This window comes from Rhodocaloribacter litoris (assembly GCF_011682235.2).
GTDB classification, from domain to species: Bacteria; Bacteroidota; Rhodothermia; order Rhodothermales; family ISCAR-4553; genus Rhodocaloribacter; species Rhodocaloribacter litoris.
The window spans coordinates 2,530,189-2,645,531 of the sequence record NZ_CP076718.1; the positions used below are offsets into that span (position 1 = coordinate 2,530,189).

General features: G+C 65.2%; 93 protein-coding genes, 1 tRNA gene, 2 rRNA genes and 2 pseudogenes (2 of these 98 only partly in view). 52 read left to right on the top strand and 46 right to left on the bottom strand.

Annotation, left to right across the window (positions count from 1 at the left end; translation table 11 throughout):
* The 5 genes from GQ464_RS10590 to trxB all read left to right on the top strand — a co-directional run.
* Positions 1 to 2,885 (top strand): 23S ribosomal RNA (locus GQ464_RS10590); it begins 824 nt to the left of the window's first position.
* A gap of 102 nt (positions 2,886 to 2,987) precedes the next feature.
* Positions 2,988 to 3,099 (top strand): 5S ribosomal RNA (gene rrf, locus GQ464_RS10595).
* A 147-nt stretch (positions 3,100 to 3,246) separates the two neighbouring features.
* Positions 3,247 to 5,532 carry a phosphoribosylformylglycinamidine synthase subunit PurL gene (gene purL / locus GQ464_RS10600; RefSeq protein ID WP_166979555.1) on the top strand — a complete coding sequence of 762 codons (2,286 nt, stop codon included), beginning with the start codon at positions 3,247 to 3,249 and terminating at the stop codon, positions 5,530 to 5,532.
* 139 nt (positions 5,533 to 5,671) lie between these two features.
* Positions 5,672 to 6,025, top strand: a complete 354-nt coding sequence (gene trxA, locus GQ464_RS10605) for a thioredoxin (protein WP_166979557.1) — start codon at positions 5,672 to 5,674, stop codon at positions 6,023 to 6,025.
* A gap of 123 nt (positions 6,026 to 6,148) precedes the next feature.
* Positions 6,149 to 7,186: a thioredoxin-disulfide reductase gene (gene trxB, locus GQ464_RS10610; protein ID WP_166979559.1), complete on the top strand. Its 1,038-nt coding sequence runs from the start codon at positions 6,149 to 6,151 to the stop codon at positions 7,184 to 7,186.
* Here the strand turns inward: trxB and GQ464_RS10615 are convergent.
* From GQ464_RS10615 to GQ464_RS10625, 3 genes are all read right to left on the bottom strand, one after another.
* Positions 7,175 to 9,622, bottom strand: coding sequence for a spermidine synthase family protein (locus GQ464_RS10615; protein WP_166979561.1), 2,448 nt, complete (start codon positions 9,620 to 9,622; stop codon positions 7,175 to 7,177). The two genes, trxB and GQ464_RS10615, sit on opposite strands and share 12 nt — an antisense overlap.
* A gap of 47 nt (positions 9,623 to 9,669) precedes the next feature.
* A complete protein-coding gene (locus GQ464_RS10620) occupies positions 9,670 to 10,359 on the bottom strand; it encodes a protein-L-isoaspartate(D-aspartate) O-methyltransferase (RefSeq protein WP_166979563.1) in 690 nt (229 codons plus the stop codon).
* A 168-nt stretch (positions 10,360 to 10,527) separates the two neighbouring features.
* Positions 10,528 to 11,391 carry a proline dehydrogenase family protein gene (locus tag GQ464_RS10625; protein ID WP_228350196.1) on the bottom strand — a complete coding sequence of 288 codons (864 nt, stop codon included), beginning with the start codon at positions 11,389 to 11,391 and terminating at the stop codon, positions 10,528 to 10,530.
* Between the two features lie 212 nt (positions 11,392 to 11,603).
* Between GQ464_RS10625 and pdxH the strand changes: the two genes are divergently transcribed.
* Positions 11,604 to 12,239, top strand: a complete 636-nt coding sequence (gene pdxH, locus GQ464_RS10630) for a pyridoxamine 5'-phosphate oxidase (RefSeq protein ID WP_166979565.1) — start codon at positions 11,604 to 11,606, stop codon at positions 12,237 to 12,239.
* A gap of 336 nt (positions 12,240 to 12,575) precedes the next feature.
* Here the strand turns inward: pdxH and GQ464_RS10635 are convergent, their stop codons facing one another.
* The 6 genes from GQ464_RS10635 to GQ464_RS10660 form a co-directional block, all read right to left on the bottom strand.
* Complete coding sequence (locus GQ464_RS10635; RefSeq protein ID WP_166979567.1) at positions 12,576 to 12,899, bottom strand: hypothetical protein; 324 nt, start codon at positions 12,897 to 12,899, stop codon at positions 12,576 to 12,578.
* A 223-nt stretch (positions 12,900 to 13,122) separates the two neighbouring features.
* Positions 13,123 to 13,584 carry a hypothetical protein gene (locus GQ464_RS10640; protein ID WP_166979569.1) on the bottom strand — a complete coding sequence of 154 codons (462 nt, stop codon included), beginning with the start codon at positions 13,582 to 13,584 and terminating at the stop codon, positions 13,123 to 13,125.
* A gap of 86 nt (positions 13,585 to 13,670) precedes the next feature.
* Positions 13,671 to 15,302: an amidohydrolase family protein gene (locus GQ464_RS10645; protein ID WP_166979571.1), complete on the bottom strand. Its 1,632-nt coding sequence runs from the start codon at positions 15,300 to 15,302 to the stop codon at positions 13,671 to 13,673.
* A gap of 128 nt (positions 15,303 to 15,430) precedes the next feature.
* Positions 15,431 to 17,506: a polyphosphate kinase 1 gene (gene ppk1 / locus GQ464_RS10650; RefSeq protein ID WP_166979573.1), complete on the bottom strand. Its 2,076-nt coding sequence runs from the start codon at positions 17,504 to 17,506 to the stop codon at positions 15,431 to 15,433.
* A 137-nt stretch (positions 17,507 to 17,643) separates the two neighbouring features.
* Positions 17,644 to 17,730 (bottom strand) — tRNA-Ser (locus GQ464_RS10655).
* A 184-nt stretch (positions 17,731 to 17,914) separates the two neighbouring features.
* Entirely contained in the window at positions 17,915 to 22,933 is a 5,019-nt protein-coding gene (locus GQ464_RS10660) for an LAGLIDADG family homing endonuclease (RefSeq protein WP_166979575.1), read from the bottom strand.
* 583 nt (positions 22,934 to 23,516) lie between these two features.
* Between GQ464_RS10660 and GQ464_RS10665 the strand changes: the two genes are divergently transcribed.
* Complete coding sequence (locus GQ464_RS10665) at positions 23,517 to 23,930, top strand: hypothetical protein (protein ID WP_228350197.1); 414 nt, start codon at positions 23,517 to 23,519, stop codon at positions 23,928 to 23,930.
* A gap of 119 nt (positions 23,931 to 24,049) precedes the next feature.
* On the top strand, positions 24,050 to 25,351 hold the full coding sequence (locus GQ464_RS10670) for a class II D-tagatose-bisphosphate aldolase non-catalytic subunit (RefSeq protein ID WP_166979577.1): 1,302 nt from the start codon (positions 24,050 to 24,052) through the stop codon (positions 25,349 to 25,351).
* Here the strand turns inward: GQ464_RS10670 and GQ464_RS10675 are convergent.
* The 5 genes from GQ464_RS10675 to GQ464_RS10695 form a co-directional block, all read right to left on the bottom strand.
* On the bottom strand, positions 25,327 to 26,226 hold the full coding sequence (locus GQ464_RS10675; protein WP_166979579.1) for an endonuclease/exonuclease/phosphatase family protein: 900 nt from the start codon (positions 26,224 to 26,226) through the stop codon (positions 25,327 to 25,329). The genes GQ464_RS10670 and GQ464_RS10675 overlap by 25 nt on opposite strands.
* Before the next feature lie 20 nt (positions 26,227 to 26,246).
* A complete protein-coding gene (locus GQ464_RS10680; RefSeq protein ID WP_228350198.1) occupies positions 26,247 to 26,837 on the bottom strand; it encodes a hypothetical protein in 591 nt (196 codons plus the stop codon).
* A 78-nt stretch (positions 26,838 to 26,915) separates the two neighbouring features.
* On the bottom strand, positions 26,916 to 28,220 hold the full coding sequence (locus tag GQ464_RS10685; RefSeq protein ID WP_166981937.1) for an amidohydrolase: 1,305 nt from the start codon (positions 28,218 to 28,220) through the stop codon (positions 26,916 to 26,918).
* 252 nt (positions 28,221 to 28,472) lie between these two features.
* Positions 28,473 to 29,879, bottom strand: coding sequence for an IS4 family transposase (locus GQ464_RS10690; protein WP_228350199.1), 1,407 nt, complete (start codon positions 29,877 to 29,879; stop codon positions 28,473 to 28,475).
* Between the two features lie 259 nt (positions 29,880 to 30,138).
* On the bottom strand, positions 30,139 to 31,653 hold the full coding sequence (locus tag GQ464_RS10695) for a S10 family peptidase (RefSeq protein ID WP_166981730.1): 1,515 nt from the start codon (positions 31,651 to 31,653) through the stop codon (positions 30,139 to 30,141).
* Between the two features lie 263 nt (positions 31,654 to 31,916).
* On the opposite strand from GQ464_RS10695, the gene GQ464_RS10700 reads away from it, so the two are divergent.
* Both GQ464_RS10700 and GQ464_RS10705 read left to right on the top strand, forming a co-directional pair.
* Complete coding sequence (locus GQ464_RS10700; RefSeq protein ID WP_166981725.1) at positions 31,917 to 33,692, top strand: SulP family inorganic anion transporter; 1,776 nt, start codon at positions 31,917 to 31,919, stop codon at positions 33,690 to 33,692.
* Positions 33,682 to 34,116 (top strand): PaaI family thioesterase, encoded by a 435-nt coding sequence (locus tag GQ464_RS10705; protein ID WP_166981720.1) that lies wholly within the window; start codon positions 33,682 to 33,684, stop codon positions 34,114 to 34,116. Before GQ464_RS10700 ends, GQ464_RS10705 begins: the two co-directional genes overlap by 11 nt.
* 7 nt (positions 34,117 to 34,123) lie before the next feature.
* Here the strand turns inward: GQ464_RS10705 and GQ464_RS10710 are convergent, their stop codons facing one another.
* The 10 genes and pseudogenes from GQ464_RS10710 to GQ464_RS10755 all read right to left on the bottom strand — a co-directional run bounded on the left by GQ464_RS10710 (position 34,124) and on the right by GQ464_RS10755 (position 40,149).
* Positions 34,124 to 34,291, bottom strand: coding sequence for a hypothetical protein (locus tag GQ464_RS10710; protein ID WP_228350200.1), 168 nt, complete (start codon positions 34,289 to 34,291; stop codon positions 34,124 to 34,126).
* 102 nt (positions 34,292 to 34,393) lie between these two features.
* On the bottom strand, positions 34,394 to 34,993 hold the full coding sequence (locus GQ464_RS10715; RefSeq protein ID WP_166981716.1) for a hypothetical protein: 600 nt from the start codon (positions 34,991 to 34,993) through the stop codon (positions 34,394 to 34,396).
* Positions 34,994 to 35,253: 260 nt separating this feature from the next.
* Positions 35,254 to 35,589, bottom strand: a complete 336-nt coding sequence (locus tag GQ464_RS10720) for a helix-turn-helix domain-containing protein (RefSeq protein WP_228350201.1) — start codon at positions 35,587 to 35,589, stop codon at positions 35,254 to 35,256.
* A 119-nt stretch (positions 35,590 to 35,708) separates the two neighbouring features.
* Positions 35,709 to 36,883, bottom strand: a protein-coding gene (locus tag GQ464_RS10725) for an IS3 family transposase (protein ID WP_166982020.1) whose coding sequence is annotated in 2 segments (ribosomal slippage) — positions 35,709 to 36,634 and positions 36,634 to 36,883 — 1,176 coding nt in all. Because the reading frame shifts where the segments join, the coding sequence is not laid out codon by codon here.
* Between the two features lie 48 nt (positions 36,884 to 36,931).
* Positions 36,932 to 37,111 (bottom strand): hypothetical protein, encoded by a 180-nt coding sequence (locus GQ464_RS10730; protein ID WP_166981734.1) that lies wholly within the window; start codon positions 37,109 to 37,111, stop codon positions 36,932 to 36,934.
* Between the two features lie 386 nt (positions 37,112 to 37,497).
* A pseudogene (locus GQ464_RS10735) lies at positions 37,498 to 38,088 on the bottom strand (IS256 family transposase); the annotation flags it as partial.
* A 217-nt stretch (positions 38,089 to 38,305) separates the two neighbouring features.
* Entirely contained in the window at positions 38,306 to 38,602 is a 297-nt protein-coding gene (locus tag GQ464_RS10740; RefSeq protein WP_166981738.1) for a DUF4440 domain-containing protein, read from the bottom strand.
* A gap of 505 nt (positions 38,603 to 39,107) precedes the next feature.
* Positions 39,108 to 39,386 (bottom strand): helix-turn-helix domain-containing protein, encoded by a 279-nt coding sequence (locus tag GQ464_RS10745; RefSeq protein WP_166981743.1) that lies wholly within the window; start codon positions 39,384 to 39,386, stop codon positions 39,108 to 39,110.
* An 18-nt stretch (positions 39,387 to 39,404) separates the two neighbouring features.
* Positions 39,405 to 39,755, bottom strand: coding sequence for a type II toxin-antitoxin system RelE/ParE family toxin (locus GQ464_RS10750; protein WP_166981747.1), 351 nt, complete (start codon positions 39,753 to 39,755; stop codon positions 39,405 to 39,407).
* Between the two features lie 61 nt (positions 39,756 to 39,816).
* Positions 39,817 to 40,149 (bottom strand): YnfA family protein, encoded by a 333-nt coding sequence (locus GQ464_RS10755; RefSeq protein ID WP_166981755.1) that lies wholly within the window; start codon positions 40,147 to 40,149, stop codon positions 39,817 to 39,819.
* Positions 40,150 to 40,275: 126 nt separating this feature from the next.
* Here GQ464_RS10755 and GQ464_RS10760 point away from each other — a divergent pair, with 126 nt between their 5' ends.
* Both GQ464_RS10760 and GQ464_RS10765 read left to right on the top strand, forming a co-directional pair.
* Positions 40,276 to 41,070 carry a DUF6503 family protein gene (locus tag GQ464_RS10760; protein ID WP_166981751.1) on the top strand — a complete coding sequence of 265 codons (795 nt, stop codon included), beginning with the start codon at positions 40,276 to 40,278 and terminating at the stop codon, positions 41,068 to 41,070.
* 51 nt (positions 41,071 to 41,121) lie between these two features.
* Positions 41,122 to 42,693: pseudogene (locus GQ464_RS10765) on the top strand (hypothetical protein).
* 8 nt (positions 42,694 to 42,701) lie between these two features.
* Here GQ464_RS10765 and GQ464_RS10770 read toward each other — a convergent pair.
* Positions 42,702 to 44,318 (bottom strand): N-acyl-D-amino-acid deacylase family protein, encoded by a 1,617-nt coding sequence (locus tag GQ464_RS10770; RefSeq protein ID WP_228350203.1) that lies wholly within the window; start codon positions 44,316 to 44,318, stop codon positions 42,702 to 42,704.
* 148 nt (positions 44,319 to 44,466) lie between these two features.
* Here GQ464_RS10770 and GQ464_RS10775 point away from each other — a divergent pair, with 148 nt between their 5' ends.
* From GQ464_RS10775 to GQ464_RS10820, 10 genes are all read left to right on the top strand, one after another.
* Positions 44,467 to 45,276 carry a Gfo/Idh/MocA family oxidoreductase gene (locus GQ464_RS10775; protein WP_166981315.1) on the top strand — a complete coding sequence of 270 codons (810 nt, stop codon included), beginning with the start codon at positions 44,467 to 44,469 and terminating at the stop codon, positions 45,274 to 45,276.
* 125 nt (positions 45,277 to 45,401) lie between these two features.
* Entirely contained in the window at positions 45,402 to 46,868 is a 1,467-nt protein-coding gene (locus GQ464_RS10780; protein ID WP_166981318.1) for a CCA tRNA nucleotidyltransferase, read from the top strand.
* Positions 46,869 to 46,934: 66 nt separating this feature from the next.
* On the top strand, positions 46,935 to 48,302 hold the full coding sequence (locus GQ464_RS10785) for a M24 family metallopeptidase (protein WP_166981321.1): 1,368 nt from the start codon (positions 46,935 to 46,937) through the stop codon (positions 48,300 to 48,302).
* A gap of 141 nt (positions 48,303 to 48,443) precedes the next feature.
* Positions 48,444 to 49,355 carry a DUF4007 family protein gene (locus tag GQ464_RS10790; protein ID WP_166981325.1) on the top strand — a complete coding sequence of 304 codons (912 nt, stop codon included), beginning with the start codon at positions 48,444 to 48,446 and terminating at the stop codon, positions 49,353 to 49,355.
* A 13-nt stretch (positions 49,356 to 49,368) separates the two neighbouring features.
* A complete protein-coding gene (locus GQ464_RS10795) occupies positions 49,369 to 52,923 on the top strand; it encodes a hypothetical protein (RefSeq protein WP_166981328.1) in 3,555 nt (1,184 codons plus the stop codon).
* Entirely contained in the window at positions 52,916 to 53,851 is a 936-nt protein-coding gene (locus GQ464_RS10800; protein WP_166981333.1) for a phosphoadenosine phosphosulfate reductase family protein, read from the top strand. The genes GQ464_RS10795 and GQ464_RS10800 overlap by 8 nt, the downstream gene beginning before the upstream one ends.
* A gap of 169 nt (positions 53,852 to 54,020) precedes the next feature.
* Positions 54,021 to 55,195, top strand: a protein-coding gene (locus GQ464_RS10805) for an IS3 family transposase (protein ID WP_166982020.1) whose coding sequence is annotated in 2 segments (ribosomal slippage) — positions 54,021 to 54,270 and positions 54,270 to 55,195 — 1,176 coding nt in all. Because the reading frame shifts where the segments join, the coding sequence is not laid out codon by codon here.
* A 264-nt stretch (positions 55,196 to 55,459) separates the two neighbouring features.
* Positions 55,460 to 57,901, top strand: coding sequence for a hypothetical protein (locus GQ464_RS10810; protein WP_228350204.1), 2,442 nt, complete (start codon positions 55,460 to 55,462; stop codon positions 57,899 to 57,901).
* 16 nt (positions 57,902 to 57,917) lie between these two features.
* Positions 57,918 to 59,687 (top strand): ATP-binding protein, encoded by a 1,770-nt coding sequence (locus GQ464_RS10815; protein WP_166981392.1) that lies wholly within the window; start codon positions 57,918 to 57,920, stop codon positions 59,685 to 59,687.
* A gap of 10 nt (positions 59,688 to 59,697) precedes the next feature.
* A complete protein-coding gene (locus GQ464_RS10820; protein WP_166981394.1) occupies positions 59,698 to 60,165 on the top strand; it encodes a hypothetical protein in 468 nt (155 codons plus the stop codon).
* A 44-nt stretch (positions 60,166 to 60,209) separates the two neighbouring features.
* On the opposite strand, the gene GQ464_RS10825 is transcribed toward GQ464_RS10820, so the two are convergent.
* Entirely contained in the window at positions 60,210 to 60,497 is a 288-nt protein-coding gene (locus GQ464_RS10825; protein ID WP_166981396.1) for a hypothetical protein, read from the bottom strand.
* Between GQ464_RS10825 and GQ464_RS10830 the strand changes: the two genes are divergently transcribed.
* From GQ464_RS10830 to GQ464_RS10840, 3 genes are all read left to right on the top strand, one after another.
* Positions 60,496 to 61,470 (top strand): transposase, encoded by a 975-nt coding sequence (locus GQ464_RS10830; protein WP_166981399.1) that lies wholly within the window; start codon positions 60,496 to 60,498, stop codon positions 61,468 to 61,470. The genes GQ464_RS10825 and GQ464_RS10830 overlap by 2 nt on opposite strands.
* A 604-nt stretch (positions 61,471 to 62,074) precedes the next feature.
* Complete coding sequence (locus GQ464_RS10835; protein ID WP_228350205.1) at positions 62,075 to 62,611, top strand: hypothetical protein; 537 nt, start codon at positions 62,075 to 62,077, stop codon at positions 62,609 to 62,611.
* A 452-nt stretch (positions 62,612 to 63,063) separates the two neighbouring features.
* Positions 63,064 to 64,365: a hypothetical protein gene (locus tag GQ464_RS10840; protein WP_166981404.1), complete on the top strand. Its 1,302-nt coding sequence runs from the start codon at positions 63,064 to 63,066 to the stop codon at positions 64,363 to 64,365.
* Positions 64,366 to 64,788: 423 nt separating this feature from the next.
* Here GQ464_RS10840 and GQ464_RS10845 read toward each other — a convergent pair whose 3' ends face one another.
* Positions 64,789 to 64,995, bottom strand: a complete 207-nt coding sequence (locus GQ464_RS10845; RefSeq protein WP_166981407.1) for a hypothetical protein — start codon at positions 64,993 to 64,995, stop codon at positions 64,789 to 64,791.
* Between the two features lie 382 nt (positions 64,996 to 65,377).
* On the opposite strand from GQ464_RS10845, the gene GQ464_RS10850 reads away from it, so the two are divergent.
* The 5 genes from GQ464_RS10850 to GQ464_RS10870 all read left to right on the top strand — a co-directional run bounded on the left by GQ464_RS10850 (position 65,378) and on the right by GQ464_RS10870 (position 70,767).
* A complete protein-coding gene (locus GQ464_RS10850; protein ID WP_166982023.1) occupies positions 65,378 to 66,496 on the top strand; it encodes an ISAs1 family transposase in 1,119 nt (372 codons plus the stop codon).
* A gap of 76 nt (positions 66,497 to 66,572) precedes the next feature.
* Positions 66,573 to 67,688: a S1 family peptidase gene (locus GQ464_RS10855; RefSeq protein ID WP_228350206.1), complete on the top strand. Its 1,116-nt coding sequence runs from the start codon at positions 66,573 to 66,575 to the stop codon at positions 67,686 to 67,688.
* A gap of 4 nt (positions 67,689 to 67,692) precedes the next feature.
* A complete protein-coding gene (locus GQ464_RS10860; RefSeq protein WP_166981415.1) occupies positions 67,693 to 68,943 on the top strand; it encodes a T9SS type A sorting domain-containing protein in 1,251 nt (416 codons plus the stop codon).
* A 331-nt stretch (positions 68,944 to 69,274) separates the two neighbouring features.
* On the top strand, positions 69,275 to 70,201 hold the full coding sequence (locus tag GQ464_RS10865; RefSeq protein WP_228350207.1) for a T9SS type A sorting domain-containing protein: 927 nt from the start codon (positions 69,275 to 69,277) through the stop codon (positions 70,199 to 70,201).
* A gap of 356 nt (positions 70,202 to 70,557) precedes the next feature.
* Positions 70,558 to 70,767 carry a hypothetical protein gene (locus GQ464_RS10870; protein WP_166981421.1) on the top strand — a complete coding sequence of 70 codons (210 nt, stop codon included), beginning with the start codon at positions 70,558 to 70,560 and terminating at the stop codon, positions 70,765 to 70,767.
* Positions 70,768 to 70,812: 45 nt separating this feature from the next.
* Here GQ464_RS10870 and GQ464_RS10875 read toward each other — a convergent pair whose 3' ends face one another.
* The 8 genes from GQ464_RS10875 to GQ464_RS10910 all read right to left on the bottom strand — a co-directional run bounded on the left by GQ464_RS10875 (position 70,813) and on the right by GQ464_RS10910 (position 80,758).
* The gene (locus GQ464_RS10875; RefSeq protein ID WP_166981424.1) at positions 70,813 to 72,507 is read right to left on the bottom strand and encodes a multicopper oxidase family protein; all 1,695 of its coding nucleotides are present in this window, start codon (positions 72,505 to 72,507) and stop codon (positions 70,813 to 70,815) included.
* On the bottom strand, positions 72,507 to 73,082 hold the full coding sequence (locus GQ464_RS10880) for a hypothetical protein (RefSeq protein ID WP_166981427.1): 576 nt from the start codon (positions 73,080 to 73,082) through the stop codon (positions 72,507 to 72,509). The genes GQ464_RS10875 and GQ464_RS10880 overlap by 1 nt, the downstream gene beginning before the upstream one ends.
* A gap of 91 nt (positions 73,083 to 73,173) precedes the next feature.
* On the bottom strand, positions 73,174 to 74,484 hold the full coding sequence (locus GQ464_RS10885; protein ID WP_166981430.1) for an LVIVD repeat-containing protein: 1,311 nt from the start codon (positions 74,482 to 74,484) through the stop codon (positions 73,174 to 73,176).
* A 490-nt stretch (positions 74,485 to 74,974) separates the two neighbouring features.
* The gene (locus GQ464_RS10890; protein ID WP_228350208.1) at positions 74,975 to 77,335 is read right to left on the bottom strand and encodes a choice-of-anchor B family protein; all 2,361 of its coding nucleotides are present in this window, start codon (positions 77,333 to 77,335) and stop codon (positions 74,975 to 74,977) included.
* 232 nt (positions 77,336 to 77,567) lie between these two features.
* A complete protein-coding gene (groL, locus tag GQ464_RS10895; protein ID WP_228350209.1) occupies positions 77,568 to 79,196 on the bottom strand; it encodes a chaperonin GroEL in 1,629 nt (542 codons plus the stop codon).
* 84 nt (positions 79,197 to 79,280) lie between these two features.
* The gene (gene groES / locus GQ464_RS10900; protein ID WP_228350210.1) at positions 79,281 to 79,586 is read right to left on the bottom strand and encodes a co-chaperone GroES; all 306 of its coding nucleotides are present in this window, start codon (positions 79,584 to 79,586) and stop codon (positions 79,281 to 79,283) included.
* Between the two features lie 52 nt (positions 79,587 to 79,638).
* On the bottom strand, positions 79,639 to 80,277 hold the full coding sequence (locus tag GQ464_RS10905; RefSeq protein WP_166981228.1) for a porin family protein: 639 nt from the start codon (positions 80,275 to 80,277) through the stop codon (positions 79,639 to 79,641).
* A 79-nt stretch (positions 80,278 to 80,356) separates the two neighbouring features.
* On the bottom strand, positions 80,357 to 80,758 hold the full coding sequence (locus GQ464_RS10910; protein ID WP_166981223.1) for an Hsp20/alpha crystallin family protein: 402 nt from the start codon (positions 80,756 to 80,758) through the stop codon (positions 80,357 to 80,359).
* Between the two features lie 306 nt (positions 80,759 to 81,064).
* Between GQ464_RS10910 and rocF the strand changes: the two genes are divergently transcribed.
* Both rocF and GQ464_RS10920 read left to right on the top strand, forming a co-directional pair.
* Positions 81,065 to 81,967: an arginase gene (gene rocF / locus GQ464_RS10915; RefSeq protein WP_166981231.1), complete on the top strand. Its 903-nt coding sequence runs from the start codon at positions 81,065 to 81,067 to the stop codon at positions 81,965 to 81,967.
* Between the two features lie 185 nt (positions 81,968 to 82,152).
* Entirely contained in the window at positions 82,153 to 83,274 is a 1,122-nt protein-coding gene (locus GQ464_RS10920) for a hybrid sensor histidine kinase/response regulator (protein ID WP_228350211.1), read from the top strand.
* Positions 83,275 to 83,303: 29 nt separating this feature from the next.
* Here the strand turns inward: GQ464_RS10920 and GQ464_RS10925 are convergent, their stop codons facing one another.
* Together GQ464_RS10925 and GQ464_RS10930 are read right to left on the bottom strand one after the other, a co-directional pair.
* Positions 83,304 to 85,979, bottom strand: a complete 2,676-nt coding sequence (locus GQ464_RS10925) for an ATP-binding protein (protein ID WP_228350212.1) — start codon at positions 85,977 to 85,979, stop codon at positions 83,304 to 83,306.
* Positions 85,980 to 86,401: 422 nt separating this feature from the next.
* A complete protein-coding gene (locus GQ464_RS10930; RefSeq protein ID WP_166981211.1) occupies positions 86,402 to 87,190 on the bottom strand; it encodes a GntR family transcriptional regulator in 789 nt (262 codons plus the stop codon).
* A gap of 122 nt (positions 87,191 to 87,312) precedes the next feature.
* Here GQ464_RS10930 and GQ464_RS10935 point away from each other — a divergent pair, with 122 nt between their 5' ends.
* From GQ464_RS10935 to GQ464_RS10950, 4 genes are all read left to right on the top strand, one after another.
* Positions 87,313 to 87,996, top strand: a complete 684-nt coding sequence (locus GQ464_RS10935; RefSeq protein WP_166981208.1) for a Crp/Fnr family transcriptional regulator — start codon at positions 87,313 to 87,315, stop codon at positions 87,994 to 87,996.
* A gap of 116 nt (positions 87,997 to 88,112) precedes the next feature.
* Positions 88,113 to 88,250, top strand: a complete 138-nt coding sequence (locus GQ464_RS10940) for a hypothetical protein (protein WP_228350213.1) — start codon at positions 88,113 to 88,115, stop codon at positions 88,248 to 88,250.
* Positions 88,247 to 88,453 (top strand): YgaP family membrane protein, encoded by a 207-nt coding sequence (locus GQ464_RS10945; protein WP_166981202.1) that lies wholly within the window; start codon positions 88,247 to 88,249, stop codon positions 88,451 to 88,453. The genes GQ464_RS10940 and GQ464_RS10945 overlap by 4 nt, the downstream gene beginning before the upstream one ends.
* Before the next feature lie 66 nt (positions 88,454 to 88,519).
* Positions 88,520 to 89,536 carry a phosphotransferase gene (locus GQ464_RS10950; protein ID WP_166981199.1) on the top strand — a complete coding sequence of 339 codons (1,017 nt, stop codon included), beginning with the start codon at positions 88,520 to 88,522 and terminating at the stop codon, positions 89,534 to 89,536.
* Positions 89,537 to 89,550: 14 nt separating this feature from the next.
* Here the strand turns inward: GQ464_RS10950 and GQ464_RS10955 are convergent, their stop codons facing one another.
* Entirely contained in the window at positions 89,551 to 90,279 is a 729-nt protein-coding gene (locus tag GQ464_RS10955) for a T9SS type A sorting domain-containing protein (RefSeq protein WP_228350214.1), read from the bottom strand.
* A 314-nt stretch (positions 90,280 to 90,593) separates the two neighbouring features.
* Here GQ464_RS10955 and GQ464_RS10960 point away from each other — a divergent pair, with 314 nt between their 5' ends.
* The 16 genes from GQ464_RS10960 (at position 90,594) to GQ464_RS11035 (ending at position 109,146) form a co-directional block, all read left to right on the top strand.
* Entirely contained in the window at positions 90,594 to 92,711 is a 2,118-nt protein-coding gene (locus GQ464_RS10960; RefSeq protein ID WP_166981193.1) for a S9 family peptidase, read from the top strand.
* Between the two features lie 88 nt (positions 92,712 to 92,799).
* Positions 92,800 to 94,056: a TolB family protein gene (locus GQ464_RS10965; RefSeq protein WP_228350215.1), complete on the top strand. Its 1,257-nt coding sequence runs from the start codon at positions 92,800 to 92,802 to the stop codon at positions 94,054 to 94,056.
* Positions 94,057 to 94,071: 15 nt separating this feature from the next.
* Positions 94,072 to 94,515: an HD domain-containing protein gene (locus tag GQ464_RS10970; protein ID WP_166979103.1), complete on the top strand. Its 444-nt coding sequence runs from the start codon at positions 94,072 to 94,074 to the stop codon at positions 94,513 to 94,515.
* A 54-nt stretch (positions 94,516 to 94,569) separates the two neighbouring features.
* Positions 94,570 to 94,962: a RidA family protein gene (locus GQ464_RS10975; protein ID WP_166979106.1), complete on the top strand. Its 393-nt coding sequence runs from the start codon at positions 94,570 to 94,572 to the stop codon at positions 94,960 to 94,962.
* A 134-nt stretch (positions 94,963 to 95,096) separates the two neighbouring features.
* Positions 95,097 to 95,492, top strand: a complete 396-nt coding sequence (locus GQ464_RS10980) for an FKBP-type peptidyl-prolyl cis-trans isomerase (protein WP_423816186.1) — start codon at positions 95,097 to 95,099, stop codon at positions 95,490 to 95,492.
* 337 nt (positions 95,493 to 95,829) lie between these two features.
* Positions 95,830 to 96,807 (top strand): M23 family metallopeptidase, encoded by a 978-nt coding sequence (locus GQ464_RS10985; RefSeq protein ID WP_166979112.1) that lies wholly within the window; start codon positions 95,830 to 95,832, stop codon positions 96,805 to 96,807.
* Between the two features lie 185 nt (positions 96,808 to 96,992).
* The gene (locus GQ464_RS10990; protein WP_166979115.1) at positions 96,993 to 97,211 is read left to right on the top strand and encodes a DUF2795 domain-containing protein; all 219 of its coding nucleotides are present in this window, start codon (positions 96,993 to 96,995) and stop codon (positions 97,209 to 97,211) included.
* Positions 97,212 to 97,297: 86 nt separating this feature from the next.
* The gene (locus GQ464_RS10995; RefSeq protein ID WP_166979118.1) at positions 97,298 to 99,766 is read left to right on the top strand and encodes a BamA/TamA family outer membrane protein; all 2,469 of its coding nucleotides are present in this window, start codon (positions 97,298 to 97,300) and stop codon (positions 99,764 to 99,766) included.
* A gap of 93 nt (positions 99,767 to 99,859) precedes the next feature.
* On the top strand, positions 99,860 to 100,471 hold the full coding sequence (locus GQ464_RS11000; RefSeq protein WP_166979121.1) for a cyclic nucleotide-binding domain-containing protein: 612 nt from the start codon (positions 99,860 to 99,862) through the stop codon (positions 100,469 to 100,471).
* Positions 100,472 to 100,505: 34 nt separating this feature from the next.
* Positions 100,506 to 101,912 carry a 23S rRNA (uracil(1939)-C(5))-methyltransferase RlmD gene (gene rlmD, locus GQ464_RS11005; protein WP_166979124.1) on the top strand — a complete coding sequence of 469 codons (1,407 nt, stop codon included), beginning with the start codon at positions 100,506 to 100,508 and terminating at the stop codon, positions 101,910 to 101,912.
* A gap of 13 nt (positions 101,913 to 101,925) precedes the next feature.
* A complete protein-coding gene (locus tag GQ464_RS11010; RefSeq protein WP_166979127.1) occupies positions 101,926 to 102,942 on the top strand; it encodes an NAD-dependent epimerase/dehydratase family protein in 1,017 nt (338 codons plus the stop codon).
* Positions 102,943 to 102,965: 23 nt separating this feature from the next.
* Positions 102,966 to 103,640, top strand: a complete 675-nt coding sequence (locus tag GQ464_RS11015) for an HAD family hydrolase (protein WP_228350216.1) — start codon at positions 102,966 to 102,968, stop codon at positions 103,638 to 103,640.
* A gap of 123 nt (positions 103,641 to 103,763) precedes the next feature.
* A complete protein-coding gene (locus GQ464_RS11020) occupies positions 103,764 to 107,423 on the top strand; it encodes a multifunctional oxoglutarate decarboxylase/oxoglutarate dehydrogenase thiamine pyrophosphate-binding subunit/dihydrolipoyllysine-residue succinyltransferase subunit (RefSeq protein WP_166979134.1) in 3,660 nt (1,219 codons plus the stop codon).
* A gap of 86 nt (positions 107,424 to 107,509) precedes the next feature.
* Positions 107,510 to 108,250, top strand: a complete 741-nt coding sequence (locus tag GQ464_RS11025; protein ID WP_166979137.1) for a TIGR04255 family protein — start codon at positions 107,510 to 107,512, stop codon at positions 108,248 to 108,250.
* Positions 108,247 to 108,744 (top strand): hypothetical protein, encoded by a 498-nt coding sequence (locus GQ464_RS11030; protein WP_166979140.1) that lies wholly within the window; start codon positions 108,247 to 108,249, stop codon positions 108,742 to 108,744. The genes GQ464_RS11025 and GQ464_RS11030 overlap by 4 nt, the downstream gene beginning before the upstream one ends.
* Positions 108,745 to 108,753: 9 nt before the next feature.
* Entirely contained in the window at positions 108,754 to 109,146 is a 393-nt protein-coding gene (locus GQ464_RS11035; protein ID WP_166979143.1) for a hypothetical protein, read from the top strand.
* Between the two features lie 3 nt (positions 109,147 to 109,149).
* Here the strand turns inward: GQ464_RS11035 and atpG are convergent, their stop codons facing one another.
* The 8 genes from atpG to GQ464_RS11075 form a co-directional block, all read right to left on the bottom strand.
* A complete protein-coding gene (atpG, locus tag GQ464_RS11040; protein WP_166979146.1) occupies positions 109,150 to 110,073 on the bottom strand; it encodes an ATP synthase F1 subunit gamma in 924 nt (307 codons plus the stop codon).
* 139 nt (positions 110,074 to 110,212) lie between these two features.
* The gene (gene atpA / locus GQ464_RS11045) at positions 110,213 to 111,802 is read right to left on the bottom strand and encodes a F0F1 ATP synthase subunit alpha (RefSeq protein ID WP_166979149.1); all 1,590 of its coding nucleotides are present in this window, start codon (positions 111,800 to 111,802) and stop codon (positions 110,213 to 110,215) included.
* 57 nt (positions 111,803 to 111,859) lie between these two features.
* Positions 111,860 to 112,414 carry an ATP synthase F1 subunit delta gene (gene atpH / locus GQ464_RS11050; RefSeq protein ID WP_166979152.1) on the bottom strand — a complete coding sequence of 185 codons (555 nt, stop codon included), beginning with the start codon at positions 112,412 to 112,414 and terminating at the stop codon, positions 111,860 to 111,862.
* A gap of 1 nt (position 112,415) precedes the next feature.
* Entirely contained in the window at positions 112,416 to 112,925 is a 510-nt protein-coding gene (atpF, locus tag GQ464_RS11055; RefSeq protein WP_166979155.1) for a F0F1 ATP synthase subunit B, read from the bottom strand.
* 173 nt (positions 112,926 to 113,098) lie between these two features.
* Positions 113,099 to 113,326: an ATP synthase F0 subunit C gene (gene atpE, locus GQ464_RS11060; RefSeq protein WP_166979160.1), complete on the bottom strand. Its 228-nt coding sequence runs from the start codon at positions 113,324 to 113,326 to the stop codon at positions 113,099 to 113,101.
* A 58-nt stretch (positions 113,327 to 113,384) separates the two neighbouring features.
* Positions 113,385 to 114,563 (bottom strand): F0F1 ATP synthase subunit A, encoded by a 1,179-nt coding sequence (gene atpB, locus GQ464_RS11065; protein WP_166979163.1) that lies wholly within the window; start codon positions 114,561 to 114,563, stop codon positions 113,385 to 113,387.
* 62 nt (positions 114,564 to 114,625) lie between these two features.
* Positions 114,626 to 114,979, bottom strand: a complete 354-nt coding sequence (locus GQ464_RS11070; RefSeq protein ID WP_228350218.1) for a hypothetical protein — start codon at positions 114,977 to 114,979, stop codon at positions 114,626 to 114,628.
* Positions 114,980 to 115,103: 124 nt separating this feature from the next.
* Positions 115,104 to 115,343, bottom strand: the 3' portion of a protein-coding gene (locus GQ464_RS11075) for an AtpZ/AtpI family protein (protein WP_166979169.1). The gene runs 51 nt beyond the window's last position; 240 of the gene's 291 nt are visible here — the last part of the coding sequence; its start codon lies beyond the right edge, outside the window; the stop codon is at positions 115,104 to 115,106.

The window sequence follows — 115,343 nt, forward strand, 5'->3', positions numbered from 1 at the left end:
GTTGAAAAAGGCTCGGATGACCTGAGGGTAGGGGTGAAAGGCCAATCAAACCCGGAGATAGCTCGTACTCCCCGAAATGTATTTAGGTACAGCGTCACGGTAGTCTGCTGGAGGTAGAGCACTGATAGGGCTAGGGCCCTTCACCGGGTACCAAACCCTGACAAACTCCGAATGCCGGCAGTACGGTCCGTGGCAGTGAGGGCGCGGGTGATAAGATCCGTGTCCGAGAGGGAAACAACCCAGACCGACAGCTAAGGTCCCCAAGTCCAGGCTAAGTTGAGCAAAGGGGGTCGGACTGCTTAGACAACCAGGATGTTGGCTTAGAAGCAGCCATTCATTTAAAGAGTGCGTAATAGCTCACTGGTCGAGCGGTCCGGCATCGAAAATTTGCGGGCATCAAGTCTGGCACCGAAGCTTCGGATTCAATCGATTCGTCGATTGAGTGGTAGGGGAGCATTCCAGCGGCGCCGAAGCCATCGCGCGAGCGGTGGTGGAGCTTCTGGAAAAGAAAATGTAGGTATGAGTAACGATAAGACGGGCGAGAAACCCGTCCGCCGTAAGCCTAAGGGTTCCTGATCAACGCTAATCGGATCAGGGTTAGTCGGGACCTAAGCCGAGGCCGAAAGGCGTAGGCGATGGAAAACGGGTCAACATTCCCGTACCACCCGAAGACGTTAACGTAAGGCGTGACGCAGAAGCGTAAGGCCCGCGCACAGACGGATGTGCGTTGAAGCACGTAGGCCGGGAAGTAGGCAAATCCGCTTCCCACACAGGCTGAAATGCGACAGTAGGGGGAACCGTCAGGGGAACCCATAGAGGCCCCAAGCCCGCTGCCGAGAAAAGCGTCGTACGTTGTCGAGGGTGCCCGTACCGCAAACCGACACAGGTAGGCAAGGAGAGCATCCTAAGGCGCTCGAGTGATTCACGGTTAAGGAACTCGGCAAAATGGCCCCGTAACTTCGGGAGAAGGGGCGCCTACCCTCACCGGACCGCTTCGGCGGTCCATAAAAGCGAGGGTGGGCCGCAGTGAAACGGCCCAAGCGACTGTTTAACAAAAACACAGCTCTCTGCTAAATCGCAAGATGACGTATAGGGAGTGACACCTGCCCGGTGCCGGAAGGTTAAGGAAGCGTGTTAGCCCTTCGGGGCGAAGCTCGCGACTGAAGCCCCGGTAAACGGCGGCCGTAACTATAACGGTCCTAAGGTAGCAAGGCTGCCTGCCTGCAGGGTAACCTGCAGGGCAAGCCCTGCTGTATGCGGGAACACCCTTAGAGCTGCTTCTACGTCCCCGGGCCTCGGGCCCGGCGTAAAAATGAAGCAGATTGGGCAATCCGCAGGAAACCCACCCCGCGTGGGGATCCTCAGAGGCCATACGCAGGGTATCCAGTCACAGAACGCGGTACCTGTGGGTACCGCGCGGGCCTAAACGAGTCATACCATGCAGCTTACACCCGACTGGGTGGTCGGCTTCGTCGACGGAGAAGGATGCTTCCACGTCGGCTTCACCGAACACCCGGAAATGACCACGGGTTACCAGGTTCTCCCTGAGTTCACCGTGGTTCAGCATCAACGCGACATGCCGGTGCTCTATGCCCTGAAGAAGTTCTTCGGCTTCGGCGTGGTGCGGAAAAACCATGCAGAACGCTATGCCTACCGGGTGCGCAAACTCGCCCACCTGGAGCAACTCTGCGAATTTTTCCTGCACCACCCCCTGAAAACCCGAAAGAACGTGGACTTCAGGAAATTCCGGCGCATCGTCCGGTTGATGCAGGAGAAGCAGCATCTGACGCGGGAAGGGCTGGTCGACATCGTCGCCATCGCGGCCACGATGAACACGGCCCAGCGCCCGCGCCTGGAAGCCATCCAGGCTCGTCTGGCCACTGGATAAAGAGATGGTCCACGCCTGTTGGAAACAACAGGGTTCGCGTGAGCGAAATTCCTTGTCGGGTAAGTTCCGACCTGCACGAATGGTGTAACGACTTGGGCACTGTCTCAACCGTGAGCTCGGTGAAATTGTGGTGCCGGTGAAGACGCCGGCTACCCGCAGCGGGACGGAAAGACCCCGTGCACCTTTACTACAGCTTGGCATTGACTTCGTCCAGAGCATGTGTAGGATAGGCGGGAGACTGTGAAGCGGCGTCGCCAGGCGCCGTGGAGTCGCCCTTGAAATACCGCCCTTGCTCTGGTTGAAGCCTAACCTGCGGCCGTGATCCGGTCGAGGGACAGTGTCAGGTGGGTAGTTTGACTGGGGCGGTCGCCTCCTAAAACGTAACGGAGGCTCCCAAAGGTGCCCTCAGCACGGTCGGTAATCGTGCGCAGAGTGTAAAGGCATAAGGGCGCTTGACTGCGAGACAGACAGGTCGAGCAGGGACGAAAGTCGGGCTTAGTGATCCGGCGGTTCCGCATGGAAGGGCCGTCGCTCAAAGGATAAAAGGTACGCCGGGGATAACAGGCTGATCTCCCCCAAGAGTTCACATCGACGGGGAGGTTTGGCACCTCGATGTCGGCTCGTCGCATCCTGGGGCTGGAGAAGGTCCCAAGGGTTGGGCTGTTCGCCCATTAAAGCGGCACGTGAGCTGGGTTCAGAACGTCGTGAGACAGTTCGGTCCCTATCTGCTGCGGGCGTAGGAGACTTGAGCGGATCTGCTTCCAGTACGAGAGGACCGAAGTGGACGAACCTCTAGTGTACCTGTTGTGGCGCCAGCTGCACCGCAGGGTAGCTATGTTCGGATGGGATAAGCGCTGAAAGCATCTAAGCACGAAACCCACCGCAAGATGAGGTCTCCCCTACGGGTCGTTCTAGATGAGGACGTAGATAGGCGGCAGGTGTACGCACAGTAATGTGTTCAGCCGAGCCGTACTAATTACCCGTGCGACTTGAGCCTTTTGTTTTACCCGCGTCACCTTTCGCACAGGTGCTCGTCACCCACGTGATACCCGCTCGGCGCATTGCGCTCCGGAACATTCCTCATGTCACCCTCTTTGATCTCGGTGACTATAGCGCGGGGGAACCACCTCTTCCCATTCCGAACAGAGAAGTTAAGCCCCGCAGCGCCGATGGTACTGCCTTCATGGTGGGAGAGTAGGTCGTTGCCGAGGTCTCTTTCCTTCGAGAAGCCCTGTCGTCGTCTGACGGCAGGGCTTCTCGCTTTTTGACCAAGGCTTCGCCACCTCCCACCCCGGAACGATCGCCCCCTTTCGTATTTTAAGCCTTCCAACGTCCGACCCTTTGCTGCTCCTGCACGCATGGCCACCACCCTCCTCCGCGATCCCGAAGTCACCCTCGAACTGGCCCTCGAACATGGCCTCACCGAGGAAGAATACGGCTGGATCCTCGAAAAACTGGGGCGCACGCCCACATTCGTCGAACTCGGCATCTATTCCGTGATGTGGAGCGAGCATTGCTCGTACAAGAACTCCATCGCGGTGCTGAAGACGCTCCCGCGCGAGGGGGGCGCCCTGCTCGTGGGCGCGGGCGAGGAGAACGCCGGCCTCGTCGACATCGGCGATGGGCTGGCGGTGGCCTTCAAGATCGAAAGCCACAACCACCCCTCGGCCGTCGAGCCCTACCAGGGCGCGGCCACGGGCGTCGGCGGCATCCAGCGCGACATTTTCACCATGGGCGCCCGGCCCATCGCCTCCCTCAACTCGCTCCGCTTCGGCCCGCTCGAAAGCCCCCGCGTGCGCTACCTCGTCGACGGCGTCGTGCGCGGCATCGGCGACTACGGCAATGCCTTCGGCGTACCCACCGTGGCCGGCGAGGTCTACTTCGACCCCGCCTACGAGGGCAACCCGCTCGTCAACGCCATGAGTGTGGGCGTCGTGAAGGTGGGACAGACGGCCTCCGCCATCGCCACGGGCGTCGGCAACCCGGTCTACATCGTCGGCTCGGCCACCGGGCGCGACGGCATCCACGGTGCCACCTTCGCCTCGGAGGAGATCTCCGAGGCGAGCGAGGCCAAACGCCCCAGCGTGCAGGTGGGCGACCCCTTCACCGAAAAGCTGCTCCTCGAGGCCACGCTCGAAGTCATCCGGGCCGGCGTGGTCGTGGGTATCCAGGACATGGGCGCCGCCGGGCTGACGTGCTCCTCGTGCGAGATGAGCGCCAAGGGCGGCTGTGGCATGGTGCTCCACGTCGACCGCGTGCCCATGCGCGAGGAAGGCATGACGCCCTACGAGGTGATGCTCTCCGAGAGCCAGGAGCGGATGCTCATCGTCTGCCAGAAGGGCAGGGAGGCCGAACTGGAGGCCATCTTCGCGAAGTGGGACCTCCACGCCGTGCAGATCGGCGAGGTCACCGGCGACGGGCGCGTGAAGGTCTACTGGCACGGTGAGCTGGTGGCCGACGTGCCCGCCGAACACCTGGTCCTCGGCGGCGGCGCCCCGGTCTACTACCGCGAGACGCGCCGCCCCGCCTACCTCGACGAGACCGCCGCCTTCGACGTCGCCACGGTGCCGGACGTGGCCCCCGGCGCGGCCGGCGACGTGCTCCTGCGCCTGCTCGGCGCGCCCAACATCGCCTCGAAGCGGTGGGTGTTCGAGCAGTACGACCACATGGTGCGCACCAACACCGTCGCCGGGCCGGGCCCGACCGACGCCGCCGTCATCCGCCTCAAGGGCACCCGGAAGGGGCTGGCCGTCAAGACCGACTGCAACGGGCGCTACGTCTACCTGAACCCCCGGCGCGGCGGGCAGATCGCCGTGGCCGAAGCGGCCCGCAACGTCGTCTGCGCCGGCGGCAAGCCGCTCGCCATCACGAACTGCCTCAACTTCGGCAACCCGTACAAGCCGGAAGTCTACTGGGTCTTCAAGGAGGCCGTCGGCGGGATGGGCGACGCCTGCCGGGTCTTCGATACGCCCGTCACGGGCGGCAACGTGTCGTTCTACAACGAGAACCCGAACGGCGCCGTCTTTCCGACGCCCACCATCGGGATGCTCGGCCTGGTGGAAGACGTGGCGGCGCACACTACGACGGCCGCCCTGAAGGCCGCGGGCGACGTCGCCTTCCTGCTTACCCCGGCCGCCTGGACGCACCGCGACGACCTGGGCGGGTCGGAGTACCTGGCCTGCATCCACGGCCGCACCGCCGGCGACGCCCCGCATCTGGATCTGCAGGAGGAAAAAGCCGTACAGGAGGCGATGCTGGCGCTCATCCGCGCCGGCCTCGTCCGCAGCGCGCACGACGTCTCGGACGGCGGGCTGGCCGTCTGCCTGGCCGAGAGCGTGCTCTTCTCGGACGGCCTCGGCCTGCGGGTGGACGTCTCCGCCCCCGGCCTGCGCCGCGACGCCGTCCTCTTCGGCGAGGCCCAGTCGCGCATCGTCTTCACCGTGGCGCCGGACCGCCTGGCCGACGTGGCGGCGCTGCTCGAAGGCCGCCCCGTGCGGGCCACCCGCCTGGGCGAGGTGACCGCCACCGGGCGCCTGACGCTGGCGCTCGACGGCACGACGGTCCTCGACCTGACGCGGGCCCAGATGGCCGACCCCTACGAAAACGCCCTGCCGGCCCGCCTGAACGCACCGGTGGCCGGCTGACCCTGCCCTCATCTGGTATGTTGCTTGCTCTGACCGGCGACGATCCCGCGGGGAAACCCCGGCTGCCGGCCCTCGTGTAACGGGGGGCCGCTCGTTTAAACAAACAAGCGATATGCTTCCACCAAGACCGAAGAAAACTATGGCACAGAACGCCAAATACGTGACGGTGACCGACAGCACCTTCCAGGATGAAGTGTTGAACGCCGACGTGCCCGTGCTCGTCGACTTCTGGGCGACCTGGTGCGGGCCCTGCCGGGTCATCGCGCCGGTGATCGAGCAGCTGGCCGAGGAGTTCGAGGGCCGTGCCAAGGTGGCCAAGATGGATGTGGACCATAACCCGCAGACGCCGATGGCCTATGGCATCCGCTCCATCCCGACCCTGCTGTTCTTCAAAGACGGCAAAGTGGTCGATCAGATGATCGGGGGCTCCCCTTCGATGAAGAAGGCGCTGGCGGCCAAGCTCGAAGCCCTCACGGCACAGACAACGGCCTGAACGGCACGCGGCGGCGCGGCCGCCTGCCGTCCGTTCTTTTGCCCGGAGGAAAGGCTTGTCCTCTTCTCCGGGCCTTTTTTCGGCGATGCCATGACGCCATCCACCTCCAATCTGGAACGGACCATGACACGATCCTCCCGCTCGCAGGAGACGCCAGACCTTACCCCCTTCGACGGGATCGACTTCTCGAACGCCGAGCACCGGCACGTCGTCATCATCGGGACGGGGCCGGCAGGGCTGACGGCCGCGCTCTACGCTGCGCGGGCCAACCTGGAGCCGCTCGTCTACCAGGGACCCGAACCGGGCGGCCAGCTCACGACCACAACCGACGTCGAGAACTATCCGGGCTTTCCCGATGGTATCCTGGGGCCGGAACTGATGCAGCGCTTCGAGCAGCAGGCCGCCCGGTTCGGCGCCGAACTGCGCTGGGGGCTGATCACCGCCGTCGATTTCTCGCGCCGTCCCTTCCGGCTGATCGCGGACGAAACGACCCCCCTGCTGGCCGACACCGTCATCATTGCCACCGGCGCTTCGGCCAAATACCTGGGGCTGCCCAACGAGAAGCGCCTCCTCGGGCGCGGCGTCTCGGCCTGCGCCACCTGCGACGGCGCGTTCTTCCGGGGCGAGGAGGTGGCCGTCGTCGGCGGGGGGGATACGGCCATGGAGGAGGCCCTCTTCCTTACCCGCTTCGCCACCCGCGTCCACGTCATCCACCGGCGCGACGAGCTCCGGGCCTCGAAGATCATGCAGGAGCGGGCGTTCAAAAACGAGAAGATCGTGTTCGTCTGGAACACCGTGGTGACGGACGTGCTCGGTGAGAACGAGGTCGAAGGGCTGGCCCTGATGAACACGCAGACGGGCGAGACGTCCACGCTGCCCGTCAAGGGGCTCTTCATCGCCATCGGGCACAAGCCGAACACGGAAATCTTTCGGGGCTGGCTCGACATGGATGACCTCGGCTACATCCGCACGAAGCCGGGTACGTCGTACACGAACATTCCCGGTGTCTTCGCCAGCGGTGACGCGCAGGACCACGTCTACCGCCAGGCCGTGACGGCGGCCGGGACCGGCTGCATGGCGGCCATCGATGCGGAACGTTTCCTGGCCGCCGAGGCCCACGCCGCCGCAGGGGCGCCGGCCGCCACCGCTTCAACTTCCTGAAACCCCGCCGGGGACGCTGAACGCGGCGAGCAGGTAGGCCGCCGCCGCGGCCACCATGACGGCCGCGAAGCCTGCTTCCACGGCGAGCAGGGTGGCCAGCGCCGTGCTGACGACCGAGAGGCAGCCGTTGATGCCCCACGCCCAGGGGACGTGCCCGGCCCGGTGCCGGGCCAGCCGTCGCAGGCCGAGCGGAAAGGGGAAACCCATCACAAAGGCCGGCGGGGCCAGCAGCAACAGCGTCACGAGCGCCTTGAGGCCCGGTGCCAGGGCGATGGTCGCCCCGAGCAGCGGCGGGAGCACAACGACGTAGAGGAAGAGCAGCAGGGCAATCAACCCGGCTACCCTGCGGAGCAGCGGAGGGCGGGGCGTGAAGCGCTCGGAGACATAGCTGCCGGCGCCGGAGCAGATCAGGATCACGCTGATCACGGCGGCGGCAGCGTAGAGCGGGGTGCCCAGGTAGAGCGTGAATTGCTGGATGAGTACCATCTCGACGAACAGGTAGCCGAGCCCGAGGCCGCCGAAATAGAGCAGGGTGCCCGGTTTGCCGGGCTCGCGCCAGCCAAGGCGCCACAGCGGCAACAGGATCAGGAGCATGGCGGCGGCGACGAGCTGGAGCAGGGTCAGGCCCACCACCAGCAGGCCCAACTCCAGAAAGGGCACCGTCCGCTCGCCGAACTGGGCGGCCAGGTGTGGCAGGCTACGCCATCGGACGAACTGGTCGAAGTACGGGCGGTTGTCGGTTGCCGGGCGCACGCGGAAGGCATAGGTCGCGTAGAAGTGTTCCCTCGGCACGTGCCCGTCGCGTGCAGGAGCGAGCAGGGTGTCCACGTAAGCGAAGAAACGGTCGTCCTGCAGGCGATTGTACTGGGCGTGCTCCGGGGGTCTCAGGGTTGCCGGCAGCACGGGATCGAAGCCGAGGCGGTCGGCGAACCGGCGGACGCGCTCCGGGGCATCCGGGGGCAGGGGCGAGCGCGTCAGGACGAAGGTGATGGTGCCCCAGCCCCGGACAGCGGCCAGGTGCCGTTCGGGCGGGCTGGCGCCTTCGGCCTGGAGCACCTCGACGAGCGTGGCCAGGAGGCGAAGCGGGTGACGGTACGGATAGTCCAGCCAGGTCGAAAGGGCCAGGGCACCGTGCGGTCGTAGCCGGTGCCACATGGTGCGCAGGGCCTCTTTCGTCAGGGTGTACTGCTCCTGCAACGCCGAGAAACCGACCGTTCCGCCGAAGGCCCCCGTGGTAGGCAGGACGATCAGGTCGTAGGTCGCGGTGTCGGCGGCCAGGAAGGCGCGTGGCTCGGCGACGCGCACGGCCAGCGCCGGGTGGTGAAACAGCGAGTCGGTGCGGGCGGCCAGCTCGTGCCGCATCAGGTCGACCGCAGCCCGGTTGGGCTCGACCGCCGTCACGTGCCCGGCGCCGTTGGTCAGTGCCTGGGCCACGCGTTCTCCCGTGCGTGCCTCCAGCACGAGCACCCACTCGCGCGGCCCGAGCGCATACGGCAGGGCCGACGTGGTGAAGTCGAGCAGGTGCGTGGTGTCCGTGCGCGACCAGGCGGTCACGGCACCGAACCAGTTGCCGTTGTTGAAGACCGCCTCCTGGGGCGGGACGGTTCCGGTGTAGGACAGGCTCAGGCCGGGAGCATGTCGCAGGGCCGGCGAGGCGACTACCTGGAGGAAGCCGTGCGGGCTGCTTCGTGCGAGCACGATGCGCGCCTCCGGCAAGGCCAGGGTGCGGCTCAGGTCCTTGTATTCGGAAAGGACGAGGCGGGGCGGCCGGAGGAGAAAGCACAGCGACAGCGCCCCGCCGGCCAGGGCGGCCAGCCGGAACGCCCTCCGGTGCCGCCGGGGCCGGACGACCAGGGCGGCCGCGACGGGGAAAAGGGCAACCAGGGCCGGCAGGGCCGGTGGGGCGGCCACATGCAGCAGCACCACGGCCACGAGCCCCCCCAGCCCGGAGCCCAGCAGGTTGGCGAAGTAATAGGTGCCCACCTGCGCGGCATACCACACGAAGACGAGACCGATCGCAAGTGCGCCCAGAAAGAAGGGAATGAAGAAAAGCAGGTAGGTGACGGCCAGCGACCCGGCGTGAGCGGCATCGACAAAGAGCAGGTAGGCATCGAAGCGGGCGAAGGGCTGCTGGGAGAGACCCGTCACCGTGGCCATCGTGGCCCCGCAGGCCAGCATCAGCACCGGCACCAGCGCCTCGAACCGGCGGAGCATCCACACCCGGGCCAGGGCAATCAGGGTGCCGGCGGCGCCAAAGCCCAGCAGGGCCACCGAAATCACCATGTAGGCAAAATGGTACCACTGCACCAGCGACAGCACCTGCATCAGCACCAGCTGGAAGGCAATCAGGGCGACCGACAGCAGCGCAACCGCTATGTGACCGCGCGTGGAGGCGGCAGGGCGGCACAGGGCGCGACGGGTCGGTGCGGCAGGCATCGGTGGTATGCAGGCGGACTACACCCTCTGGACGTGTGACACGTCCCTCACCCACCCCGGCGGAAGGGGACGAAACGAACGGGTACGAGGCTCTGCGTGGTCACGCGCCCCCGCCGGTCTTTCTCGACAAGCATGAGCGTCTGCGTGCGGAACGGCGAGCCGACCGGGATGACCATCCGGCCGCCCCGCTTGAGCTGGTCGATCAGCGGCGGGGGAATATGCTCCGCGGCCGCCGTGACCACGATGGCATCGAACGGGGCATGGGCTGCCCAGCCCTCGTAGCCGTCGCCCTGCCGGACGCGGACCCGGGTGTAGCCGAGGTCGGCCAGGCGACGGGCGGCGCTTTCGGCCAGCTCCGGCACGATCTCGATCGTGTACACCGTGTCGACGAGCTCGGCCAGCACGGCCGCCTGATAGCCGGAGCCGGTGCCGATCTCAAGGACGCGATGGGACGGCTCCGGGGCCACGAGCGCCGTCATGTAGGCGACGATGAACGGCTGGGAGATCGTCTGCCCGTAGCCGATCGGCAGGGGAAAGTCGTGATACGCGTAGGGACGCTGGTCTTCCGGTACGAACAGGTGACGGGGCACCTTCCGCATGGCCCGTAAGACACCGGGGTGCGTGACCCCCCGCGCCTCGATCTGCTCACGCACCATGCGCGCCCGGCGAGCCGCGTAGTCGGTCGTGTCGACGGGCACGTCGCTGCACAGGAGAAGACCGAGGAGGAACGGCAACATCGGAGGCGGGACAGGGGGCGGGAAGGCCGACGCCTATAAAACCGATGCCCCGTCGTTCTGATCCTCGGGCGGTCCGGCCGCTTTCCTGTGGAGAAGGGGGCCGCAGGGGGTACCGGGGGCACGGCCTGCCGCACAGGCGGTTGGTTTGGCGCGTGCCGGGCCCGGATCTCACTTCCGAAACAGATTTGTGAGCACAAACCAGATGTTTTCCTTTCGCTCACGCAGGCGACGGGTGAAGTAGGGCAGCCACATCCGCCCGTAGGGGACGTAGATCCGCATCCGATAGCCCTCCTGCACGATCTGTACCTGGGTCTCGGGCCGGATGCCGTAGAGCATCTGAAACTCGAACGCGTCGCGATCGATGCTTTTTTCGGCGACGAATCGTTTCGTGGCGTCGATGAGCCGGTCGTCGTGGGTGGCGATGGCCGGATAGCGGCCGTGCAGGAGGAGATGCTGCATGTATTCGATGAACCGTGCCCGGATGTCGTCCATGTTCTGGTAGGCAATGCTCGCCGGTTCCTTGTAGGCTCCCTTGCACAGGCGCACCCGGGCCTTCAGGGCGCACATGCGCTCGACGTCCTGCGCCGTGCGTTTCAGGTAGGCCTGCAGCACGATACCCACGTGGTCCGGGTAGTCCGGGTAGACTTCCTCGAACATCGAGAGGGTGGATTCGGTCACGTCGCTGCCTTCCATGTCGAGCCGGACGAAGATGTCGGTCTGCCGGGCCACGGCCAGCAAGCGCTTCAGGTTGCCAAGCCCGAAGTCGTAGTCGATCTTCTGCCCGATCATGGAGAGCTTGATCGAGATGGTGGCCCGGAGCCCGTGCTCGGCGCGTTCCCGGGAGAGCGTTCGCAGCAGGTCGATGTAGAGGTCGCAGGCTTCGTTGGCCAGTGCCTTCTCGTCGATATATTCTCCAAGCAGATCGAGTGTGACGAGCAGCCCCTTCCGGTTGAGTTCGTGGACGATGGGCAGGGTGCCTTCGAGCGTTTCGGCGGCGACGAAACGACGGGCCAGGATGAACGGAAGCCGCATGCGTATGAATGGCTGGTTGGTACGAACGGGGGCACGAAGGCACCTCGGCCCGGGCGCCCGAAGCGCTTCCGAATATACTGCATTCCCGTGAGGTGCAAAAACGCGACCACCGGCGACCCCGGGCCCGGGAAGACGATTCACATCGCCTTCGCGAAAGCCGGTGAATCAGCCGCCGCGTTGCCGCATTCAACAGGCAAACCAGGGTTGATACGATGGACGTAGCGGATCTGAGAAAGGAATATGGCGGTGCCGGGCTTTCCGAGACCGACGTTGCCGCCGATCCCGTCGAACAGTTTGCCCGCTGGTTCGAGGTGGCCGTGGCGACGGTGCCCGAAGCCAACGCCCTGACGCTGGCGACCGCCTCGCCGGAAGGCCGGCCCTCGGCCCGTATCGTGCTCCTGAAAGGGTTCGACGCCGAGGGCTTTCGGTTCTTCACCAACTACGAGAGCCGGAAAGCCCGTGAACTCGAGGCCAATCCCTGGGCGGCCATGGTCTTCTGGTGGGCCCCGCTGGAACGGCAGGTACGCATCGAAGGGCGAACTCGCCGCCTTCCCGAGCCCGAATCGGACGCCTACTTTCAAAGCCGGCCGCTCGGCAGCCGCCTGGGAGCCTGGGCCTCTCCCCAGAGCCGTCCCCTCCCGGACCGCCGGGTGCTGGAGGAACGCCTGAAGGAGGTCGCGGCCCGCTTTCCGGACGGCAAGGTGCCCCGGCCTCCCTACTGGGGCGGCTACCTGCTCGTCCCGGAGACCTTCGAGTTCTGGCAGGGCCGGCCCAACCGCCTGCACGACCGCCTCCACTACCGCCGCACCCCCGGCGGGACCTGGACGCTCGAACGCCTGGCGCCCTGACGACGCGGAGTGACGGGCCTTTTTCCAGGCATGCCCGATTTTGTGCACCCCGCCCAGAAAGCCCGAAAACGCCGTTTTTATTCCGGAAACCCGAACCGGACAGAGAAATTTTCACCGCGTGGTGGCCGGGGCGTAACAAAGACCTGCCACGGTTCGTAGGGGGGATGCGTCTTACGATGAGTGGTTGGGGGGACCTGGCGATCGATCGCGCACACACGATCGCCGGGCGCCCCCCGCCGCTTTTATGCGGGGGGTGTACCGGCGGCTTCCGGCGCTCCTCCGGAGCCGGGGGAAATGGGACGCGCAGGGCCGCGTTACGCGGACGAACGTCCCCGTTCAGCCGTTTCTCGCCGGCGCAGTCCGAACGACCACGAAACTCGTGTGGCGAACCAGCGTTGCCGTGCCGTCCTGCTCCTCTCGTTTCTTGAGGGCCCGCAACTCCTCCTCCAGCGCCTGTACCCGTTCGCTGTAGGCATAGGTGCGCCGCGTGCCCACGGTGAGCAGATACCCGCCGTATTCGGCCTTCTGCTCCGGTTCTTCCCACAGGGCCGCCAGGATCTCGGGCTGGAGGGTTTCCAGTTCTTCCTGAAGGCGCTTGATCTCGGCCTTGATCTCCAGGTAACGGGTGAGCAGGTTCGGGTCGTCCAGGTAACGTAACATGACGTTCGGGGGACGCGCCTCGCGTCCCTTCAATGTGCGATGGTAGATTCGTGGTTTTGTTTTCCCCGCCTTGCAGGCCGATCCCTCCGGAAAAGAAAGGGCCCGGTCCCCCACCAAAAGACCGGGCCCCCCACATCACCCATCGATGTGCTGAACAGGAGACATGTGCATCGAATTCTTAGACGGCCGGTCCGGGGGTTTTCAGCAGGCGGGTCGGATTTTTTTATCGAAAGTGCCGGTCGGTGTATTCCTCCACCTCTTCGCGGGAGACCACGCGCCAGGTCGGGCTGGTGAGGTGGTGGGAGCCGGTGCGGCGAAAGGTGGCGCGGAGGAACAGTTCCTTGCGCGAGGCGGGACGGGCTCCCTCGAAGGAGAAGGCGCCCCAGTGGAAGATCCAGTAGGCCGCGGCCGGGTCGAGGGCGAAGGAGCGTCCGATCATCTCGGCCAGGTGGCGGGCGTCGGCCACGGTCGTCGGACCCCGGTTCCCGGCCAGTTCCTGTATCACCACGACGTGGGTGCGGTGCGCTTCGGCCGGTGGCATCCGGTAGATGCGCACGCGACAGGTGCCGGCTCCGTCGTATCCCTGCCAGGTGAAGAGGGTGTCCGTCTGGAGCTGGGCCGGTGCCGGGATGGCCGTCATCGCCAGCAGCACCGGCACCAGGCCCGTGAGGCAAAGACGCGGCATGGTGCGGAGGGCGTTCGGCTCGTGCGAGGGCGTGTTTTTCTTTAAAACACATGGTCCACGGTTTTCTAACCTCCGCCAGGGTGTTTTCAGCGCCCCGGGCCGGGATGAGCTGCGGGCGGCGCGGTCTCGACGGGCATCGGTCCGGGCGGGAGGCCGCGTTCCTCCTTGGCCCGCCGCACCATCGCGCGGACGTCCGCCAGGAGCGCCTTCGCGTCGTAGACGATCCCGTCCTTGATGGTCCACTTCACCCCGCCCACGCGCTCGACCGCGCCCGTCTCGTCGTTCAGCTTGATCGCCCCCGTGCCGTAGAGCACCTTGAGGTTCTCGAGAGGGTTCTCCTCGACGACGACCAGGTCGGCCTTTTTGCCGAGTTGCACGCTGCCGATCTCGCGGTCGAGGCCGAGGGCTTCGGCGCCCTTGAGCGTGGCCGACCAGATGACCTCGAGCGGGTGGAAGCCGGCCTCGCGGAGCAGCTCCAGTTCGCGGATGTAGCCGAAGCCGTAGAGCTGGTAGATGAAGCCCGAGTCGCTGCCGGTGGTGACGCGCCCGCCCCGGTTCTTGTACTCGTTGACGAAGGTCATCCAGAGGCGGTAGTTTTCGCGCCAGGCCACCTCGTCCTCGGTGGTCCAGTAGAACCAGTAGGAGCCGTGGGCGCGTCGGCTGGGGCGGTAGAAGTCCCAGAGGGAGGGGAGGGTGTAGTCGGCGTGCCATTCGGCGCGCATGGCCCGCATGAGGTCGCGGCTGGCCTCGTAGATGTTGAACGTCGGGTCGAGGGTGAAGTCGAGGGCCAGGAGCGAATCCATCACGGCGTTCCACTTCGGGCTGAAGGGCGGGGCAGCCTGCTTCCAGAGGCGGCCCGCCTGGCCGAAGCGGTGCTGCTCGTCGAGGTAGTTGTAGTCGAGCGGGTAGTGCTGGACGGTGCGGTCGGTGAAGAGGGCCTCGGGCAGCCCGTACCAGTGCTCCATCGAGCCGAGGCCCCAGGTGGCGGACTGGAGGACGTTGACGCGGGTGACGGCCAGCTGGGCGTGGTGCATGGCTGTGCCCAGGCCCTGCCGGCGGGCCTCGTCGAGGGCGGCCCGCATGATCTCCGGCGGGGCGCCGAAGAACTTGATGCCGTCCATCCCTTTCTCTTTCACGAACCGGACCCATGCGCGGGCATCCTCGGGGGTGACGATGGGGCGGTCCCACCCGGAGCCGAAGGCGGCGTAGGCCACGATGCGGGGGGCGGTGATCTCGTTGCGGGCGCTCTTCTCCCGGTGTTCGAGCGTCCAGTCGAGGCCGTTGCCGCTGCCGGGGTCGCGCACGGTGGTGATGCCGTGGCCCATCCACAGCTTGAAGACGTACTCGGCCGGCGTGCCCTGCGCCTTGCCGCCGATGTGGCCGTGCATGTCCACGAAGCCGGGGAGGATGTACATGCCGTGCACGTCGAGTTCGCGCTCGCCGCCTTCGGGGCGGTCTTCGTCGCGGATGGGCACGCCGGGGTAGCCCACGTTCTTGATCTCGACGATCCGGTCGTGCTCGATGACGATGTCGACGGGGCCGATGGGCGGAGCGCCGGTGCCGTCGATGAGGGTGCCGCCGCGCAGGACGAGGCGCGTGTAGGGACCCTCGCCCTCGGCCCGGGGCGGGGCGGGCGTTATCTGGGCGAAGGCGGGGGCGGCAGCGAACAGGACGACCAGGCTGACGAGAAACGGGCGAAAACGGAACGGATGGGGCATGACACCGGAGAGGTTGGAGACAGGTGGGGTGGGGCCGGGGGCGATGTCGCTTCGCTCCACCGCACCCCGCGCCGGCACGTTCGGGATCTCGAATTTAGGGCTTTGAGGAGGTCCTGTCTACCCCGTCGTCACGGGGCGGCCTGCTGCCGGAAGTACCGGTACGTGGCTTCCTGGGCGCGGAGCCGTGGCGCGTCGCCGGCCGCGACGTAGGCGTTGCGCTGTTCGGCGTCGATGAGGCGGGCCTTCACGTTGTCGGCGAGCTGGAAGCCGAGCAGGGTGTGAAGTTCCCGGCGGAGGGCCGGGTCGTAGACGGGAAAGGCCACCTCGACGCGCCGGTCCATGTTGCGCTGCATCCAGTCCGCCGAGGCCAGGTAGATCGCCGCGTCGCCGTCCTGGTGGAAGACGAAAAGGCGGCTGTGTTCGAGGAAGCGGTCGAGGAGGCTCCGCACGTGGATGTTTTCGCTCAGGCCGGGCAGGCCGGGTTTCAGGCAGCAGATGCCGCGCACGACGGCCTCGACGTGGACGCCGGCCCGGCTCGCGGCATACAGCCGTTCGATGAGGCCCGGGTCTTCCAGGCTGTTCAGCTTGAGCACGATCCCGCCCCGGCGTCCCGCCCGGGCGGCCGCGATTTCCCGGTCGATGAGGGCGTAGAGTTGCTTCCGCAGCGCGAACGGGGCCACGAGCAGGTGCTGCGTGTGGGGTACCTCCACCTCGCCGGTCAGGAAACGGAACACCTCGGCGACCTCGTCGGCCAGGCGCGGGTCGGCTGTCAGCAGGGCCAGGTCGGTGTACAGACGGGCCGTCTTTTCGTTGAAGTTGCCCGTGCTCAGGTACGCATACCGCCGGAGCCCGCCGTCTTCGCGGCGTTCGATGAGGAGCAGCTTGGCGTGGACCTTCAGCCCCGGCAGGCTGTAGTACACGCGCACGCCGGCCTGCATCATCTGTTCGGCCCAGTGCAGGTTGCTTTCCTCGTCGAAGCGGGCCTTCACCTCCACAAAGGCAATGACCGTTTTGCCCGCCCTGGCTGCCCGGATCAGGGTCCGGGCCACGGCCGAGGGCGTGGCAACGCGGTAGAGCGTGACGGCGAGGCGCTCGACCGACGGATCGCCGGCCGCTTCGTCGAGCAGGCGCAGCACCACGTCGAACGACTGGTAGGGAACGTGGAGGAGGTGATCCCGCGTGGCCAGGGCGTCGAAGAGCGACGGGGCCCGCGACAGCACCGGGTGCGGCACCGGCGGCCAGGGCGGGTCGGCCAGATCGTCCCGGCCGAAGCGGGGGAAGGCGAAGCAGTCGTTGAAGTTGTGGTACCGGCCGCCGGGTACCAGGTCTTCGTCGGCCAGATCGAAGTGGTGCTTGAGGAATGTGATGGCGGGGTAAGGCGCCCGCTGGTCGTAGAGGAACCGGGTCGGGAGCCCCCGTTCGCGCTGCTCCAGGCTCTTGCGGATCATCTCCACCAGGTCGCCGGCGAATTCGTCTTCGAGGTAGAGTTCGGCGTCCCGGGAGAGCTTGACCGAGAACGCCTGCCCGACGGTGTGGGCCGGGAAAAGCCGGGGCAGGTTCAGCCGGATGACGTCGTCGAGGAAGAGGACGTGGTGCTCGCCTGCCCGGGCCGGTACTTCGACGAAGCGCGGCAGCGGCGGGCTCGGGATGTCGACCAGCGCATACTGGGGCGGTACCGGGTCGACCGGCGTGTGCGTTCCCGCTGTCCAGAGTTCGACCACCAGGTAAAGCCGGCGGTTCTTCAGGAAGGGCTTCGTGTTGTCTGTCTGGAGCAGGACGGGGTCGATCCGGGGCCGTACCGCTTCCGCAAAGTACACCTCCAGAAAAGCAGCCTGTGCCGGTGTAACCTGCGTCTCGTCCAGCAGGCGAATACCTTCGGTTTCCAGGCCGGGCAGAATCTCCTGGCGGAAGATCTGTCCGAAGGTCTCCTGTTGCGCCGTGACCACCCGGGTGATCTCTTGCAACAGCGCCTCCGGGTCGAAGGCGAGCTTGCGGGCGTGTTGCTTCCCCAGCCGGAGCAGGCTTCGCAGCGAGGCCACGCGCACCTGGAAGAACTCGTCCAGGTTCGAGGAGAAGATGGCCAGGAACTTGAGCCGTTCGAGGAGGGGAACGGTGGGATCCCGGGCTTCCTGCAGGACCCGCCCGTTGAAGGCCAGCCAGCTCAGCTCACGGTTGAAGAGGTGGTCCGGAGACAGGACAGCCATGGCGGCGCGGGCAGGTCGGAAAGGCCAAAGGCCGGCGGCGGGGCGGGCAGGGACACTTTATCGCGCCGTGGTCATGCAAGCAGTGAGGATTTCCACGATCACTTTTTGCGCCGCTGCCCGCCCCGCCGCCGGGGGAGCGGAGGGGGTGGGATTCGAACCCACGGTACCCGAACGGGTACGGCAGTTTTCAAGACTGCTCCATTAAACCACTCTGGCACCCCTCCGGTGGGCCGCTTTTCACGACCGGACGGCCCGCGGGTTTCCGCTGCGATCCCTCGAATTTATGCCGCCCGATTCACCTGTTCAACGGTAACTGTGTGTGCGCCGGGCCGTCCGGTCGGGGCGAAAACGGCGACGCCCGGCCCTCGCAGGGAGAGCCGGGCATCTCGGCGTTACGTCGCGTCGGGCTCAGCCGCAGCCGCTCGACGAGCCGCAGTTCGGGCAGGCGTAGCACGCACCGCTGCGGACGGTGATGGAGCCGCAGTTCGGGCACGGGGGCGCGTCCTCCTGGTTCTTGAACGAGGTGGTGCCGGTTTCGGCTGCGTAGGGATCCGGCGTCGCGGTCTGCCGGGCGTGGGCCCGCTCCGCCGCGGCGAAAAACGCCTCCACGGTGGAGCCCACCAGGGCATCGACCGGCTTTTGCCCGTCTTCGAACATGTCCATCTGCTTCTCGTCGGTCGCCGGGCCGCTGCGGTCGACGACCTCCGCAACGGCCTGCTTAGGGTTTACCGTATCCTCCTCCTTCATCTGCCCGAGAAACTTCAGGGACAGGTAGCGGAAGATGTAGTCCATGATGGACTTGGCGATGGGGATCTGCCGGTTGTTGGTGAACCCGCTCGGCTCGAAGCGCATGTGGCTGAACTTGTTGCACAGGTCTTCGAGCGGCACGCCGTACTGGAGCGCCAGCGAGATCGACGTGGCGAAGGCATCCATGAGCCCGGAGATCGTCGAGCCCTGCTTGGCCATCGTGATGAAGATCTCGCCGGGCATCTTCGTGTCCGGGTAGAGGCCGATGTGCAGGTAGCCCTCGTGGCCGGCGATGGAGAACTTGTGGGCGATGGAGGGCCGCTCGTCCGGCAGGCGCTTGCGCACCGGCTTGTAGACGACCTTTTCGACGACTTTCTCCACGATCTGCGGTTCGTCCTCGGTGGCCATGCCGTCGCCCGAGGCGACCTCCTTCCCTTTCGTGTTGCCGCCGGCGGAGGTCGAAAGGGGCTGGCTTCGCTTCGAGTTTTCGCGGTAGATGGCTACGGCTTTCAGGCCGAGCTTCCACCCCTGCATGTAGGCGTCGGCGATGTCTTCGACGGTGGCCTCTTCGGGGACGTTGATCGTCTTGCTGATCGCCCCGCTGACGAACGGCTGGCAGGCGGCCATCATGCGCAGGTGGCCCAGGTGATGGATCGAGCGCGTGCCCTTGAACGGCTTGAAGGCGCAGTCGAAGACGGGCAGGTGCTCCTCCTTCAGGTCGGGCGCGCCCTCGATGGTGTCGTGCTCGTCGATGTAGGCGATGATGCGGGTGATGGCCGCCTCGTCGTAGCCCAGGCGGTGCAGGGCTTCGGGCACGGTGCGGTTGACGATCTTGAGCATGCCGTCGCCCTTACCGGCGAGCAGCTTGTACTTCACCAGCGCGATGTCCGGCTCGATGCCCGTCGTGTCGCAGTCCATCATAAAGGCGATGGTGTTGTGGCTGATGAACCCGTTAGCCACGTACGTCACGTTCTCGGGCACCGAGAGGTCGTAGGTGAGCTGCTCGCCGCCGTCCTCGTTGGCTTCCACGACGTCGTAGAAGTAGCCCATGTACCGCACCAGCCGCTCGTCCCGTGTCTCCTTGTAGATCTGTTCGAGGCGCTGGCGGGGGACGGCGCCATGGCGCCGCAGCGACAGCAGTACGGCGTCGCGGTGGGTGCTTCCGGCGGGTACCAGCTCCTCGACCAGCGCCCGGTCCACGTAGATGCGGTCGCCTTTGGCACTACCGCGGGTGGCGGCGCCGGCCACGGCCTCCCGTTTCCGCCCGCCGATGAAGCCGATCTCCCGGGCGAAGGCGTCGTTGTAGCCCCGGTTTTTCAGTCGCAGCACGTACGTGGTATCGCCCCGGCCTCCCTGGTCGTGTCGGGTGTGGGTCGGGTAGCCGAGGGCCAGGAGCAGGCTCTGGATCTCCTGTGCGAAGGCTTCGTGGGCGGTGCACAGGGCCGGCACCCCCTCCAAGAGGGTTCCGTCCGCCTCGAAGAGACCCCGCAGGAAGGCCTGGTACACGCCCGGATCGTTGGTGTGCAGGAGGGCGTCCGGGATGAACGGCATGTAGCCCTTGCCGGTGTGGTCGTCGGAGGGCGGTCGCTTGGCGAAGCCGCAGGCCTCCCACCAGAGGACCAGCGGCACCGAATGCACGCCGACCTCGACGTACCCCTGCTTCGGAGTGACGTGGGCCTCGAGCCCGAAGAGCGTCTCCACGAGATACCGGAGCCGTGCCACCACGTCCTCGTCCTGCTCGCTGACGCAGAAGCGGAGGCCTTTGGCGTGCAGGCTACCGTCTCCCATGAAGTAGCCCACCAGTTCGGCCAGATCCGGCGAGACCGTGCGCGGCACGCCGGTGCGGTGGTCGCCGGTCCAGTACAGCTCGCCCAGCGGTGGCAGGGTCACTTCGCGGGGCTCGCCGATGAGGGTGTTCATGGCCATCGGCACGATGTCTCCGGGGGTGATGTCACTGAATCGTTTCCAGACCCAGTGTCCGGTCTCCGGGTCGATGACCTTGATGCGGTGCTGGTGGGTGCCCTGGATGCTGTAGCCTGACCGCGTGCGGATCTTGCGCGTGAGCGCGATGCCGTTGACGTAGAACTTCGTGGCCTCCTTGACGCCTTCGTCCGTGAAGACACGGAACGAGGTGTCCTGCCACGGTGCTCCGTGAGGGTCACCCAGGCTGGTGAGGCGCACCAGTCCCCGGTCGGTCGAGACGAGCGAGCCGCCGACGAGACACCCCGTGGGGGCCAGGACCGTGGCCTGGGCGTTGCGGTAGCCGTGGCGCTCGCCCAGGGCGATCATGCGCGCGGCGCTCTGGCGGGCCGCCTCCTTCAGGTAGGCCGGGCAGCTCGGGTGGATGTCCTCGACGGCCGCCCGGTGCATCCGCATGACCTCGAGCATGGACTCGGCGTTCTCCGGATAGGCCGGGAACGGCCCGATCTTCTTGTTGGCGGCGATTTCGGCCGAGCGGGCATAGGCCTCGCAATGCTCGATGGCCATGATGGCACCGGCCACGGCCCGGCCCTCGTCGCTGTCGTAGGGCAGGCCCATGGCCATCAGCAGTGCGCCCAGGTTGGCGAAGCCGAGGCCGAGCGGGCGCAGCAGGTGCGAGTTGTAGGCGATCTGCTTCGAGGGGTAGCCGGCGTTGTCCACCAGGATCTCCATCGCCGTGATGAAGATGCGCGTGGCCGCCCGGAACCGCTCGACGTCGAACGTGCCGTCCTCCTTCTGGAACTTGCGGAGGTTGAGCGAGGCCAGGTTGCACGCCGTGTTGTCCGGGTGCATGAACTCCGAGCAGTTGTGCACGGCGATGCCGCCGGCGACGAAGTGATCCGTCACGGGCTCGGTCAGGTCGTAGACCGGCTCAACACCAACGAGCTCGATGCTATGAACCGGGTCGGTTTCGGGCGCTTCATCCAGAACCACGAGGGAGGCTCCTTCCCGATGGGCTTTACGGCCGATCATAAGCAGCATAAGCTGCACCTGCGAGGCCAGCTCTTCGGAGTCGTACGTGACGTGTCCGGCCTCGATCACGGGTTGCAGCACGACGCTCAGGCTCTCGGCGCAGAGACGCAGCGCGTCGTCGGAGAGCGTGCTGTCGGGGAGCATGAAGTCGACCGGCTCCTCGTCCGGCAAGGCCGGCACCAGCGCCGCCAGGTAGGCGGCGAGCCGCTCGGCCACGTTCGGCTTCAGACGAACGGTCCCCGGATGCGGCCGCACCAGACGCACGACGTCGTCCTTCGTGAGCTCGCAGGCGGGGACGTCGCCCCGGTTCTCGGTCCAGACGCGGTGGTCGGCGGTGAGCTTGATCGTATAGCCGCTCTGCGTGCGCAGCCGGTACACGGGCTTCGTGCCGGTCTCGATGACCCGTGTGGTGCGGTGCAGCCGGCCGTCCAGACCGACGACGCGCGGCGTCTCACCCACCATGCTGTCGATGCGCCGAAGCCCGTCTTCGGTGGCCACGAGCGTGTCGCCCGTCACGCACGGGTTACTCGAGTTGATCGGGCCGAACGCCTTGACCGTGTTCCAGCGCTGGATGGTGTCTTCGTACTGCAGGCCCGGGTCGCCGCAGATCCAGGTGCCTTCGGCGATCTTCTTCATCAGCGCGCCCGCGTCGATCCGGTCCACGACCTCGCCCGTGGTGACGGCCCGGAGGGCGAACTTCTCTCCGCGCTCGACGGCCTGCATGAACGCGTCCGTCACGCGCACGCTCTGGTTGACGTTCTGGAAGGCGACGCTCCCGTAGGCCGGCCCGTTGAAGGAGCCGTCGTAGCCCTGCTCGATGAGCGCCCAGGCCTTCTTCTCCTCCTCCTGCTTGGCCAGGACGAACTCCTCGATGTCCGGGTGCCAGCAGCGCAGCGTCTGCATGATGGCCGCCCGGCGCGTCTTGCCCCCGCTCTTGATCGTGCCGCCGGTGGCGTCCTGCACCCGCATGAACGAGACGGGGCCGGAGGGCGTGCCACCGCCCGAGAGCTTCTCCTTCGAGGAGCGCAGCTTCGACCAGTCCGCGCCTACGCCCGAGCCGAACTTGAACAGGCGGGCGCTCTCGGCCATGAGCTTCCAGATGTCGTCGATGGAGTCGTCGACGGAGATGATGAAGCAGGCCGAGGCCTGCGGGCGCTCGTACGGGTCGACCTCGACGACCTCCTGCTTCTGGCGGTCCCAGCCGTAGATCGTCTTGCCGCCGGTGTCGCGGACGCCATACCGGTGGAAGAGGCCCACGTTGAACCAGACGGGGCTGTTGAACGAACCGTACTGGTGCAGGCAGAGCCAGGTCAGCTCGTCGTAGAAGCGCTCAGCGTCCTCCTTCGTGGCGAAGTAGTGCTGCTGGAGGCCCCAGTCCGTGATCGTGCGCGTGACGCGGTGGATGAGCTGGCGGAGCGAGCGCTCGCGCCCGCCCCGGGCCGGATCCTCGCCGTTGCGGGCCAGATCCCCGTAGAAATACTTGCTGGCCACCACGTTCGTGGCCAGGGGGCTCCAACTCTTCGGAAACTCGACCCCTTTCTGTTCGAAGACGGCTTCCCCCTTCGGGTTTTTGATGACGGCGTCGCGCGTTTCCCATTCGACCGACTCGAAAGGGTCCTCGCCTTCGGTTGAGAAGACCCGTTCGATGGTCAGGCCCCGGGCCAGTTGCCCGGGTTCGGGGAGCACGACGTCGGGAGCGAGGGGGGCGTCGTTTTTGGAGGCACGCATGGACATAATACCGGTGGTCGTGGTGGTGGAACAATGTGAGGCGAAAGGAGACAGCGCGGCCGGGAAGGGGTGCTTTGCTCGGCGGGCTACGCCGGTCGGTCCGGCGGAGAAAAGGAACGGTTCACGACCCGCAGGCCATAAACCGTCGCAAGGGATTTCCCGAACCGGATCCGCTTCTAATTAAACAGGGCATGAGCCGTTATGCAAGTATTTTTTTTCCACAGGCGGCCGGTGGAAAAAGGGTGCCTGTACGGTGTTTTCGGACCGGAAAAGGGCCGCGGGCGGGGTGTTTTGCGGGTTGTTGAATCCGTTATTGGGAAGGTGAAAAAGTTATCCACATCGGGTGCACACCGGGGCTCAATAACGGCCTCCCGGCCGGCTCAATAACGGTCGCCCGGCCCGCGGCCCGGCACCCCCCCTAGGACTGGCGCCGGGCCGGTGGATCCGCCTTCGCCGCCACGTCCCTCCCCGCCACGGAACAACCCCGTGCCGACCTTGCGTAAAGTTCACACGTGAAGGCCGGATGCGTTTTGTACATTGAACCGATCGCCCGGTGCTGCCTTCCACTTCAATGCGAGCGAACATGATGGACTTCAACGAACGGAGCGCATACCCGCATCCCGACGAGTTCACGGTGATGCGGCCTGAATATACCGAGCTGGAAGACGGGTACTTCCAGGCCACCATCACCATCACCCCGTTCCGCGTGACCGGGCGCAGCGTGACGAAGGCCGGGGCGCGGCGGGCGGCGCTCTACGAGGCCGCCAAGACGTATCGCTCCTATCACCCTTCGTATCGCGTCGAAAGCCCGTACCCGGACGAGTTCGTCGACCAGGAGGGTATCCACTGGCGCCGCGTCCCGGAGGCGCAGCGCGAACAGCTCGGCGACTACGTTTTCATCGATGAGGACGGTGAGGAGGACTACGCCGACATCGAAACCATGCTGATGTGGGATGTGCGTCCCGCTCCCGTCGAGGCCGAGGAGGAAGACGAATAGGGGGCCGGCGGCACCCGTGTCGAAAGCGCCTCGGTGGGATGGCCGGGGCGCTTTTTTGTTGCGCCGGGCGACTCCGGTTCTCCGGGGCGCCGGCCCGCGTTGAAAGGAGGTGTGTCGATATGCCCGGGGCAAGGTCGTCGCGTACAACGAGGCTGGAGCACCATGCCGGGACGCGCGGGCTGTCGGTGGCCCGGCTCCTGGTGGACGTGCTGGCGGGGCCGCTGGCCGGGCGGCATACCCTGCTGGCCGTCTGTCCCAACTCGGTGGCGGTGACGCGCGCGGCGCTCCGGGCGGCCCGGGCGGCCGACACCCCCCTCTTTTTTGCCGCTACCCTCAACCAGGTCGACCGTGACGGGGGCTACACGGGGTTCTCCCCCGGCACCTTTGCGGCCTTCGTGCGCGAGGAGTGCCGGAACCTGGACCTCGACGTGCCGGTGGTGCTCGGCCTGGATCACGGCGGGCCCTGGAAGAAGGATGCCCACCGGACCGATCGCCTGCCCTATGCCCGGGTGTTCGACGAGGTGCTGCGCTCGCTCGAAGCCTGCCTGGACGCCGGCTATGGCCTGCTCCACATCGACCCGACCGTCGATCCCGGCTGGCCCGGCGGGGTGCCTGTGGAGGTCATCGTGGAGCGGACGGTGGTGCTGATGCGCCATGCCGAGGCCTACCGCCGCCGGGCCGGCTACCCGCCGGTGGCCTACGAGGTGGGCACGGAGGAGACGGGCGGGGGACTCGACCACGAGGGGCGCTTCGCCGCTTTTCTCGAAGCCCTGGAGGCAGCCCTCGAGCGGGACGGCCTGCCACGCCCCTGCTTCGTCGTCGGCGACGTGGGGACGACCCTCGACGGCCGGGCCTTCGACGCCGAGCGTGCCCGGCGGCTCGCAGCCCGGGCGCACGCCTTCGGAGCCGTCCTCAAAGGGCACTATACCGACGATGTGGAACGGCCCGAGGCCTATCCGGCGGCAGGGGTCGGCGGGGCGAACATCGGGCCGGGGCTGGCGGCCGTCGAATATGCGGCGCTCATGGAGCTGGTTGCCCACGAGGCGCGTCTCGGCCTCGACAGCGGCTTTGCCGGGGCCCTGCGCCGGGCCGTCGTCGCCGGCGGGCGGTGGCGGAAGTGGCTGCGTCCGGACGAGCGGGGCCGGCCCTTCGGCGCGCTGGCCCCCGAACGGCAGGCGTGGCTCATCGAGACGGGGAGCCGCTATGTGTGGACGCAGCCGGACGTCCGGGCCGCCCGGGCACGGCTCTACGCCCACCTGGCCCCCCACCGCGACGCCGATGCCTATGTGGTCCGGCGCATCCAGGAGGCCATCCTCCGTTATGCCCGCGCCTTCAACCTGCCCGGCTTCATGGATCGCCTCCTGGCTGCGCTCGGTGAAGGCGGTGCCTCTCCGGCTCAGTTCCAGGAGAGCACCGCGTAGACCGGCAGGTGGTCCGAGATCCGGCGCGCCTCGCGCAGGGTGGCGAAGGTTTCGGTGAAGTCGATCACCCCGGCTTCCTCGACGCGCAGCGGCGCCCGCTCGAAGAAGATGTTGTCGTATTCGCTGGCCAGGTGTTCGCCGTTGGTGCGGCGCATCTTCAGGCTGGTCTTCTGGCCGATGAGGGCCGGGGCATAGCCGGCCCGGCGCAGCCCGTCGTAGGCGGGGTCGTCCTGCGGCAGGTTGAAGTCGCCCACGAGGACGAGGTGGTCGTCGGTGTAGCGGGTGTGCAGCGCGTCGAGGAGGCGTATCTCCCGTTCGGGCTTTTTGGAGGTGGGTACGGCGTGGAAGGAAGCGACGAGGAGGCGTTGCCCGGTCTGTACATGCTCGAAGCGGGCCAGGAACGGCTCCCGGTCGAGCGCGTCGGCCAGGGAGGCTTCGAGCCAGGGGCGGCCGATGAGGCGGACGCGGGAGGCTTTCCAGAGGAAAGCATAGCGTTCCGATCCGTCCCCCGTGGTCGGGTCGCTGACCACGTAGTCCCAGGCCGTTCCGGTGCGGCCCAGTTCATCGGCCAGCCGGGCGACGGCCTGGGCTCCCGGCGGGGAGGTGGAGACCTCCTGCACGGCCACCAGGTCCGCATGCCGGAGCTGCCGGGCGATGAAGGCCATCTCGGTATCGTCCTTCGAGCGACCGAAGTTGTAGAGGTTCCACGTCACCAGGTGCAGGCGGGGGTCCTGCTCCGGGACGCCGGTGACGGGCCCGGGCGGGGTGGACCGGTAGGTGAGGATGAAGTAGGCGGCGACGAGCGCGGCGGCCAGGATGAGCACGATGAGGATCGCGCGCAGCAGCCGGCCTTTTCGTTGTGGTGGGGGTTCCATGGGGCTTCGGAGCGATGGCGTCAGAAGAGGGCGACGAAGAGCAGGGTCAGGGCGGCCAGGGCGATCAGCACGGCACCGGCGACCGTGGCCGTGACGGCGATCGCCAGCATCCACGGGTTCAACAGGCGCGCCAGGGCGGCGTACTGGACGAGCAGGCCGCGGGCGTCGAGCACGAGTGTGCGGAGGTCGAGCACGCCTTTGACGAGGCGCCACAACCACCACCGGCCGCGTGCTCCGGTTCCGGTGGCCGTCGCATAGAGGTCTGCCGTCCGGGTACGACCGGTGTCGAGCGTGCGGGCGAGGCGGGCCGGCAGGGCCGTGAGTTCACGCAGGCCGGCGTCGAAGAGCCACAGCAGGACGCCGGGCGCCAGCAGGAACACCAGCCCGAGGCCGGCGAGCACCCAGGCCCATACGGCGTCGAAGGTGAAAGGATAGGCCGCCAGCCCCCAGAGCCAGGCGCCGGCGGCCAGCGTGGCCAGCGCCAGGCGCCGGGTCAGGCCGGTGAGCGCGCCGGCCTGGCGGGCCAGCGCGTCCACCGTGAGCGCCAGGCGCCCGCGCTCCTGTGCCGGACGTGGGGCCGTCCGCTCTCCGGGCGGCGTCGAGGGTTCCATGGGCTACGGGGCTGGGCGGAAGAAAGGGGCGGTTCCGGGGCGAGGGACGTGCCCGCCGCCCGCTGACGGGCGCCGGTCTCACTCGGCGGTGTGCATCCACAGGTAGTCCACCGCCAGGTGGGCCAGGGCGCGGACACCCACGGGCAGCGCGGCCTCGTCCACCCGGAAACGGGGCGAGTGGTTGACGGGGAAGTCCTCGGGCGGGGCGCCGGGCGTGCGGATGCCCAGGAGGAAGTACAGGCCGGGCACCTCGCGGGCGAAGAACGAGAAGTCTTCGGCGCCCATCTGGCGCGGCGCCTCCACCACCTCGGCCACCCGCCGGAGCGTCGGCAGCATGGCCGCCGTCAGCTCCGGGTCGTTGTACGTGACGGGGTAGCCGAGACCGATGTTCACCTCGGCCGTCGCGCCGGCGCTCTCGGCGATCTTCGTGGCGGTGCGGCGGATACGCGCGTGCAGGTCCGCCTGCATGGCCGTGTCGAAGGTGCGGATGGTGCCCGTCATCTCCACCGTCTCGGGGATGATGTTGCCGCGCACGCCGCCGTGCAGGCTCCCGATGCTGACCACGGCCGGGGCGTTCGTGACGTCGAGCTGGCGGCTGGGGATGGTCTGGAGGGCGAGCGTGATCTGCGCCGCGACCGTCACCGGGTCGATGCCCAGCCAGGGATAGGCGCCGTGGGCCTGCCGCCCCTGCACGCGGATGAAGAGGCCGTCCGAGGCTGCCATGATGCCGCCGGGCCGCACGGCGATCTGGCCGACCTCCCAGTGCGGCACCACGTGCAGCCCGAAGACGGCGTCGGGGCGGGGATCGTCGAAGGCACCTTCCTCGAGCATCAGTTCGGCGCCGCCCTCCTCCCCGGCCGGCGCCCCCTCCTCGGCGGGCTGGAAGAGGAACACGACCGTGCCGGGCAGATCGTCCTTCACCGAGGCCAGCACCTCGGCCACGCCCATCAGGATGGCGACGTGGTTGTCGTGCCCGCAGGCGTGCATGACGCCCACCTCCTGCCCGTTGTACGTGGCCCGCACCTTTGAGGCGAAGGGCAGGTCCACCTCCTCGGTGACGGGCAGCGCGTCCATGTCGGCGCGGAGGGCCACCACGGGGCCGGGCCGGCCGCCGCGCAGCACCCCCACCACCCCGGTGTGGGCGATGCCGGTGCGGACGTCCATGCCCAGGGCCTTCAGGTGCTCGGCCACCTTCGCCGCCGTGCGGAACTCGCGGTTGGAGAGCTCCGGGTTGGCGTGGATGTCGCGGCGCCAGGCGACCACCCGCTCGGTGGACGCCTCCACCGCCCGGTCGATGGCCGCCCGGAGGGCCTCCGGCGCCTGCGCCTTCCCTTCGGTCGAAAACACCCACAGCGCGAGCAGAAGCAGGACGAGTCGTTTCATGGCAGACAAGGGCGGATGGGTGGAGGGTGGAGAGTAATGAACTGATGTTACGCAGTAGGCGGCGAAGTCGCCACGTTTCTCGCCTTGCGCTTTGTGACAGGGCCCCCGAACGGGAAGCGGGCGACCCCCATCCCCCCTTCGGGGACCTTCCCCCTGTGCGGCCGCGTGGCGCGGTCAGGGGGAAGGGCTCGCAGAGCGTTTTTCTCGCCCTCAAAGCCCCTCCCCTTGCCAAGGCTTACCTTTACCCACAAATCAGGAGGGATGAAAGACGAGCCAGGCGGAGGCGATATCGGTGAGACGTTGCCAGCCGCGCCAGAGCACCGTGACCCCCGGAGGCCCGTCGTTTTTGCGAGCAAGAAAGCCGCCCAGCCGGGCGATCCACAGGACCACCTGGCCCACCGTGGGCGGCCGGGCAGGCACCTGCTGCGTCTTGTGGTGGAAGGTATACAGAGCCCGCCACTCATGCTCGGCCAGCACCAGCGTGCAGGGCGCATCAGGCGCATGACGGGCCACCAGGGTCATCCAGAAAAGACGCCAGGCTATGATGCTGAACAGGGCCAGATAGGGCATCAGACGCTCCACGCCGGCCAACGGGGCTTTTTCCACACGGCATCCCGATTTGAGCACCTTGTGATAGACCTCAATCTGCCAGCGCAGGCCGTACCACCGGATCCGCTCCACGGCGTCGGCAAAACGATGCACCGGCACCGTGCTCAAAAGAAGCCAGCACAAAGGCGGGTCCTCCGCGGGCGGGGCCTCCTCTTGCACCAGCACCGCATAGAGCGGCATATCGCCCATCTTTTTGCGCAGGTGCCGAGGGGCTTTCAAGCTCACAGGCGCAAAGCGCACCGTGACCGAGGCCTGGCGTTTCGGCTTCCCTTTGCGGGCGGGGACGAGCACCTGCAACTGCCCGCACGCCGCTTGCCGGCCCATCACCTCCCAGAGCCGCCCCACTTCGGGTGCACAGACGGAGCGGTTCTGGGCGGCTCGCACCAGCAGGTCGGTCTCCAGGGTGCGGGCCTGGTGAAAAAGCTCAAAAAGGTCGGACTCGCTGTCGCCGATGGTGATGAGCTGGGCCTCGGGGGGAACGACGGCCTGGGTCTGTTGCAGGGCCTGGAGCCACTTGGAACTTTCCTTCTCTTCGATGGGCAGCTTGCGTCGTTCGTCTGCGGTGCGCTGGTGCATCGTGGGGGGGCGCACCCAGATGGCCTGACCGGCCAATCCGAGCGGAAGGCCCTGCTCGGTCATGAGCAGGCTGGTGTGCATGACTATGCCGGACAGGTTCTGCTGCGCGGTGCCGATGGGTCCGAGCCCCTTTGTACTGGGATGATGGGTATAGTTCAGGTAGGTCGTATCCTGAATGGCAAAGAGCCGTTTGTGCCCCTGGGCCCGCTCCCGCGTACGGCGATAATGGGGCGCCCGGATCTTCTCGGCGGTCGTTTTGGCATTGTCGAAGAGCCGGTAGGCGGCCTTGGTGTCGGCCCAATCCGCACAGGCCTGATTGATCGACACCGAAGGCCTGGCCGCCAGTTTGGCGCCGGTGTCGAGCAGTCGCCGGTCCAGGCGCTTGTCGCCCAGCGCCATGTCGTGCAATTCATGCACAAGCCAGGTGGAGAGTTCATCGACCTCAGGGAGGTCTGGGATTGCTTCCGTATCCATCGGGGGGCTCCTCTTCAATGGCTTCGATGGGGTAAAAGGTTATTTGATCAGCATCCTTCTGCTAATCTCACGGCACTTGTGGGTAAAGGTAAGTTGCCAAGGGGAGGTGTCGCGGAGCGACGGAGGGGTCGTTCCACTACCGGACAGGTCTCAATTACGTAAATGAAGCGTAGGGCCTGGGGAGTGAAGCATGGAGGGTGGTGAGCGCTACGAATGGCGTCGGCTCATGGGCCGTTACGCACTACGCACCACGCACCACTCAATACTTCGCCGGCTGGCGGGCGGCGGCGGTGGCGTCGAGGATGAACCGGCGCAGGTGGTCGTTGGAGGCGGCCAGGTCCTCTTCGCGCAGGTACATCATGTGCCCGCTCCGGTAGGCCCGGAAGGCCAGCCGGTCGCGCAGCTTGCCGCTCGGGTCCAGGTTCCACATGGTGTACTTGGCCGAGAAGTAATCCGTGGCCCCGTCGTAGTAGCCCACCTGAAAAAGGACACGCAGGAACGGGTTCTGTGCCATGGCCTGCCGCAGGTTCTCGCCCGTCTCGTCCCCCTCGCGGTTCCAGGGGGAGACGGGGCCGAAGATGTTGTACTGCAGGTCCGTCTTGAAGCCCAGCTCCTCGCGGAGGTAGTGGTTGATAGCCGGCGTGAAGGCGTGGTTCCAGGAGGTCAGCTCGGGCGGGTAGTCGTACCGCTCGCCGCCGTCGGTGCGGTCGATGCCCTTGTAGCGCGAGTCCAGGCGGCCGATGGTGAAGCCCTCGTCGCGGAGGAGCTCTTTCCAGAAGGCGGAGGCCGGCACGGCCACGTTGTAGTCGAGCACGAAGTCGACCGAGAGGCCCGAGAAGCGGGCCACCTCTTCGGCGAGGCCCTGCTTCCGGTCGGCGTCGAGGAAGCCGCCATAGGCCAGCGCCGGCAGGTATTCCTCCACGGTGAACCGCTCGGCCAGGGGCAGCACCTCTTCGAGGTCCATCGCCTGGAGGTCGGGCGGGAGCTTGCCGTGGTACCAGGCGGCGGCCGTGTAGTAGGGCAGCTTCAGCACCTCCGAGCGGGCCCGCGTCGCCGGCGGCTCCAGCCCCAGGTCGGTGGGCGAGACGAGCACGACGCCGTTGAGGTACATCCAGTGCCGGTTCTGGAGCGCACCCGCCAGCCCCGAGACGCGTGTGGTGCCGTAGCTCTCCCCGATCAGGAACTTGGGCGAGGTCCAGTAGCCGTGCCGCGACACCCAGGCGTCGATCCAGTCGGCCAGGTAGGCCACGTCCTCGTTCACCCCGAAGAACTGCTTCGGGTCGGCCTCGCCGAGCACGCGGGAAAAGCCGGTGTTGACGGGGTCGACGTAGACGATGTCGGCCACGTCGAGGATGGAGTGCGGGTTGTCGCGCGTGCCGTAGGGCTGGATGGGGTAGCCCTCGGGGTCGATGACGAGCTGCTTCGGGCCGGTGTAGCCCAGGTGCATCCACACCGAGGCCGAGCCGGGGCCGCCGTTGAAGGAGATGAGGAGCGGCCGCTGCGACCGGTCGGCCACGTCGGTGCGGGCGTAGTGGGTGTAGAACAGCGCGGCGATGGGCTTGCCGTCGTCGTTCCAGACGGGCATGGTGCCGGCGGTGGCGCGGTACGGAACGCGCTGCCCCCGGATGGTGACCTCGTGCGTGGTGGTGACGGTGGTGTCGGGCGGCAGGTGCCGTTCCTGGGCGCGCCCCGGCGCCGCCAGCGCCAGCAGCACGGCCGCCACCACGGGCAGGTGCGCGAAACGAACCAGGAAGAGAGGATGGAAAGAACGCATAAACAGAGGGAAAAAGGGAGACTTGCGACGACACGCCTCCGAAGTTACCGAACGCCTCCGGCGGGCGCAACCTTCGCACGGGAAAGGCAGCGTACCCGTGGCGCTCCTCACACGCCAGTACCTTGCGGATACCCGCGGAGACACCGTTCGAAAAAACTTCGACGAATCATCACATCAGCACTTGATCTTTTACTGTGGACAAGGTTGAAGGGGGCAATTTGCACCGTTCCGTTTCCCCGCCTCATCCCTGCTCACCACATGCCATGTTCGCTCCGACCCGACTGGAGCCCAAACTCCTGACCGTCCTCCGGGAAGGCTATTCGCGGGACCAGTTCGTCAAAGACCTGCAAGCCGGCGTCATCGTCGGCATTGTGGCCCTTCCGCTGGCCATCGCCTTTGCCATCGCCTCGGGTGTCAAACCCGAACAGGGGCTTTACACGGCCATCGTCGCCGGCTTCCTCATTTCGGCCCTGAGCGGAAGCCGGGTGCAGATCGGGGGACCCACCGGGGCTTTCATCGTCATCGTCTACGGCATCGTGCAGCAATACGGCTACGACGGGCTCGCCGTGGCTACGATCCTGGCCGGGCTGCTCCTGATCCTGATGGGGCTGGCGCGTCTGGGCACGATCATCAAGTACATTCCCTATCCGGTTACGGTCGGCTTCACCGCCGGCATTGCCCTGATCATCGCCGCCGGGCAGGTCCGGGATTTTCTGGGCCTGGAGATGGCGTCAGTCCCCGCCGAGTTTGTGGAAAAGTGGGTGGCCTATGCCGAACACCTCGGCACGGTCAACCCCTATGCCGTGGGGCTGGCCGTGCTGACGATCGGCATCATCGTCTACTGGCCCCGCGTCACGCCGCGCGTTCCGGGGTCGCTGGTAGCCCTGCTCGTGACGACCCTCCTTGCCCAGCTTCTGCATCTTCCCGTCGAAACCATCGGGAGCCGGTTCGGGGCGGTGCCTGCTACCCTTCCCACGCCCCGGCTCCCTTCCATCGACTGGACCACCTTCACCAGCCTCTTTTCGCCGGCTCTGACGATCGCCCTGCTGGCCGGGATCGAATCCCTGCTCTCGGCCGTCGTGGCCGACGGGATGACAGGCCGGCGGCACCGGTCGAACATGGAACTGGTGGCGCAGGGCATCGCCAACGTGGCTTCGCCGCTCTTCGGCGGGATCCCGGCCACCGGCGCCATCGCCCGCACGGCCACCAACATCAAGAACGGGGGGCGCACCCCCATCGCCGGTATGATCCATGCCCTGACCCTGCTCCTGATCCTGCTCTTCTTCGGCCGGTGGGCCGCGCTGATCCCGATGGCGACGCTGGCCGGCATCCTCATGGTGGTCGCCTACAACATGAGTGAATGGCACCTGTTCGTCAAACTCTTCCAAGGTCCCCGGAGCGACGTCCTGGTGCTGCTGAGCACCTTCCTCCTGACGGTCTTCATCGACCTGACCGTGGCCATCCAGGTGGGGGTTCTGCTGGCCGCCCTGCTGTTCATGCGCCGGATGGCCGAGGTCACCCAGGTCGGTTATATTACCCGCACCCTGCTGGCCGAGGAGGAAGAGGAGGAGGATCCCAATGCGATCCGCTCCCGGTACGTACCGGACGGCGTGGAGGTCTTTGAGATCAATGGTCCCTTCTTCTTCGGGGCGGCCGACAAATTCAAGGATGCCCTCAACCAGATCGAGAAGCCGCCGCGCGTGCTCATCCTCCGGATGCGCAAGGTGCTTTCCCTGGACGCCACGGGGCTGATGGCGCTCGAAGACGTGCTGGCCCGTACCCGGCGCGAAGGGACGCTGCTGGTCCTCTCCGGCGTCCATGCCCAGCCGCTCGTGGTCATGCAGCGTTCGGGCTTCCTCGATCGGGTGGGTGAGGAGAACGTGTTCGGCAACATCGACGATGCCCTGAACCGGGCCTACGAGGTGCTGGGCCTGCCCCCCCGCGAACGCCCGCCCCAGGCACGGCCCGAGGTGCGGCGCGAAATGGAGGACACGCCGGCAGCGGCCTCGATCGATCCTTCCTCCGCCCATGTCTCCTGAAGAACACTACCGGCGCCTGGAGCGGATGTACCGGGCCGCGCCGTGCAATGCGTACTATACGCCCGAGATCACCATCGGCGAGGGCACGGCCGAGGTCGTCCTCCCGGTGCGGCCGGACCTGTACCACGCGGCGGGGGCGGTCCACGGGTCGGCCTACTTCAGGGCGATGGACGACGCCGCCTTCTTCGCCGCCGCCTCCCTCGTGCGCGACGTGTTCGTGCTCACGACGGCGTTCCACGTCCACTTCCTTCGCCCGGTCACCGAGGGCGTGCTGCGGGCGCGGGGCCGCGTCGTCCACCGTTCGCGGCGGCTCCTGATCGCCGAGGCCGAGGTGACCGACGCGCGGGGGCGGACCGTCGGGCGCGGCACGGGCACCTTCATGCCGGGCACGACCCCGCTCACCGAGGCGATCGGGTACGTGTAGCGCTGCCTCACTCGTTGGCGCCGGGGCGGGCCAGCTCCGCGTAGTGCATGAGCAGATGCAGTTTGACGTCGAGGCCATGGCGCAGCACGTCACTGAGGCAGCGGGGCGCCTCAGCGGGGGGCTCTGGCGTACGTGGTTCGTGTGTCGTATCGTGGTGTGGAAGCTCTGCTTTCATGGGGTTCCTTTCTGGTGACGAAGGTCACGTGGCAACAGGAAGGAACCCCTTGCTTTATCGAATTTCAACTAACCCTGAATCTACGCCCCCGTTGGGACCATATCAGAATTTATAGCCCACAAAGAGCCAAATATTATTCACGACGACATGCGGCCTGATGGTCGTATCACCCCATTGGGTCTTTTCTATATGATTGAAGTAGTACCGTACGGGGATGTCAAAGTTAACATACAGGCCCCTGATGCCAAACAGGTTCGCTCTGGCGTACCCTATCCCGCTTCCGACCGTGAACGTCCGATTCTCCAGGGATTCGTCGAGTTCTGTATGCGCATACCTATCCTCATAGTAGCCGACACTTCCGCTCACGTACCAATTCCCGGCAAAAAAGCGATCGATGTGGGCTTCATAGCCACGCAAGTAGCCCTCGACGTTCTCCCCATCAACTGCCGCAGCTTCCCATTTGCTCGACAGGTGGCGCTCCGTCAAATTGACCTCCATCACGGTAAGGCGCATCTGGTACTTGGGATTGAGTCGATAGCCAACCTCTCCGGCAAAGTTACTGAACTCATTCATCGCCATTTCCAGAATTTCGTACGCTACAAAGAAACCTTCCTGGCGAGACTGTCCCTGGGCCACGCTGACGCAGTAGAACATCAGAGCGAGCACCACAGCGCATCGGAAAAATTGAAAAAGCCACATCATCGTTGTTCTCTCGTGAGTTAGCATGGATCTTATCGCCTGGTAGCTCACCGTCTGCATGAAGTGCTCGCGGAGAACCTGGCGAACGCGAAGATACTCACATGACCCCGGCTCTGTCGTCCATGCCAATGGGAGCGTACCTGTTGACAGCGCGCAAGACATACGACCCCATGGAGACGGACCCCGGCACGATCCTTTGCCAGAACGCTGAGGTCTGCGGGAACCCGTGAGAGCCGGAGAAAAGAAAAAGGGGCTCCCGCCGTTCAAGCCCCTTTCCTGTGTCGGGCTCTATACTGGGACGGCGTTAGGCCGGTGTACTTCTTGAAAAAAGCATTGAAGGTGGACTTGGCGTTAAACCCAGACTCCTCGGCAATCGCCAGAATCGTGAGAGAAGCGAACTGGGGATCCCGCAGGCGCCGCATCATTTCCTCGGCCCGATAACTGTTGACGAAATCATAAAAGTTCTTGCCCAGTTGCCTGTTGATCACTTCGGAAAGATTGTGCGCCGAAATGGACATTTCGGCGGCCAGATCCGCAAGCGTCAGTAGGCTGTTTTTGAAGAGCTGCTTTTCTTCCATCAGCCGGAGTAGCTGCCTCATGTAGGCCTCGGCTTGTGCTTCCGTGAGGCCGGACTTCTCGTAGCCAGTACTTTTGTCTGCTGGACCTTGCGACACGCTTTGCTGTGGTTCCCCTGGAGTTACCCCGCTTTAGTGGACAGTCAGCAGCTTTCGGCTGCGACCTGTGATTGGTGTCTTCTTTCGTAGCTCACCGGCGACTGATACTCCAGGGCCGAGTGCCGCCGATGCGGGTTGTACCACCCTTCAATGTAGTCGAAGATCGCCATCCGCGCCTCGGCCCGCGTCGCGAAGGCCTCACGGTCGATGAGTTCGCATTCAAGCGTAGCGAAGAAGCTCTCGCACATGGCGTTATCGTAGCAGTCACCGACCGAGCCCATTGACGGCTCCACACCCGCTTCCCGACAGTGCACCCCGAAGGCAATCGAGGTGTACTGCGACCCCTGGTCGGAGTGATGGATGACCGCCTCCGGCTTCCGCTGCTCAAGCGCCATCTCCAACGCGGCGACCACCAGCTCCGTCCTCAAGTGATTGGCCATCGACCAGCCCACGATACGGCGACTGAACGCGTCGAGCACAACAGCCAGGTACAGGAAGCCGGCCGCCGTCGGCACGTAGGTGATGTCGGCCACCCACAACTGGTTCGGCTCGGTCGCGGTGAAATCCCGCTCGACGAGATCCGGCGCGGGTCTAGCTCCCTCCCTCCGCCGCGTCGTGGTGGGTCCTTTGCGGCGGCTAATGCCGTGCAAGCCGGCTGCTCGCATCAAACGAGCTACACGCTTGCACCCCACATGCACGCCTTGATCCTTGAGTTCGGCATGGATACGGGGGGCGCCATAGGTGCCGCGGGACCACGCGTGGATGGCATGGATCTGCTCGGTCAGCATCGCGTCGTCTCGGGCTCGCTGGGAAGGGACTCGGTTGCGCCAGGCGTAGTAGCCGCTGGTGGAGACCGCCAGGACTGCACACATGACGCGGATGGGGAATTCGGCCTGGTGGGCGTCTATGAACGTGAAGATCGCTTCGGTATCACGTTCGTCTCCTGAGCAAACCAGGCCGCGGCCTTTGCCAGGATGTCGCGCTCCTGCTGGAGACGACGGTTCTCCTTGCGGAGTTGGCGCAGCTCCTCGCGCTCTCTCGAGGTGAGCCCGTCGGTGCGGGTACCCTCGTCGCGCTCAGCTTGTTTGATCCAGGTGCGGATGGTTTGTTCGGAGGGTTCAAATTCTTCAGCGAGTTCACGCGGGCTACGACCGGCCTGAGCCAGTTCGACGAGTCGCTGGCGGAACTCGGTAGGATACGCGGGACGTGTTCGTGGCATGGGGACCTCTTCGTTGTTCGTAAGTGGAAGATAGTCCACCAAACCGGGTTAACTCCACTCCCGCGCATAGTAAACGCCCTGCAAGAGATAGATAGAGAAGACCAACATAGCCACCGCCAGTACTTTGTTGGCGGCGGAGTTCGTCTCTTTGGTGGCCAGGAGAACGGCCAGAAACAAGCCGTGCGATGCACCGAGAATGAGCAGCGTGTTGATCAGATCAGCAGACACAGCCTACCATGCTGAAATGTATAGACGCTCACTGTCGTCTTGTTAACCACCTCAGGCGAAAAAGCCTCCCGGCGGATTTGATTCCGAACACAAGAACAACCGGCATAAAGGAAGTCTTGGGCCTGTCTTCTCAGCGAAGTGTGGGGCGGTATAACGTTTGGCATCAGCGGCGGCGCGCAGCGCCGTCCGCGAGGGTGTCAAGTTTTTTGTGTAAGGAGCCGCTGGTCAGGGTAACGGCACGCGGCCTTCAAACTCGATCGCGAAGCGGTTGAGCGCCGCCGGCCAGTTCTGGATCGGGCGCGTCCACTTCTGCGAGAGCTTCTGTAAGGCCATGTACATGAGCTTCAACACGGCTTCGTCCGAGGGCAGCGCCCCCCGGTTCTTCAGAGCAGTTCCTTCTCCCCGTCGAGGTTCATCCTGAGCGCCAGGTAGACGGCCTTGCGTTGGACCTGCCCCTCGTCGCGTACCTTGACCTGGATCGCGTCGAGGTAGACGATCGGGTAGAGCGCCTCCAGGGGCCTCGACTGCCAGGCCTTGACCTCATCGAGCACCGAGGCCGTCACGTTCGAGATGAGTGTCGGCGAAAGCCCGGTGTGGTAGAGCTCTTCGAGGGGCCCCCGGATCTCGCGCGTGGTCATCCCGCGGACGTAGAGCGAGAGGATCTTCTCATCGAGAGAGGGCAGGCGTCGTTTGTGCTTCGGGACGATCTGTGGATCGAACGTCCCGCCTCGATCGCGCGGCACACGGATCTCGACGTCGCCCTGGTCGCCTTTGAGCGTCTTCTTCGAGTGGCCGTTGCGGCTGTTGCCGGTGCCCTTGCCGGCTGGCGAGCGGTGCTCATAGCCCAGATGGTCGGTCATCTCGCCTTCGAGCATCCGTTCGACGAGGCGGCCTGTGAGCTGGTGGAGAAAGCCGCCCTGGGCGAGCAGGTCTTCCGGTTCGTCGTAGTGTTCGAGGAGTTCTTTGGGAATCGCCATAGCTTGTCAAGTCTGTCGGTGAGCGGATCGTAAGCTATGGCTCCTTACACAAAATAATTTACACACCCCCGTCCGCTGCATGCTGTTGTTAGCCGGCATCGTCAACCGGCGTTGTTTTCGCTGCGGTTATCTGCATCGTTCGCCACGCCACCATCCATTCCCCGTGCAAGCGCGAGAATACAAGGATGTCGTGCCCGCTCTCCTGATGTCGGGTACCCTAGACTTCATACACGACCTCAAACGGTGTAACTGCCACCGCCACATCCCCGACCACGTCAACCTGCGACTCGCCGGCTGCGAAGTCCAGAGTCCTTACACCTTGGTCGTAGTCCCGATATGACTGGACATAGTGGTCACGGCTGCGAACCCGTCGTTCAAAGCCCGGAAGAGCGATGACCGCATCGCCCGCCAGCCGAGCACCAATGCGGTCGTAGTCCCCTGTTCGCCAGTGGTCGTTGATCTCTCGCACCGCGTTCCGAATGGCTTCCTCATCGTCCGATCTCTGCTTCAGCATATGTCGTGTCCGTCGGCTAACATCAGTTATTAACCCGCCAGGATACGTGTTACAACACGCCCCGCAGCTTATGTATCACCGCGTCAATATACCCGTTAAGCGATGGTGAGGCAATAACTTACAGCCTGGATATATCTGGCGATATGCCGCCAGCCATATAATCTCAACAGGTCTTGCCAGCACTGCTATGGAATCGTAAAAGCCCCGGTTTTCCTCGTGCGCTCGAAGCAAGCCGATTGTATAGCGTTGGTCGATGCTATTGAAGGCGTCATGGTGAAGCGCGATGTAGCCGCACCCTTCACAGGTGCGCCCCATGGGCTACAGGAGGGCCCGGGCTGACGGGACGCGCAACGCGTCCAGATCCGCGGCTACACGGGGGCCGTTCGCTAAGGGCAGCCATGCCCCCAATTACCATGACCTCCGCTATCGTTTTCCCCGTGCGATCCGGCTTTGACGCACGCACCGTACGCTTCACGCCGGGCGGGGGCCGGTGATCGCCGCGTCGCTATTCGAGCTCTATCCGTAGTCGTCTTCCGAGCGCGCGGGCCGCCCGTTCCAGCGTTTGCAGGGTTACGGAGGGATTCGAGGGATCGAGCAGCCTGTTCAACGACGCCCGACTCGTGCGCATCCGCTTCGCCATCTCGGTTTTTGTCAACTGCTGCTGCTGCATCAACTGCCGGAGTTGGTAGGCAAGGACGCGCTTGAGGGCGGCCGCTTCCACCTCTGCCAGCATGCCTTCTTCCTCGAGAAAGTCGTCGAAGTCACTGCCGATATGGGGGTTCATGACGGTCACCTCTGGGTTCTATCTCTCCGCTTTCACCTGCGCCAGGCGCTTTCTCGCCAGTTCCAGTTCTTTTTTCGGGGTTTTCTGGCCTTTTTTGATGAAGCCGTGCAGGAGCACCATCACGTCTTGCTCCGTGGTGAAGAAGACACGCGCGATTCTGTCTCCGAGCCGGACACGCACTTCCCACAAGTCCGCTTCCATCTTCCGGACGAGGGGCATGCCGAGCGGCCAGCCGAACTGCACCGTCTTGATCTCTTCGCCGATGGCCCTGCGTTCCGCCCGGGGTAAGGCTTTGAGCCATTGGCGTACGGGCTCTCGGCCAGACTCCGTCCGGAAGAACGCCACCCGGAGGCGAGGCATCTTCTCCATGCCGCAATGTACCAGAATAGGTACGCGCTGTCAACGGCAGGGATTCCGACCGCCGTACGCTTCACCCCGGGCGGGGGCCGAAGAGGATGAGGGCCATGCCGGGCAGGCACAGCGCCACGCCGGCCAGGTCGGTGGGGGTGGGGCGGAGGCCCTCGACGGCCCAGAGCCACACCAGCGCGGTGCTGACGTAGACGCCGCCGTAGGCCGCATAGATGCGCCCGGCGGCCTGCGGGTGGAGCGTGAGCAGCCAGGCAAAGAGCGTCAGGCTGGCCGCCGCCGGCACCAGCAGCCACGCCGAACGCCCCTCGCGCAGCCACAGGTAGGGCAGGTAGCAGCCGACGATCTCGGCCAGTGCCGTGACGATGAACAGGAGGAGGGTCTTGAGCAGCGTCATGGACATAGAGACTGGCAAAGGGGACGGAGGGCTACGCGCCACCCGGATCGAGATGTAGGCGGGCACGCTGCATCGTATATTGACACAATCCTCCGTTCCCTTCCCTCCTTTCCCCCTTCCTCTGCCATGATGCGTTTCGTCCTCTTGCTGACCCTGGTGCTGGCGGCGTGCGAGCCCCGGCCCGAGGCGCCCCCGCCTGATGCCGCTCCGGAGGCCGCCGTCCCGGCGGTGCTGGCGCCGTACCTGGAAGCCCACGGCGGCCTCGACGCCTGGCGCGGCTACGGCACGCTGGAATACGACCTCCAGCGGGGCGACTGGACCGACCACCAGCTCATCGACCTGCACAGCCGCCGCGTGCTCATCACCAGCGAGGCCTACACGATCGGCTTCGACGGGCAGGACGTGTGGATCACACCGGACCGGGAGGCGCTCAACTACGGCGCACCGCCCCGCTTCTACAGCGGCACCTACTTCTACTTCTTCGCGCTGCCGTTCGTGCTGGCCGACCCCGGCACGCGGCACGAGGCCCTGGGGCAACGCACGCTCGACGGGAAGGCGTACGACGTGGTGCGGGTGACGTACGCGCCCGGCGTGGGCGACTCGCCCGACGACGAGTATGTGGCCTACTTCGACCCCGAGACGAAGCGCCTCCACCTGGTGCTCTACACCGTGACGTATGGCCGCGAGGTGGAGCCGGACGACCCGCCCCGCTACGGCGCCCTGGTGTACGACGGCTGGCAGGAGGTGGCAGGGCTGGTGGTGCCGCAGCACGCCACGTATTACCGCTGGGAGGGCGACCGCCTCGGCGAGCCCCGCGCCGAGGTCGCCTTCCACAACGTCCGCTTCGAAGCGCCGGCCCCGCCGCCCGAGCGCTTCGCCCGCCCCGAGGGGGCCGTCGTCGACGCCTCGCCGGAAGGCTGACCCGGCCCTGACCGCTTTCGCCCGTCCTTCTCCATCCCGACCCCCGATCCCATGCGCCACCTTCTTCTGATCCTCTGGCTCGGCCTCGTCGCCGGCGGAGCCATGGCCCAGCCGCAACGACTCGGGCACGTCGACTTCCCCAACAGCGGGGCACCCGAGGCGCAGGAGGCGTTCCTGCGCGGCGTGCTGCTGCTGCACAGCTTCGAGTACGACGATGCCGCCGAGGCTTTCCGCGAGGCCCAGCGCCTCGACCCGGACTTCGCCCTGGCCTACTGGGGCGAGGCGATGACGTACAACCACCCGCTGTGGGCGCAGCAGGACGCCGCCGCCGCGCGTGCCGTGCTGGCCCGGCTCGGCCCCACGCCCGAGGCCCGTGCCGCGAAGGCCCCCACGGCGCGGGAGCAAGCCTACCTGGCCGCCGTCGAGGTCCTCTACGGCGAGGGCGACAAGCGGGCGCGCGACCACGCCTACGCCGAGGCCATGCGCCGCCTCCACGAGGCGTATCCGGACGACCTCGAAGCCGCCGCCTTCTACGCCCTGGCGATCCTGGGCACCAGCCACGACGGCCGTGACTTCCGCACCTACATGCGGGCCGCCGCCGTGGCCGACCGCGTCTTCGAGGCCAACCCCCGCCATCCCGGCGCGGCCCACTACCTGATCCACGCCTTCGACGACCCCATCCACGCGCCGCTGGGGTTGCCGGCGGCCCGGGCCTACGCGCAGATCGCCCCCGACGCCGCGCACGCGCTCCACATGCCCTCCCACATCTTCGTCGCCCTGGGCCTGTGGGACGACGCCGTGGCGATGAACGAGGCGTCGTGGAAGGCCGCCTACGAACGGGTGGAGCGCAAGGGGCTGCCCATCGACGACCGGAACTACCACGCCCTCTGGTGGCTCCACTACGGGTTGCTGCAGCAGGGGCGCTATGCCGAGGCGCGGCGTATCCTCGGCGTGATGGAGGCCGACGCCGCCGCCAGCGGCTCCCGCCGCACCCGCTACCACCTGGCCCGGATGCGCGCCGCCCACCTCGTCGAGACGCGCCGGTGGGACGACGACGCGACCACCCTCTCCGTGGACCTCACCGGCCTCGACCCCGCCAGCATCGCCGCGCACCACCTGGCCTCCGGCATGCGGGCCGTCGCCACGGGCGACCTGGCCGCCGCCCGCGCCGCGCGCGAGGCCCTCCGGGCGGTGGTGGACGGCAACGTGACCGCCCGGGCGATGGAGCAGGCCGCCGTCATGGAAATGGAGCTGGAGGCGCTGATCCGGCATGCCGAAGGGCAGGTGGAAGAAGCCCTCACGCTGCTGGCCGAGGCCGCCGCCCGGGAGGAAGCCCTGCCCTACGAATACGGCCCGCCGGACATCGTCAAGCCGGCGCACGAGCTCTACGGCGAGCTGCTGCTGGCGGCGGGGCGGCCGGCCGAGGCCCGCGCCCGGTTCGAGGCCGCGCTGGCACGGGCSCYCCARAATGTGTATAAGAGACAGSSSYYRRSSYGYSCMGSCGCGGYCGCCGGCGACCCCACCACCGCCCGGCAGGCCCGGGCCGACCTGGACGCCGTCTGGCACCGCGCCGATCCCGGCGTCCGCAGCGAGCTGGCGCTCCTCTCCGCCACCGCCCATTGAAAGCGCTCCTACGGCGCATGCCGCAGGACGCGACCGGGACGAACGCCCGTGAGCTTGCCGTCGTAGAGGACGGCCCGCCCGTTCACCAGCACATGCACCACCCCTTCGGCATAGCGGTGCGGGTCGGTGAACGTGGCGCGGTCGGCGACGGCGGCGGGGTCGAGCACGGCGATGTCCGCAAAGGCCCCTTCCCGGAGGACGCCCCGGTCCGTGAGGCCGAGCCGCCAGGCCGGCAGGCTCGTCATCTTGCGGATCGCCTCCTCGAACGTCAGCACGCCGAGCTCGCGCACGTAGCGGGCCAGCACCCGGGCGAAGGCGCCGTAATTGCGCGGGTGCGGCACGCCCACGCCCGGCGCGGGGATGCCGCCGTCGGAGGAAACCATCGTGTAGGGGTGGCGCAGGATGCGCTGCACGTCCTCCTCGCTCATCGAGTGAAAGACGCCGGTGCAGCCTCCCCGCTCCTGGATCGACATCGCCAGATCGGCCGCGTTCTCGAGCGTGACGGGCAGGCCCCGTTCCGCGAGCACGTCCGCCAGGCTCTTGCCGTTGAGGGTCGTATCGCCGGGGCAGTTCGCCAGCACCACGGTCGCCGGGTCGCCGCCCCGTTCCTCGGCCAGGTGCCGCGCAATGTCGTCGCGGATGCGGGCGCGGGCTTCGGACCCGGCCAGGCGGGCCAGCAGCGCCTCGGTGCCCCCGGCTTTGCTCCAGGCGGGAAAAAGGATCGTCAGGCCGGTGCTGGAGGCGGTGTACGGATAGACGTCACTCGAGACGTCCACGCCGCGGGCGCGGGCTTCGTCCAGGAGGCGAAGGGATTCGGCGCTCCGCCCCCACCGTGCCGGTCCCACGACCTTGTGGTGCGTCACCTGCGCCGGCAGGCCGGCCTCCTCACCGATGCGGATCACCTCGGCGACGCTCTCGAGCAGGCCGCCCCCCTCGTCCCGGATGTGGCTGATGTAGAGGCCGCCGTGCCGGGCCGCCACCCGCGCCAGCGCAACCAGCTCTTCGGTCGGGGCGAAGGCGCCGGGCGTGTATTCGAGGCCGGACGAGAGCCCGAAGGCCCCGTCCTCCATGGCACGGGCGACCAGCGTCTCCATGCGGGCCAGCTCTTCGGCCGAGGGCGCCCGGTCCGCCTCGCCCATGACGGCGGCCCGGACGGTGCCGTGCCCCACGAACGCGCCGAAGTTGACGGCGGCCGGCGCGGCGGCGAGCCGGTCCAGGTACGGCCCGAGGGGATAGGGCGAGGCCCCGTCCTGCCCCCCGATGACGGTGGTCACCCCCTGCCGGAGGTAGTTCTCCGCGAGCGGGCGGGCAAAGATGGGGCTGGTTTCCGGTGCCGGCCCGTCGGCGTGGCTGTGGATGTCGATGAAGCCGGGGACGACGGCCAGGCCGCGGACGTCCAGCCGGAAGGCGGCGTGACGCCCGGCCAGATCCCCGATGGCGGCAATGCGATCCCCCGCCAGCCCCACATCGGCCACGACGGGGGGGTTACCCAGGCCGTCGTAGACCGTGCCGCCTTCGAGGACCAGGGTAAACTCCGGCGGTTGCCGGACCGGCTGGGCCTGCACACCGAGCGCCAGGCCGAGCACCAGCCCGGCCATACCACAAATACGCAACGAAAGAAACATGCTCGTAACAATGGTTCATGATACGGAACCCCGTCCAACCGGCTTCTTTTCGCAAAGTTTTGCCCGGAACATCCTCATTTTGCCATAAATTGTGCCCGGTACAAGGTACGTCGTAGACCTCGATTCATCCAATCGTTCGGCACGCGGTATGCGGGTTGGGATCATCGGATCGGGCACACGGGCGGAGATCCGCGCCGGCGTGGTGCGCAGCATGCCCGGCCTGGTCCTCACCGGATCGTTCACCCTGCATCCCGAAGATCCCGACCTGCCGGGGCTCGACGCCTTCCTCCACGAAACCGAGGTGGTTTTCATCACCGGTCCGGCAGCCGTACACGCCCACGTGGCGGCGGCAGCGGCCCGGCAGGGCGTGCATTTCTTCACCGAATGGCCGCCGGCCGCCTCGCTGCGTGAGGCCGAGGCCATGCTGCGGCTGGCGGAAGAGGCCGGGGTCGAGACCGGTGTGAGCCGCCCGTTCCGTTTCCACCCGGCGCTGGCAGCCCGGCCGGCGGCCTGGCGGGCGGCGCTCATCGTGCTGTCGATCCGAACCGGCCCGGAAGAGACCGCCCTGCCGTTTCTGGCCGACGCGGTCGACCTGTGCTGCACCCTGGCCCGCAGCAGCACCGCCCAGCGCGTCGACGCCGAGGCCGTCCGGAGCGAGGCGGCCCGCCTCGACGCCGTGGCCTTCACCCTGCGGTTTCACAACGGCGCCCTGGCCCAGGCCCACGTGCGCCGGGCGGAGCCTCCCCACGGTCTCCACCTCTACGCCGCCGGCAACGGCCCTCCCCTCGACGCCCTCCTGGCGGCCGGCGAGGACGACGCCGGGACGCCGGCGCTGCTCGAAGCGGAAACCCGGGCGTTCCTGGCAGCCCTGCACGAACGCACCACACCGCCGGTGAGCCTGCTCGACGGCCTCCACACGCTCCGGCTCATCGAACGTGTGATGCAACGGCTGCGATAGCCCACCCCCGGGAATCGGGGCCGGATGAACGTCCTGTGCGCCTCGTGCGTTATCTTCCCCGCCGGCAATCCGGACGACGCAACCGAAACGAGCAACCGACGCGGAGCGACAGCGAATCAGACGCCATGAACCTTTCCCGAAGGCTCAAGAAATACCCTTACGAACCGCTGCTCCGGCAGGTCGGTGAGGTGGCACAGCGCCAGGGCGTGGCGGTCTACGCCGTCGGCGGGGTGGTGCGGGACGTGATGCTGGGGCGCCCGACGACCGACATCGACTTCGTCACCGTCGGCCCCGGCACCGGCATCCGGCTGGCCGAGGCCGTCGCCGCGGCCCTGGGCGGGCAGACGGCCCACGTCTACCCCAGCTTCGGCACGGCCGCCCTCCGCCTCGCCGGCTTCCTGCCCGGCGACCAGGCGCTCGTGCTCGAGTTCGTCGCCGCCCGCCGCGAAAGCTACCGCGCCGACTCCCGCAAACCCCTCGTCGAGGACGGCACGCTCGAAGACGACCTGCGCCGGCGCGACTTCACGGTCAACGCCCTGGCGATCCACCTGGCACCGGACCGCTTCGGCGAGCTCATCGACCTGGACGGATCCGGCGTGCGCGACCTCGAGCGGCGCATCCTCCGCACCCCGCTCGACCCGCTCCAGACCTTCGAAGACGACCCCCTCCGGATGATCCGGGCCGCTCGCTTCGCCGCCCAGCTCGGCTTCACCATCCACCCGGAAACCTTCGCGGCCATGCAGCGCAAGGCCCACCGCGTCCGCATCCTCAGCCAGGAGCGCATCACCGACGAGCTGCAGAAGATCATGACCTCGCCCCGCCCCTCGACCGGCTGGCGCCTCCTCTTCGAGGCGGGCCTGCTCGAACCCCTCTTCCCCGAGCTGGCCGCCCTCAAAGGCGTCGAAACCATCGAGGGCTACCGGCACAAGGACAACTTCGACCATACGCTCCAGGTGCTCGACAACCTCATCCGACTCACCCGCGGCCGCTCCGGCGAAGCGACGCTCTGGCTCCGCTGGGCCACCCTCCTGCACGACATCGGCAAGCCGAAGACGAAACGCTTCAAAGAGGGCATCGGATGGACCTTCCACGGGCACGAGGACGTGGGCGCCCGTATGATCCCGAAGATCTTCCGCCGCCTGCGCCTGCCCTCCGACGAACGGATGCGCTACGTGCAGAAGCTCGTCCGCCTGCACCACCGCCCCGTGGCCCTGGTCGATGAAAACGTCACCGACTCGGCCGTGCGCCGCCTCCTCTTCGACGCCGGCGACGACATCGACGACCTGATGACGCTCGTCCGCGCCGACATCACGTCGAAGAACCCGCGCCGCGTGCGCCGTTACCTGCGGGCCTTCGACGAGGTGGAAAAGAAGATGGCCGAGGTGGAGGAAAAGGACCGGCTCCGCAACTTCCAGCCGCCCGTGGACGGGCACGAGATCATGCAGACGCTCGGCCTGAAGCCCGGCCCGGTCGTCGGCCGGCTCAAGGAGGCCGTCCGCGAGGCCATCCTCGAAGGCGTCATCCCGAACGAGCACGACGCCGCCTTCGACTACCTCATGCGGATCAAGGATGAGATCCTGGCCGATGCCTGAGAGCCGGCACCGAAGCCCGCCGTCCGGTATTTTCCACCCGTATCTCAACCCGCCGGTGTACATGCCATGACCCCCCTGCGGATACGAGCCGTGCCGGCCGTATGGCTGCTGGCCCTGACCGTCTTCCCCGCCCGTGTGGCGGCCCAGGAAGCCGTCCCCGTCATCCTGCCGCTGCGGGAACAGGCAGCCGTGGTGGACCACTGGCTCGAGCGGCGGCTCGATACGGTGGTGCCGGCACTGATGCGCCGCGAGGGCGTGGACATGTGGATCCTCATCGCCCGCGAGTACAACGAGGACCCGGTCCTGCGCACGATGCTGCCGGCCACCTGGCTCTCGGCCCGGCGGCGCACCATCCTGGTGTTCTTCGACCGGGGGCCGGCGGCGGGCGTCGAGCGGCTGGCCGTGGCCCGCTACGACGTCGGGCGGCTCTTCACGGGGGCGTGGGACCCGGCGGCCGAGCCCGACCAGTGGCGGCGCCTGGCGGCCCTCATCGCCGAGCGCGACCCTGCCACCATCGCCCTGAACCGCTCCGCGACCTTCGCCCTGGCCGACGGCCTCACGGCCACCGAGTACGAGGCGTTCCGCGAAGCCCTGCCCGCCCGCTTCCACGACCGCCTCGTCAGCGGCGAGCGGCTGGCCGTCGGGTGGCTGGAGACGCGCATCCCCGAGGAGATGGCCGTCTACCCGATGATCGTTCGCCTGGCCCACGCGATCATCGCCGAGGGCCTCTCCGAGCGGGCCATCCAGCCGGGCGTAACGACGACCGAGGACCTGGCATGGTGGTTCCGCGAGCGCGTCCGGTCGCTGGGGCTGACGGCCTGGTTCCACCCGTCGGTGGACGTGCAGCGGCCCGAGGGCGACGCCCGCGACGGCGACTTCTCCGCCCGCCCCGGCGTCACCGTCATCCGCCCCGGCGACCTGGTCCACGTCGACTTCGGCCTCACGTACCTGCGGCTGAACACGGACACGCAGCAGCACGCCTACGTCCTGCGCCCCGGCGAGACGGACGCGCCCGAAGGCCTGCGCCGGGCCCTCGCCGTGGGCAACCGCCTCCAGGATATCCTCACCGAGCAGTTCGTGGCCGGGCGGACGGGCAACGCGATCCTCCGGGCGGCGCTGGAGCGGGCCCGCGCCGAGGGCATCGAGGCCACCATCTACACGCACCCCATCGGCTACCACGGCCACGGCGCCGGCCCCACCATCGGGCTGTGGGACCGGCAGGAGGGCGTCCCCGGCCGGGGCGACTACCCGCTCTTCCCGCACACGGCCCACTCCATCGAGCTCAACGCCGCCGTCCCCGTGCCCGAGTGGGGCGGGCAGCAGGTGCGCATCATGCTCGAAGAGGACGCCTACTTCGACGGCACCACCACCCGCTACCTCGACGGCCGCCAGACCCGCCTCTGGCTCATCCCCCGCCCCGGCGCCAACGAGTGAGGCGCCACGCGAAGGGAGGGGGGAGATACCGTCAGGGCGAAAACTGAACAACCCGGTTTGAGTTACCTTCCCTCATTATTACCTTACACCGTCTCCGCGCACTGTATTTGCTGAATCCTGGATAATTCATGTCGAAATTGAATGGCGACTACATTTTCTTTTTCAGGTCACGAAACCTTCCCGTTACGGTTCAACTGGCTAAAAAAGGCCGCTGATGCCGTCAATCGGCGACCTACGATATTCAGTTCCGATGAAGCCATTGCGGAGTTTGGCGTCGGTAAAAACATGGTCCGCTCTATCCGGCACTGGGGCCTAGCGACGGGGGTGCTGGAGCCGGACCCCGATGCAGAGGACCGAACGGCTCTGCGCGTGTCCGACTTCGGGATCTACTTGCTTGGCGACGATGGAGCGGATCCTTACTGCGAGGACACTGCGACACTGTGGCTACTACACTGGCTACTTTGCCGGTCGCCTGAACGGGCCACGCTATGGCATTTCGTTTTCGGTCACTGGCGTGAGGGTGCGCTCGAGCTACGCAACCTGCAACCCGTCCTCGAGCGATGGCTGGCCGAGCGAGGTGGCACGATGCCATCGGCTTCGACATTACATCGCGACCTGCAGTGCCTTCAGAACACGTACATCGCGCCGCGTTCGAAGGGGATACACCTGGAGGATGTAGCGGGGTGCCCCCTGGCTTCGCTGGGTTTACTCTACGAAAACGGCGGCGTGATCTACCTGCGTGAAGGTCGGCAGCGTGGCCTACCGCCGGAGATCTTCGCGTATGCGGTGCTCGATTACTGGGACCAAACCTTTCCAGAGACAGAGACACTGTCGGCGCAGGAAGTGCTGTTTCGGCGAGCGAGTCCGGGGCAGGTGTTCCTGCTGAGCGAGGAGCAAGCTTTTGACTTGGTCAATCGGATCGAGACGTTTGATGAGGTCCCGTTCCGCTACGACAACACAGCCGGCCTTCAACAGTTTTACCGTACGCCGGGCGTAACGCCGCAGGCTATGCTCGATCGCTACTATGCCCGTGTCCTGCATACGGCATCATGAAGATCTGAATCCTATGGTTGTTATAAGGGGATCGTTTCAACGCAGCATCAACCTGGTCCGTGATTTCTACGGTGCTCAAAACCTTGATGGCTACATCGTCACGGTAAAAGCCCGCGAGTTGGTTGACCGCATGGCCGACGCGCTTGCTGCGCCTGTGGCTGGCCGGGCTTGGTCCATCACAGGACCGTACGGTGGCGGGAAAAGCGCCTTTGCCCTATTTACAGCTCATCTTCTGCGAGGCAATGATGCAGCATTTGCCAAACTCAAGGAAGCCGATGCGGGGCTTGCTGAGAAGCTACGCGCTGCGCGTGTGGGCGCGTTTTGCCCGGTGCTGGTCGTGGGGTCGCGAGAGTCGCTGGGAGCCGCCCTTTTGCGTGGGCTGGCGCAGGGTGTCTCGGCTTTTGTGGCCACCTTTGCTCGGCATCGAGGCCGACCTAGCGAAGAGGTGAAAACGTGCCGTACGGTGCTTCAAAAGGTCGCTCGGGAAGCGGAAGCTGCCGCCTTGCAGGACGTGGGTGATGACGTTGTGGTCGATCTGTACCAGCGGGCGGCGGCAGCGGTGCATAAAGCTACCGGCGGGGGGGTGCTCCTGATCGTGGACGAGCTAGGTAAACTGCTTGAGTATGCAGCCCTGTACCCCGAGCGAAGCGACCTCTACGTGCTGCAGCGTCTAGCTGAACGAGCTTCGCGGACGGGCGACACGCCAGAGACGGCAGCTCCGCTTCTCGTTTTCACCATCTTGCATCAGGCCTTTGAGCGTTATGCCGGTCGTCTGAGCACGGCACAGCGTGACGAGTGGCGCAAAGTACAAGGTCGTTTTGAGGACTTTGCCTTCGTTGAACCGGTCGGTGAGATGCTGCGCCTGCTGGCGCATGCCGTCCAGGTCGAGGACCCGGCTATGCTACCCGGCGACGCCCCGGCCGTAATTGACCGGTTACTCGGCGCGGCTACTCTGCAACCGAGCCTGGACCGAGAGCAGGTACGGGAGCATCTAGGCGAGGCGCTCCCGCTGCATCCGGCTGTCAGCATGATTGTAGGTCCGCTGTTTCGGCGCTTGGCTCAGAACGAACGCTCGCTCTTTGCTTTCCTCGCCTCGGGCGAGCCGGGGAGCTTCCTGGATGTGCTGGCGCATTCGATGCCTAATGCTGCCAAAGAAGACCAGCTGCGCGATGCCCCGCAACGGGTGCCCCTCTATCGCCTCGATCACCTCTACGACTACCTCATGGGGGCCGTCGGCGCAGCGCTTTTCAACGACCGCGTCGGCAAATTATGGGCCGAAACCGAGGCGGCCCTCTCCCGGCTGAAAGACCCTCAAGAGCTTGCGGTGCGCCTGCTCAAGCAGATCGCGCTTCTCAGCTTTGCCGGTCCACTGGCTGGCCTACCTCCTACGGCGGAGATCCTCCGTGCCACCGCCGATGCGCCTTCCGAGGCGGTGGATCGCACGCTGGAGAAGCTCAAGGCGGAGCGGCTCGTGACGTATCGCTCGTTCAAAGACGAGTACCACATCTGGCAGGGCAGCGATTTTGATCTCGAGGAGGCTCTCCGGAAGGCCCGCGAGCACGTCCCGGCCCGCACGCCCCTGGCCAAGCTGCTAGCCGACGTGCTACCGCCGACGCCGCTCATAGCCCGCCGCCACTCATACCGCACCGGCACGACCCGCGTCTTCGAGGTCCTGTACGCCTCCGACGAAGCCTGGCCGTCACTCATACAGCAGCCGCACAAGCGGGCCGATGGGCGCATCATCTACGTGCTACCCGAGCACGACGGCGACACAGAGCACCTGATGGCCTCCCTGCAAGAAGCCGTCGATGATCCGCTGACGCTGGTGGCCGTACCTGATGGCGTGGCGGCACTGCGCGAGGTGGTGCGCGAGCTGGCATGCCTCGAATGGGTACGCAAGTATGATGATGCACTGGACGGCGACGACGTGGCACGCCGCGAGGTCGACCAACAGCTTGCTGATCTGAGCGGCCTCGTCGAGCAGCGTCTCTCCACCTTGCTCGTCGCCGACGCTGAGGGCCGAAACCCTTGCACCTGGATCTACCAGGGACAGGTGTTCCGACTGCAAAACGAGCGTGCGTTACAGGATAAGCTCAGTCAGATATGCGACGAGATCTTTTCCCGGACACCGGAGATCTGGAATGAGTTGCTCAACCGCCACCAGCCCTCCTCGAGCGCTGTCAAAGGCCTGAAGCTCTTGCTGGAAGCGATGATCGAGCGAGGCGACCTCTACCGGCTCGGCATTGAGAAGCATCCGGCAGAGTATGGGATGTACGCCTCGATCCTCCAGGCCACGGGCATGCACCGCCCGGTATCCGATAATTCGGAGCGCTGGCACTTTGCACGACCTGATCCGGATGAACGACCCGGCTGCGCGGCGGTTTGGGATGCCATCACGAATATATTGCGAGCGGCCAAAGGACAGCGTGTGTCGGTGCGGGAACTCTACGAGGTTCTCCGACAGCCTCCCTATGGGGTGCGTGAAGGGCTGATCCCTGTCTTCCTGTTCGCGGTATACAAGGCGGCTGAAGACGAGATCGCCGTGTATGAGAACGGCACGTTTGTCTCCAGGATCGATTTTCAGACTATCGAGCGCCTGCTGAAAAGCCCGGACAAGTTCGAGATGCAGTGGGTGGAGATCAAAGGGGCGCGGGAAGAGGTACTTCGTCGGCTAGCTCCGCTCGTAGGGTTGACAGCAGCAGAGCAAAAGCCGCTGCCCTTTGTGCTTCGTCTGCTTGGTCGTGTCCACGGTCTACCGCCCTACGTACGCAAGACGGCGACGCTCTCGCAGACAGCCCTGAATGTGCGTGAGGCCCTGCATCATGCCGTCGAACCAACGACCTTGCTCTTTTCGGATCTGCCACACGCCTGCGGTGTCCGCTCGTTCCTGGTCGATGACGACGCCCGGTTGGACGATGTGGAGACCTTCGCAGAGCGCCTACAGGAAGCGCTGCGCGAACTAGGTGGGGCTTATGATGGGTTGTTGGCAGACCTTCAGACGCAGATAGCCCACGTCTTCCGGCTTCACGCGAAATCGGCGGATGAACGCCGTCATGAGCTTGCGGAGCGAGCACGGCCGTTGCTTCCCCATGCTACCGATACGCGCCTGAAGGCCTTCCTCGTCCGGGCCACCGACGAGATTCTCGATACGCAGGGCTGGTATGAGTCGCTGGCTGCGCTTCTGGCAAAACGGCCGCCGGTACAATGGAGCGACGAGGATCATGAGATCTTCGGCACTGCGCTTCGCGAAGTCGCTCGTCGGTTCCACACGCTTGAACCTATTGCCTTCGAGGCTGATCAGGAAGCGCCTGAACCGGAAGCACCGGTAGCGGATACGCGGATTCTCAAGCGGGTGCGCCTTAGCGTCACCGTACAGTACGAGGATGAGCACGAACACGTGATCAGTATCCATCCAGAGGATAACGACATCATCACGGCTGTTTATCGGCGTCTTCGCGAAGCCATCGATGCAGAAGACGTAGTGCTGGAAACAAAAATTGCCGCCCTGGCTCAATTAACCAACGAACTGCTCTCCGAACGAGAAAAAACTTATAAAGACCATGAGTAAAGTCCGGCACATCGTCGCCTTCAGCGGGGGAAAGGATAGTAGTGCGCTCGCCATCTATTTGCACGACCCCGAGCGTTGGCGCCGGGCGCTCGGCAAGCAGGGACTTCCTCCGCGCCCGCCTTTGGAAGAGGCCGAGTATGTATTCTGTGACACCGGTACCGAGCTGGCCGAGACGTACGACTACCTTGACCGGCTTGAAGCCTACCTCGGGCGGCCTATCCAGCGGCTCCGTGCCAACGTGCCACCGAGCAAGCCCGGCGAGCCGGACAAGACACCCTTCGATCACTACCTCGAACTCTACGGCGGCTTTCTACCTAGCCCGAACATGCGGTGGTGCACCCGGATGCTGAAGTTGAAGCCGTTCGAAGACTACATCGGCGACGACCCGGTGATCAGTTACGTCGGCATCCGAGCGGATGAAGGCGAATGGCGCGTCGATCCAGAGACACAGCGCAAGTATTTCCAGCATCGCAAAGGGTACATCAGCACGAAGCCCAACATCAAAACCGTTTTTCCTTTCATTGAAGATGGCCTCGTAAAAGCCGATATCTACCGTATACTCGACGATAGCGGCGTTGGCCGCCCGGACTATTATACATGGCGTTCACGCAGCGGCTGCTACTTCTGCTTTTTCCAGCGCAAGAGCGAGTGGGTCGGCCTGCTTGAGCACCACCCGGACCTGTACAAGCGAGCGATGGAGTATGAAAAGATCGACCCCGAGACGGGAGAACGTTTTACCTGGTCGGATGCCGAGTCGCTGGCTGAGCTGGCCCGGCCTGAGCGCATCGCCGAGATCAAGCGCCGGACCAAGGAGCGCGAAGAACGCCTCCGGAAAAGCCGTGCCAACGTGACGCTCATGGAGCAGTTTTTCGACGAGGTGCGCGACCTGGAAGACAGCGGCGCGGGGTGCAATATTTGCCATCTATAGGCGTGATGTTCTCCACCTGCGCAGTTCAATTGAACACATCATGAAGGCTAGCGAATTTTTACAGGCCCTGCAAACGTTCTTTCTCGACTTTATTGGAGCTATTATTCCTGGCTGGAGTTAACCCGGTTTGGTGGACTATCTTCCACTTACGAACAACGAAGAGGTCCCCATGCCACGAACACGTCCCGCGTATCCTACCGAGTTCCGCCAGCGACTCGTCGAACTGGCTCAGGCCGGTCGTAGCCCGCGTGAACTCGCTGAAGAATTTGAACCCTCCGAACAAACCATCCGCACCTGGATCAAACAAGCTGAGCGCGACGAGGGTACCCGCACCGACGGGCTCACCTCGAGAGAGCGCGAGGAGCTGCGCCAACTCCGCAAGGAGAACCGTCGTCTCCAGCAGGAGCGCGACATCCTGGCAAAGGCCGCGGCCTGGTTTGCTCAGGAGACGAACGTGATACCGAAGCGATCTTCACGTTCATAGACGCCCACCAGGCCGAATTCCCCATCCGCGTCATGTGTGCAGTCCTGGCGGTCTCCACCAGCGGCTACTACGCCTGGCGCAACCGAGTCCCTTCCCAGCGAGCCCGAGACGACGCGATGCTGACCGAGCAGATCCATGCCATCCACGCGTGGTCCCGCGGCACCTATGGCGCCCCCCGTATCCATGCCGAACTCAAGGATCAAGGCGTGCATGTGGGGTGCAAGCGTGTAGCTCGTTTGATGCGAGCAGCCGGCTTGCACGGCATTAGCCGCCGCAAAGGACCCACCACGACGCGGCGGAGGGAGGGAGCTAGACCCGCGCCGGATCTCGTCGAGCGGGATTTCACCGCGACCGAGCCGAACCAGTTGTGGGTGGCCGACATCACCTACGTGCCGACGGCGGCCGGCTTCCTGTACCTGGCTGTTGTGCTCGACGCGTTCAGTCGCCGTATCGTGGGCTGGTCGATGGCCAATCACTTGAGGACGGAGCTGGTGGTCGCCGCGTTGGAGATGGCGCTTGAGCAGCGGAAGCCGGAGGCGGTCATCCATCACTCCGACCAGGGGTCGCAGTACACCTCGATTGCCTTCGGGGTGCACTGTCGGGAAGCGGGTGTGGAGCCGTCAATGGGCTCGGTCGGTGACTGCTACGATAACGCCATGTGCGAGAGCTTCTTCGCTACGCTTGAATGCGAACTCATCGACCGTGAGGCCTTCGCGACGCGGGCCGAGGCGCGGATGGCGATCTTCGACTACATTGAAGGGTGGTACAACCCGCATCGGCGGCACTCGGCCCTGGAGTATCAGTCGCCGGTGAGCTACGAAAGAAGACACCAATCACAGGTCGCAGCCGAAAGCTGCTGACTGTCCACTAAAGCGGGGTAACTCCACTCGCGCGCTAGGCAAACATATAGTACTTGTTGAAGAGCACCCTTCAGAGCAGCGACGACGCTATTTTGGAATGCCGAGGGCTTGCGCCGATGTGACATTCTCCTCACTGAATGAAGGAGTGCTATATTTGCGATCCCTCTCAGTAGCTGCTCCAACACAGGAGAAGGATATGCTCGCCTGATTGAACAGCCGCTTTCTACTCTAAACGCAATACCCCAGATTGCATTGGTGAATCCGATGATCCAGGAGGAAGCTCTATTCCACGCCCTCTACCAAGCGTCAACGGAAAGCGAGGTAGATGAAGTCATCCAGCAGCATCCGGAGGTCTTCAAGCAGGAAAACTGGTATCCGTACGGCCAGAATGAGAGCAACTTCGGTGTGGTCGAGAACCAACAGGCCTCTCCGATTCCTGCACTGGTCGAAAAGGTGATCAATTCCATCGATGCCATTCTGATGAAACGCTGCCTTGAAGAAGGCATCGATCCGAAGTCACCTCAAGCGCCTCGTTCGGTCGAAGACGCCGTAAAACGTTTCTTCCCTGATGCGAAGAATTGGGATCTTCCTTCGTTCAGAGCACAACAGGCCGAGGCCATACAAATTCTGGCAGACGGCCCTCGCCTCAATACATCCCTTGTCATTTACGACGACGGGGAGGGGCAACACCCCGAAGATTTCGAAGACACCTTCCTTTCCTTGCTAAGGGGCAATAAGAACGAGATCCACTTCGTCCAAGGGAAATACAATATGGGCGGAGCCGGTGCTATTGTGTTCTGCGGGAAGAAGCGTTACCAACTGATCGGCTCGAAACGATTCGATGGGACAGGTTTGTTCGGCTTCACGCTCATGCGCAAGCACCCGCTGAGTGACGAGGAACGCAAGAGCAAGAAGAACACTTGGTATGAATATCTGAAGATTGACGGCAAGATCCCATCGTTCCACATCGATACGATGGATCTCGGTCTTTACAACCGGCTGTTCAAGACCGGGACGGTCATCAAACTATATTCCTATGACCTGCCGGAAGGTGCTCGTTCGGTCATCTCTCGGGACCTGAACCAGAGTATCAACGAATACCTGTTCGAACCTGCACTGCCGATCTACACCATTGATAAAGAAGAGCGCTATCCCAATGACCGCGCGCTTCAACGGCACCTCTATGGGTTGAAGCGCCGCCTTGAAGAGGAAGGCAGCAAGTATGTTGAGACGTACTTCTCGGAGACATATTCCGATGAGACCATCGGAACCGTGAAGATCACCTGCTACGTGTTCAAACCACGAATCGAAGGCAAAAATGCCAAGGAGAGCCGGGAAACCATCCAGCGGGAGTTTTTCAAGAACAACATGTCCGTGTTGTTCTCCATCAACGGGCAGGTGCACGGGCACTACACATCGGAATTCATCACGCGGTCGTTGAAATTCTCTCTACTGAAGGGCTATTTGATCATCCACGTGGACTGCACCCACGTGAACCTCGAGTTCCGTAACGAACTGTTTATGGCTTCCCGGGATCGCCTCAAGGCGGGGGAAGAATCCCGGACCCTGCGTCATGTCATTTCGGACGTTTTGTCCAAAAGCAAGCTCAAGGATATCTACAAGCAACGCCGCCAGGCCATCACCGTCGAGGGTGAGGATACAAAAGATCTACTCAAGAGCTTCACGGATAACCTGCCTCTGAAGGATGATCTCCTGTCTCTGCTGAACCAGACGTTCAAGCTAGATCAGAAGACGAAACGGGAGCCGCAACCCAAGCAGCACAAACCGTCACAGAACAATGGGCAGCAGCCACCGCCATTCAATCCTCAGCGGTTTCCGTCTTTTCTCAAAATCGAGGTCAAGGCTCAGGATAAGGATGGGTTGCCAATGGTAAAGGTCCCTCTGGGCGGTGAGCGCACCGCACGCTTCTCGACCGACGTGGAGGATCACTACTTCGACCGTGTGGAGGAACCGGGCGACTTACAGATTGCCATTCTGGACTACCGACCTAATGAGAGGGAGGGAGGGAGTCAGCCTGGCATTCCGGATAAGGTCGAATACTTCTTCAACGTGGCGCGCTCGAGCCCTAATCAGGGAATCATTAGAATCGCCTTCAATCCGACCGATAAGGTACAGGTAGGCGATGCGGTAAAAATCAAGGCCACGCTCATGGGCGCTGGCCAGAAATTCGAGGAAATCTTCTGGATAAAGATCTCGGAGCCGGAAAAGAAACAGAACAAGCAAAAGGCGAAACCGTCGAAAGAAGATGACAGAATCGGCCTACCTGCGCTGCATCTTGTTTACGAAGAGAAGAGGGACGGATACCTCGACTGGGAGGCACTCGAAGCCCAGGGGATTTCGATGAACCATGACACCGTGATGCATCCGAGCGTCGAAGGCGATAAGCTCGATGCCATCTATGTTAACATGGATAGTCGGGTGCTCAAGGACTACAAGTCCAAGTTGAAAACGGCAGAGCAGCTTGATCTGGCGGACAAGAGGTATATATCTTCTGTTTACTTCCATACCCTCTTCCTCTACATGATCACCCGCAATCGCAAATACACCATCTACCAGCAGCAAGGTGGACATGATGAGGAGCCGGTTGACCTCACCGACTATCTAAAAGACATCTTCGAAAGCTATTACTCAGCGTTCCTGCTCAACTTCGAAATGAGCGAGCTGATTGCTAGCTTGGAAGACTAAACATCTATCTACTCCTATGAGCGAAGTTGCTACAATGAGCGAAATTAACCTTGATTGGAATCCGGGCCGTGTCTTGTTCGGCCTCAGCAGAATTGGTTATACGCCTGCCTCCGCGCTGTGTGACTTGGTTGATAATGCCGTTCGTGCCAATGCTTCAGCGGTTCACATTCTTATCCACAAAGAGCGCGAGGACCTGAGCGACAGGAGCAAAAACAATGTCCGTGAATATCTCATCATCGACGACGGGGATGGCATGGACGAGGCCGGGCTAAAAAATGCGCTAATGCTTGGTTCGTCTGATCTAGAATACGAAAATCATGCATTGTGCAAGTTTGGCCTCGGCCTCAAATCCGCTTCCCTCTCACAGGGCGACGAGTTGCATGTCATTTCGTCTACAGGTGATGGCAACTTCCTGAAGTACATCCTCTCTTTGCCTGCCATTCAAAATAGAGGACAATATTTCGCTACCAAAGCTCACCTCAGTGAAGAAGACCGAGCACTCATTGACGAGTACCTGACTGATGGGCGGGGTACGATTATCCGCATCGGCCAGGTTCGTAAGAATAATCACCCCAGCGTTCGTAGCACCGTTGAAGAGCTTGAGTACAAGATCGGCGTTATCTACTTTTACTTCATGAAAGAAGATGGCTTAAAGATTTATGTGGACGGCAAGGAGATTTCACCCTTTGACGTACTCTTCATAGATGAAGCCAATGCCAACGGTAATTTGGACGAAAATGAATGGGATGGGCGTTCAACGAGATGGATTCAGCGTCCCAAAGATATATCGATAGATGCGGACTACGAACTAAAAGCTAGGATCGAAGTCACCCAACTACCTTATCCGCCTATTTTTGACTTAGACGGTGCCGGCGAACAGGCAAAAATCCGCGATAAGTATCGCATTGGAGCCGGCAACTATGGTTTCTATGTCTATCGAAACAAGCGTCTGATTTCTTGGGCAGAACGTTTTGGTGGCATTATTCCCCAAGACCAAGACTATTACTCTTTCAGAGGCCGCATCCTGATCGACGACTCGGCGGACGACGCTTTCAACATTGATGTTAAGAAAGCGACTATCACGCTTTCTGACGACGCCGAACGAACGATTAGTGACTACTCGGCAAACTACAAAAGCAAGAGCAAAAAAGCTTGGAATCGCGCTAACAATCTGCGCAAAGAGCGCCAGGGCGATGATCCTAATCTAGTTGCTAACCAAATCGTAGAAGAGTACACCCCTCCGCCTAACTTACCGGGCGAAGGCATTCCCTCAACAGAGGAAATCCAGAAGCAGCGAGAACGAGAGACGGAACTCCAAGAGGAGATGCGCGACAAACTGCGCAAGGAAACCGCCCGCAAGAAACAGGAGAAAGAAAATCAACCCATTTCGGAGGAAGAGCTAACCGAAGAGGACCTAGAAGCGGTGCTCCGGGAAAACACGCATCCAGCAGCCCACAAAATCTTCCAAGTCAGTACTATCCTAGACAATTTGCTTTGGGAGCCCTACCATGATGCTGAACACGAACACTGCGTGCGCATCAATCGAGGACACCGATTTGGAAGGTTGATATATGATGACAACCATAGTAATACGGACCTGCAGGTGATTTTCGAGCTGATGCTACTTCAGCTTGCTATTGCCGAAGTATATGCGCAAAAGAATCTAACAAAATATAAACGAGAGAATGTGAATAACATCGTTACCGAGTTCAGGCGGTACACTTCCGAATTTCTAGCTGACATGTGCCGTAAACTCGATCATAAGCTACCTAAGTCTAGCAGCTAGCCATTGTATCATGCCTTCTGTAATTGGTGCCTGCTTCGATGGAAGATTGGCATACATTTATATTTGGCTCTCGAAGAAGCATCGTGTTGTTTACGTCGGCCAGACCAACGGTACGGAGGGTACGCTTGGGAGGGCCGCACAGCATGTTACGATAAGAGGTACTTTCCGTCAACGCTTTGAGGAAGTAGTAGGACTCCAGCTCGAAGCGATAGACGATCTGATTCTTCTGAGCTTTCCGCTGCCCTTTGAGCCAGAATTCACCGGCATTGAATCTTCGTTTCGTGAAGGCGTTGAGTTTCTCGTTCAGCAAGGCCTGCTTGACGCCCGCAGCAATCTTACGCCCATGTATCGGGTCATATCAACCGTTCGGCCTACGGCACAAGCCTCTCTGAAAAGAGTACAAACTTGTGCTGATGACATTGTGAAGCAGTTCGTGGTGGCCTATGCAACCCTCACCCCGCTGCCGCCTATTTACTGACGAATCAAACAAAACGCCTCTGCAATCAGTCCCCTTTATGGGAACTACATATCCGCCTTCTTCTTCTGGATCTCGCAGCGGGTGTCGAGGTGCTCGCTAGAATACATCGAACCAGTGTCTTCGATCAGGACAGACGGCACGGGCGCGTCCGCCACCCGAGTCGCTGCACCCTCACCGCTGCCATCGCCCGGCTTGTTGAAAAGCACATTAGATGAGGGTCGGACATAAATGTTAAGTTGAGCAAAAACAGAGCCGCACCGAGCGTGTGCCCCGTACGGCTCCTGCTGTACCTTGAGGGTATCGAGCCTCTCAAGTTCAACAGCAAGAGCCATGATACACCCCGACGCGCTTCTGTTCAAACTCATCGCGCTCATTGACAAACTGCCCCAGCCCAAGACTTCACCCCGAAGAGGACGCCCGGTGGTTTATCCCGAGACGCTCTTTCTTAAGGCGCTCGTGATCATGACGCTGCGCCACCTCTATCAGGTTGGCGCGTTCCTCGCCGTGCTCGATCAACCGGATATGGCTTCTGTCAAGGCCGTCTTGCTCGATGAGCAGGGACGCTTTCCCTGTCGGCGAACCTGGGAACGACGACTGGCCAACCTTCCCGAATCCCTGCCCGCACGGATCGGGCTGATCGGACGCATGCTCGTCGAGATGATCAAGCCGTGGGCCAACTCGGGACGCGCTGTGGCGCTCGACTCGACCATTTTGCACGCTTCTGGCGGGGTGTGGCACAAAAAACACCGTGATGCAGGCCTTGTGCCCCACAGCCGGATTGACACCGAGGCGGCCTGGACGCAGAGCGGCTGGCACGGCTGGGTCTACGGCTGGAAGCTGCATCTGGCCGTGACCGTGGCCTCGGTCTGGATTCCGGTGGCGGCTCGGCTGCGCCCGGCCAACGAGGCCGACAATGTCGTGGCCGAGGATCTGATCCCGGAGCTTCCCTTCGAGGTGCGCTATGTGCTGGGCGACAAGCATTACAACGCACCCAACGTCACGGCAGCGTGTCGGTTGCGCAACTTGTTTGCCGTGACGACGAAGCGGGGCGCCTACCCGCACACGGACGACGGGGTCGAAGTCCGGCGCATCTTTCACAAGTTGCGCTCGGTTGCCAATGAGAACTTCAATGAACAGTTCAAGGCCATCTTCAATGGGCACGACCGGGTACCCACGAAAGGCCTGGTCGCGACGCAGCGGTATGCGCTCGGGGCGGTGCTAGTCTACCAGTTGGTGCTCTGGCACCGCTATGAGCAAGGCTTGCCTTTGCGTCAGGGGCTAAAGGCTTATATCAAAGCCGCTTAACATTTATTTCCGACCCTCATTTGGGTCAAAGTCCCTGAGTAGCGCTATACCCACAAGCCGTTATAAAAACACCTCATACTTTTGCCCTGATTCTCACCGTGTCCCGTCCGTCGCCGGGTGGACGGTGAACGAGCGCATCATGCCGGCGTGGCGCTGTGCCTGCCCGGCATGGCCCTCATCCTCTTCGGCCCCCGCCCGGGGTGAAGCGTACGGCGTCTTGCATGCGGGCCCGGAGCGCGTCGGCGTTTGCCGGGAGAAATTGCCATTAATGAGATATTTAAAGGCAGGTTTGTTGCGTGCAGGCGCTCCGCCTATCTGGACCGGTGAGCGCCGGCCGCTGGTGGCAGGGGAAGAATACGGATCATGACCACTTGCGGTGTCCTCTGCGCAATTGATCTGCCGCGAGGCGTTTTTACCTAAATGCTCTTTCGAGCAGGACGTGTACCTCTGGGTGCTGCCGGCGCCGAAACGAGCCACACGACCCTTTCTTCCCGGCAGGGAAAGACCCCGGAAGGAAGGAGAGAGGGGCATGTCCGCCACGTGCATCACGCCGCGGCCGGTGTGATAGGTAACCGGGTTCGTTGAATCAAGCGAGGTAAATACCATGCCAGCACTTCAGCGTCTTCCGAGAAGAGCCACCTCGCGGGGGTTCTCGATACCCCTGATGTATGGATTCAATCATGCGGGGGCGATGGTCTCTTCGCTCGTGAATGTCAATCATCGCAACGAATATCGACTCAAGGCCGGCGCCGACGTGTCGAAAGCGCATGCAAGGCGCGTCTGGACTTTCAGGGACAATGAACACATGTTGCTTGCATTGAACGAGTGGCTTGCCGGTGGGAGCAGTTATCCGTTCTTGACTGCGTTTCTGGGTATTGCGGTTGGGTTCATAAGCACGCCGGCGGGAGTAGCATGGTCCGTCTTCTTCGCCGCAATGGACAACGCGCGGTCGAATCTTTCCGCTCAGTGTTTCGCACGCGTTGCCGACCAGCTCTGGATGGTTGAGGCGGTCGGGTTGGACGACGGTGCTCCCGTCTACATGCGGCAGATCTGGTTGGTCGATCCGCTGCGAAATGGCAATTCGGGCCCGCCTGCCTCGAGCTGGTGCATCGCTGAAGATCGCTATGAGGTCGCCCTGTAGCCGGTCAACCGCCGGTTCGTGCAACGAAGCCGGCGTGTCGTATCCGTCAGGCCCCGCCCGTGCCTGAACGCTGGACCGGACCTGCCGCTCGGCCGGGATCGGGCGTCATCACGCTTTCTTCACAATTCCTCTGGCCCCTCACCCGGTCTTTTCGCGTGATCGTTACTGGAGGGGGTGCCGGCAGGACGCGGCGCCGTGGAGTCTTCGCACGAGCCGCGAAACCCGAAGCTTCGGCGCGGGTGGCCCTCCGGGTGCACGCTGGAGTTTGGAACGTGCCCGCCCTGTTTCCTTGTGTTTGAAAAGCATGGGGTTGCATCGTACCTTGATGGCGGGATGCACCGCGCGCTGCATCCAGGCAAGACCACCCGGCGGGGGGCGAGGCTCGATCTGATCAACTAACGTCTACGGAGGGTGACATGACAGGGACGCAATGGATGAAACGGGCGGGATGGATGATGCTTGCCGTCGTGTTGGTGGCAACGGTTCCGCAGGAAGCCGAGGCGCAACTGCTGAAGCGGTTGAAGAACCGGGCCAAGGAGACGGCCGAGAACGCGCTCGAACGGAAGGCCGAGGAGGCGGTGGACCGCGCCGTAAACCGTGCCGTGGACCGGGCCGTGGATGGCTACATCGACCGCGCCATGACACGGGTCTTCGGGGAGAAGGCCGCCGCCGAGGGAACCCAGCGCAATGCCGGTATGCGGGAGCTGGAGGCTGCCATGATCAGCCTGTACGGCTACGGCCAGGCCGCCGGCGCAGTGGAGCCGGTGCCGTTCCGCGACTTGAAGGCGCTGCTGCCCGACCGCGCCGCCGGCCTCGCCCGCACCGATGACTCCGGCGAGACGACCCGGGCCTACGGCATCAGCATGTCCCAGGCCGAGGCCACCTACGGCAGCGGCGACCGCGCCGTCGACCTGGCCATCCTGGACCTGGGGTCGATGCAGAGTATGGCGCTCTACGGCTATGCCTGGCTGATGACCGACATCGACGTCGAGACCGAAGACGGCTACGAGCGCACCACCACGTTCGAGGGCTTTCCGGCCTTCGAGTCGTCGAAACAGCGGCAGGGGGGCGAGGAGACGGCCTTTCAGGTGATCGTCGGCCAGCGCTTCGTCGTGGCCGCCAACGGCCGCGGCGTCCCGATTGACGCCCTGAAGGAGGCCGTCGGGGACGTCGATCTGCAGCGGCTGAACGAGCTGCGCAGCTACGGGCTCTCCGAGGAAGCCGCGGCCGCGCAAGAACAACAGCGGCGGGCCATGCAGGGCACGGCCGACAGCCTGCGCGCGGCCTACGGGACGGCGGGAGGCGTGGAGGTGGCCGACTTCCGCGCCCTGAAGGCGCTGCTCCCCGAACGCCTGCCCGGCATGGTGCGGGAGGACGCCCAGGGCCAGAAGGGCTCCGCGATGGGGATTACCACCTCTTCCGCCGAGGCGGCCTTCCGCAGCGAGGACGGCCAGGCCTGGATGAACGTCAGCATCACCGACCTGGGCTCGCTCCAGAGCCTGACGATGATCAGCTACGGCTGGCTCAACACGCAGATCGAGACGGAAGACGACACCGGCTACGCGCGCACGACGACCTTCAAAGGCTATCCGGCCTACGAGGAATTCCGGCGTCGGGATGGTGAGACGAGCGCCTCGATGCAGGTGATCGTCGGGCAGCGCTTCGTCGTGTCCGCCGAGGGCCAGGGCATCGGCATGGACGACGTGAAAGCCGCACTCGAGCGGATCGACCTGGGCGCTGTCGCCGCGCTGTAGCGCCCGCCCCGTCGCAGCAGCGATACGCGGAGGACCGGCATCAGGTGAATGGCCGGTGCCCCCACTATTCCGGCCGGATGCACCGTGAGCGAGCGCATCATGCCGGCGTGGCGCTGTGCCTGCCCGGCATGGCCCTCATCCGCTTCGGCCCCCGCCCGGAGGACCGCGGACACACAGGGAAGCGGCCATCAGCTGGCTTCGTGCACGCGGAATAACCGGGGCCTTGATGATTCACGAAAACATGTGCAAGACGTGTCGGGATTATATGTCACCTGGCGGCATATTTCCAGACTGGTCCAGACTGTAAGTTATTGCATCATCATCGCTTAACAGGTATATTAACGCGGTGATACATGGCCGTGGGGCGCGTTGTAATACGGCCAATTGCAGGTTAATAATAGGTTATACAGCCCTCGCACCAGCTCACGCCGCAGAGACAGCGGCAGTTGAAGGAACAGGAACAACATGCCTTACACCAAGCCCGCTATCCAGGCGGAAGCTTGCGGAGAACAAGCCGAAGCCAGCATCAAAATCGAGGAAGGCAGCAGCCTGACTCCGCCGGTCCGGCGACGCAACCTTCAGGTGAATGCCGTATGCCGTCACTGTACAAACTAAAAGAGGTTCATCCATGGTTACGAGATACGTTCTAACCACCGTCTTTTTAGGCGTGTTCTACTCATCTCACTCGCTTCTTGCGACTCGGCTGAGATAACCGATTCTCCATCTCCTCAGGAAGAGAGAATGCCTCTTCAAACTAGCTCCTCTGAGTTTGCCCAAGCACGGGGGCAGTTAAACGCCTCGCTCATTCCCAATTCTCTCGACGACATTTTCGTCAAACTAGCCGATCGCTTCGACGGCTTCGGGGGCGTATATGAAAACGAAGAAGGTCAGTTGGTGCTCGTCTCCAGGGAGCCTCAGGGCGAGCGCATTCTAAAATAGGCTAGTGTTAATGGCCTGGGATGTCGTAAGCTGTGCCGGTTCGTCAGCCGTTCCAGTTTGCTCCCCTCCGTTCATGTCTGAGACCTGCTTTATTCGCTATTTTGACCACCTTGAGGACCCCCGACGCGATCAGGGCAAACGCCACCGGCTCGAGCACGTGCTCGTGATCGCCCTCTGTGCCGTTGTTGCCGGTGCTGAGGGCTGGGATGACATCGCCACGTTCGCCCAGGCCAAAGTCTCCTGGCTGACCCAACGGCTCGACCTCAAACATGGCACGCCCTCGGGCGACACCTTCCGCCGCGTCCTGGCCGCCATCTGCCCGGAGGCCTTCGCCCGCGGCTTCGTACGCTGGGTGGAGGCGCTGGCCCAACAGACGGCCGGCGAGGTCATTGCCATCGATGGCAAGACGCTGCGCCGCAGTTACGACAAAGACGACCCGAAGGCCGCCCTGCACATGATCTCGGCCTGGGCGTGTGAGCAGCATCTGGTGCTGGCGCAAGAGAAGGTCTCGGCCAAGAGCAATGAGATTACCGCGATTCCGGCGCTTCTGGAGGTGTTGGACCTCGAAGGCTGCATTGTGACGCTCGATGCGATGGGCACGCAGACCGAGATTGCCGAAGCGATCTGCGCGCAGGGGGCGGACTACGTGTTGGCCCTGAAGGGCAACCAGGGCCTGCTCCACCGTGAGGTGCGGGCCTACTTCGAGCAGGGGCGCACGCGGCACTGGCGGGCGATGCCGGTCGCCTACGCGGAGCGCTGTGACCTGGGGCACGGGCGCAAGGAAGTGCGTCGGCTGTGGATCTCGACCGATGTGGCCTGGGTGCCCAAGGCCGAGGCGTGGCGTGACCTGAACAGCCTCGTGATGGTCGAACACGAGCGCCACACGCAGCAGGGCGTGAGTCTGGAGCGCCGCTTCTACATCAGCAGCCTCGCGACCACAGCGGAGCAGATGCTGGATATCATCCGGAGTCACTGGGGCATTGAGAATCAGCTGCACTGGGTGCTCGATGTGGTGTTTCGGGAGGATGAGAGCCGTATTCGGCGCGATCACGGGGGGCAGAACATGGCGGTGGTGCGGCAGCTAGCGCTCAACCTGTTGCGCAAGGACGAAACGAAGCGGTTGAGTCTGCGCATGAAGCGAAAACGGGCCGGTTGGGACGATGCCTTCCTGGCGCAGATCGTCGGAATTTAGAATGCGCTCGCCCTGCAGGGAGCCTGAGAACACAAGAGCCGCCCGGGACGAACTCGTCGCTGAATTATTTGAGGTGATGGAGATCGACGATAAATCCCGCGACGCTTATTTGAGCAAGGAGATTCCTGTACAGCCGGGCGCTTACAGTTTCACGGAACTGGCTGTCCACCGTGATTTAATTGAAAGAAACCTGCGAGACGCTATCCCTCTCGTGCTTACCGACGTTGACGAGCGCAGGAATGTGGTGGTGATTGGCCTTGATGAAACGGCAAACATATCAATAGCCGATGTGATTTCAAAGATGGCTCGGTTGGGAGTTCCGCCCGAGGCTGTTGTGTTCGAACGGATGCCCATTCCTCAAGCTGCGATAGATATGTCGCCTGACCCGAAACTTCCCACTTCAACGCTGCTTCCACAGCTAACCGACTATGTGCGTCCGCTCGCAGGGGGACTCAAGATTGATAGAAACGGCGGGTGTACACTTGGTATACCAGTATGGTACGGGAACCCTGGGAATCAAACGCGCGGATTCCTGACCGCTTCACATTGCACAGGGTTCGTCGGTTATAATAACGGAAGCCAGTGGGGACAGCCCTTGCTTAGCAATGCTATCGGAGTAGAATTTGAAGACCCGCCGCTTACGAACTGCGGATCAGGATATTGTGATTTAACGGATGCCGCGCTGATCGACCTGAACAGCGCCCACGACAATAGTTCTATGGCCCTCCCCGGCCATGTGTATCTTACAGATTTCAGCAGCAGCACAGGACCTGGAGGGTATGCTGTCACAGGTGAAACGCTCCCGCTCGGGGTCCAGTCGCCCTTCATGGGTTTGGACGTGAACAAAGTAGGCGTTCGGACGGGGTGGACCACGGGTGAAATTACAGGTACTTGTGTTACGACCTACGTTGTGGTCCGCCATCCTGATGGTGTTCAACGATTAACGCGTCTCCCTTGCTACATTCGAGCGACCACGCCCGTCAACAGCGGTGATAGCGGATCAGCCTTGTTTCGTATAGTCTACGATCCTGATCCAGACGGAGGCAATTTCCTGGGCATTTTGTCTGCATGTAGCGGATGTAATCCCGATGTGACCTCACAGACAGGTGACGGCTTCTACGTCTCGTGGTCCGCCATCAGTCAAGCCATGAATCAACATATTACGATGGTGGAGGATCAAGGGATTGAGTAGAACTATGGCGCAATATCATTCAGCCTTGTTCCTTGCTCTGATGCTCGCTTCACTGGGGGGTGTCCGTTCTGCCCATGCGCAGGAGCAATACATCTACTGGATTGGAGCAATCCAGCCGGAGGAGACCAGAGGCAACACGATTTTTCGTTACGCGCTCGATAGTGGCGTAGTGGACACCCTAGTGCAATCCGGGGAACTAGGCCCGGAAGAGCATGTGCCGCGGTATTTTTACTATGTGACCGTCGACACACTCCGCGGGCATATCTACTGGACGGATTCGGGGGGGACGGAGCCAGATGGGGCGGAATTACTCGGAGCCATCCGACGCGCGTCCCTGGATGGCGATAGTGCTGAGGTATACCTGGGGGGTATCGTGTGTGGCGTGGGTGCACTGAAAGATATTGAGATCGACACCGCGGGAGAAACAGTTTATTGGAGCGAAAACTCAGACTGTTATAGACCTCTGCATCGCACAGACCTGGTACGGCCCGATCCTTTTCAGAGTTTGCTTCCAACAAACGGTCCTTATGCCGTGTCGGCTATTGAGCTCGATCTCCGCAATCAGATGATCTATTGGACGAACAACGATTTCTTCGTCCAAAAACCTCTCGGGATTCTACGGGCTCCCCTTAACGATACTGTGTCTGATGAATACATCATAACGGGTTGTATTGGGGACATCGCCCTGGCCCATATGCTGTCCAAAGTCTATTGGGCTCCCTGTAACAGTAGCACCATCCGGCGCGCCAATCTCGATGGTACCGAGGTCGAGAATGTGATCGTAAGCCAGGGAGCGGTAGGTAATCTGGCTATAGACCACAAGGGAGGGAAAATCTACTGGACCGAGACCAGCGAAGGCACCATCCGGCGCGCCAATCTCGACGGCAGTGAGGTGGAAGATCTCCTGTCGGGGCTGGTCGTGCCCACCAGCCTGGCGCTCAATTTCGGGTGGGATGTCCGCGTAGACGTAGAGACGGACGCGGGGCTGCCGGATCGCGTAGAACTGCAGGACATCTATCCCAATCCGGTGCAGGAAAGGGCCATCATTGCGTTTGTGCTTACCGAGCCGGCTCACGTCACGCTGGAGATCTACGACCAGCTAGGTCGCCGGGTCGAAATCCTCGCCTCGGGTACGTATCCGCCCGGTACGTTCCGTGTTCAATGGAACCCGACTGATCAGGCGAATGGAGTGTATTTTTGCAGAATGGCTTCCGATAATCGGTCTGAGACCATTGTGCTCGTATTACAACGATAGAAAAGGATGTTGAAATCCCATGTGGGTGTCGAGCGTGATATGCGTCGGGTGGCTAGCGGTTGTGGAGGGCGATAGTTCTGTTAGGTGCCGTCGGGGTAATCAACTCTGAGCGGCTGGAATGCATCAGAGAGTGACTCGTACGTTAGCTGTTGCCAGGCGAGTACAGGGCTGTATAACCCGCGCATCAACGCGGACGCACCGCTGGTCGGCGTTTTCACGCTGCCCGAGTGTCAGTGTTTCCGTAGCTTGTTGAAACCATGTGCCAGCGGTGCGCCGGTTATGCGCAAATCGTTAGGTGCCCCAGGAGGCTGTCATGAAGATCTGCTCTCTCATGCTCCGGTCGCTGTTGTTTGCGCCGCTTGTCTACGGCCAAGCGAACGCGGGATCTGTTGTACCTGATACCCTCGATTGGAAACGATATTTTCCGCTCCAAGTCGGCAATGTATGGGAATACGTCGTTACTGAGCCTACCTCGGAGCTGCGTAGAGAAATCATCAGCGATACGCTTGCCGGCGGTCACAGATACTTTCTGATGACGGAAACATGGCAGGGAGCTACCATTCTGCCCGTAGATACGGTCTTTGTGCGGTACGATACGGCTGGAGTTGTGGTCATCATCGAAGCGGTTGAGGCAGATACCGCGGCAGTACCTCGCCGTTTTCCTATCGGTGAAGGCGATAACGACAATTTTCTTGAGTATTTCGACCTGCGCGCAGCCTTCGGCGATACACTGTTCTTTGACGCTCAGGAACAGGAACCCTACTGGATCAGCGGGGGATTTGAGGAAGAAGTTCTGATAAATGGCGATCGTGTAGAGGTGGGGGCTCTTAAATGTCTCCACCGGCTGTGGTGGTTCGAGTGCTATGGGACGGATATTGGTTTTGTCGAAGGAGGAAGCCTGCTGTTCTACCGATTGGTCTATGCGAGAATCGGGAGACGAGAATACGGGGCAAGTTTGTTTACCGCTGTAGAACCCGAAGTAGATCTGAGCAGACAGTTTCTCATCAAGGCTGTTTATCCGAACCCGTTCACTGATGAAGCAACGGTTGAGTATGAACTCGCAGGGTCGGAGCGTGTGACGATAGAACTGTTCGATCTGCTCGGGCGAAAGCTGAGATCAGAGGTATTGTCGTATCGGCGCGCAGGCAGGCAACAGTATTTTCTTAAGGCAGGGGATCTTGCCTCAGGCATGTACATTATTCGCGCTATAAGTGGAAAGGGCGAGCAATCTGTCCGGCTCATAACGAAACGCAGGTGAAGGGAAGCATAACCAGGCGCTGCGCGCGGACCCAAAGCCGGTCGGTGTTTTCTCGACCACCGTTGCTACCGCTATAGGTTTTCCCGACCTTGAGCGATGGTGCCCGCAAGCCCTGGGCCGGTGAGCGCCCATCCGTTATAAAAACACCTCCGCCCCCACCCACACCCCTCACCGTGTCCCGTCCGTGGCCGGGTGGACGGTGAACGAGCGCATCATGCCGGCGTGCAGGGGCTCGGCGAGGGGTCCGTGCAGCATCCCGTCGCCGGAACGTATCGAAAGATGACCGGAACGATTTCGAAGCAGACCGAATACAAACGCAAGCCCCCTCGCCGCAACCGCTCGTCCCGCCTACCGATATGCCTGCCGCCAAAGAGCCACCACGCTACGTGACCGACCTCGAAGGGAACCGCGTGGCCGTCATTCTCGACCTGGACCTGTATGAGCAGCTTCTCGAGGCCGCGGAGGAGCTGGAGGAGATCCGTGCCTACGATGAGGCCAAAGCCTCCGGGGACGAGGCCATTCCGTTCGAGCAGGCCATCCGCGAGATCGAGCAACAGCGCCGGTGAGCTATCGGGTCGAGATCTTACGCCGGGCGCAGAAGGCGCTACCCCTCACCGCGTCCCGCCCGTGGCCGGGTGGACGGTGAACGAGAGCATCATGCCGGCGTGCAGGTGCTCGGCAATGTGGCAGTGCAGCATCCAGTCGCCGGGGTTGGACATGTCCACCAGCAGGTCGACCGTGGAGCCGACGGGGATGATGGCGGTGTCTTTCCACACCAGGTTGTCGTTCGGCACGCCGTCCATCGAGAGGACGAGGAAGCGCTGCCCGTGGATGTGGATGGGGTGGTGCATCGGGTGAAACGTCTCCGGGTCGTTGAAGACGCGGAGCTTCACCACGTCGCCCTGCCGGAAGTCCCAGTGCACGTCCATGTTCTCCCGGCCGGTGGCCGCGTCGCGGAGGAGCCACGTGACCTCGTGGGCGGTGGAGAGCCAGTTCATCATGGGCATGGCGTCGTTCCACTCCACGGGCGGCACGTAGAGCGTGTCGAGCTCCATGGCGAGCATGATGGGCAGCGGCAGGTTCTTCACGCGCACGCCCAGGGTCAGCGTGTGGTCGACGGGCTTGTCGAAGAAGGGGCGGAAGGCGTCGAGGTCGCGTCGCACGTCGGCGGGGGCGCGGAGGGTGTCGAAGGCGGCGGCCGGCCCCGGCGGCGCAGGCTCGTCGAGGACGGTGACGAGGCCGAGGGTGTCGACGTGCGGGTAGAACTCGCCGCGGAAGTGGTCGACGGCCTGGATGGCGTTCTTCAGGGCGTAGGTGCCGGGCGCGTCGAAGCGCACCTCGACGACGTACCGCTCGGCGGGGGCGATGGGCACGCTGCCCACCCACGCCTCGCGCTCGTACCGGCTCACGTCGGAGGCCACCACCTTGGCCCGCCCGCCCTCGAAGACCACGTTGAACGTCCGCGCGTTGGCCACGTTGGTCAGGTAGAAGCGCACCACCTCACCCCGGCGGACGGTCAGGCGGTAGTCCGGCGCGCCGTTGACGAGCATCACGTTGCCGAAGCGCCCCATGAGCGTGTGGGTCGGGGCGTCGTCGCCGTAGGGGATCAGGCCGGCGTCGTCGAGCAGGAGGTCGTCCAGGATGAGCACCTCCTCGCGGTGGACGGGCCCGTAGGAGCCCGCGCCCGGCGGGTCGACGAGCATGTTGCCATAGAGGCCCAGGTCCTGCTGGACGTCCTCGCGCACGTGGGGGTGGTACCAGTAGATGCCGGCGTCGGGGAAGCGGACCTCGTAGGTGAACGTCTCGCCCCGCCCCACGGGGGCCTGCGTCAGGCCGGGGACGCCGTCGAAGCGGTTGTCGAGGCGGAGGCCGTGCCAGTGGACGGTGGTGGGCTGCTCGATGTCGTTGTGGAAGCGGACGACCACCTTCGTCCCCTGCCGCACGCGCAGGAGGGGGCCGGGGTACTGGCCGTTGTAGCCGTACATGACGAGCGTCTTGCCGCCGAGGGTGCGGCGCACCAGCCCCGCCCGCAGCTCCAGCGTGTCGCCGTCGGCCAGGGCGACGACCTCGCGGGGGCGGGCCTCGGGCAGCCGCGCCGGGTCGATCCCCTGGCCGGGGAGGTACGGCCCGGCGGTGGGCAGCGCCCCTTCGAGGCCCGGCAGCATGGGCATGCTCATGTCCATCGGCGGCATGCGCCAGGCCAGGCTGTCGGCGGGGCCGTGCATCCCGTGGTGGCCGTGGTGCTGGGCCGGGGCGGCCGTCGCCAGGCAGAGGAAGAGGCCGAGGAAAGCGAGGCGCTGGATCATCAGTTGAACCCGTAGTTCGTGCAGGGCTCCTGCTGGAAGGGCCCGTGGCCGGCCATCGTGTGCATGAACCCGCTCTTCGAGAGGCCCCGGAGCACCACGGGGCCGGTCCACCGTGCCGCCGGTTCGGCCGAGGGCTCGAGCGTGATGAAGACGAGGAACTTGTTGAAGTGTACCCGGCCTTTCGCCGTTCCGTTGGCGTCGAGGGGGCCCAGGCGCTCGACGACGTCGAGGGCGGGGGTGGCGACCCAGGCGACGTATACGCCCTGCGTCGAGGGAGGCAGGCGCTCGACGGCAACGCGCAGGTCGTAGACGTAATGCCCCTCCGGCGTGACGGCGATGCCGAAGGGGGACTTCGCGAAGGTGACGTAGCCTGCACCGCGTGCCGCGCGCGTGCCGGGCAGGCGCTTCGTGCTGACCAGGTCGATCCGGTAATATTCGGGCGGGCCGGGGTCGGGCGTGCACGGGGCCGGCGCGGTGCCGGCCGTCGGGCCGGGCACCGGCGCCATCCCGAACGCCAGGAGGGCCATGCCGAGAAGGCCGGCCCGCTTGCCCGCCTGTTTTCTCTTTTGCTCCATCACAGGGCCGGGAGTGTCGTTCTTGTTTCGTTCCGGCACCTTCTCCCAACGCACGACGCGCCCTGTTTCTCCCGTACGGGCCGAACCGTGTTCAATGCGTTCCCATCGGCCCCTCGTCCCACTTCTGGGCGCTGGAGATGTCCGGCACGCCCCAGTCGGCGCCGTTCCATCCGTCGAAGCCCTCCATCCGGAAAACCCAGAAGCCGGTGGTCATGTCGCTGACGACGATCAGCCCGTCGGCGTTGCGCACGTCGACGCCGAAGGCGCCGTTGAAGACGGGGTAGCGGTCCTCGTTCGGCGGGCCGATATAGGTGTCGTAATAGGCCACCGTAACGGGATTCTTCGGGTCCATGAGGGAGAAGACCTGGAGGCCGTCCAGGTAGCCGGAGACGAAGACATAGGGCCAGCGCACCTCGTGGTTGTGGGTCAGGTGGCGCCAGTCGGCCGTCCAGGCGGAGATGGGCTGGCTGATGTTGGTCACCTCGCCGTCGAGGGCGGGCTGCAGGTCGAAGATGCGGAGCGGGGCGTACTGGTACTCGGTCTCGGCCACCACGTAGCGGCCGCGCGGGCCGGGTGTGAAGGTGTGCCCCCAGGCCACGCCCGGGATGTTGGTCAGCGTGACGAGCAGTTCGGGGTTGGACAGGTCCGTCACGTTGTAGACGTAGTAGCCGCCCGTACCGCCGCCGTAGAAGCGGTCCTGGCCGCTGTCCGGATGGTAGCCGACGTAGAAGTCGTGGTAGCCGCGTCGTCCCTCGTTGGGGTTGGGCACCTCGCCCACGAGGGCGCCTGCCAGGTTGCCCTCCACCACCCGGCCCAGGTCGTAGACGTGCGCGGTGGGGCCGTTCGTCGTGGCGAAGAGGAGCACGCGGCCGTTCGAGTGCTTGTAGACGAAGATGTTGTGGAAGCCGCCGGGTTTCTCCGGCTCGCGGATGCGGGCCACCTCCTTGACCGTCGAGGGGTCGGGCAGGCCGGTCACGTCGAGCACGACGGCGCCGAGGTCGGGGTTGGGTCCGCCCTGTCGGAACTGAAGCGACTGCACCACATAGTAGCGGCCGTTCCATTTGAAGTGCTTCACGTCCATCGCGCCGGTGCCGACGTGGAGGTCCTGGTTTTCGATGCGCCAGCGGTAGATGACCTTCGGCTTCGTGGGGTCGGCGAGGTCGATGATGTCGGTGCCGCGCGGGCCCTCGTCGCCGTAGACCATGCGGGAGACGTAGGCGTAGGGCCGCGTGAGCTCCTGTTCGATATCGAGGTCAGCCACGCTCAGGCGCGGCCCGAGCGGCAGGTGGGCCAGCACCTCGATGTTGTCACTGCCGGGTTTCTCCGGCGTCCACTGCGCATGGGCCGGCACGGTCGCCAGTCCCACCAGGAGCAGGCCCGCGAGAAAGGGTCGGGTGTTCATGGGGCTTTGCCTCGTGTCGTGTATGGGTTTCGTTGTACGTCGTGCGGATACTGTGATGCGCGAGGGCGCGGGTCGTCCTGTCTCCGGTAGGACTTACGCAGTTGAGCCCTGTGCGGTGGCAGGACGACCCCTCCGTCGCTTCGCGACACCTCCCCTTGGCAAGGGGAGGGGCTTTAAAGGTAACAAAAAACGCCCTGCGAGCCCTTCCCCCTGGCCGCAGGCCGCACAGGGGGAAGTACCCCGAAGGGGGGGATGGGGGTCATGACCGCCGCATCGCTTCCATCGCCCGGGGTCTACCCCTCCGTCGCTTCGCGACACCTTCTCTTGGCAAGGGGAGGGGCTTTTAAAGGTCGCCGTCTCCCTGGTCGTGGGGGCCTGCCACGAAGCAAAAGGGGAGAAACCCGGCGGCTTTGTGGCCTATTGCGTAACGCCTGTTCGGTTCGTCCACGTGACCGTTTCTACCCACGAAATACGCACCACGCACCACACATCAGATGTCCACGTCCTTCCTTTTCAGGATGAAGACGCCTTCGCGCATACTCGTGACCACGATGATGCCGCTTTTGAAGAAGGGATAGTTGCTCCAGGAGCCGTTGAAGACGGGGGCGTCCGTCTCCGGGACGGTGTCGAAGAAGCCGATCTCCACGGGCTGCTCGCGGTTGGTGATGTCGAGGATGCGCAGGCCCGAGACGTAGTTCGACTCGAAGATGAGGTTGCCTTTCACGTACAGGTTGTGGTCGACCGACGGTACCGGGGCGATGTAGGCGCCGACGAACTGGGGGTCGTCGAGGTCGGTGACGTCCCAGATGACGGTGCGGGTGCCGGGCACGAGGCCGCTCATTTCGTCGCCCTCGTCGTTCAGGTAGAAGTAGCGGTGGTCTTCGGTGAGCCAGCCCTGATGGGCGTAGGCGACGTTCGGGTACGTGGCGCGGGCGATGGCCTTCGGGTTGGCTTTGTCCGTCACGTCGGCGATGGAGAGGGCCGTCTCGTTCGAGCCGAAACAGATCTCCCGGCCCTGGTAGTCGGCATCCGGGCCGCGGTAGACGACGCACTGCGCGTCGTGCGTGCCGCCGGTGCCGTTGTTGCCGGTGCCTGCGTGGCTGAAGCAGCCGGCGAACTGCGGGTTCTTCGGCTCGCGGATGTCGATCATGTGCAGGCCGCCGCCGCACGTCTCGCCGCCCATGCGGTTGCCCACGGCAAAGGCAAAGCCGGTCTCCTCGTTGATGACGATGTTGTGCGAGCTGTGGATCCGGGTGTAATGGGCGTCGGGGGTGAAGGTGACGGGCGGGTTCTCGACGCTCCGGAGGCGGGTCAGGTCGAAGACCTGCATGCCGTGCGGCCCGGCGCCGTCGGCCACGATGAAGGCGTGGTTCCGGTAGACCTTGACGTCGCGCCAGAGGCTGGCCGGGACGCCCTCGGTGCGGGGCAACTCGCCCAGGTAGACGGGGCGGGTGGGGTCGGAGACGTCGATGAAGGCGAGGCCGACGTTCTTGCCGACGAGGGCGTACTCGCGGCCCGTCTCGGGGTCGGTCCAGCCCCAGAGGTCGTTGACGAAGACACCCCGCTCGCCGCCGAGGTCTTCGACGGAGAGGAACGAGAGCAGGTCCACGTTTTCACAGGTGAACGCGGCGGCTTCGCCGTCGGTGCAGTTCACCTGCCCGCCGGTGATCGAAGGCGGGGTGCCGGTTTCTTTGAGCAGCACGGCCGCCTCGTGCCAGGTGCCGTCCTCCTGTCTTTCGTAGAGGACGGCGCGGCCCAGGCCGTAGTCGCCTTCCGGCGCGCCGGCGACGGCATGCCGGCCGGCCGCGGCCAGGCCCCGCCCGAACTGGTTGCCGGTCTGGCGGGCGGGATCGTGCAGCGTGTGTTTCGGCACCCCGGTGTTCGCATCGAACACGTAGACGTGTCCCGTCTGCTCCGGCGTTCCCGGGGCACCGACCCACAGGTTGCCACCGGCGAGGATCAGGGCTGCGCCGAAGTGGGCCGGTGCGTCCGTGCCCGGGGCCAGGGTGCTCATCAGCACCCAGCCGCGTTCGTCATGCCGGGCAAAGCGGGCCACGCGGCCGGCGCCGTCCGTGTGCAGGGGGGCGCCGGCGAAGGCCAGGTCGCCCGCGAGGGCCACGGCTGCGCCCAGGTGGGCGCCTTCGTCCGCGTCTTGGCCGCCCGTGAGCCTGCCGGCCGCGTGCCAGGTGCCGCCGGCCGGGTCGTAGCGGTAGACGTGGACGGCGCCGCGCCCGCCGTCGTGGCCAGGGGCGCCCACCAGGGCATGGGTGCCGTCGAAGGCCAGGGCGGTGCCGAACCGGTCGCCGGCGGCCGTGTCGTCGCCGCCCAGGGTGGTCTGATGGGTCCAGGCCCCGTCCGGCCCGCGCCGGTAGACGTGGACGGCGCCGCGCATGCCGTTCTCGACGTGGGCGCCGACCAGGGCGACGTCGCCCGCGAGGGCCACCGCCACGCCGAAGCCGCCGGCGCCTTCCGGGGCTTCGAGGCGGCCGGCTTCATGCCAGGTGCCGGCGGCGTCCCGCTCAAAGACGTACACCGTGTTCGGCGGGGCGCCGGGGAACGGTGCCTGGGCGACGGTGCCCACCAGGAGCGTGCCGCCGTCGAGGGCGAGGCTCTGGCCGAAACCGTCGCCAAAGCGCGGTGCGGCCGCCTGGAGCCGGCTCACTTCGCGCCACCCCCCATCGTCCTTCCGGAAGACGAACACCGTCCCGGGATCGGACAGGCTCATGGGCTGCCCGATGAATACCTCGTGCTCGGACAGGGCGAGGGACGAGCCGTACGTGGCATACTGCGCCCGCACCGGAGCCAGGGCGATGCACGCAAGAAGGAGACAGAGCAGGAGCGAGCGTTTCATGGCGTTCTCGGGGGTGATGCGGTTTCTGGCAGAGCGGCCGGGCAGGCCGGCGGGGGAAAAGCAACACCGGGCTGCCTCCGGCGTGTGTGGACCTACCCGGGATTCGACGCGAGGCGGGGAAAAGCGCGCCGGGAACCGGACAAGCATAAAAAACCGGCGGCGCAAAAGCAAAGCAAAAGGGTGGTGCCGCGCGGGCAGCACCACCCTTGATCTCGTGGCGGGCGGGGCGGACTCAGAAGTCCATGTCGTCCATCCCGCCACCGGGTACGGCCGGCGCCTTCTCCTGCTTGGGCTTGTCGGCCACGATGGACTCGGTCGTCAGCAGCAGCCCCGCCACCGACGCCGCGTTCTCCAGCGCCGTGCGGACCACCTTCGTCGGGTCGATCACGCCCTGCTTCAGCAGCGAGCCGTACTCCTCCGTCTGGGCGTTGAAGCCGAAGTCGCCTTCGCCTTCCTTCACCCGCTGCACCACGATCGAACCCTCCAGACCCGCGTTCGCCGCAATCTGGCGCAGCGGCTCCTCCAGCGCCCGGCGCACGATCGAAACCCCGATCGACTGGTCCTCGTTCTCCACCTCGAGCTCCTCCAGCACCGGGAGCGAACGGATGTAGGCCACACCCCCGCCGGGCACGATCCCTTCCTCGATCGCCGCCCGCGTCGCGTGCAGCGCATCCTCCACGCGCGCCTTCTTCTCCTTCATCTCCGGCTCCGTCGCGGCCCCGATCTTCAGCACCGCCACCCCGCCGGAGAGCTTCGCCAGACGCTCCTGCAGCTTCTCCCGGTCGTAGTCCGACGTCGTCGTCTCGATCTGCTGCTTGATCTGGTTCGCCCGCGCCTTGATCTGATCCGGGCTCCCGGCCCCGTCCACGATCGTCGTGTTGTCCTTGTCGATGACGATCCGCTTGGCGCGGCCCAGGTAGTCCAGCGTCGTGTTCTCGAGCCGGTATCCCTTCTCCTCCGAGACCACCGTGCCGCCCGTCAGGATCGCGATGTCCTCCAGCATCGCCTTGCGACGGTCGCCGAAGCCCGGCGCCTTCACCGCCGCCACGCGCAGCGTACCCCGCAGCTTGTTCACCACCAGCGTCGCCAGCGCCTCGCCCTCGACGTCCTCGGCGATGATCAGCAGCGGACGGCTCATCTGCGCCACCTTCTCCAGGATCGGCAACAGATCCTTCATCGAGGAGATCTTCTTGTCGTGGATCAGGATGTAGGCGTCCTCGAGCACGGCCTCCATCTTCTCGGCGTCGGTGACGAAGTAGGGCGAGAGGTAGCCCCGGTCGAACTGCATCCCCTCGACCACCTCGAGCGTCGTCTCGGTGCCGCGGGCCTCCTCGACCGTGATGACGCCCTCTTTGCCCACGCGCTCGAAGGCCTCGGCGATGAGCTCCCCGATGGCCGTGTCGTTGTTGGCCGAGATCGTGGCCACCTGCGCGATCTCCTGCTTGCCCTCGATCTCACGGCTGAGCGCACGCAGGCGCTCGACCACCTGCTCGACGGCCTTGTCGATGCCGCGCTTGAGGTCCATCGGGTTGGCCCCGGCCGTGACGTTCTTCAGCCCGGCCGACATGATCGCCTGCGCCAGCACCGTGGCCGTGGTGGTGCCGTCGCCGGCCACGTCGCTCGTCTTCGAGGCGACCTCCTTGACCATCTGCGCCCCGACGTTCTCGAGCTTGTCCTCGAGTTCGATCTCCTTGGCGACGGTGACGCCGTCCTTCGTCACGGTCGGCGCGCCGAACTTCTTCTCGATGATCACGTTGCGGCCCTTCGGACCGAGGGTAACCTTGACGGCGTTGGCCAGCGTGTCGACGCCGCGCTTGAGCGCCGCACGCGCCTCCGCGTTGAAAATGATCTGCTTCGCCATAGCTGTTCGAGGTCTATGGTTTGAATGACGTTTCGGCGTGTATGCGCCGGTTGCGGTTGACGTTTAGCGGCCGGCACAACCCGTTCAGGCCGGCACGGCTTCCTCCTGCAGGATGCCGAGGATGTCGGTCTCGCGCATGATGAGGTACTCTTCGTCGCCGAGGCGGACTTCGGTGCCGGCGTACTTGCCGTAGAGGACCGTATCGCCTTCCTTGACGGTCATGTCGATCTTGGTGCCGTTTTCGACGCGTCCGGGGCCGACGGCGACGACGGTGCCGCGCTGGGGTTTCTCCTTGGCGGTGTCGGGGATGTAGAGCCCGCTGGAGGTTTTCTCCTCGGCCGGTTCGGGTTTGACGACCACGCGGTCGCCCAGCGGTTTGATGTGGATCATGGTTGGTCCTCCTGTTTGGTCTATGGGATACACAAGGGCTGTTTGTCGTCTCTCAGAAACCGACGCCCACGGAGACGCTCCAGCCTTCGAGCCGGAAGCCGGGGCGCAGTTCATCCCGGAAAAGGTTTGTCAGGCTTCGCACGTACCGGGTATCGAACAGGACGGAGCGTCCGAAGAGCCGGTTTTCGAGGCTGGCGCCGAAGGTCAGTCCCAGTATGCCAGCCCGGTATTGGTCGTCTGCATCGAAGTACGGGGTCTGCCGTTCGGGCAGGTCAAGGTCCCGGTAGAGGTGGTAGCTGGCGACGGGGCCGGCGAACAGGGCGGGCTGTGCCGTTCGGCCGGTGAAGGGATAGAACTTCAGCAGCACCGGCACGTCCAGCATCCCGAAGGTGTAGTCGACCCGTTCCGCCGGGAAGACGATGCCGTGGTGGGTCACCTGCCCCTGGCGCACGGCGAACACCACCTCGGGTTGCAGGGCGAAGTGCCGGCTGAAGCGGTAGTTCAGGTACGCGCCGCCACTGAAGCCCATGGCCTCGTTGTCTTCATGGACGGCGTCTCCCGTGAAGCCGTTATAGAGGGCTCCGAGACGGAAGCCGTAGGTCAGGGTGTGGGCCGGTTCCAGGGCCGGTTGGGCGGGGGGGACCTGGGCCCGGCTGGTGACGGCACCGGCGCTCAGAAGGAGAGTCAGCATCGCCGGCACCACCATTCTCCGAATGCGGGCTAGCGATTTCATCACTGATCACCTCCTCGTCCTGTCCATGTTCGGGGGTTCAGGTTATCCTGATGCGCCGCGCTTTGCTCTCCGCGGCCTTTGGCACCATCACGCGCAGCACGCCATGCTCGTAGTGGGCCACGATGCCGGCCGGGTCGATGGCCTTCGGGAAGAGGAACACCCGTTCGAAGGCACCGGTCCCACGCTCCCGGTGCAAGGGGCGTTCGTGGGGGGCCTCCGGAGGACGGTTGCCGCGGATGTGCAGTGCCTGTTGCTCCACGCGGAGGTCGAAGGCGCTACGCGGCAGGCCGGGGGCATCCAGCGCCACGAAATAGCTTTCGGCCGTCTCGACCACGTCGGCGGCCGGGATCCAGCTCCGGATGCCGCTTGAGCCGGCGCGCACGGCCGGAGGCGGCCGGCGTTCGAGGTCGTGCAACACCGCGATGGCCAGGTCGTGCATGGGGGAAAGACCGTCGTGGTTTCCTGGGTCAACACGTTGGCCCCTGCGGGGCATCACGGCTGGCGGCGACTCAAGCGATGTGCCAAACCGTGTGCTGTGTCAGAGTGACAAAACCGCGCCGGAGGGTCTTGAAAATTCGACAGAGACGGGCCCGCGCCCCGCTTCAAAAATGTCAGCGTCGCGCCGGGCGATTCGGGCAAATCTTCTTTTGCGCCCCAGCGGGCCGATGCGTAAGATAGGCGGTGAAAAGCGCTTCCGGCATAGGCCGCGACGCGTGGCGTGTACGTGAACGAAGCGGAAGACGGGATGGTACGGGAGGCTACGTCCATTCGCCTGATCGGGGTTCCGATGGATCTGGGGCAGAACCTGCGCGGCGTCGACATGGGGCCGAGTGCCCTCCGGTATGCCGGGCTGGCGGATCGCCTGGCCCGCCTCGGTCATCAGGTACAGGATGCGGGTAACGTCGAGGTGGCCGTGCGCGGTACGCTCGACGCGGAGCGGCAGGGCATTGCCTACCTGGAGGAGATCAGCAGGAGTTGCGAGCGCGTCTACGAGGCCGGCCGCCGGGCCATCGCCGACGGATGCTTCCCGCTTTTCATCGGCGGCGACCACTCCATCGCCGTCGGCACCATCGGCGGGGTGACGCACGAGGGTTCGGTGGGGGTGCTCTGGATCGACGCCCACGGCGACTACAACACGCCGGAGACCTCCCCGAGCGGCAACGTGCACGGCATGCCGCTGGCGGCGCTGATGGGACTGGGCGCCCCCGAGCTGGTCGACCTGGGCCGGCCCGGGCCCAAGCTCCGCCCCGAAGACGTGATGCTGCTGGCCGTGCGCGACCTCGACGCGTCCGAGCGCAAGCTGCTGCGGGAGAGCCGCATCGGTATCTACACGATGAGTGAGATCGACGAGCGCGGCATCGCCGAGGTCACGCGCGAGGCCCTGCGCCGCCTCGGTCATTGCGAGCGCCTGCACGTGAGCCTGGACATGGACAGCCTCGACCCGATGTACGCCCCGGGCGTGGGCACCCCCGTCCCCGGCGGTCTCACCTTCCGCGAGGCGCACCTGCTCATGGAGATTCTGGCCGAGGACGGCCGCGTCGGCTCGGCGGACGTCGTCGAGATCAACCCCATGCTCGACGAGCACAACCGCACCGCCGAGATGGCCGCCGCGCTGCTGATGTCCCTGCTGGGCAAATCCATCCTCTGAGGGTTGCTTCTCAAGGGGGAACCACCCGGCTGCGCGGGGCCGGGCAAGGAGACCTTGCCGCCGCGGGAGAACCTTTTTCGTGCGGCGGATCGTTCACGTCCTGCTTGCCCGTCCGGCCATCGCTTTTTGCGCGGGCGTGCTATAGCCGGAGCTACGGCCCGCCGAATTCAGAGAGGGACAGACCGATGTCGCGCCATATGCCGGAACAGGATACGCCCGTGCTGTCGAAGGTCCAGAAAAGGATTCTGGTGATCGATGACCAGCCGGACATCTTGCAGATGGTTTCGTACATGCTGGGGGGGGCGGGCTATGTCGTCGAAGGTGCGACGAGCGGGGCGGCCGGCCTGGAACGGGCCCGTGCCATGCGGCCCGACCTGATCCTGTGTGACATCATGATGCGGGGTATGACGGGCTACGACGTGCTCGAGGCCGCCCGCCGCGATCCCGAACTCGCCCTCGTTCCCTTCGTCTTCCTGACGGCCAAAGCCACCTTCTCCGACCTGCGGGCCGGCATGGAACTCGGCGCCGACGACTACCTGACCAAGCCCTTCACCACCGAGGAACTCGTGGCGGCCGTCGAGGCCCAGCTCAGCAAACAGGCCACCCGCCGGCAGCACATCGAGCAGCGCCTCGCCATGCTCCGGCAGGGACTCTCGACCATCCTCCCGCACGAGTTGCGCACCCCGCTGACACTCATTCTGGCCCATGCCTCCATGCTCCTCGACCTCTACGATTCGTTCGGCAAAGAGGAGGTGATGGACAGTCTCCGGGCCATCCACACCTCGGCGGAGCGCCTGCATCGGCTCGTCGAAAACCTGCTCATCTACGTGCAGCTGCAGGAGGACGAGACGCTGCCGCTCGAGCATCCCCATACGCCCGACGCGGCCCCGGTCGTCACCGAGGCCGCGCAGGAACGCGCGCAGGTCTACGGCCGCCGGGACGACCTGCACCTGGCCGTGGCAGCGGGCCCGCTGGCGATGCATCCATTTCACCTTCGGAAGATCGTCACCGAACTGGTCGACAACGCCTTCAAGTTCTCGCCGCCGGGCACGCCCGTCCACATTCAGGCCCGCCGGGCAGGCGACGCCTTCGCGCTGGTGGTGCGGGACCGGGGCCGGGGCATGACCGGGGAGGAGATCCGGCAGGCGGAAGCCTACATCCAGTTCAGCCGCAAGACCGCCGAGCAACAGGGCAGTGGGCTGGGGCTGAGCATCGCACGTCGCCTGGCGGCGCTCTACGGCGGCACGCTCACCCTCACGAGCACGCCGGGGGCGGGAACCGAGGCCGTCGTGCGGGTGCCGGCCTGAACCCGCACCGCCGGTCTTCCGCACGCGGCTCAGGCTTTTTCCAGCAGGACGTGGTGTACGAACTGGAGCAGCTCGTCCCCGGAGAACGGTTTGCCCAGGTAGTCCGTGAACCCCAGCTCCAGGAAGCGTTCGCGGTCGCCGGGCAGGGCGTAGGCCGTCAGGGCCACCACCGGCGTGTCGGCGCAGGCGGGTATCGTGCGGAGCTTTTGTAGCACGTCGATCCCGTTGAAGCCGGATCCCAGGTTGATGTCCATCAGCACCAGGTCGTAGGCGCCCGTGGCGGCGTGCCGGAGGGCTTCCTCGGCGTTGCGGGCCACCGTGACGGAGCCGATCGCCTGGAGGACATGCTGCGCGAGGCGTGCGTTCTCGGCGTTGTCTTCCACGACGAGCAGGCGCACGGGGGCGGACGGAGGCTCTTTCGGAACGATTGCGGGAGGCACGCACCCCGGTTCCGCGTCGGGCGACGCCGGCGGTGTTTCCGGTTCCGGCACCACCCGGGGGAAGACGACGGTGAAGGTGCTGCCCTCGCCCTTCCGGCTCTGAACCCGGATCTCTCCCTGCATCAGCTCCACCAGGCGGCGGGTGATCGAAAGGCCCAGCCCGCTGCCTTCGTGCGAGCGGCTCATCCCGGTCGACTCCTGCCGGAACTCGTCGAAGAGGTGGGGCAGAAAAGCGGGGTCGATGCCGACGCCGGTGTCCTGCACGTGGATATACACGTGGCGGTCGTCGGCGTCGACGGTGAGGGTGATGCGGCCCTGCTCGGTGAACTTGAGGGCATTGCCGACCAGGTTCTGGAGGATGCTGCTGAGGGCGCCCCGGTCGAGCCGGGCGCGGGTGTCCCCGGCGCCGGGGCGCCGGTCGAAGCCCAGCGCCAGGCCCCGCTGCCGGGCCATCGGCCGGAAAAGCCGGGCAACTTCCTCCACCTCGGCCCCCACGTCGAGCACCTCCAGCTCGACCTTCAGCTTGTTGGCCTCCAGTTGTGCCAGGGCCAGCACCGAGTTGAGCGTATCCATGAGCCGCTTGCTGCTGGTCTGAATCAACTCGGCGAATTCGCGGTGCGCCCCCTCGACTTCCTTCGCCAGCACCGAGGCGTAGCCGATGACCGCCGTCAGCGGGGTGCGGATCTCGTGGCTCATGTTGGCCAGAAAGGCCGACTTCAGGTGGGCCATCTCCTCGGCATGTTCCTTCGCCTGCTCCAGGGCCTGTTCGTACTGTTTCTGCTCGGTGATGTCCCGCAGAAAGCCGGTGTATTTCTTCTCTCCGCCGAACTCGAAGGCGCTGACGGCCAGCGCGAACGTCCGGGTTTCGCCGTTTTTGCGGCGGCCGAGCACCTCGTGTTCCCGGCCGGCGGCCTCCCGGAAGAGGGCGAGCACCTCGTCTCCCTTCTCTTCGCCGGGAGCCGGTGCCAGCAGCCGGTCGATCCGGCGGCCGAGCACCTCTTCGGCCCGGTAGCCGAGCAGCCGTTCGGCGGCCCGGTTGAACGTCTCGATGCGGCCCTCGGTGTCGATGACGAGGATGCCTTCGGCCGAGGTTTCCAGGATGGTGCGCTGCCGCTGCTCTTTGTCTTCGAGCTGATGCATCTGGTGGCGGATCTGCGCTTCCATCGTCTCGAAGGTGCGGGCGAGCAGGCCGAACTCGTCGCGCCGTTGTGTGGGCAGGCGGGCGCGCCACCCGTCCCGGCCGAAGTGGGAGAGGGCTTCGGTGATCTGGCTCAGCGGGCGTGTCAGCAAGCTGGTGAAGCCAAGGACCAGCAGCGTGGCGCCGAAGCAGAAGAGCAGGGTGATGATCACGCTGCGGTTGCGCACCTGTCGCACGCCCGCCAGGATGGTTTCATGCGGTGAGGTGACGGCCAGGATGAGGTGGTGCCGGTCGATGCCCCGGTCATAGACCATCGTGCTGAAATAGGCGATGAGGGCCGTACCGGCACCGGGCAGGCCATCCAGGTCGATGCCGAAGCGGGTCCGCTGGTCGGTGGCCGCCGCCAGCAGCGGGGCCGCTACCGGGAAGGCGTCTTGCAGCCGGTGTTCATACGGGGGCGATGCGTCCGAGCGGAACAGGAGTTGCCCGTCGGCGCCGGCGATGTAGAGCGTCTTGTCCGGGGAGACGAGGTCGGCAAACCCGGCCAGTATCGTTTTCAGGTCGACCGATACCACGATCAGGCCGAAGCGCTCGCCTTCAGGGGAGAACACGGGGGTAGCCGCGTGCAGCACGGGAGACAGCCCCGGCCGGTCTTCGCAGTCGTGCCCGCCGATTTCCGACAGGTAGAGCGTCCCCGGTTCCAGGGCGGAGGCTTCGCGCAGGTAGGCTTCGGTCCTGGTGGTGCGCAGCCGGTTCCACGGCACGCGCACCACCGCGCCGTCCTGCTTCACCACACGCACCAGCTCCCGCGGTGTGCCGCGCAGCTCGAAAAAAACCGCTTCCCTGTAGGCCGGACGGCTTTCGAGGAAGGCTTCGAAGATGCTGGCCAGTTGCTCGCGCCACTCCAGGTCGGACAGGGCCGTTTCCCGGTCGAGCATGAAGCCGGTGCGTTGCTGGCGGCGTGCGCGTGTGATGCCCTGCACCGGGGGCGTGTTGGCCAGGAAGAGCACGTCCTTGCGGATGGCCGATCGGCTGGCCGCGAAACGCAGGTCGATGAGTTCGGCCGTGTGGGCCAGGCGGTCGGTGGCCGCCTCCATCAGTGACTTCCGGGCCCCCTGGTACACCATGTACCCGAGGGTCCCGGTCACAAGGAACGTGAGCGCAGAAAAGATAACGGCAAAGCGGCTTCCGATTCCCCAGTGCATGGCCGGTTTCCTCCCCTCCTCCCGTGAGGCCAAATCGTTCGGACAATCATTGCTTTGATTACTACTTTCACGAAGCACATCTCTCGTTTGGACTGCATGGCGCTGGCCGTCCGTTCTCGGAGCGGATCCGCCGGCCCGCAGAAGGTGTCGGTTCTCCTACCTTCTGCCGCCTCGGGGAACAAATACCGTGCAAATTTGGGGAGGAGGCGCGGTGCCCGGGCCCTTTTTCAGCGTCATTCCGCTTTTTATCCCCGCGGGCCGGCGCAGTGAAGAAGGGGGCGAACGGCGGGAACGGAAATATTTTCCTCCGGCGGGCCCGACGTGGCGATGCCCGTGAGCGCGCCTCAAAGGTTGAAGACCGGCTCGAAGTCCCGGAGGGGCAAGCCGTGCGCCGCGGAGGGCAGGCGCCGCGGGTCGCGTTCCAGTTCGAGTTCGTAGGCGACCCGGTCGCTCCGGTAATAGCGTTGCTGGTAGTAGATGTGGCGGTCGCCGTGGGTGGTCGAGAGGCGGGTGATCAGCAGCAGGGCGCGTCCTTCGGCGACGCCGAGCGTGGCTGCCAGTTCGGCATCGGCGTTGACGGCTTCGATGCGGTAGCGCCCGCGCAGCACCGGCACCCCGTAGTTGTGTTCGAGGATATGGTAGATGGTTTCGGTTTCGAGGTCGTGTCCTTCGAGCAGCTGGGCATAGAAGACCGGCAGCCACGTCCGGTCGAAGGCCACGGGCTCGCCGTTTCCGAGGCGGCGTCGATCCAGCCGGATGACGGTGGTGCCTTCGTCCAGGCCGAGGGCCCGGGCGACCTCCGGCGGGGCCGGCACCGGGCCGTGAAAGAGCACCTGCGACGACGGCGTGAGCCCGGCCTGGGTCATGTCTTCCACGAAGTCGGTCAGGCGGACGAGCCCCTGCCGCACCCGCTGATCCCGGACGAACGAGCCCAGTCCCTGCCGCCGGTAGATCAGCCCCTCGTTTTCAAGCGTTTGCAGGGCCCGCCGCACCGTGATGCGGCTGACACCGAAGCGTTTGCCGAGCTGGCTTTCGGAGGGAAGCCGGGAATCCACCTCATAGACCCCCTGTTCGATCTGTTCCCGCAGCCAGTCGCTCAACTGTTCGTGCCGCGGACGTCCCGGTTTCAGCATACCCACCTCGCTGTTCTTATCATGGGTTCGTCTCCACCGGCAGCCCGTCCGGAGACGATACAGGTCATGACAGGTTAAGATAGGCTTTTTTTCATCCATCCGCACCCACCTTTCGGTTGCCCATGAGCTCTTCAGACGCGTTCAAGGACGAAGTGTACACGGTGCTGCCGTTCCTGCGTACGGCCCCTGCCGCTCTGCGCGAGGCGTTCTTCGCCCGGGCGATCCGCGCCGACATGCCGGCGGGACGCCACCTGTGTATGGAAGGCGACCGGTGCCTGCACCTGCCGATCGTGCTGGCCGGCAGCGCCCGCATCTACAAGATCGGCGGGCAGGGCCGCGAAATTACGCTCTACCGGCTCGAACCGGGCGACAGCTGCATCCTGACGGCCTCGTGTCTCATCGGTAACCACGACTTCCCGGCCTTCGCCATCACAGAGACGGATGTGGTGGCGGCGCTGGTTCCGGCCACGGACTTCCTCCGATGGCTGGGAGAACACGCGGCCTGGCGCACGTACGTGTTCGGCCTGCTCTGGAACCGACTCGTCGACGTCATCAGCCTCGTCGAGGAGGTCACCTTTCGGCGCATGGACGCCCGCCTGGCCGAGCACCTGCTCAAACTGACCGGCAACGTCGTGGGGACGATCCACACCACCCATGAGGCCCTCGCCGACGAACTGGGCACCGCCCGTGAGGTCGTCAGCCGCATTCTGAAGGAATTCGAGCGTCAGGGCTGGGTGGCCCTCTCCCGTGGCACCATCCGCGTCTGCGACCCCCGAGGGCTGCTCGGCAAGGCCCGGCAGAACTGAGGTGCTCTCGCGGCACAATGGGCGGCTGCTCGGTCACCCCGTGTGACCTTATCACAGAACACAACGGGGCAGTGGATCGATCTTTTTTTCATTCGGATGAAAAGGTCGCCAGAACCATGGATGCCTCGACCAGGCGCAAGCTGCTGATCGTCTGCCTGCTCTGTGCGGGGCTGATTGCCGGCCTGGTGCTGCTGGTCGAGGCCGTCTGGGGTGCGGCGCCCTCGTACCCACCAACCCTCGAGGTACTGCCATGACGAAGAACATGGGCTCCATCGACCGCATCCTCCGCGTAGCCGTCGCGGTGATTATCGGCGTGCTCCTCCTGACCGGCACGCTGCAGGGCACCCTGGCCACCATCCTGGGCATCCTCGCCATCGTTTTCCTGCTGACGAGCGCCATCGGCTTCTGCCCGCTCTACGCGCCGTTCAAACTGTCGACGCGCGGCAAAGAGGGCTGAACGGGGCGGGCTGAGCCGGGAAAAAAGCGTATCTTGGCGCGCTTTCGTTCACCTGTTCAGCCTGTCATGTCGCCGCCCTCACGCCCGGCCTTCACCGCCGACGACGCCGCACGCCTGGCCCGCACCCACTTCGGGCTGAGGGCCGAGGCCCGAGAACTGCCCAGTTATCTGGACCAGAACTTCCTCCTCCGGGCAGACGATGGGCACCGTTTCATCCTCAAGATCGCCCATGCGGAGGAAGACCCGGCCGTGCTGGACTTCCAGCAGGCCGTGCTGGCGCACCTGGCCACCCGTCCGCTCCCGCTGCGCCTGCCGCGCGTATGCCCGGCGCCCACGGGCGAGCGCCTCGTCCCCCTCACCGGCACCGACGGCCGGACGCATCGTGCCTGGCTCGTCACCTACCTCTCCGGCACGTTCCTCGCCGACCTGCCCCTTCGGTCCCCTGCGCTCCTACGCTCCCTCGGCCATGCCCTGGCTCACCTCGACAACGCCCTCGACGGATTCAGCCATCCGGCCATGAACCGTCCCCTGCCATGGGACGTGTGCCGATACGCTGACCTGTATGGGTTCCTCGGCGAACTGCCCGATTCGGATCAGCGGAGGCTTGTCGAGCGGTGGCTTCGGCGCGTTGAAGTGCACACCGCCCCGTTGCTCCCCGACCTCCCCCGGAGCGTCATCCACAACGACGCCAACGACCACAATGTCCTGGCCACCCCCGAAGCCGTCACCGGCCTGATCGACTTCGGCGACATGGTGCACACCGTCACGGTGGCCGAAGTCGCCATCGCCGCCACGTATGCCATGCTCGGCACGACGGACCCGATCGGGACGGCGGCCCAGGTGGTGGCCGGCTACCATGCCGCATATCCGCTGACCGGGGCGGAGGTCCGGGCTTTCTTCGGGCTGATCGCGATGCGCCTGTGCACGAGCGTCTGCCTCTCCGCCTACCGGCGACGGCAGGACCCGCACAACGCCTACCTGACCGTCAGCGAACAACCGGCCTGGGAGATGCTCGAGCGCCTGGCCGCCGTCTCGTTCGACGAGGCCGAGGCCACCTTTCGCCGCGCCTGTGCCCTGTCCTGAAGCCCCCGGCCCGACTAGTCGACCCGGACCATCTGCCGTGTCATCTTGAGGTCCCCGGCCTCCAGGACGTAGCTGTAGAACCCCGAACCGAGACGACGCGCATCGAAGACGACCTGGTGACGGCCGGCAGGGTAAACCCCGTCGACGAGACGGGCTACTTCCTGCCCCAGGAGATTGTACACCGTCAGCCGGGTCATCCCGGTTTCGGACAGCTCGAAAGGGATCCGGGTCGTTGCGTTGAAAGGGTTGGGGTAGTTGAGGCCCAGTGCCGGACGTGTGGGAAGTGCGGCGCGCGCTTTTTGTGCACCACCGGGTATGGCAAGCCTGTCGATCACATAAATGCCCCTGAACCGATAGGTTCCGCCTTTTCCGAGAGGCCCCGCCGCGTCGTGTCGCAGTTGCAGTTGCCGTTCCTCCGTGCCGTCGAAAAAGCGCAACTGCAGCGAGTCTCCGGACCGGAACCCATCCACCTCGTCCGTGAGGAAATCATCTCCCCACACGGTCAGGGCATGCGGTGCCGCCGTCCAGACGATCACGCCTGCACACGCGCCGGAAGGCGTAATGGCCGCCACCTCGTCGCCCGCTTTGAACGGATAGACCGGTCCCTCCGGGAACACCACGACGGCCTGATTGCCGGTGTTCGCGTGGCAGTCCGTGAAATGATGCTGTGCCCGTCCTCCGGTCGCCGCCAGCATCCCGAGCATCCCGAGTCCCCATAACGTGCGCTTTAAGTTCGGTGCCATGGATGCGTTGACGGATTGGATCAGCAGGGGAGCACGACCTCGGGGATATAGCAGGACCATTCAGGACCGGGCAGGGGCTCCGTGAGGCGCCGGCTTTCCTTCCGGTGCTTTCGGGTTCATGAACGCCCGCTCCTTGCGCCGGGCAGAATATGCTGTGATCCCGGCCCGGCACCGTTGGCGCGAGTGTGGCAAAAGTGCAACAAATCTGTGACACCGGGTTTGCGTGGCGGCAGGGGAAACCGGGGCGGCATGTTTTGAATCTTCCCGCCGGAATCGCTACGTTCAGCCACCTCCCAACTGCTTCGTATGCCGCCATGTCCTACCGTCCTCTTGCCCTCCTATGCCTTGTGGCCGTTCTGCCGGCGGTCGTCGCGCAGGCCCGGCAGCCCTTCACCGTCGAGCAGGTGCTCAGCGCGCCGTTTCCTTCGGACCTGGTGGCCGCGCCTGTGGGGGCGCGTGTAGCCTGGGTGTTCAATGCCGAAGGCGTGCGCAACCTCTGGGTGGCCGACGGGCCGGATTTCCGGGGCCGGCCGGTGACGTCTTACGCCGAGGACGACGGCCAGCCGCTCGGCGACCTGGTCTTCACCCCGGAGGGCGAGCGGATCATCTACGTACGCGGGGGCGACCCGAACCGGCAGGGAGAACACCCGAACCCGGCAGGTCATCCCGACGGCGCAAAACAGGAGATCTGGATCGTCCCGGTGGCAGGCGGCGCCCCGCAACGGCTGGCCGAGGGACAGGCCCCGGCCGTCTCGCCCGATGGTCGTACCCTGGCCTTCCTCCGTCGCGGGGAGGTCTGGTCCGTCGCGCTCGACCACGGTGAACCGGAGCCGAAGCAGCTCTTCGAAAGCCGGGGACGTGCGCGCCAGCTCCGCTGGTCGCCCGACGGCGCACGGCTCGCTTTCGTGAGCGATCGCGGGGACCATGCCTTCATCGGCGTCTACGAGCCGGCCACCCGCCGCCTGCGCTACCTGGATCCGTCACTCGACCAGGACATGGATCCGGTGTGGTCGCCGGACGGGCGGCGCATCGCGTTTATCCGCATCCCGCACGAACGGCAGGTGTTGCCTTTCATGCCGCGTCGCGAAGCCCTCCCGTGGTCGATCCGCGTGGCCGACGTCGAGACGGGCCAGGGGCGCGAGGTGTGGCGGGCCCGGCCGGGTACGGGCAGTGCCTTCCGCGGCCTCTCGGCCCAGAATCAACTCTTCTGGGGAGCGGGCGACCGGATCGTCTTCCCCTGGGAAGGAGACGGATGGACGCACCTCTACGCCGTGCCGGTGGCGGGTGGTGAAGCCACGCTGCTGACCCCCGGCCCCTTCGAGGTGCAGTTCGTCTCGATGACGCCGGACCGCCGTGCGCTGCTTTTCTCGTCGAACCAGGACGATATCGACCGGCAACACGTGTGGCGGGTGGCGGTGACGGGCGGCCCTCCGCAGCCGGTCTCCTTGCGGCACCGGCATGCCGATGGCGCCGGCATCGAGTGGGCCCCGGTGATGACCGCCGACGGAACGGCGATCCTGGCGCTGGCCTCCAGCGCGACGCATCCCGCCCATCCCGCCCGGCTCGACGGCGATACGCTGCAATGGCTGGCGCCCGAAGCGATCCCGGAGGATTTTCCGACCCGGCATCTCGTCACGCCCCGCCCCGTCGTCTTTCCGGCAGCCGACGGCCTGCCGATCCACGGGCAACTCTTTCTTCCGGGGGACCATGCGCCGGGCAGAAAATACCCGGCCGTGCTTTTCTTTCACGGCGGCTCGCGACGGCAGATGCTGCTCGGCTTTCACCATCGCGGGTACTATCACAATGCCTACGCTTTCAACCAGTACCTGGCAGCCCAGGGCTTCATCGTGCTTTCGGTCAATTACCGGAGCGGTATCGGGTACGGGATGATGTTTCGGGAAGCCCTGAACTACGGGGCGCGGGGGGCCAGCGAGTTCAACGACGTGCTCGGGGCCGGCCTCTATCTCCGCAGCCGCGACGACGTGGACCCCGGCCGCATCGGGCTCTGGGGCGGTTCCTACGGCGGCTACCTGACGGCCCTGGGACTCGCCCGCGCTTCCGACCTCTTTGCCGCCGGCGTCGACCTGCACGGCGTGCACGACTGGAACGTGGTCATTCGCAACTTCGTGCCGGCCTACGATGCCGCCACACGCGAAGAGGTGGCCCGTCTGGCCTTCGCCTCCTCCCCCCTGGCCTTCATCGACACATGGCGCTCGCCGGTGCTGCTCATTCACGGCGACGACGACCGTAACGTACCCTTCAGCGAGTCGGTGGATCTGGCCGAGGCCCTCCGGCGGCAGGGCGTGTCCTTCGAGCAGCTCGTCTTTCCCGACGAGGTGCACGGCTTCCTCCTTCATCGAAGCTGGACGGCCGCCTACGAGGCCGCCGCCGATTTTCTCATCCGGCACCTGAAAGCGGACGAGCGCCCGTGAGCGGTCCGGTCACCCTTTCTACGTCCAAACTTCATGATGGGCCGTCGTATCTTGGGGCTCCCGACAAACGTTCCTCTCGAAAGGGTTCATGACTGTTTCACGTGCACGCCGGGCCGGGTGGGGCGGGTTCGTCCTGCTGGGGCTGTTTGTGCTGGCGCGATGCGCCGGCTCCGGGCCGGCCGTACCGGCCGCGCCGCCTGCCGGCGCGCCCGAGGCCCCGCGCGGCCCGGCCTACACCACCGTCTTTTTCGACGCCGGTGCGCTCCGGCAGCGTGACGAACGCACCGGCGAGGTGACGACGCTCCTGGCCGGTGCCCGCTACGCCGGCCCGCGGGTCCATGCGCCCGCCGGCGACCGCCTCGCCTTCGGATACGTGGCCGGCGACAGCAGCCACCTGGCCGTGCTCGACCCGGCCACCGGTGCCGTGCACACGCTGCACACCGCCGCCCGGAACACCGTCTACACCGCCGCGTGGTCGCCCGACGGCACGGCCCTCGCCTTCGGCTTCTACGCACCGCGCCGCACCGACGACGGCGCCGAGGAGATGGGGCCGGGCGGGATCCGCATCGCCACCGGCGACGGCCCGGCCCCGTTCGCGCGGGCGGTCGTGCGCGATGCCGGGTGCCGGGCCGCCCGCGCCGTCGAAGCCTGGCTCCCCGGCGGCCGCCTCGTCGTCCGGGACCAGCGACAATGGGACCGGCGCACCCTCTACGTCGTCTCCCCCGAGGACTGTGCGGACCAGGCCCGCATCGACGCCCGCAAGATGCATGCGGTCACCTTCTCGGCGGACGGCCGGTGGATGGCCTACCTCGAACGCAACCTGCGCTACAACCGGGAAAACCGGGCCTATGAGCCGGATACCACCCTCTTCGTGGCCGATGCCTACGGCAACGATCCGCGCCGGGTGGCCGGTCCCGAGGCCCGCCCCCGCCGTCCGGCCTGGTCGCCGCGGGGCGCGCAACTCGCCTACGACCGGCTTGCCCCGGACAACCCGGCGATCCGGCAGATCTACTTCTACGAGCCGGCCGAAGCCCGGCACACGGTGCTCAGCCCGGAGGCCCTGGTGCACGAGGCGAACCTCCGGTGGTCGCCTTCGGCCACCCGTTTCGTCTTCGACCGGCGGCCGGATGCCGTCACCTTCCAGAAGGTGGTGCGTATCTTCGGCGGCTACCGGGTGGTGGACGAAACGACCGCCGCCGGGCGTCTGGCGACAACCTGGGGCTGGCTCGACGACGAGCACCTGGTCCTCCTCGACGACGGCCGGGTCCGCCTCGTCGACGTGAACGCCGAACGCGCCGACACGCTGCACGCCGGATCGCAGCTGCTTCATCTGAAAGCCCGTTGAACCGCACCGCGCGCCATGCCCACCCTGGAAGATGCCATCGCTCTGGCCGTCGAGGCCCACCGGGGACAGCGGGACAAGGCCGGAGCCCCCTACGTGCTGCACGTCCTCCGTGTCATGCTGGCCATGCCGGACGAGACCGCCATGATGGCCGCCGTGCTGCACGACGTGGTCGAGGATACCGGCTACACGCTGGACGACCTGCGCGCCGCCGGCTACCCCGAGGCGGTCGTCTCCGCCGTCGACGCCCTGACGCGCCGCCCGGGGGAAACGTACGAGGCGTTCGTCCGGCGCGCCGCCGCCCATCCCGTGGGCCGTCTCGTCAAGCAGGCCGATCTGGAGGACAACATGGACCTGCGGCGCCTCGGACCGCTCACCGAGGCAGACTGTGCCCGGCTCCGGCGGTACCGGGACGCCTGGGCCTGGCTCTTGGAGGATGCAGGGCCCGCTCCCGGCGGATGACGGCATGCCGTGCCCCGAAACGCTCTTTATTCCACGAATCGGAGGGGAAGCATCATGGAAAGACGGAATGTCTCCTCGGGAACGAAATGGGAGCCGGTGGTAGGGTATGCCCGCGCCGTGCGCGTCGGCCCGCACGTGCACGTCTCCGGCACCACGGCGACCGACGCTACCGGCGCCCTCGTCGGGGCCGGCGACGTCTACGCGCAGACCGTCCAGACGCTGCAGAACATCCTGGCGGCGCTTCGTGCGGCCGGCGCCGGCCCGGAACACGTCGTCCGCACGCGGATCTACGTGACGAACATCGAGGACTGGGAAGCTGTGGGGCGGGCGCACGGCGCGGTCTTCGGGGCTGTTCGCCCGGCCACGTCCATGGTCCAGGTGGCCCGCCTGATCGACCCGGAGATGCTCGTCGAGATCGAGGCCGACGCCTACGTGCCGGAGGATTGAAGCCGTTTCCCGGCCCCCGGATCGCGGGCGCGAACATCCCCCCGGCCTGCGAGTACACCTTTGTTGTTTCCGACATCACGTACTTCAAAAGGTATTTTATCGTGGCAAACGCAAAGCAAGGGGATTCCGTCGAGGTGCATTACACGGGCAGGCTGAAGGACGGAACGGTGTTCGATTCGTCGGAGGGCCGTCCCCCGTTGTCCTTTACGCTCGGGGCCGGGCAGGTCATTCCGGGTTTCGAGGAAGCCGTCCTCGGGATGGCGGAAGGTGAGACGAAGCAGCATACGATTCCGCCGGAGGAAGCGTATGGCGCGTACCGGGAAGACCTCGTCGTGCCGATTCCCCGCGCGCACCTTCCTCCGGGTGCTCCGCCCGAGCCGGGCCAGCACCTCGAACTGCACCTGCGCGACGGCGGAGTCATCCAGGCCCGCGTCGAAGCCGTCACGGACGACGCCGTCGTCATCGACGCCAACCATCCCCTGGCGGGCCAGACGCTCGTCTTCGATATAGAACTGGTCAAGATCCGTTGAAGGTTTTTCGGGGTCGGGAACCGGTTTCGTGAGGGGCGCATTGGCGCCTGCGCGGGGCGTGTTTCGAAGGAAAGCGCCGTGGTTGACTCGGGAGACGCCGGCACCTATATTTTGCATGCGCTGGCGAGGAAGGGGGCCGGTTCATACGAAAGGGCTCCCGTTCTTCGTTGGCTTTTTGTGTCCCTGACGGTATAGTCGGTCTCCACGGTGCCGATACCCCCACCATGACGTCTCCCGCGGGCGGTCCGCGTGCCCTGCGCCCCGGGCGCCGGGTGGGCCGTATGTAAGCGCCTCCGGGTGCCCGCGGGGTATGCGCAGGCCCAAAAAGACGGTCCGTATGCCGAAGAATCGATACTATTACTACGACCAGGAGCAGTGTGCCTTCGTCGAGCACCGGGCGACGCGGGCACAACGGGTCAAAAAGGCGGCCGGCGTTGCCGTGGTGGCCCTTATGCTGGCGGGTGTTTACGTCTGGGGGTTCGATCGGATGATCGAGACCCCGCAGGAGCTGGCCCTGAAGGCCGAGAACGAGGCGCTTCAGGAGCAGCTTGCCCTCGTCGGGGAACGCATGGCCGCCTTCTCCAAAGAGCTGGAGAAACTCTCGGAGACGGATCAGCGGCTGTACCGGTCCCTGCTCGAAGCCGAGCCGATCTCCGACGACGTGCGCCAGGTCGGAGTCGGTGGGGCCGATGCCTACGAGGAGTATAGCCGCTTTTCGGCTTCCACGTCGTCGCTTTTGCGGCAGACGGCCCGTCAGATCGACCAGCTGGAGCGCCAGATCGGCCTGCAGAATGCCAGCTACCGGGAGCTGACGCGGCTGGCGGAAGAGCATGCGGCCCGTATGACCGAGATGCCGGCCATCCTGCCGGCCGACGGTCCGGTTGTCTCCGGCTTCGGAATGCGTTTCCACCCCATCCTGCGCGTCCGGCGCATGCATTACGGCGTCGACGTGCTCGTGCCCCGGGGCACGCCGGTCGTTGCTACCGGCGACGGGGTCATCGAAGAGGCCGGCAAGGGTTCCGGTTACGGCAATTACGTCAAGGTGAAGCACCCGACCCTTGGCTACAGCACCCTCTACGCCCATCTTTCCCGCATTCCCGGGCACATTCGCCGGGGACGGAAGGTCAAGCGCGGCGAGGTGATCGGCTACAGCGGCAACACGGGCCTTTCGAACGCCCCCCACCTGCACTACGAGGTGCACGACGCCGACGGTCGCGCCCTCAACCCGATCTTCTTCTTCGCGCCGGGCCTGACGCCGACCGAGTACCAGCGCCTGCTGGAAGCGGCCGAGCAGTCCACCACCTCGCTCGACTGAACGCGCGCCGGGACGGGGAAAAACGCTCCGGTTCCGGCACGAACGGGTTTTTTCGTGTAGTCCCCGGCATCCGGGGAACCAAATCCGCTTTGCTTGCTTTTGTCAAGCCGACGTGCTATAGTGCTCCACCTGCGGTAGCGCTGCCTGTGCGCTCCGGCTCCATGCACTTTGCCCATCGAGAGACTATGTACTGGACGCTGGAACTTGCCTCGTACCTCGAAGATGCGCCCTGGCCGGCCACACGGGATGAGCTCCTGGACTACGCCGAGCGCACCGGGGCTCCGATCGAGGTGCTGGAAAACCTCCGGGCCCTCGAAGACGATGGTGAGCCCTACGAAAGCATCGAGGAGATATGGCCGGACTACCCCACGGCCGACGACGACTTCTACTACGAAGACGAGTAAATGAGGGGAACCTCCGGCCTGCCGAACGGGCCGGAAACGGAGAATCGGGCCGTCGTCCGGTTCCGTCATCTGCTTCCGCTGCTTTCGTGACGTGCGCACTGGTCAGGGCGGTTGTGCTCGGTCTGTGGGTGGGCCTGGGTCTCCACCCTTTTTTTGCGTTTGCGCAGGCCGACCGCCCGGCGGCCGACACCGTTGCCGCACCGCCCATCGTCAGCGAGGTGCGTTTCGCGGGCACTCCCTTCTTTCCCGATGAGACCCTGCGCCTGCACGTCCGCACCCGCGCCAACCGTCGCTTTCTGGGTATTCCCGGCCTGAACTGGTGGCTCTGGCTCTACCGCCTCGGTGACACCGTGGGAGGCGGGGTGGGGCGGGCCCTGATGGCAACCGGAGAGGCCCCCGCCCACCTCGATACCCTGGTCCTCCGGGCCGACGTCGAACGGCTCCGGCTTTTCTACGCCCGCGAGGGGTTCCGTGCGGCACAGGTGGCGGCCCGGGTTCGGCCCACGCGGGATCCGGACCGGGTGCGGGTCGTCTTCGAGATCGAGGCCGGGCAGCCCACCTTCCTGCGGCAGGTCCGGTACGATGGTGTCGAGAGCCTGACGCCGGAGCAGCAGCGGCAGCTGAGCCGGGCCACGCTCCTGCGGCCCGAGCGCCTCGATGCGGGACAGCCGCTGCGCTTCCGGGTCCGGGACAGCCGGTATTCCGCACCGACGCTGCTCGAGGAGGGGCGCCGCATCCTGGCCTTCCTCCGCCGGGAAGGGTATGCCGCCGTCACGCGCGACTCCATCCACGCCATCGTCATACCGGTCCGCCCGGATTCGTTCGACGTCGTATTTCGCATCCGGCCGGGCCCGCGCTACCGCTTCGGCGACGTGCACTTTCACGTGAGCGGCCCCCTGCCGGAGGTCCCCGCCCGCACCGACACGCTGCGGCTGCCGCCGCCGGCCGACAGCGTGGCCGGCGGCCTGTTGACCGTGCATCGGGAGGGAGAAAACCGGATCGACGCCGGGCTGCTGACCCGCACCCTGCGCTTCCGCCCCGGCGACTGGTACAACCAGGACCTCCTGCTGGCCACCAAGCGCCGCCTCGACGCCACCGGCGTTTTCGCCTTCACCGACATCCTGCCGCTTCCCGGTGACACGGTGCGCCTGCGGCCGGATGCACCGCCCCGCCTGCCGCATCGCATCGACCTGCGCACCCGGCCCCGCCACCAGATCCGCCTCGAGACGTTCATGCTCCAGCGCAGCGGGGCCCTCGCCGACGCCGACAACGAACTCGGCACCGGCCTGGGCGTCTCGTACGAGAACCTGAACCTCTTCGGCAGCGGCGAAGCCTTCAGCCTGCGGGCCACCGGCTCGGTCGCCTTCGACCTCGACGCCCGCTTCGGCGTCACCTCGTCGCAGTGGGAGGTCAGCGCCGCACTGGCCTATCCGTACCTGATCTCGCCGTTTCACGGCCTGGAACGCACCCTCGGCCTCTTCGACGCCCGGACGCGGCTCTCGCTCAGCCTGCTGGCCGCACGCCGGGAAGCCCTCCGCCTGGTGCTGCGCGGGCGCGGCGCGGCCCGCTTCCGCCTGGAGATGCGCCACAACCCCATCGTCACCTCGCTCGTCGACCTGCTCGACATTACCGTCAACAACCCCGACACGCTCGACGGCTTCCGCGAGGCCTTCCTGGAGGACGTGCTCTCGTCCATCCGGGATACCGTGCAGCAGGCCCAGATCATCGAAGACTACACGCAGCCGCAGATCAACAATGCGCTCCGGTATACCCTGCGCTCGGCACGGGTGAATCCGCTGACCCGCGACCGGGGACACGCCTACGAGGCGGCCTTCGAGGTCGGCGGCAACCTGCCCTACCTGCTGGACCGCTTCGTCTTCTCCCCGGACACCCTCGAAGGAACCCTGCCGGGGCTGCCCTTCTTCGGCGGGGATCGCTCGACAAACCGGCTGCTGTATCGGCAGTACGTCCGTTTCGTCGCCGATCTCCGGCACTACGACCGGCTCAGCCCGCGCTCGGTCTTTGCCTGGAAACTGCTGCTCGGCGTGGCGCATCCGACCGGCCGGTCGGACATCGTGCCCTTCGACCGGCGCTTCTACAGCGGCGGCGCCGCCAGCGTGCGCGGGTGGCGCCTGCGCGAACTCGGTCCCGGTACGGTCTCCTTTACCCGAAACACCACGACGACCGACGGGAACGAAGACGGCACGACCAACATCCTCGGCGGGGACATCAAGCTGGAGGGCAGCCTCGAGCTGCGTAACACGTTTCTGGAATCCGTGCTGAAGGCGGACTGGATCGTTGCCCTCTTTGCCGATGCCGGCAACGTCTGGTTCGGGCCCCGCAACCCCGGCACCCGGGAGGGACGGTTCCGCTTCGAAACGTTCTTTCAGGAGCTGGGCGTCGGGGCAGGCCTGGGCATGCGCATCGCCTGGGAATACCTCATCCTCCGGCTCGACCTGGCTGCCAAAGTGCATGACCCCGTGCGGCAGGGGGAGCTGTTGCCGGACGGCCTGCGTAACCCGTTGCTCCACTTCGGCATCGGCCATACCTTCTGACCGTGCCTCCGGGCCGGGAAGAATCGGCGAAGCCGGAACAGCCGCCCCGGCCCCGCGCTTCTACGCCCGCTGCCTGAACCGAGACTGCCGCTCATGCCGACCCTGCACAACGTCTTCAGCACCCTGCGCGGGCTCCACCGGCGGCTCTTGCGCCGGGAAGAAGACGCGCGCCTGCGCCGGATCGTCGACACGCTGCGGGAAACCACGGCGTTTCGGGCGCTCGCCCGCCGGGATCTGTGGGCACTCGCCGAGGCCGTACATCCGCGTCACTACCACCCCGACGAGTATTTCTACTATGAAAACGATCCGGGGCTGGGACTCTACGTGGTGCAGCGCGGCCGCGTACGCCTGCTGGTCGAAGACGGCGACGGGGGGCTGCAGGAGGTGCGGCAGGTGGGCGAGCACGAGCTTTTCGGGGAAAGTGCGCTCTTCGGCACCGCCGAGCTGCGGCGTACCGAGACGGCGCAGGCCGTCACCGAGACGGATGTGCTCGGCTTCTTCAGTCCCGACCTGAAAACGCTGCAACGGCGCAATCCCCGGGCTGCCGCCGCCGTCACGGGCGCGCTGGCACGACACCTGGCCCTGCGGCAGGTGGCCCTGCTGCACCGGCTCTCCGAGCGCGACGGCAAGGTGGTCACGATGCGCCTGTTTCACGAAACCGGTGCCTCCGCGGTCGGGTTGCCCCCGTACACCGCCCGGCGCTGAGTTTACTGCGCTTACCCCGCTCTGTCTCGTAGCCGTGAAGAAAGGCACCGAAATCGTCCTCGACATCGAAAAGTTCGCCGACCGGGGCAAATCGCTCGCCCGCGTCGACGGCTACGTCGTCTTTGTGCCCGGCGCCGTGCCGGGGGACCGTGTGCGGGCGGCCGTCATCAAGCGGAAGAAGAACTACGCCGAGGCCCGCCTGCGCGAGGTGCTCGTGCCGAGCCCGCTGCGCACCGAGCCCCGCTGCCGGTACTTCGGCACGTGCGGCGGCTGCAAATGGCAGCACGTCGCCTACGCGGCGCAGTGCGAGGCCAAGCGGCAGAGCGTGGCCGACGCCTTCGTGCACCACGGCGGCTTCGAGGCCGTCGAGGTGCGCCCCACCCTGGGCGCCGATCCGATCTACGGTTACCGCAACAAGATGGAGTTCTCCTTCAGCGCCGAGCGGTGGCTCACGCCCGAGGAGATCGCCTCCGGCGAGGACTTCGACACCGGCTTCGCGCTGGGGCTCCACGTGCCCGGCAACTTCCACAAGGTGCTCGACCTGACGGAGTGCCACCTGCCGCCCGAGATCAGCGTACGGTTGCTGAGCGGCGTGCGCGCCTTCGTCCGCGAGCAGGGCTGGAAGCCGTGGGACATCCGCCGCCACGAAGGGTACCTCCGCCACCTGGTCCTCCGCACGGGCACCCATACGGGCGAGGTGATGGTCAACCTGGTCACCAACGGATGGGCCCCGCCGCGCATGGAGCGCATGGCCGCCTACCTGCAGGAGCACTTCCCCGAAGTCACCACGTTCGTCAACACCATCAACACCGGCCCGGCGCAGACCGCCTTCGGCGAGGCCATCCACACCCTCTACGGTCCCGGCGTCATCCACGACCGCATCGGCCCCTACACGTTCGAGATCGCCCCGAACGCCTTTTTCCAGACGAACACGCGGCAGGCCGAGCGGCTCTACGAGGTGGCTCGCGACTTCGCCGGGCTGCGGCCGCAGGACCTGGTCTACGACCTCTACTGCGGCGCCGGGACGATCTCCATCTTCGTGGCGGAGCGGGCGCGGCACGTCGTGGGCGTCGAGCTGGTCGAGGAGGCCGTCGCCAACGCGCGGGCCAACGCCGCCGCCAACGGCGTCACGAACTGCACCTTCGTCAGCGGCGACCTGATGCGGCTCTTCACCCCGGCGTTCGTCCGCAAGCACGGTGCCCCGGACGTCCTCATCGCCGACCCGCCGCGGGCCGGCATGCACCCGAAGGTCGTCGAGCAGATCGGCCGCCTGCGGCCGGAGCGCTTCGTCTACGTGAGCTGCAACCCGCTCACGCAGGCCCGCGACCTGGCCCTGCTCCGCGACGTCTACGAGATCGAGGTCGTCCAGCCCGTCGACCTGTTCCCCCACACCCATCACATCGAGAGCGTGGCGAAGCTGCGCCGTCGCACCCGGCCCTGACCCAGGCACCACCGTGGAAACGAACGCGCCCCGGAACACCGCCTCCACCGGAAAGACCGCCTTCGTGACGGGCGGGACGGGCTTCGTCGGAAGCCACCTGGTCGAAGAGCTGAAGCGTCGCGGCTACGGCGAGGTGCGGTGCCTGGTGCGCCGCCGCCGCAAGTGGCTCGAGGGCCTGGACATCGTGCCGGTGGAAGGCGGTCTGGACGACGAGGACGCCCTGCGCGAGGGCGTGCGCGGCGTGGACTACGTCTACCACGTCGCCGGGCTGACGCGGGCCACCGCGTGGGACGCCTTCGAGGAGGCCAACGTGCGGGGCACGCTGCGGCTGCTCGACGCCGTCCGCGCCGTCAACCCGAACGTGAAGCGTGTGCTCGTCACGAGCAGCCTGGCCGCCGTCGGCGAGGCGGACGTGCCCGTGGCCGACGAGACGACTCCGCTGCGGCCCATCAGCCAGTACGGCAAGAGCAAGGCGCTGATGGAGGAACGCCTGGCTCCCTATCACGCCGACCTGCCCCTGGTCGTCGTGCGCCCGCCGGCCGTCTACGGCCCCCGCGAGGCGGACATCTTCACCTTCTTCAAGACCGTCGACCGCGGCCTGTGCCCCATCGTCGGGGAGGCGCACCGGCCCGACCTGAGCCTCGTTCATGTGCGCGACCTGGTGCGGGGCATGGTCGATGCCGCCGAGCACGAGGCGACCCCCGGCGAGACCTACTTCATCGGCAGCGAGGAGCACTACAGCTGGGCGCAGATCCGGGATGCGACGATGGCGGCGCTGGGCAAGAAGGCGCTCACGGTGCCCATCCCCGGCGCCCTCGTCGAGGTCGTCGGGACGCTGGCCGAGGGGGTGGGGCGGCTCCTGGGCACGTATCCGCCCCTCAACCGGGAGAAGGCCCGCGAGATCCGCCGCGCCTGCAAGATGTGCGCGGTGGACAAGGCCCGCGCCCACTTCGGCTACCGGCAGACGATCCCGCTCGAGGACGGCCTCCGGGAGACGATCGCCTGGTACCGCTCCGCCGGATGGCTCTGAGTTGCATGCTGTCGTTTCTTCCCATGACGTCGAACCACCTTCCCTTCGCGCGGGGCCTCCGGGGCCTCATCTTCGATCTGGACGGCGTCCTCATCGACTCCGAGCCGCTGCACGAGGAAGCCGAGCGCCGCGTCTTCGAAGCCCTGGGCCTGACGCTGACGCCCGCACACTTCCGCGAGATCAAGGGGATGGTGACCCGCGAAGCCATCGCCCACCTGCTGCATCGCTGTGCGGGGGAAGGGCACGACGTCGACGCCGTGGTGGCCCGCAAGGAGCGCCTGTTCCACGACCTGCTGGCCGGCGTACAGCCCGTCCCCGGCGCGCTGGCGTTCCTGCGGCGGGCGGCCCCCCGCTTCGAGCGCCTGGGCCTGACCACCTCGTCCGTGCCCGCCACGCAGCGGTTCGTCTTCGACCGCTTCGGCCTCCACCCGTACTTCCACGCCGTCGTGACGGCAGCCGATGTGACCCGGCCGAAGCCCGACCCGGAGCCCTACCGGCTGACGGCGCAGCGGCTCGGCCTGCCGCCCGAAGCCTGCCTCGTCATCGAGGACTCGGTCAACGGCGTGCGCTCGGCGGCGGCGGCCGGCTGCCGCGTGGCCGGGCTGACCACCTCGTTCGACGCCGCAGCCCTGCGCAAGGCCGGGGCCCACGTCACCGTCGCCGGCTTCGACGAATTTGCCCGGCACCTGGGGTGGTGAGGCGTTTCGCTCAACCCAAAATCCAAATGCCAAAATCCAAAATCGCGGAATCCTTACCCTTTCCGCTTCGTTACGGTACCACGAAAGCCAAATCCTTCTTTCATCAACAGCCGCCGCCTGACCGTGAGCACGCTTGGGTTTAACACCGGTTACGTCGAGGAGCTGTACCGCCAGTACCTGGCCGATCCCGAAAGTGTCAGCGAGAGCTGGCGCGAGTTCTTTGCCGACTACCATCCGACCGAGTCGTTCGTGGCCGTGCGGGAGGCGCGCGCGCCGGAGGCCGTGCCCGAGGTGGCGCCGGCACAGGCCCGGGGAGACGGGGCCGTGAGCGAGCCGGAGGCCCCTGCCGTTCCGATCCCGGAGGGGGCGGAGGTCCGCCCGTTGCGTGGACCGGCCGCCCGCATCGTCGAGAACATGGAGGCGAGCCTGAGCGTGCCCACGGCCACCTCGGTGCGGACGATCCCGGTCAAGCTCCTGGCCGAGAACCGGGCCCTCATCAACGACTACCAGCGCTACGTCGGCGGCGAGAAGGTGTCCTTCACCCACCTCATCGCGTGGGCCATCGTGAAGGCGCTCAAGGCCTTCCCCAACATGAACACCCTCTTCCGCCGGGAAGACGGCACGTTGCAGCACGTCGTGCCGAAACAGGTGAACCTGGGGCTGGCCATCGACATCGAGCGGCGGGGCAAGCGCATGCTGCTCGTGCCCAACATCAAGGGGGCCGACCAGATGACCTTTCCCCAGTTCATCGGCCTCTACAACGACCTCGTCCGCCGCGCCCGGGACGGCCAGCTCGACGTGGCCGACTTCGAGGGGACGACCGCCACGATCACCAACCCCGGCATGATCGGCACGGTGCTCAGCGTGCCCCGGCTGATGCAGGGGCAGGGCGTCATCGTGGGCGTCGGCGCCATCGGCTACCCGACCGAATACTACGCCATCCCGCCCGAGCTCATCGGCAAGACGGGCATCTCGCAGGTGATGACCATCACCTCGACGTACGACCACCGGGTCATCCAGGGCGCCGAGAGCGGGGCCTTCCTCCAGTACATCGAAGAACTGCTCCTGGGCGAGCACGGCTTCTACGGCGAAATCTTCGGCCAGCTCGGTATCCCCTACCAGCCCTACCGCTTCGACCGGGACAACACCCCGCAGGTGGGCCGGGCCGGCGGGGAAGGCTCGATGGAGATGATCCATAAGCAGGCCCGTGTGCTCCAGCTCATCCGGGCCTACCGGGTGCGCGGCCACCTGCAGGCCGACGTCAACCCGCTCGGCTACGAGTGGGTCTATCACCCCGAGCTCGACCCGGCCCGCTACGGCCTGACCATCTGGGACCTCGACCGGGAGTTCGTCACCGGCGGCCTCGGCGGCGCGGACGTGCTGCCCCTGCGCGAGATCCTCGACATCCTCCGGCAGACCTACACCCGCAAGGTCGGCATCGAGTTCATGCACATCTCCGACCCCGACGAGCGGCGGTGGCTGCAGGAGCGCATCGAGCCGGTGCGCGGCGTCGAGCCGATCTCGAAGGCGGCCAAGCACCGGATGCTGCAGAAGCTCAACGCCGCCGAAGCCTTCGAGACGTTCCTCCACACCAAGTACATCGGGCACAAGCGGTTCTCGCTCGAAGGGGCCGAGACGCTCATCCCGATGCTGGACCGGCTGCTCTCCGACGCGGCCGACCAGGAGGTGCACGAGGTCGTCATCGGCATGGCGCACCGGGGCCGGCTCAACGTGCTGGCCAACATCATGAACAAGCCCTACGAGGTGATCTTCTCCGAGTTCGAGGGCAACCTCGACCCGAACACGACGCAGGGCTCGGGCGACGTGAAGTACCACCTGGGGGCACGGGGCGAGCACACGGCGCCCAGCGGGGCGAAGGTGAAGCTGACGCTGGCCTCGAACCCGAGCCACCTGGAGGCCGTCAACCCGGTGGTCGAGGGCATGGTACGGGCCAAGCAGGAGCTCCTGCGCGACGAACACGTCGACGCGCCCACCGGCGACTACCACGACGCCGTGATCCCCGTGCTCATCCACGGCGACGCCGCCTTCGCCGGGCAGGGCGTCGTGGCCGAGACGCTCAACCTGAGCCAGCTTCCTGGCTACCGCACCGGCGGCACCATCCACATCGTCATCAACAACCAGATCGGCTTCACCACCGGGCCGAAGGACGCGCGCAGCTCCACCTATGCCACCGACATCGCCCGGATGATCCAGGCCCCCATCTTCCACGTGAACGGGGACGACCCCGAAGCCTGCATCCGCGTGGCCCGGCTGGCCCTGGACTACCGCCAGGTCTTCAACAAGGACGTCGTCATCGACATGCTCTGCTACCGCGTCCGCGGGCACAACGAGGGCGACGAGCCGACCTACACCCAGCCCCTGCTTTATCGGAAGATCGAGGCCAAGCGGTCCGTGCGCAAGCTCTACACCGAGCTGCTGCTGCGCCGGGGCGAGATGAGCCCGGAGGACGCCGAGCACATGCTCGACGACTACCGGGACCGGCTCCAGGAAGCCTTCGACCGGGTGAAGGCCCTCGAAGCCGAGAAGGAGGGGGAGGCCCATCCCCCGCTTCGGAGCCCGTCCCCCGTCCCGGAGGACGACGTCGACACGCGGGCCCGGCGCGAGGACCTCGAGGCCGTCGTCCGCGCCCTGACCAACCTGCCCGAATCGTTCCACGTCCACAAGAAGCTGGACCGCCAGTTCCGCCGGAGGGAGAAAGTCTTCCACGAGGAGCGCAAGATCGACTGGGGCTTTGCCGAGGCGCTGGCCTTCGGCACGCTCCTGCTCGAAGGCACGAAGGTGCGCCTGAGCGGGCAGGACTCCCGGCGCGGCACCTTCAGCCACCGCCACGCCGTGCTCTACGACCAGGAGACGGGCGAGGAGTACATCCCGCTCAACCACATCCGTGAAGGCCAGGCCCTGCTGTCGATCTACGACAGCCTGCTCTCCGAGTATGCCGTCTGCGGCTTCGAGTACGGCTACTCCGTGGCCGCTCCGAAGGCCCTGGTGCTCTGGGAGGCCCAGTTCGGCGACTTCGCCAACGGCGCCCAGATCATCTTCGACCAGTTCCTCTCCGCCGCCGGGGAGAAATGGGGGCAGTACAGCAGCCTGGTGCTGCTCCTGCCGCACGGCTACGAAGGGCAGGGCCCCGAGCACTCGTCGGCCCGGCTGGAGCGGTTCCTCCAGCTCTGCGCCGAGGACAACATGATCGTGTGCAACCTCACCACGCCGGCCAACTATTTCCACGCCCTGCGGCGCCAGGTGAAGCGCGCCGTCCGCCGGCCGCTGGTCGTGATGGCGCCCAAGAGCCTGCTGCGCCACCCGCTGGCCGTCTCGGACCCGGACGCCTTCAGCGAGGACGGCTTCCACCCGCTCTACCCGGCCACGACCGACCCGGCCACCACCGAACGCCTGCTCTTCTGCAGCGGGAAAGTGTACTACGACCTGCTGCAGGCCCTCGACGATCATCCGGAGCGCCGGGACCACGTGGCCATCGCCCGCCTGGAGCAGTTCTACCCGTTCCCGGCAGAGGCCGTCCGGGCCGAACTGGCGCGCTACCGGGACGTGAAGGAGGTCCTGTGGGTGCAGGAGGAGCCGGAGAACATGGGCGCCTGGTCGTTCCTGCGCCACCGGCTCGACGCCCTGCTCGAAGCCCTGCACGGCGACTGCTCGCGGCGTGTTCGGTACGTGGGCCGGCCCGAGAGCGCCAGCCCGGCCACCGGCAGCGCCCACATCCACCAGGAGGAACAGGAGGCGCTCATCCGCAAGGCGCTGGGGGTGTGAGGGCTTTGTGTGCTGGAGCTTGGAGACGCGAATGTTTCGCCTTCATGTACCGGATCGTAAATCCATCGTGACAACCCCGGAGCTACATGGCAGAGCCCAGGCATTTAGCCCGTGCACCGATCGTTGAGGCCGTCATTGAGCTTCGTGTGAAGCTGCCTGCCGCTTTTCAAGTGGAAGAATTTTTATCTCTGCAGGAAGTACTGGCAGAGAGATATCCTGAGGTTAAAAAAGTCCGGCGCTTTGAACACAGTTTTGGTGTAATTGGTGGAAAGCCGTTCATGGAAGAGAAGGATGAAGGCTTCCAGGCTTGTCGTTTTCAGTCAAGTGACGGAAGAAATGTGGCGCAATTCAGGAGGGATGGATTCTCCTTTAGTCGTTTAAAACCCTACACCCGATGGGAAGCTATTTACGCGGAGGCCATGGATCTCTGGGAACTTTATAAGACGAAGGCATCTCCGGAAGTCGTGACGCGCATTGCCGTACGATACATCAACCATGTTGAAATTCCACTTTTCGTTGAGCTCTCGGATTATTTAACTACAATGACGCTCGTGCCGGAACAGCTTCCCCAAGAAGTAACCGAGTTTCTGAACAGTATGGTCGTTTATGATAAGGAGTCAAGGGCCTCTGCTCGTATTACACAGGCTTTAGGGCCTGAGGTCACTCCAGGCCGGCGTCTAATAATCCTCGACATCGATGCATTTAAACGTGTAGAGCTTGAGGCCGATAGCCCGGATATACCTGACATTCTCGAGCAACTTCGCCAATTGAAGAACCGCATCTTTTTTGGTATTATCACCGAGAAAACAGCGAGTTTATACGAATGAGCGCGCTCACCCTACAGGGAACCGGACTGTCCGGGTACCAAACAAGTGCCGGTGTCAGCGAAGAGGCCCTTGAACTTCAGGATTGTTTCGCCGGCGTGCTGGACAGTCTGTTTCGAAACGTCACGCTTGGTGAACCATTGGAAAAAGCCCAGGAAAGTCTCGAAGAAATATTTGAGGACTGTTCAGTAGAGAATTGGGATGGTTATGGGGCGGCTGCCGTCAGCCTGGATTCCTACCTTGAAGCCAGGCGGTTCTTGGGGTTACTTCCCATGACGTTTCCCATGCCGGATGTAACGGTAGAACCCGAGGGTGTGATAGCCTTCGAATGGTATAACGGGCCGAAGAGGGTCTTTGCTGTTGGGATAGGCCGTGATGGCTTATTGACGTATGCAGGTCTTTTTGGTATCAACAAGACCCATGGAACCGAGTACTTCGGCGATGAGATACCAGAGACCATATTGAATAATCTGCGACGACTATTTGCCAATTCCTGAACGTGTAAAGTGAGCACGTCGAAAACTCCGGGCGATATTCCGCTGGCTCGCTTTCTGCTTCAGCGTTCCCATTTTGCCCCGGCAAACCATCGTGTGAAGTACAGTGCGTTTATGCCCAATCGAGACGGCGAAACGTCTGTCTTTGATATACATGAATTGACGGAAACAGAGATCTGGGAGATGGGCCGCCGGTATGTCGCTGCGCCACAGGGCAGATCGTTGTGTGGTCGGGCAGACACTTTCGTATCCATCGTGGAAAATCTGGGGCTCATGGTGGACTTCGACGATCATCCTCCGCGACATGCCAACATCACGGGCTGGCCCCATGAAAAGTCGGCGCAGAAGCTGAAGGCCCTGGAGCTGGCCAGCAATGCCACCCTGAGGATCTACGAGTTGGGGTGAACGTCACCCCTGTTCGAGCGCGTTGGCGCCGCTGACGATCTCGATGAGTTCCTTTGTGATGGCGTCCTGGCGGGCGCGGTTGTACTTGAGGCGCAGGTCACGGATCAATTCTTCGGCGTTCGTGGTGGCGTTGTCCATGGCCACCATGCGGGCGCCCTGCTCCGAGGCGTTCGACTCCAGCAGCACGCGCCAGAGCTGGTAGTTCAGATAGCGCGGTACCAGCTCGTCGAGGATGGCGCGGGCGTCGGGCTCGAACAGGTAGTCCACCGCCAGGCCCTCTTTGAGCTCGGCCTGGTGCTCGATGGCCTGTTCCATCACCGGCGTCAGGAACTGCTCGCCCCGCAGCGGCAGAAAGGGCTCGACGATGCGGTTCTGCGAGATCGTGTTCTTGAACTCATTGTAGACGACCAGCACCTCGTCCCACCGGTCGGCCAGGTAGCCCTCCAGGATGAGGCGGACCACCTCCTGCGCCGTATGGAACGTGAGGTTGTCGAAGACGCCCCGGAAGTTGCCCACGAGCTGGTAGCCGCGCTTGGCGAAATGGTCGTGGCCCTTGCGGCCGACGCAGATCAGGTACAGGTTCCCCTGTGCCTGCAGTTCGGCGTACCGCTCTTCGATGGTCTGTTCGGCAAGCTTGATGATGTTCGCGTTGAAGGCCCCGGCCAGTCCCCGGTCCGCCGTGACCACGACGACGAGGGCCCCGTTGGTTTCCTCCCGCGGCAGGAACAGCGTGTGGGAGGTCGGGTCGATCTGGCTCTTGAGGTGGCTGATGATCTCGCCGAGCTTGTAGGCGTAGGGGCGGGTCCGGAAGATACGTTCCTGGGCCCGGCGCAGCTTGGCCGCGGCCACCATCTTCATGGCCCGTGTCACCTGCTGCGTGTTCTGAACTGAGGCGATCCGGTTCCGTATGTCGCGAAGGCTTGCCATGACGTTCGGGTCTTAGGAGGCAGGTGTGGAGGTAGGCAGGTCGGCGGAGGTCGAAAGCGTGAGCCGCCCGCGGCCGGCTTCACGGGCGGGGCCGGCCCGGGCTGGAGCCCGCCCCGGCCCGCTTACACCTGCACACGTTTCATTCGGCGTACAGCTTCACCAGCTCCTCGGCGACCTTTCTGAAGGTGGCGGCCACCTCGTCGCTCATCTGGCCGGTCTCGCGGATGGAGGCCAGGGCCTCGGCATGCTGGAGTTTCAGCCGCTCGTGAAACTCGTTCTCGAAGGCTTTGACCCGGCCCACCGGCACCCGGTCGAGCAGGCCCTGCGTGGCCACGTAGATGATGGCGATCTGGTTTTCGACCGGCATCGGGGCGTACTGCCCCTGTTTGAGCACCTCGACGAGCCGTTCGCCCCGGCGCAACTGGCGCTGCGTGGCCGGGTCCAGGTCCGAGCCGAACTTGGCGAAGGCTTCCAGCTCGCGGAACTGGGCCAGGTCCAGGCGAAGCGTGCCGGCCACCTTCTTCATGGCCTTGATCTGCGCGTTACCGCCCACACGGCTGACCGAGATCCCGACGTTGATGGCGGGCCGGATACCGGCGTTGAACAGGTCGGCCTCCAGGTAGATCTGCCCGTCGGTGATCGAGATCACGTTTGTGGGGATGTAGGCCGAGACGTCGCCGGCCTGCGTCTCGATCACGGGCAGGGCCGTCAGCGAGCCACCGCCTTTGACGCGGCCCTGCAGCGAGGGCGGCACGTCGTTCATCTGCCGGGCCACCTCGTCGGAGCCGATGATCTTGGCGGCGCGCTCGAGCAGGCGGCTGTGCAGGTAGAACACGTCGCCGGGGTAGGCCTCGCGCCCGGGCGGGCGGCGCAGCAGCAGCGACACCTGGCGGTAGGCCACGGCCTGCTTCGAGAGGTCGTCGTAGATGACGAGCGCATGCCGGCCCGTATCCCGGAAGAACTCGCCGATGGCGGCCCCGGCGTACGGGGCGATGTACTGCATCGGCGCGGGGGCCGAGGCCGGCGCGTTGACGATGACCGTGTAGTCCATCGCGCCGTTTTCCTCGAGGGCGCGGCGCACCTGGGCCACGGTCGAGTTCTTCTGCCCGACGGCCACGTAGATGCAGTAGACCGGCTTGCCGGTCTCATGCGTGGCCTTCTGGTTGATGATCGTGTCGATGAGCACGGCCGTCTTGCCCGTCTGGCGGTCGCCGATGACGAGCTCGCGCTGGCCGCGCCCGATGGGGATCATCGAGTCGATGGCCTTGATACCCGTCTGCAGCGGCTCCTTGACCGGCTCGCGGTAGATGACGCCGGGGGCCTTGCGTTCCAGCGGCATCTCGAACCGCTCGCCCGTGATGGGGCCGGCGCCGTCCATCGGGTTGCCCAGCGGGTCGATCACGCGGCCGAGCATGCCCTCAGAGACCTGGATCGAGGCGATGCGCCCGGTCCGGCGCACCTCGTCCCCCTCCTTCACCGCATCGACCTCGCCGAAGAGCACCGCCCCGACGTTGTCCTCTTCGAGGTTGAGCACCATGCCCGTGACCCCGCTGGCGGGAAACTCGATCAGCTCGCTCGCCTGCACGTTCGTCAGGCCGTAGATGCGTGCGATACCGTCGCCCACCTGGAGCACGGTACCGACCTCATAGACGTCCGCCTCGGCTTCGAAGCCGCCCAGCTCGCGCCGGAGGACCGCCGTTACCTCGTCGGGTCGAATCGCCGTTGCCATGGTTTTTTCTCTATGTGCTTGAAAAGATGATCGTCGGATGAAGGAAGCGGAAGCCGCTCAGTTGTTCAGAAAAGAGCCTCGTTCGAGCCGTGTGCGCAGCCGTTCGAGCTGGTGCCGGACGCTGCCGTCGTAGACGGTGTCGCCCAGGCGGATGACGACCCCGCCGATCAGGGCGGGGTCCTGTTCCAGGCGCAGGCGGACGCGGCGGCCCGTCATCCGCTCGAGCGCGGCCTGCAGCGCTTTTTGCTCCTCTGCACCCGGCGGCAGCGCCAGGCGCGCCTGTGCCTCGACGACGCCCTGCCGGGCGTCGCGCAGGGTGCGGTAGGCTTCCAGGATGGCCGGCAACAACGGCTCCCGGCGCTTTTCGACGAGCAGTTCCAGGAAGTGAAGCGTCACGGGGGCCACCCGTGCTTCGAACAGGGCCTGCACGACGGCCCGCTTCTTCTCGCGGGAGACGACGGGGCTCTGGAAGAAAAGCTGGAGCTGGCGCGAGCCGTCGAGGGTGTCCCGGAGCGTTGCCACGTCCGCATCGACCCGTTCGAGCAGGCCGGCCCGTTCGGCCTCCTCGAGGAGCGTCTGGGCGTAGCGCCGTGCTACGGTGATTTCGCTCATCTCAGTTCTTGGGAAGTTCGTCGATGAAGTTCTCGACGAGGCGTCGCTGGCGTGCGGGGTCCAGGTTCTCCTGCAGGATCTTCTCGGCGGCCCGGATGGCCAGCTCGGCCACCTCGGCGCGGAGCGTGTCGAGGGCGCTCTGCTTCTCGCGTTCGATCTCGGCGCGGGCCTGTTCCTGCATCTGCCGGAGCTGGGTGCGTGTCTTTTCGAGCTCCTCGGCGCGGAGCCGTTCGGCGGCCTCGCGGGCCTCGCGCAGGATGCGCTGGGCCTCCTGTTCCGCTTCCCGGCGGGCGCGGTCGTTGTCGGCCTGGATCTTCCGGGCCTCGGCCAGGGCCTCCTCGGCCCGTGCCATCGACTCCTCGATCTTGCGCTCGCGGGCTTCCAGCGCCTGGGTGATCGGTCCCCAGGCAAAGCGGCGCAGGACGATGAGCAGCAGCAGGAAGGTGATGGTGATCCAGAAGATCAGGCCCGCGTTGGGCGAGAGGATGCCCGCTGCAAGGATGTATGCCATCGGTCTTGTCCGTTGGTGAGGTGGAGGGGAGGACGGCTCCCGGGCAGGGTCGCGTACCCCTTTGCACAGGGCAGCTCCTGAGCAGGCGTGGCGCCGGGGCCGGCCCACTCAGGAGCTGCCGGCCCCGGACGGCGAGGCCGGCGTGCAAAGCGCTCCGCGGTGCCGGAAGGCGGTTACTTGATCGCCAGCAGCACGCAGATCACCAGACCGAAGAGGGCCACGCCTTCGATGAGGGCGGCCGCGATGATCATCGACGTACGGATGTCGCCGGCGGCTTCCGGCTGGCGGGCCGAGCCTTCCATCGCCGGACCGGCCAGCCGGCCAATGCCGAGGCCCGCGCCGAGTGCCACGAGACCGGCGCCGAGACCCGCGCCGAGGTATGCCAAAGCAGTCGGTTCCATGTGTTTTCCTGTATCGTGAGGTTGGTTGGTGGTACGGGTTTGGGTTCTCGGGGAAGCATCACGCGTGCTGGGACGCCGGCACCGGGGCCACCTGCCGCCCGGCCGGGATGGCAGGCTCACCGTCGCTTCCGGCAAGCAGCGGCGTGGGATGGTCCACCTCGGAAAGCGCCCGGAGACCGTGCTCCGCGTGCGCCTCATGGTGGTGATGCTCTTCCACGGCCATGCCGATGAAGAGGGCCGAGAGCATCGTGAAAATGTAGGCCTGGATGAAAGCGACGAGCAACTCCAGCAGGTAGATGAACAGCGAGAAGGCCACGCTTACCGGCGCCACCCCCACCCCGGCCCCCGTGCCGAACAGGCCCCGGAAGGTGAAGATCAGCCCGATCAGGCTCAGAATCACCAGGTGCCCGGCCGTCATGTTGGCGAAGAGACGGATGGCCAGCGCAAAAGGCTTCGTGAAGATACCCAGGATCTCGACGGGAATGAGGATGGGCTTGACGAACGTGGGCACCCCCGGCGGCCAGAAAATGTGCAGCCAGTAGTCCTTCGAACCGCCGAACTGGGTCAGCAGGAAGGTGAAAGCGGCCAGTACCGCCGTGATCATCAGGTTCGAGGTGGCCGTTGCCCCGAAGGGGACCAGCCCCAGCAGGTTGCACGTCAGGATGAAGAAGAAGACGGAGAGCAGATAGGGCAGGTACCGGCCGGCCTTCTCGCCCAGGTTGGGCCGCGCGATCTCGTCGCGCACGAAGACGATGAGGGTCTCGAAGAGGTTCTGGAAGATACCGCGCGGGGCCGTCTCTCGCCCGATCCCCCGCTGGTAACGCCGGGCCAGCGAGACGAAGATCAGCAGCACGATGAGCGCCCCGATCCAGGCGAAGACGAGGTGCCGGGTAATGGAGAGGTCCACGACCAGTTCGCCTTCCGCCGGCACGATCACCGCGTCGAGATAGCTACCGTGCCCGCCCGGATCGCCGCCCTCGGCCACATACCGGCCGGATTCCAGGGCCGCGTGCGTCGAGCCGAAGACATCGAAACCGAGGCGCCCGTCGGCCCGCCGGACGACGAAGAGGCGGGGCAATTCGGCCTTGCCGAACGGCGAGAAGTCGAGGTAATACCCGTCGGCGACGTGGTGCACGGGGTCCAGCTCTTCTTCCTCATGCTCTTGTGCCAGCGCGGCGGCGGGCAAGAGCAGCAGCGCCAGCGCGGCGAACGGCAGGCACAGGAAACGATGTATCATGCTTTCGTTGACAGCGTTGATCGCGAAGCGCTTTCTGCCGGTCTTTCTGCTCAAAAGCGCGCTCATGTTTCCGGCGGCTTCGGGGGCCGGGTACGATGCAAAACGTAGATCTCGACGACGAGCACGACCACGAAGACGCCGAAGAACGCCCCGACGAAGGCCGGCACCCGAACCGGAGCCAGGATCACGATGAGGGTGATCGCCGACAGCGCCGCGAACAGGCGCACAACCAGTCCGCCCCAGACGAGAAGCAGAAACCGGTGCTTCGGAGCAGACAGGGCCCGCCGGTAGGTAAGGTAGCTGGCCCCGCCGTAGAGCAGTCCGATGCCCGCGCCCAGACCTATGCTAAGCCAGAGTTCTGCGGCCATCACGATCGGGCGCGTGTAGGTCAGAAGGCTCGTCTTCCAAGACAGCACGCAAAACTACGCAGAACAGCCTGTGGCGATCGATAACCCGTAGTGAATTATGAATGAAAGGACCGGCAATAGCAAGTGAAACGGGGTCGTATCGTTGAGATGCGGAGAAGAAAACGGGCCGGCGTCAGGAGGGGGGATCGCCGCCCCGTTGCCGGCGCCGGCGTTCCCGTTCGGCCCGTGCCGTCATCTGGGCGCTGATGCGGAAGATCTGGATGAAGATCGCCGCGATCCCGACCAGGGCGCCGGCGATGAGCAGCCACGGCGACGTGCCGAGGGTACGGTCGAGCAGGTAGCCGGCACCGGTAAAGAACACCATGGTGAAGGCGAGCTGGAGGCCGAGGCCCACATAGGGCCCGGCCGCGCG

Excerpts from the sequence above, each read along its gene's own strand:
- purL (WP_166979555.1), top strand. The coding sequence starts at position 3,247 with ATGGCCACCACCCTCCTCCGCGATCCCGAAGTCACCCTCGAACTGGCC.
- trxA (WP_166979557.1), top strand. The coding sequence starts at position 5,672 with ATGGCACAGAACGCCAAATACGTGACGGTGACCGACAGCACCTTCCAG.
- trxB (WP_166979559.1), top strand. The coding sequence starts at position 6,149 with ATGACACGATCCTCCCGCTCGCAGGAGACGCCAGACCTTACCCCCTTC.
- GQ464_RS10615 (WP_166979561.1), bottom strand. The coding sequence starts at position 9,622 with ATGCCTGCCGCACCGACCCGTCGCGCCCTGTGCCGCCCTGCCGCCTCC.
- GQ464_RS10620 (WP_166979563.1), bottom strand. The coding sequence starts at position 10,359 with ATGTTGCCGTTCCTCCTCGGTCTTCTCCTGTGCAGCGACGTGCCCGTC.
- GQ464_RS10625 (WP_228350196.1), bottom strand. The coding sequence starts at position 11,391 with ATGCGGCTTCCGTTCATCCTGGCCCGTCGTTTCGTCGCCGCCGAAACG.
- pdxH (WP_166979565.1), top strand. The coding sequence starts at position 11,604 with ATGGACGTAGCGGATCTGAGAAAGGAATATGGCGGTGCCGGGCTTTCC.
- GQ464_RS10635 (WP_166979567.1), bottom strand. The coding sequence starts at position 12,899 with ATGTTACGTTACCTGGACGACCCGAACCTGCTCACCCGTTACCTGGAG.
- GQ464_RS10640 (WP_166979569.1), bottom strand. The coding sequence starts at position 13,584 with ATGCCGCGTCTTTGCCTCACGGGCCTGGTGCCGGTGCTGCTGGCGATG.
- GQ464_RS10645 (WP_166979571.1), bottom strand. The coding sequence starts at position 15,302 with ATGCCCCATCCGTTCCGTTTTCGCCCGTTTCTCGTCAGCCTGGTCGTC.
- ppk1 (WP_166979573.1), bottom strand. The coding sequence starts at position 17,506 with ATGGCTGTCCTGTCTCCGGACCACCTCTTCAACCGTGAGCTGAGCTGG.
- GQ464_RS10660 (WP_166979575.1), bottom strand. The coding sequence starts at position 22,933 with ATGCGTGCCTCCAAAAACGACGCCCCCCTCGCTCCCGACGTCGTGCTC.
- GQ464_RS10665 (WP_228350197.1), top strand. The coding sequence starts at position 23,517 with ATGATGGACTTCAACGAACGGAGCGCATACCCGCATCCCGACGAGTTC.
- GQ464_RS10670 (WP_166979577.1), top strand. The coding sequence starts at position 24,050 with ATGCCCGGGGCAAGGTCGTCGCGTACAACGAGGCTGGAGCACCATGCC.
- GQ464_RS10675 (WP_166979579.1), bottom strand. The coding sequence starts at position 26,226 with ATGGAACCCCCACCACAACGAAAAGGCCGGCTGCTGCGCGCGATCCTC.
- GQ464_RS10680 (WP_228350198.1), bottom strand. The coding sequence starts at position 26,837 with ATGGAACCCTCGACGCCGCCCGGAGAGCGGACGGCCCCACGTCCGGCA.
- GQ464_RS10685 (WP_166981937.1), bottom strand. The coding sequence starts at position 28,220 with ATGAAACGACTCGTCCTGCTTCTGCTCGCGCTGTGGGTGTTTTCGACC.
- GQ464_RS10690 (WP_228350199.1), bottom strand. The coding sequence starts at position 29,879 with ATGGATACGGAAGCAATCCCAGACCTCCCTGAGGTCGATGAACTCTCC.
- GQ464_RS10695 (WP_166981730.1), bottom strand. The coding sequence starts at position 31,653 with ATGCGTTCTTTCCATCCTCTCTTCCTGGTTCGTTTCGCGCACCTGCCC.
- GQ464_RS10700 (WP_166981725.1), top strand. The coding sequence starts at position 31,917 with ATGTTCGCTCCGACCCGACTGGAGCCCAAACTCCTGACCGTCCTCCGG.
- GQ464_RS10705 (WP_166981720.1), top strand. The coding sequence starts at position 33,682 with ATGTCTCCTGAAGAACACTACCGGCGCCTGGAGCGGATGTACCGGGCC.
- GQ464_RS10710 (WP_228350200.1), bottom strand. The coding sequence starts at position 34,291 with ATGAAAGCAGAGCTTCCACACCACGATACGACACACGAACCACGTACG.
- GQ464_RS10715 (WP_166981716.1), bottom strand. The coding sequence starts at position 34,993 with ATGATGTGGCTTTTTCAATTTTTCCGATGCGCTGTGGTGCTCGCTCTG.
- GQ464_RS10720 (WP_228350201.1), bottom strand. The coding sequence starts at position 35,589 with ATGAGGCAGCTACTCCGGCTGATGGAAGAAAAGCAGCTCTTCAAAAAC.
- GQ464_RS10740 (WP_166981738.1), bottom strand. The coding sequence starts at position 38,602 with ATGCTGAAGCAGAGATCGGACGATGAGGAAGCCATTCGGAACGCGGTG.
- GQ464_RS10745 (WP_166981743.1), bottom strand. The coding sequence starts at position 39,386 with ATGAACCCCCATATCGGCAGTGACTTCGACGACTTTCTCGAGGAAGAA.
- GQ464_RS10750 (WP_166981747.1), bottom strand. The coding sequence starts at position 39,755 with ATGGAGAAGATGCCTCGCCTCCGGGTGGCGTTCTTCCGGACGGAGTCT.
- GQ464_RS10755 (WP_166981755.1), bottom strand. The coding sequence starts at position 40,149 with ATGACGCTGCTCAAGACCCTCCTCCTGTTCATCGTCACGGCACTGGCC.
- GQ464_RS10760 (WP_166981751.1), top strand. The coding sequence starts at position 40,276 with ATGATGCGTTTCGTCCTCTTGCTGACCCTGGTGCTGGCGGCGTGCGAG.
- GQ464_RS10770 (WP_228350203.1), bottom strand. The coding sequence starts at position 44,318 with ATGTTTCTTTCGTTGCGTATTTGTGGTATGGCCGGGCTGGTGCTCGGC.
- GQ464_RS10775 (WP_166981315.1), top strand. The coding sequence starts at position 44,467 with ATGCGGGTTGGGATCATCGGATCGGGCACACGGGCGGAGATCCGCGCC.
- GQ464_RS10780 (WP_166981318.1), top strand. The coding sequence starts at position 45,402 with ATGAACCTTTCCCGAAGGCTCAAGAAATACCCTTACGAACCGCTGCTC.
- GQ464_RS10785 (WP_166981321.1), top strand. The coding sequence starts at position 46,935 with ATGACCCCCCTGCGGATACGAGCCGTGCCGGCCGTATGGCTGCTGGCC.
- GQ464_RS10790 (WP_166981325.1), top strand. The coding sequence starts at position 48,444 with ATGGCGACTACATTTTCTTTTTCAGGTCACGAAACCTTCCCGTTACGG.
- GQ464_RS10795 (WP_166981328.1), top strand. The coding sequence starts at position 49,369 with ATGGTTGTTATAAGGGGATCGTTTCAACGCAGCATCAACCTGGTCCGT.
- GQ464_RS10800 (WP_166981333.1), top strand. The coding sequence starts at position 52,916 with ATGAGTAAAGTCCGGCACATCGTCGCCTTCAGCGGGGGAAAGGATAGT.
- GQ464_RS10810 (WP_228350204.1), top strand. The coding sequence starts at position 55,460 with ATGATCCAGGAGGAAGCTCTATTCCACGCCCTCTACCAAGCGTCAACG.
- GQ464_RS10815 (WP_166981392.1), top strand. The coding sequence starts at position 57,918 with ATGAGCGAAGTTGCTACAATGAGCGAAATTAACCTTGATTGGAATCCG.
- GQ464_RS10820 (WP_166981394.1), top strand. The coding sequence starts at position 59,698 with ATGCCTTCTGTAATTGGTGCCTGCTTCGATGGAAGATTGGCATACATT.
- GQ464_RS10830 (WP_166981399.1), top strand. The coding sequence starts at position 60,496 with ATGATACACCCCGACGCGCTTCTGTTCAAACTCATCGCGCTCATTGAC.
- GQ464_RS10825 (WP_166981396.1), bottom strand. The coding sequence starts at position 60,497 with ATGGCTCTTGCTGTTGAACTTGAGAGGCTCGATACCCTCAAGGTACAG.
- GQ464_RS10835 (WP_228350205.1), top strand. The coding sequence starts at position 62,075 with ATGCCAGCACTTCAGCGTCTTCCGAGAAGAGCCACCTCGCGGGGGTTC.
- GQ464_RS10840 (WP_166981404.1), top strand. The coding sequence starts at position 63,064 with ATGATGCTTGCCGTCGTGTTGGTGGCAACGGTTCCGCAGGAAGCCGAG.
- GQ464_RS10845 (WP_166981407.1), bottom strand. The coding sequence starts at position 64,995 with ATGGATGAACCTCTTTTAGTTTGTACAGTGACGGCATACGGCATTCAC.
- GQ464_RS10850 (WP_166982023.1), top strand. The coding sequence starts at position 65,378 with ATGTCTGAGACCTGCTTTATTCGCTATTTTGACCACCTTGAGGACCCC.
- GQ464_RS10855 (WP_228350206.1), top strand. The coding sequence starts at position 66,573 with ATGGAGATCGACGATAAATCCCGCGACGCTTATTTGAGCAAGGAGATT.
- GQ464_RS10860 (WP_166981415.1), top strand. The coding sequence starts at position 67,693 with ATGGCGCAATATCATTCAGCCTTGTTCCTTGCTCTGATGCTCGCTTCA.
- GQ464_RS10865 (WP_228350207.1), top strand. The coding sequence starts at position 69,275 with ATGCTCCGGTCGCTGTTGTTTGCGCCGCTTGTCTACGGCCAAGCGAAC.
- GQ464_RS10870 (WP_166981421.1), top strand. The coding sequence starts at position 70,558 with ATGCCTGCCGCCAAAGAGCCACCACGCTACGTGACCGACCTCGAAGGG.
- GQ464_RS10875 (WP_166981424.1), bottom strand. The coding sequence starts at position 72,507 with ATGATCCAGCGCCTCGCTTTCCTCGGCCTCTTCCTCTGCCTGGCGACG.
- GQ464_RS10880 (WP_166981427.1), bottom strand. The coding sequence starts at position 73,082 with ATGGAGCAAAAGAGAAAACAGGCGGGCAAGCGGGCCGGCCTTCTCGGC.
- GQ464_RS10885 (WP_166981430.1), bottom strand. The coding sequence starts at position 74,484 with ATGAACACCCGACCCTTTCTCGCGGGCCTGCTCCTGGTGGGACTGGCG.
- GQ464_RS10890 (WP_228350208.1), bottom strand. The coding sequence starts at position 77,335 with ATGAAACGCTCGCTCCTGCTCTGTCTCCTTCTTGCGTGCATCGCCCTG.
- groL (WP_228350209.1), bottom strand. The coding sequence starts at position 79,196 with ATGGCGAAGCAGATCATTTTCAACGCGGAGGCGCGTGCGGCGCTCAAG.
- groES (WP_228350210.1), bottom strand. The coding sequence starts at position 79,586 with ATGATCCACATCAAACCGCTGGGCGACCGCGTGGTCGTCAAACCCGAA.
- GQ464_RS10905 (WP_166981228.1), bottom strand. The coding sequence starts at position 80,277 with ATGCTGACTCTCCTTCTGAGCGCCGGTGCCGTCACCAGCCGGGCCCAG.
- GQ464_RS10910 (WP_166981223.1), bottom strand. The coding sequence starts at position 80,758 with ATGCACGACCTGGCCATCGCGGTGTTGCACGACCTCGAACGCCGGCCG.
- rocF (WP_166981231.1), top strand. The coding sequence starts at position 81,065 with ATGGTACGGGAGGCTACGTCCATTCGCCTGATCGGGGTTCCGATGGAT.
- GQ464_RS10920 (WP_228350211.1), top strand. The coding sequence starts at position 82,153 with ATGTCGCGCCATATGCCGGAACAGGATACGCCCGTGCTGTCGAAGGTC.
- GQ464_RS10925 (WP_228350212.1), bottom strand. The coding sequence starts at position 85,979 with ATGGTGTACCAGGGGGCCCGGAAGTCACTGATGGAGGCGGCCACCGAC.
- GQ464_RS10930 (WP_166981211.1), bottom strand. The coding sequence starts at position 87,190 with ATGCTGAAACCGGGACGTCCGCGGCACGAACAGTTGAGCGACTGGCTG.
- GQ464_RS10935 (WP_166981208.1), top strand. The coding sequence starts at position 87,313 with ATGAGCTCTTCAGACGCGTTCAAGGACGAAGTGTACACGGTGCTGCCG.
- GQ464_RS10940 (WP_228350213.1), top strand. The coding sequence starts at position 88,113 with ATGGATGCCTCGACCAGGCGCAAGCTGCTGATCGTCTGCCTGCTCTGT.
- GQ464_RS10945 (WP_166981202.1), top strand. The coding sequence starts at position 88,247 with ATGACGAAGAACATGGGCTCCATCGACCGCATCCTCCGCGTAGCCGTC.
- GQ464_RS10950 (WP_166981199.1), top strand. The coding sequence starts at position 88,520 with ATGTCGCCGCCCTCACGCCCGGCCTTCACCGCCGACGACGCCGCACGC.
- GQ464_RS10955 (WP_228350214.1), bottom strand. The coding sequence starts at position 90,279 with ATGGCACCGAACTTAAAGCGCACGTTATGGGGACTCGGGATGCTCGGG.
- GQ464_RS10960 (WP_166981193.1), top strand. The coding sequence starts at position 90,594 with ATGTCCTACCGTCCTCTTGCCCTCCTATGCCTTGTGGCCGTTCTGCCG.
- GQ464_RS10965 (WP_228350215.1), top strand. The coding sequence starts at position 92,800 with ATGACTGTTTCACGTGCACGCCGGGCCGGGTGGGGCGGGTTCGTCCTG.
- GQ464_RS10970 (WP_166979103.1), top strand. The coding sequence starts at position 94,072 with ATGCCCACCCTGGAAGATGCCATCGCTCTGGCCGTCGAGGCCCACCGG.
- GQ464_RS10975 (WP_166979106.1), top strand. The coding sequence starts at position 94,570 with ATGGAAAGACGGAATGTCTCCTCGGGAACGAAATGGGAGCCGGTGGTA.
- GQ464_RS10985 (WP_166979112.1), top strand. The coding sequence starts at position 95,830 with ATGCCGAAGAATCGATACTATTACTACGACCAGGAGCAGTGTGCCTTC.
- GQ464_RS10990 (WP_166979115.1), top strand. The coding sequence starts at position 96,993 with ATGTACTGGACGCTGGAACTTGCCTCGTACCTCGAAGATGCGCCCTGG.
- GQ464_RS11000 (WP_166979121.1), top strand. The coding sequence starts at position 99,860 with ATGCCGACCCTGCACAACGTCTTCAGCACCCTGCGCGGGCTCCACCGG.
- GQ464_RS11015 (WP_228350216.1), top strand. The coding sequence starts at position 102,966 with ATGACGTCGAACCACCTTCCCTTCGCGCGGGGCCTCCGGGGCCTCATC.
- GQ464_RS11025 (WP_166979137.1), top strand. The coding sequence starts at position 107,510 with ATGGCAGAGCCCAGGCATTTAGCCCGTGCACCGATCGTTGAGGCCGTC.
- GQ464_RS11030 (WP_166979140.1), top strand. The coding sequence starts at position 108,247 with ATGAGCGCGCTCACCCTACAGGGAACCGGACTGTCCGGGTACCAAACA.
- atpG (WP_166979146.1), bottom strand. The coding sequence starts at position 110,073 with ATGGCAAGCCTTCGCGACATACGGAACCGGATCGCCTCAGTTCAGAAC.
- atpA (WP_166979149.1), bottom strand. The coding sequence starts at position 111,802 with ATGGCAACGGCGATTCGACCCGACGAGGTAACGGCGGTCCTCCGGCGC.
- atpH (WP_166979152.1), bottom strand. The coding sequence starts at position 112,414 with ATGAGCGAAATCACCGTAGCACGGCGCTACGCCCAGACGCTCCTCGAG.
- atpF (WP_166979155.1), bottom strand. The coding sequence starts at position 112,925 with ATGGCATACATCCTTGCAGCGGGCATCCTCTCGCCCAACGCGGGCCTG.
- atpE (WP_166979160.1), bottom strand. The coding sequence starts at position 113,326 with ATGGAACCGACTGCTTTGGCATACCTCGGCGCGGGTCTCGGCGCCGGT.
- atpB (WP_166979163.1), bottom strand. The coding sequence starts at position 114,563 with ATGATACATCGTTTCCTGTGCCTGCCGTTCGCCGCGCTGGCGCTGCTG.